We start from the raw sequence: 111,209 nt of genomic DNA, 5'->3' as shown, positions 1-111,209 counted from the left end.
CCTAAAACCACAAAGCCACCCAAGTGGAAAGAACCGCCGAGAATAGAGGCAGACGTGATTGTGATTGGCGGTGGTCCAGCTGGAATGATGGCGGCAATAAATGCGAGAGATGCTGGGGCAAAGGTTGTTCTCTTAGATGAAAACCCGATGCTCGGAGGACAATTGGTTAAGCAGACCCACAAGTTCTTTGGTAAGAGAGAGCAGTTTGCTGGAGTTAGGGGAATAAAAATTGCCGAAATATTAAGCGAAGAGCTCAAGAGAAGAAACATTGAAATTTTCTTGGAAACCTCCGCAATAATGCTTCTACAAAATGGAGAGGAGAAGCTCGTTGTTGGAGTTAGAAAGAACAAGGAGCTGATAGAGTTCAAAGGGAAGACCGTTGTTGTCGCAACGGGAGCAATGGAAAGGATGATTCCCTTTGAGAACAACGATTTGCCCGGAGTTTATGGAGCTGGTGCGATTCAAACCCTAATGAACACTTACGGAGTAAAGCCGGGAGATAGAGTTTTAATAGTGGGAGCCGGCAATGTGGGACTAATTCTAGCATACCAGCTCTACCAAGCGGGAGTGAAAGTTGAGGCAATAGTTGAAGCAATGCCGAAGATAGGAGGCTATTTCGTTCATGCAGCCAAAGTTAGGAGACTCGGCATTCCGATACTCACAAGGCATACAATCCTAAGAGCAGAGGGCAAAGAAAAAGTTGAAAGAGCGGTTGTTGCTCAGCTCGATGAGAATTGGAACGTTATTCCGGGAACTGAGAAGGTCTTTGAAGTTGATGTAATTGCCCTAGCCGTTGGATTGAGACCGAGTATAGAGCTTCTCCACCAAGTTGGATGTCAGATAAAGTACGTTCCAGAGCTTGGTGGTCATGTTGTGATTAGAGACTCAAGGATGGAAACGACGATAAAGGGAATTTTTGTTGCTGGTGATTCGGCAGGTATTGAAGAGGCCACAACCGCAATGCTTGAAGGAAAGATAGCCGGAATTGGGGCTGCTTTAGCTGCGGGAGTTGCATCTCCAGAATGGCTTAAGGAGATAGAGAAAGCCCAGAAAGAGCTTGAAGAGTTCAGGAGCGGGCCATTTGGAAGAAAGGTTCTTGAAGGCCTTAAGAAGGTGGTGGTAGAATGAACGAAATCCCCAAATACCTAAGGGAGGGCTATCTGAGCGTTGAAGAGCTGAAAAAGTACGTTGGTTTGCCAAGCGAAGAGAGATTAAGACAAAGACCCGTAGCCGTTCCCGAGTGCCCTCAAGAAATCCCGTGTACGCCGTGTAAAGAGATATGTCCCACCAATGCGGTTCTCATGGAACACCCGAATGCGGTTCCAATCGTTGATTATGAAAAGTGCGTCGGCTGTTCTCTGTGCGTGCAAATTTGCCCGGGACTGGCGTTTTTCATGGTGCACTATATTGGAGACAAAGCAAGGGTAACAATGCCTCACGAGATTCTCCCAGTTCCAAAGGTGGGCGAAAAAGTGGTTCTTCTCAACAGGGTCGGAGAGGAAGTAGGAGAAGGCAAAGTGGTCACAGTAATTCCGAGGGAGAAAAGCAAGGGGGATACACCAATTATAACCGTTGAGATGCCCATAGAGCTGGCTTGGGATGTTAGGGCTGTTAAGGTGGTGAGAGAATGAGTGAAAAGGGCGAGAGGATAATATGCAGATGTAATGAAGTAACTCTCGAGGAGATTGAGGCGCTAATTGAGCAGGGGGTTACGGACATAGAGATGATAAAACGTCTTTTGAGAATTGGGATGGGGCCTTGTCAGGGAAGAACGTGTCTTCCAATGGTGATCAGCATAATAGCAAGAAAAACCGGAAAGAGTCCGGATGAGATAAAGCTCCCCGCAACTAGGATTCCAATTAGACCAGTTCCAGCGGGAGTTCTGGTGGGTGATATGAATGAAGAGTAAAGCGGAGGTAGTTGTCATAGGCGGAGGAAGCACAGGGACTTCCATAGCCTACCACCTAGCAAAGCTTGGTGCTGATGTTGTTCTCGTTGAGAAGGGCTACCTTGGAAACGGCTCAACATTTAGGTGCGCAACTGGAATCAGGCAGCAGTTTACCGATGAGGCGAACATTAAGTTGCAAAAATACAACGTTGAAAGGTGGAAAAAGCTCAGTGAAGAGCTTGAATATGACGTAAACTTCAAGCAGACTGGTTATCTCTTCCTCGCAACAACTGAAGAGGAAGTTGAAGCGTTTAAACAAAACATAAAGCTCCACAACAAGTTCGGCGTTCCAACAAGGCTCATAACCCCAGAGGAGGCAAAAGAGATAGTTCCTTTATTAAATGCTGATGAATTCTTGGCTGGGCAGTGGAATCCAACCGATGGGAAGGCGAATCCCTTCAAAACGGTCTTTGCCTTCGCAAGGAAAGCCAAAGAGCTCGGGGCGGAGATTTATGAATATACTGAGGTAACTGACATTATCGTGGAAAACAACGAGGTCAAAGGAGTGAAAACAAACAGAGGGACTATAAACGCTGACGTTGTTGTTAACGCTGCAAACGCTTGGGCACCGATAATAAACGAGATGGCTGGACTGGATAAGGAGTTCATCCCAATAAAGCCCTACAAGCACCAGCTTGTTAAAACGGAACCACTTAAAGAAGGGCAGATTGAACCGCTTGTATGTCCTCCAGCATGGAACGACTCCTATGTAATTCAAGATGGGGAAGATGGCGGAGTTCTTTGTGGAACTGGACTAGAGCATGGCCCAACATACGATGTAACTCCAACGTATGACTTCTTAAGGGAAGTGCTCAAATGGGCAACGAGAATAATCCCAGCGTTGAAATATGTTCACATACTAAGGCAGTGGGCGGGGTTTTACGCAAAGACTCCGGACAGCAATCCGGCTATAGGAAAGATTAACTACATAGATGGATTCTACATTGCGGCTGGTTTCAGCGGACACGGCTTTATGATGGCTCCAGGAGTTGGAGAAGCAATGGCAGAGCTGATTGTTAAAGGAAAAACTCACGTGCCACTTGACTGGGAGTGGTATGACCCACACCGCTTTGAGAGGGGAGAGCTTAGGAGTACAGCTTTCCAGATAGGGTGACCTTTTCTTCTTTTTCTTGCCTATTCGAATGAAAAGCTTTTTAACCCCTAATCTTTGAATGTGAGTGAAAGCAAAAATTTAAATAAGGCTTTACTAATCGGGCATTAGTTGGGCTTTTCACGTTCACAACTTAAGGAGGGGTTAAGAATGGCAAGAAACAAACCGTTGGCAAAGAAGCTCCGCTTGGCGAAGGCAGCTAAGCAAAATAGGAGAATACCTGTTTGGGTTATTGTGAAAACCAACAGGAAGGTTTTGACTCACCCCAAGAGGAGATACTGGAGGAGAACCAAGCTTAAGGAGTGATGTGAGATGGCGGAAGAGAGAATTTACGTTGTTCCTATTAGAAAGGTCAAGAAAATCGTCCCAAGATGGAAGAGAGCGCCAAGAGCCGCTCGCTTTGTTAGAGAGTTCATAGCCAGGCACACAAAGGCAGATGAGGTCATAATAGGCACAGACGTTAACGAAAAGATCTGGGAGAGAGGCATCGAGAAGCCACCAAGCAAGCTCCGTGTCAAGGTAACCATCGAAGAGAGGGAAGGCGTTAAGGTGGCTGAAGTACACCTTGCTTGATTCCTAATTTTTTCCAATGAGGGAAAACCGAGGTGTGGAAATGCACATTGAAAGACTGGACTTTGAAAACTCGCCGTATCTTGGGGTATTTGGCTTAGCCACTGATAAGTTTGCCCTAGTTAGAGAAGGGCTTCAAGAGAAGAAGCTTAACGTCCTCAGGGAAGTTTTAAAGGTTCCGGTTATTGAAACGAGCATAATGAAGTCAAGAATAGTCGGAATATTCGCCGCTGCAAATTCAAGTGCTGTAGTGGTTCCCTACTACATCTGGGACTCCGAACTTGAGAAAATTAAAACTTCCCTAGAGGAGAACGGCCTGGATGTTAGGGTTGAGCCTGTCTTAAGCAAGCTCACCGCCTTTGGAAACCTTATACTTGTGAACGATAAAGCTGCTTTGATAAGCTCAAAGTTTACAAGGGAAGAAGCGAAGCAGTTCGAGGATATCTTTGGTGTCGAAGTTGAGAGGGGGATAATAGCCAACTACCATGCAGTTGGAAGCGTTGGGGTTGTTACGAATAAAGGCGGTCTTGTTCACCCCGAAGCAACTGATGAAGAACTTGAGTGGCTTGAAGACCTCTTCAAAGTTGATTTTTATGTGGGAACTGCCAATATGGGTGTTCCCTTTGTGGGTTCATGTATGATTGCAAATTCCTTTGGTGTTGTAGTTGGGCACCTCACAACTGGTCCTGAGATAGTTAAGATTGAAGAAGCATTAGGCTTTTTGGGGTGATGGGCGATGGAGGTTAAGGTGTTCAGAGTTAGGGGAGTCTTTGAAAAGAACGGAAGGAAGTTCAAGTTCACCAAGGAGTACAGGGCTTTAAAGCCAGAAGACATTAAGGAGCTTGTTCTTTCAGAGATTGGAAGCAAGCACCGCGTTAAGAGATCAAAGATATACATAGAGAGCGTTGAAGAGATAAAGCCAGAAGAGGCAGAAAACCCAATAGTTAGAAGACTCAGCCTAGAGCTTGCTTGACACTTTATTTTTTAACCAACATTCTTAAAAACTTCTCCAGTTACTCTTTTTTGGTGATGGAAATGGAAAACAAAGAACAGCTTGAGAGATTGGCTTATGAGTATCAGCTTTTACAAGCCCAGGCACAGCTTTTGGCCCAAAACCTTGAGCTCTTAACCCTTGGTAAGAATGAGTTCCAGGCCGTAAAAGAGACCCTTGAAGGGCTAAAAAATGTTGAAGAAGAGAAGCCTGAGATTCTCGTTCCAATAGGGGCTGGTTCGTTCTTAAAGGGAAGGATAGAAGACAAAAACAATGCTATAGTTAGCGTTGGTTCCGGATACGCAATCGAGAAGAGCATTGATGATGCAATAGTATACCTTGAAGAGAGGATCAAGGAGTACGAAAGTGCCATTGCAAAGACTCAAGAAGCATTACACCAGCTGGAACACAAGCTTCAAGAATTAGCTCAAAAAGCCCAGCAGCTACAGCAAAAGCAGGCGATGAGCTTCAAAGTCCCCAAGAAGTAGTCTCTTCCTTTGGGATAACCTCAAACTCAATTTCTTCTTTTATATCAGGTCTAAAAGGAATATCCAGCGCTAACCTGAGGATGAACTTTCCATGTCCAGATATTATTCTTCCAAATTTACCGGCTTTTAAGATTTCCAAAGGGCTTATCTGGTCATAGTGCCCCACTATCACCAAAGGCTCGTTTAGAAATTCTTTTTCAAAAACTCCAATGTTTTTTGTATCGCCGATGAGCTCTTTAACAGCCCTTTCTCCCCTTGAAATTAGCTCCACTTTAGCTCTTTTTGCCTTTGAGAGGTTTGCACTTACCGAAACCCTAAACCCGTTTTCTGTCTCTTCTATTCTGGCCTCGGCAAAATCTCCCTCATAGGAAACACTAAAGCTTTCAACGGGAAAGCTGAATTTGTAGGAAGGCTTTGCATACAGTATGAGGGCTCCCTGGAGTGTCTCATTCAAAATCCTAATCCCCGGAAGACGAACTTCGCCCTCTCCGTCTTGGGCAATTGCAAGAAGGAAAGGCTTGTTTTCAAACTTTAGGGAACTTAAAGTGGTTTCTGATTCCTTCAAGAAGTTTCTAAAAACGTGATAGCTTCTGCTTTTTCCACTTGAGCTCCAATAACCGCTCGCATGGAAGTATCCAACCTCAGCTTGTACGGGAGTGGAAAACCTGAGCTCATATCCACTAACGGAAATAAGCCTTTCTAACTCTTCAACTTTTTTGAGGCTTCTCTTTGTTCGGTAGAATGCAAAAAGAGTAAGCCCAAACCACAGGCCAATGAAAGCAGTCACTCCAGCTTTTATCTTGAGAGGAATATCATGGGCAAGGACTATCACAAGCATTGGCGCACCAATTACCAGCCCGAATACCATAAGAAACAAGATGCTCCTGACACTTCTTTTGAGGACAATTTGCTTCATCCTACTCCCCTATGCTTGTACCACTCAATTGTCTTCAATAGTCCCTCTTCAAGTGAATACTCCGGCTCAAAACCAAGTTTTCTTATCTCGCTTATATCCGCCTGGCTGTGCCTTATGTCCCCGGGTCTTGGCTTATCAAAGATGATTGAGCTCGGAGAATTTGTGGCATCGATGACCTTGAGCGCAAGTTCAAGTATTGTTGTTCTCTCTCCCCTCGCAACGTTGAAGACCTTCCCGTTTGCTTTACTGCTCTTAGCTACAAGGATATTTGCCTTTACAACATCTTTAACGTAAATGAAGTCCCTCGTTTGCTTTCCATCGCCGTAGATTATTAGGGGTTCCCCTTTAAGAGCCCTGTTTATGAAGATGCTTATTACACCGGCATATTGATTGTAACCTTGCCTTTCTCCAAAAACGTTGAAGTACCTCAAGCTTACGGTTGGAACCCCATAAAGCTCGTAAAAGACCCTGCAGTGGTATTCCCCAGCTACTTTCGTCACACCGTAGGGAGACAAAGGGTTGGGTTTTTCGCTCTCTTTGAGGGGGAGGTTCTGGTTGTCTCCATAGACTGCGGCAGAGGAGGCAAATATTAGCTTTCCATGTCCCTCGCTCAGGGCTTTCAGAATGTTTAAAGTGCCGAGGACGTTTATCTCTTCGGTGAGAATTGGCTTCTCTACACTCTCAACAACGCTAACCAAAGCAGCTTCATGAAAAACGTAATCCGCTTGAGAAATTAGCTCGGCTATGCTTTGGTAGTCCCTTATATCAGCCTGAATGAACTTCACATTTGAAGGGACGTTCTCGGCTTTGCCTGAATAGAGGTTATCTATCACTACCACCTCGTTCTCTTTGCTGAGCTCTTCAGCTATGTGGGAGCCTATGAACCCTGCCCCTCCAGTGACCACAATTAGCTTGTTCTTTATCATTGCCCTCCCTCATTTTGAGTTCTTCTTGGGGAATTTATAATTTTTGGAGTTCCTTGCTCAATATATGTCTGCTTCAAGTATCCAGAGATAGAGTCCACAGAGGGAGTTAACTTAATGGTGATTGAAGAAAAAGGTGCCACACACAACGAATACTACTGGTCAAGGAGATTCCCCAACGCTGTATTGTGGCTCTTTGAAGATCCTTAGATTTCAATTCCCACCTTAACGCCCTTCTCTTTTTCTAAGCCTTTAAGGAGAAACATTATTTTCTCCCTATCCAAAGGAACTCCCCTCAAGTGCCTGTACGCTTCGAGCAATTCAGTTTTTTCTTTTTTCTCTGCTTTCTCCGCTAAATATAGCAACAGGGAAAGCAGAACACCTTTCATGCTCTTCTCGATTAGAGGAACAACTTTCCATCCATTGTCGTATACGTAGAGGGCTTGTGGAATTTCATCACCGCTCAGATGCTCCAGAAGGAAGAAGCTTGGCCTTATCGTGCTCTGCAGGTATGAAATGAGGGAATCTTTTGAGTATCCTTTCGCCTTTAGCATCTCAAAACCCCAGTAAAAAGCCTTTAGGTAGTTGGCATGTTCTTCCAGCGAGGATATCCTTTCCTTTGAGAGGAAGCTGAGTTTCAAGGAGCTTTTCTCAAGAGGCTCGTTAGAGAGGTCTATCCTCAGAAGAACCCTATCCTCAAGAGTGGAGTTTTCTTCGAAGGCCTTCACCACTTTCCACTGTATGCCGTTTGTTAAAATACCATATTTAACTCCATGAGAAAAGCAGTATTTGGCGAGCTGTCTTAGGGGTTTTTCACTTTTCAAAACGTTTACGCTTAAATTTTTGGCCTCCAAATAGGCTATCACTCTGTCATTGATGACGAGAGCATAGTCAGCCCTTCCCTCTTCCGTTCTCTCTTCGGGTCTTACCTCTTTTGGGTTCTCCCAGCTCCATCCCAAGGCTTTGAATATCTCCCCTATAAGATGCTGCTTTACCGCCTCTTCGTTTCTTTCATAGAGCAACCTGTGTTCTCGAACCTTTTTGAGAACGCTTATTACAGCCCTCTGGATTTCAAGCATCTCTCACACCTGTCAGACTTCAATAACGTATTTCTTGCTCTGCTTTCCAAATCCCCTAAAACTTCCGAGTTTTAGGTTTATAAGGGCTTTCTCGATATCGATGACCTTTGCAGAGGCAAGATGAGTAACTCCTGTCCCCTTGAAGAACTCCGGCAATGCTTGGGCTGTTGCCCCGGTGAGTATGATTTTCTTTGCCCTTTTACTCCTCTCAAGTATCATATCAAGGGTGCAGTTTAACAATGCAGAGCCACTCACAATTACAGCTTCCATTTCTGGGAGAAGAATGTACTCAAGGGCATCGCTTAGGGTCTCTCTGTCCCAGAGTTTGGGGTTTCTCTCGAACACGAACACCTTTTTGTTCTTATCTTTTAACGCCTTTACGATTGGAGGCATGTTCCCTATAACGGCAACTTTTTCCTCTTCTATTAGCTCTATAGCATCTTTTTCTTCATCCACCACCTCTAAGTAGTACTGAGAAACAGCGTTGATCGCCGCAAGTCCAAGGGTTCTTTCTATTATGTTAAGGCTGTCTGCCTTTTCTATAAACTCCTCCAAGCTTGGCTCTGTGAAGGTATTTTTATATTCACCAATCTCCTCTGGGAGAGTCATAGCTAGCCCTATAGATTTTCCCTTTTCCCCTTCAATAACAACGTAAGTGTATGGTAAAGCAAAGGAAAAGTCCACCAGCTTGAATTCCTCTTCAATCGCTTTCATTGCCCTCTCTTTTAACAGCTTCAGCATCATTTCTACTCCTCCAACCTTTTTAAACAGTATTGCCTAAAAAAGTTTGGTGGATAAAATGTGCAGGGTGCTGTTTGCAGTTGGAAATGGAGAAGCGATGAAAGACCTTGTAGATGCGCTGGTAAAATCCTCTGAAAATGACCTTTATAAAGTAGCATTAGGTAAGAGTCCCTCCCATAAAGATGGATGGGGATTCTTCTGGATGTCCAAAGACAAAGCCGAACATTACAAAACGATCAAACCCATTTTTGAGGATAAAGAAGGAGTTGAAAAGCTTTTAGACTCCTTAAAAGGTTTTGGAGTTTTATTGGCCCACACGAGAGCTGCAAGCCAAGGAAGTGTCAACCTATTCAATGCTCAACCGTTTTCTTATTCGTCTCCAAAGGGCTTTACATTTTGGTTTTATCACAACGGTGACCTGAGAAAGGATGAACTTATAAAAATGGCAGGGTTTGAGGAAGAAGAGCTTAAAGACGCCTCCGACAGCTATGTATTTGGACTTTATCTTTTGAGCAAATTGTCCTCATTTGAGGAAAGTGAGGTTCTTAACGCGTTTAAGGTTGTTCTTCCCGCAGTTAATACCACGCTCAACACGGGCACCCTTTTAATAACCCCAGAAGAGATTAGGGGGTTTGTAACTGCCTACATGGTGGAGAAGAGAGAGAAAGACCCGCTGTACAGAAGATATTCACGCCTTTTAAAAGTTGAAGAAAAAGGTCTCTTTGCCATCGTATCTTCAACTTTTGAGCTTTATTCGTCCCTCCCCTTTGAAGAAATTCCAAACGGAAGGGCATTTTACACAACCATAGACTTAAAGGGGGAAAAGTTCGAGGTGAGGGAGCTCACCCTCTAAACTTTTTTATGAAGTTCGCCATCTTTACGGCATCGAGGGTCTCTTTAACGTCGTGGGTTCTTACAATGTTAGCACCATTCCATACTGCTATCGCTGTTGCGCTTAGACTTCCGGCTAATCTTTCCAACGGGTCTTTTCTTCCGGTTATGGCTCCTATAAACGACTTCCTCGATACTCCAACCAGGATGGGAAGCCCAAAGACTTTTAGCAGGTTCAGGTTTGCGATAACCTTTGAGTCCCACTCGTACCATGGGGGATATTTAGGCCTTAGAAATCCAATTGCTGGGTCAATTGCTATTCTCTCTTTTTCAATTCCGTTTTTATATGCAATCTGGAGGCTCTCTTCGAGGGCATCAATGACTTCATGAACTGGATCGGTGAAGTTCTTTACTTCTTTATGGGCACAAACTATCACCGGAACATTATACTCCCTGGCAACTTCTGCCATCCTTGAGTCTCCTTTGAGACCGGTAACGTCGTTTATGATGTCTGCTCCTGCTTTGATGGCTTCCTCGGCAACTTTTGCATTAGTTGTATCTATGCTTATTGGAACTTTAACATGCTCCCTGATGGTGCTTATCGCCCAGACTGCCCTTCTAATCTCTTCTTCTACGGGTATCTGAGTTTCTAAATACGGTGCCGTGGACTTCGCTCCAATGTCTATAAAAGAGGCCCCTTCCTTCACCATTTGAACTGCAGTTTCTATCAGCTCCTCCTCATTTTGCCTAACGCTTCCCTTATAGAAGCTTTCTGGGGAAATGTTAATAACTCCCATAATTTTTGGCTCATCTAAACTTACCCCTGCAAACTTCATGCTCTCACCGAAAAGTGTTTTAATGCCCACACTATAAAAATTTGGGGTGAGAAAATGTTAATCGAGACACCGAAGAGGTTGCACTTGGGTTTGATAGATCCTTCCGGATCATTGGGGAGGAGATTTGGATCACTTGGAGTTGCCCTTGAGGGAGGGTACAGAATAAGGGTAATGCCCCATGATAAGCTTGAAATAAGGGCAAGTGAAGAAGACACTAAAACAATACGCCATGCTGTTGATAAAATGAACCAGAAATTTACAACGGGATTTAACTACCTCATTGAGGTTGAGAAAGCCATCCCAAGGCACATCGGCTTAGGCTCCACTACTCAGCTAACGCTTGCCGTAGGATTGGGAATAGCAAGGCTTAACTCCCTTAGGATTGAAATCGAGGATCTGGCTCATCTTCTTGGCAGGGGAAAAAACTCTGGTGCTGGAATTTACGCTTTTAAGTACGGTGGGTTTGTGATAGATGGGGGAGTTAAGGATAAGGTTCCTCCCCTCATCATTAGGGAAGATTTTCCAGAGGAGTGGGGATTTCTCTTAATAATTCCAGAAGCAAAGAAGGGCTTTGACGAGGAGGAAGAAAAACCAATAATGCAGAGCGTGAAAGGGGAAAGCAGCATAGCGGAGAAAATCTCCCACAGAGTTCTTTTGGGGCTGTTGCCGGCGTTAAAGGAGAAAAACATCGAAGAGTTTGGAAAGCATTTGAGTGAAATTCAAAAACTGGTTGGGAAGCATTTTGAAGAGTATCAAGGTGGAGAGTTCAGAGAGGATGTTAAGCTCATCATGGAGTTCCTGAGTGAGAACACATACGGCTATGGGCAGAGCTCCTGGGGACCAACGGTCTATGGACTGATAAAAAGGAGTGAGTATGGGAGTATAAAAGCAAAGGCTCACGATTTTCTCAAGGAATATGGGATTAGAGCTACTATCGACCTGGGCATCCCAAGAAACAGGGGAGCAACAACCGTTGAAGAGAACACCTACATTTTGAGGCTCATTAACAAAGTTGCCCAGAAGTAGTGCAATTTTGTTTTTGAGGTGGGTCTTTCAAGCTCTACTCGGTCGCTAAGGGGCTTCGGGTCTTTCAATTCTTCTAAAGTCTTATTGGAACAACATCGATGACATGATAACAGTGTTCGGAAAGTGGGTTTTTCAATTCTTCTAAAGTCTTATTGGAACCTACGGGGATTACGAGAGAGAATACTTCGAGGATAACTTTTCAATTCTTTTAAAGTCTTATTGGAACAATATAGCCCTCGTAAACTGCCCCGCTTAGTCCTGTCTTTCAATTCTTTTAAAGTCTTATTGGAACCTACTGTTCCCGTGTCCCTAAACTTTGTCCCAAACGTCTTTCAATTCTTTTAAAGTCTTATTGGAACAGAAGGGTTAGTACACGTTCTCATCCCACCACTCACTTTCAATTCTTTTAAAGTCTTATTGGAACTGAGGAAAGCATCAGACGAAAGGCCTTGACGGCGAAGGACTTTCAATTCTTTTAAAGTCTTATTGGAACCCGCAAGCCGGAAGACCTTTTGGAAGCCTATGCGACTTTCAATTCTTTTAAAGTCTTATTGGAACCCAAGCGGACGCGGCCTCTTCAAGCCTTCAATTGATCTTTCAATTCTTTTAAAGTCTTATTGGAACGTGGATTCCACGGCACGTTGATGTCAAGGCATCGGCCTATCTTTCAATTCTTTTAAAGTCTTATTGGAACTCGTGATAGGGGTTGGCCTAATATTCTTCATCATTCCCTTTCAATTCTTTTAAAGTCTTATTGGAACCTCTGCAATCATTGGGACTCTAAAGAGGGATTTCCTACTTTCAATTCTTTTAAAGTCTTATTGGAACTATTCAGTAACCGCACTTTGTCCAGTGAGTCCATCCGCTTTCAATTCTTTTAAAGTCTTATTGGAACACATCCCGTATGAAGTCGTTGAAATCGTAAAGAGCTTCTTTCAATTCTTTTAAAGTCTTATTGGAACACTCTCAATTGCCTACTACGCTGGTGCTCCAATTCTCTTTCAATTCTTTTAAAGTCTTATTGGAACGTTAAGCCATAAAATAGATGCTGAGAAAAATATGAATCTTTCAATTCTTTTAAAGTCTTATTGGAACACGGATCATTTCACATTCTCTGCAAGGGTCAATGCACTTTCAATTCTTTTAAAGTCTTATTGGAACCGATGACGTAGCACAAGAAGTGCTTAGCGAACCAGACCTTTCAATTCTTTTAAAGTCTTATTGGAACGTAAGCCCATCAGCAGAACTAAAAGTTGCTTCAAATTCTTTCAATTCTTTTAAAGTCTTATTGGAACTCTAAGCTCCAAAGCGACCTTGTGAACTACGACTTACCTTTCAATTCTTTTAAAGTCTTATTGGAACGCGACTTGGTAAGTGAAGGGGCTTTACCGGAGGAAGTGCTTTCAATTCTTTTAAAGTCTTATTGGAACGTATGCATCAACCTCTACGTAAATCTCCCAGCTTAAAGCTTTCAATTCTTTTAAAGTCTTATTGGAACCAAGACGGCTCGACACTTGTCTTTAGATACCCAAGCTCCTTTCAATTCTTTTAAAGTCTTATTGGAACAGAGTTGCCTTTTTACTCACGGGGTCGTTTTCAATACTTTCAATTCTTTTAAAGTCTTATTGGAACTCCAATTGGTGGAGAACATAGTTTGCATCGATCTCTTCCTTTCAATTCTTTTAAAGTCTTATTGGAACGGTGTCAGCGGTGAAAAAACAGAGAGAATGAGAGACATCTTTCAATTCTTTTAAAGTCTTATTGGAACGCTCTCGCAATTACAATCGCCCTGATACTCAAGCTGGTTGACTTTCAATTCTTTTAAAGTCTTATTGGAACCTTCGATTGACCTCATTATTCTCGTTGAAACATTAAGACCCTACTTTCAATTCTTTTAAAGTCTTATTGGAACTTTGTGCGGACTTAGACGGTGAACGCGTCCCTTTAGACCGCTTTCAATTCTTTTAAAGTCTTATTGGAACAAACGGTAAAGGTATACCTCAAATTTCAAAAGACCTACTTTCAATTCTTTTAAAGTCTTATTGGAACAAACCTAGCGGTGTCGTTCGTTACTGTAGTAGTAACTCTTTCAATTCTTTTAAAGTCTTATTGGAACGCTAATAGCGGCTTTAGCGCGGGGAAAAATCCGGGGCGGGGGAATTCCTTTCAATTCTTTTAAAGTCTTATTGGAACCGCGACCGAAGAGGACGTCGAACTATTGTTAAAGAACTTTCAATTCTTTTAAAGTCTTATTGGAACTAAATTTAACGCTTCTCTAGCCGTCCACGTCGTCGGCCTTTCAATTCTTTTAAAGTCTTATTGGAACTAGGTAGTCTTCTAAGAATTCGATAAATTTAGAATATCTTTCAATTCTTTTAAAGTCTTATTGGAACTCATGCCCACTAGGGTAGCCTTTTCGTGGAAAATGTTTCTTTCAATTCTTTTAAAGTCTTATTGGAACCATGCCCCCTATTTGCTTTATATCATTGACGAAGCTAGCTTTCAATTCTTTTAAAGTCTTATTGGAACGGAAATTTATAGCCGTGCGCTAGAGATGGAATATTCTCTTTCAATTCTTTTAAAGTCTTATTGGAACCTTTCATTTTCATTTAATCACTCTCCCCAGCTTTCTTTCAATTCTTTTAAAGTCTTATTGGAACCCCCGGAAGGGAACAAAATACCCGTAGCTACGGTTTTCTTTCAATTCTTTTAAAGTCTTATTGGAACCATCGGTACCGCCCCCGTCGGCTAATAATCCATTTTCTTTCAATTCTTTTAAAGTCTTATTGGAACTTTCTAAATCCGTCGTAACTTCTTTTTTCAATATTTTACTTTCAATTCTTTTAAAGTCTTATTGGAACAAGAGAAATAGAAATAACGTTCAAGAAACTAAAAGAACTTTCAATTCTTTTAAAGTCTTATTGGAACTCAATATTTTAAGGGGTTCTAGCGTCCCCCCTCTTTCAATTCTTTTAAAGTCTTATTGGAACTATGGAAGAAAAGAAGAAATGTAGTATCTGTGGAAAAGAAGTCTTTCAATTCTTTTAAAGTCTTATTGGAACCTGATGTCGAGATTGTCGTCAAGTTAGATGAAGCTGTCTTTCAATTCTTTTAAAGTCTTATTGGAACTTGATGACATCATGCCAGAGACCCCCAAAGGTCTTCAACTTTCAATTCTTTTAAAGTCTTATTGGAACCCATGAAGCAAGGCAGAGATACCATGAATTTGAAAAGCTTTCAATTCTTTTAAAGTCTTATTGGAACGATTAGTTAGAAATGCTGAAATGTTGGGAGTAAGAAACTTTCAATTCTTTTAAAGTCTTATTGGAACTTTCGAACTTATGTTTCCAGAATGGCTGGGTATCCTCCTTTCAATTCTTTTAAAGTCTTATTGGAACGGGGCGGAAGAATACGGTATAGAAAAAAGACCAACTCTTTCAATTCTTTTAAAGTCTTATTGGAACCGGGGCGAATTTTCCTCTAAACTCCCTATAAAGTAATTAGAAAGCTTGAAATTTATAAGCCTTTCCACAAAGGGTCAATAAAACTCCCTTCAACTGGCTTGAATTCCAGCTTTCAGAAAAGACTTCAAAGCACTCACTCGCCTGAATTTACTACTTTTCTTTCATGCACAAAAATGTTCATAAGACTTCCAGAGACAAAATAAAAGCCAAAATCAAAAACAAAGCCTTAAAACATCATTAAATCCAAAAAAATTAAATTTCCACGAGGAGAGAATATCAAAGGATTCCTGAGGAGCTTCCGCTCAAAATTCCGAAAAAATTTCGTTACAAAAACCTCAAAATATCATAACCTCCTGTTTGATAATAACTTTTAGTTACTAAAGGCTTCCAGAGCAACCTTAGAGCCTTAACATCAAAACTGGCCCACCAGAAGAAAGAAAATCCAAAAAAGGAAAAGCTAAACGTGATACAAAGAATCTTCGGCTATTCGCTCACGTAGTAGTATTCCCCTATCTCCTTCTGTTCTCTGTCCTTGACGCTTCCTTCTTTATTTGCCCTTGGCCTTCCAGTGTCTGGGTCTCTCCTGAAGGTTATGCCCACGTTTGCTAAAAACCTGTTCATCCCTTCTCTCATACCCATTGGGGGCAAAGCCCTACCGTGTTTGCCTGGCTCGCCTTCAAATACCATTATGCGGTCGCTTATGTAGTCTATCATCAGCACATCGTGCTCAACTACAAGTGCGGTTTTCTCGTTCTTTTCCATTAAATGCCTTATAGCCCTTGAAACCGCCAACCTCTGCTCAACGTCGAGATAGGCGGAAGGCTCGTCGAGAAGGTATAAATCGGCATCCCTTAACAGACAGGCAGCTATTGCCACCCTTTGCAATTCACCACCACTTAGGTCGTTTACGGCTCTATCGTAGAGCTCTGGAATTCCTAGAGGATTGAGAAGCTCGGTTTTGTAAAAGTTGCTCATGAGCTTTGCAGCGTCAATTTTACTTAAGAGCTCATAAACTGTCCCTTCATAGTCGGCTTTTATATACTGGGGCTTGTAGCTTACTTTGAGCTCCCATTCTACTTTCCCTTCCGTTGGTTCTTCAACTCCAGCCAGCATTTTTACGAAAGTTGTCTTACCTATGCCGTTAGGCCCCACTATGCTCACAACTTCTCCCTTGTACAGCTCTCCCCCCTCTGCTTCAAGCCTAAAGCTTCCATAGTCTTTAACTAGTCTTGGATACTCTACAAGAACATCTCCAGCTTGGCTGTGCCTCTCGCTGAGCTTTGTGAACCTTATCTGATAAGGCCTGAACCTTACATTTTCCTCGGGGAGATAGCCCTCCAAGAAGGCGTTTATACTGACTCTGGTTCCTTTGGGCATTGAAAAGATACCATATGCTCCGGGCTTACCATAGACTATGTGAATGATGTCGCTCAAATAGTCAAGAACCGCTAAATCGTGCTCAACGACCATAACGGATTTCCCTTCTTCTGCAAGTTTTCTAATTGCTCTTGCAACTTTAAGCCTCTGCCTTATGTCAAGATATGAGGACGGCTCGTCAAAGAAGTAGAAGTCTGCATCCCTTGCCATGGCTGCCGCTATTGCCACTCTTTGCAATTCACCACCGCTCAAATGTTGAATTTCCCTGTCTAGGATATTTGAAAGCTCAAGCTCTTCGACAAGCTTCTCCAGAATACCCTTTTCATCTGCCTTCTGAAGGAGGTCTCTTACCTTCCCTTTAACGACCTTGGGGATTAAGTCAACGTACTGGGGCTTAACTACCTTCTTTATGTTGCCCTCTTTGAGCTTTTCAAAGTAGTTCTGGAGCTCATTTCCCCTGAACATCCTTATGACATTGTCCCAGCTGTCGTTGGAACCGCAGAGGTTAGGAATCATTTCTCCGGAGAGTATTCTAACAGCAGTGGTCTTACCGGTACCGTTTGGACCTAGGATACCAACTACCATGCCCTCCTTGAGCACTGGTAATCTGTAGAGGGCAAAGCCGTTAACTCCGTATCTGTGTACACACCCTTCCTCCAGCTCCTCTGGGAGGTTAACTATCGTTATAGCATTGAAGGGACATTTGTGGACGCATATCCCACACCCAGTACAGCTTGCCTCTTGAATAATGGGCTTATAGTTGTCTTCGTCGATGATTATAGCTTCTCCACCCATTCTATTTACTGGACATACCCTCTCACACAGGAAATGACCGCACTTGTCGGGATTACACTTGTCGTAATCGATGACCGCGATCCTCATAAGCCTCACCGGTTACCATTTCTGGAATGCCTTTAAAAAGTTGTTGAAGAATTGGCCTCTATTTGTTGGAGTTGGCCATTTTTGACCAGTATTTCCTTGTAGTTTGAGCATTCTATTAATTATTGGTGATGTGGTGATGTTTGGTTTCGAGGGTTTGAGAAGGTTTTGGGAAAGGGAGAGGAAACCTGAAGTTCAGAGAGAATACGTGAAATACCTGGCAGTGAACTTCCAAAGAAGGCTATTGTGATATAGCTATTAAGGAAGGATTTAAGGATTTTTAGTATTTAAATTATGTTGACCTATCAACCACCATTATTTTTAATATTTAATCATCTAAGATCGTTAGTATAGTTTAACTATGTAGAAATGTTTTTATACTACTTTGATGTAATATTATCGCAATATCTCATCTGGAGGGGAATAGATGGAAAGGAAGAGCAAGGTTGTAGTAACTGCATTAGCCATCGTTTTGGTGGTGTTTGTAGGAATTCCTACAGCTCAGGGAGTCTCTCCAGAGAACTCTGATGTCCTTTACAGCGTATATTTAGACTGGCTTCAAGGAAAGCCTGTAGGGCTTGCAAGCATTGAGATAAAAGTTAATAAAAGTCTCCATAATCCGGTTGTAATAGTTCAGGACTATAGCAAAGAGCATCCAAGGACTTTGTACTCAGGTTCTCTTCTCTCACCAACTGTAAAGATAGAGAGAATACCCATTGATACATATGTGGAGAATGTGCAAGCGAATGGAAAAAGTGAGAGCGTCCTTAAGACGAGGTTCAGACCAGTTTCTCTCTTAGTAATAGTTGCAGATGAAAATTATTGGGGTGCACGAGTGATAAGTTTCGAGCCTAAAAAACCCTTGGCAAGAATCTCTGCAGAGGTTCCCCTTCATTATGAACCCGCCAAAAAAGGAAATTACGTTCAGACTGCTTCGGTCACAGACCATGGCACGGTCAGGATGAATGGAATAAAAACAGCCATAATAAGAAGTATTCCAGGAATAGATGTTAAGTGGGTCATTGAAAGAAACGATGCAGTAACCTACGAGAGCTTTTCTCAGGAAACATGGGGTGGGACGCCGGATCCAAACGGTTGGTTGAGTAGTGGCCCCACCTTGGTTCAAGACAAAGACGTGTGGATAACTTATACTGCCTCCAGTGGTGATGTTAGGCTGGTGACTTCTGATGTTCTTTACCAGATAACTGAAAACGAAATATGCACCTCCCTATGGTGCAGAGACATTTGGTCCTTAATCCCTGTGAGAATAAAAAACTTTCACTCTACAGTTACAGGCTCTTACAGCGGAGGAATACCCTCAAACCTTGAGAGGGAGACAAGATATAAATTGGAGGGTGCAAATGAGTTCGCTATAAGCTTTGATGCACCAACAGACAATGGAGGGGTTTACTTCAGTACTTCCCTCTCAATATGCGGTGGTGAAGGAGTACAGGTGTGCTTTACAGGGAACGTTGAAACATACAGAGAGAGTAAATCCAACTACAGGCCACATTATGAAGTCAAAATTAATAATTGGGGAAGCCATGATGTTCTTTACTATGCATATCTAGACAAGAGTAGCAGAAACTATTACGAAATATTCTTGGAGTGGGGTTAACAATAACAGATCCTTTTTTTAAATTTTACAATATCACTCGGTGGTGACAGTTTTGATTCTAGATACCTCAAGTTTTTCAATCTCGGCAAAAAGTACTTTAACCAAAAAGCAAAAATTATTCTTGTCATGCTGAGCATCTTTGAGGGATTAAAAAGTGAGATTGTAGCCCTTAAAGAGTTTAAGCCTAAGCGGGGTAAATACGGCTCTTTTGAGTTTAAAAATCCTGAAGTGAACAAGTTAGTTGAAGAGATGGGCTTTAAGCTCTATAAGCATCAGGTTGATGCCTTGAAAGCCCTCTATTCTGGAGAGAACATAGTGGTGACAACCCCAACCGCCTCCGGCAAAAGCGAAATTTTTAGACTGGCTATATTTGATAACTATCTCTCAAATCCTCAAGACACGTATCTGCTCGTTTATCCAACGAGGGCATTAATAAACAACCAATACGAAAAGTTCAGCATTGAGAACTTCCACTTTTTCCAGCTTACAGGAAAGATGGTTAGTGCAAGAATTCTAACGGGCGATGTTGAGTGGAGCGAGAGGAGGAGGCTCATTAAAGAAAAGCCGAGGGTTGTTTTCACGACTCCGGATATGCTGCACTATAACATTCTAAGGAAGAGAAAAGATTACGAGTGGCTTTTGAGGAATGTGAGGTATCTCGTAGTTGATGAACTTCATATTTACAGGGGTGTTTTCGGAACTAACGCCGCTTACGTTTTTAAACGGCTTCTCAAGGCGCTGGAGAGATACGGGAGGAGACCACAAATAATAGCCCTCTCAGCAACACTGAGGAATCCAAAAGAGTTTGCGGAAACCTTTTTTGGAAAGCCCTTTGATGCTATTACAAAGCCTGCAAACCCCTTCCCAAAACGATACCTCGTGATGTTCGAGCCAAGGAGGCTTAATGAGATGCAGCTTTTAAGGGCAATCGTCGAAAAGCTGGCTGAGAAAGGCATTAAAACCCTTGTTTTCTTTGATTCAAGAAAAGGGACTGAAAAGCTCATGAGGTTTCTTTTGACGTCTCCAGCGGTTTACAAAACCACTACTTACAAGGGCACCCTTCCAAAAAACATTCGCTGGGAAATTGAGAAGGACTTTAAGGAAGGGAAACTTCTCGTGCTTTTGACAACAAACGCTCTGGAGCTTGGAATTGATATAGGCGACCTGGATGCCGTTGTAAACTATGGAATACTACCTGATGGGCTGTTCTCCCTTATCCAGCGCTTCGGAAGAGCAGGAAGAAAACAGGAAAGGGAAGCCATAAATGCAATCGTTTTAAGAAAAAACGGCCTAGACTATTACTATAAGGAGCACGTTGAGGAGCTGGTAGAAAAACTTGAGAAAGGGATAATCGAATACATGCCCATAAACCTCAAAAACCGACTCGTTGTGAAAAAGCACCTCCACTACCTCTTGAGTGAGCTCAAGATTCTTGATTGGGACGAGCTGAACGAGTTTGAGAAGGAGCTTGCCATGGAGCTCGTGGATGAGAAAAAAGCAAAGCTCTACGACAATCCAATTACGGGTAAAAGGGAAATCCGCATCCTGAGGCCAGCTTTTAATTACTCCTCTATAAGAACGGCAAGTGATGAGAGCTATTTCCTCCTGCTCGATGAACCGTGGATAAGGTACAAACTTTTGGAAAAGTCCAGTGTAAGGGACTTAATCCGATTTATAAACTGGCTCAAGCTTAAGGGATATGTAATAGAGGAAGTAGATAAGTCCGAATACTACAGGTCGCTCTTGCCGGGAATGGCGTATTTCTCGAGGGGAGAGCTTTATATTGCAAAAGACAAGCTCAGTCTTGGAAAGTTCCACTTTATCTTCGCCTCTCCACTCAACAAGTTCTGGGAAGTTGATACGTTCCCGTCAAAGAGAGAAGAAGTAGAGGTTCTTAAGATCTACGACAAAAAGGAGTACAAAGGGGTAGAGATCTATATCGGCCGGCTGAGGGTTAGGCACCACTATTGGGGGTTTGCCGTCAAAGGAAAAGATACGCCTCAGTATCTTCAAGAACTGTTGAAGCTCAAGGAAGAAGGGATTCTGAAAGGGGAGCTTTACTCTCCAATGCTGGAGCTCAAAGAGAGTGCTGAGGTTGATGAGGAGTGGAGCATTCTTAACTGGGAAAAGTTTGCGAAGGTTGAGTTTGATGAGCCTTTAATGTGGGAGTTTGAAACGGATGGAATATGGCTTGTGTTTCCCGAGAGCATTAGGGAGATTGCAAACGAGGAGTTTAGGGAGTTCTTCAGGATTGCTGTGGAAAAGGACTATGAAGATATTGCCTTTAGTCTTTACGAGCGCTTGGACAGGAGGTCTCTTTTCCCCGAACTTTTGGGTGCAACGAGTCACTACCTAAGAAACTACATCAAAGAGAGCCTAAAGAATTCGAAGATTGAAGATGAAGAGCTTGCTTTTGCAGTAAAGAAAATGGTGGACAGTAAAGATGGAATCGGAAGCGGACTCCATGCAATAGAGCACAACATGATTAAAATCGCCCCAATTTTCACTTATGTAGACAGCAGGGAGCTCGGTGGATACAGTTATGAAAGTTTTCCAAGTCCTCCCTTTATAGGCAAGCCCATAGTGTTCATATACGATGGAAACGAAGGTGGCTTTGGATTGGCGGAGATCCTCTATAAAAACGCCGAGAAGCTCATGGAGAAGAGTCTTGAACAAATGAAAAAGTGCGAGTGCAAAGACGGCTGTCCGTTGTGTGTTTATTCGCCAAAGTGCGGCACTTTTAACGAATTCCTTGACAAATGGCAGGCCATAAGGGTTTGGGAAAAACTCCTCAGCGGAGATAGTACTGAATGAGCTTTCTCAGCTCTAGGTTTCTTTCTACCTTTTTTCTTAAAAAGCGCTTTAACTGGGAGTTTTCTGCGAGAAGGGCGTTAAGCTCGATAGCCAAAATCTTGTTGTCTTCACTGACTCCATAAGCTTTGTACCTTAACGGTGCCCACTCCTTCTCAAGCTTACTAACTTTTTTCTCAAGCTCCCTGACTTCATTTTCTAGCCTTTTGACATCTCCTTTTGGCTCTTTAAAGCTTCCAGAGAGCACTATTTCGAGGACTTTTTTCTCACTCACAGCATAGCGCTTACTGAGTGTTTTTATCTTCTCTGCGAGTTCATCGGGGAGATCAACTTCAATTCTTCCAAACCCCCGTTTAGGTCTTATTATTAATTTCACGCCTCTTCTCCTCCAGCTCTTTTTTGAGCTCTTCGTTTTCCTTTCTCAGCTTTTCTCTAACGCTTGTCATCAGCTCTTTATCCTTCAAAGCCTTTTCATAGAAAGCCCTAAGCTCTTCCAACTCATCCTCGATTTCCCTCAGCTTTTCTTCAAGCTTTGCCTTTTTCTCAAGGAGAAATGCCTCTCTCTCAGCCTGCAGAGTCTTCTCAGCTTTGGCGAGATTCTTTTCTATCAGTTCCAGGACATCCAGTTCTTTTAGTTTTCTAAATCTTTTTCCTTCTACCTTTATTTCTATTGGCATTTTTCATCATCTCGGTCTTCCTGTCATAGCAGAGAATATAAAAAGCAAGCAGAGACTTCCATTTTCCATACGGCTCGATGATTTCTCTAACATCCCTCTCTTTTACCTCTCTGGGGTTCAGATTAAATATCTTCGCTATTCCCCTTCTCAGCCCCAAATCTCCCGCTGGATATGTGTTCTTCCCAAGACCATAGGCCAAGAAAAGCTCGGCACTCCATTTTCCAATGCCCCTGAATTTTGTGAGGTATTTTATCGCCTCTTCCTCGCTGAGCTTCTCAAGATCTAAGCTTAAGTTTCCCTTGACGTACTCTTCTGTAAGGGATTTTATGTAAGCTGCCCTATATCCGAGCTTAGTCTCTTTGAGCTCTTCGTCACTTAGGTTTAAGATGTCCTCTGGCTTTGGGAAGAGGTAGAGATCCCCGATTTTTCTTCCCACGAGCTTCACAAGGTTGTTAATTGTTCTCATGGCAAATTCAAAGCTCACCTGCTGCTGGGCTATTACCTCCACGAGGGCTTGATATTTGCTCGGTGCCCTTGGTAGGGTTAACCCATAAAACTCCTCAATTAAGAACGAAAACTTTGAGTCTTCTATCTCTGAATAAAAGTTCTCAAGGTCAATATCCAAGCCAAGAATGAATTCAAGCTTCTTTTTGGCATCTTTTCGCTCTTTTTGTGAAAAATATTCCGGAAAATAGAAGTTTTTTCCGTCAAAACCCACTATACCATTCTCTAGCGCTTGTTTGAAGACTCCATTCTCAAACTTCCAGGTGCCGTTTTTTATCATCTCATGGGCTACCTTCTTGAGGTCGATCACTTTAACCATCTGTCCAGCTTAACAGGGTTTTCCTTTATATCCTTTAGCGTTGATACGTAGAGTCTCTTTCCATCCACGGAACGGTGAATTTCAAGTTCTCCTACCTCTTCCAGAAAACGCATGATTTCCTTAACGTCTTTCTCCCTTATTCCAAAGTTTTCTCTTAAGAAATCCCAGTAAGGCTCTGTATGAGAGTATTTGGCTACCTTTCTAATTAAACTCCAAGCAGCCTTGATTTTCTCCTCTCCTTTGGATAGTTTGAACTTTCTTATCTCCTCTTTCATGCCCCCCCATATGATTTTGGGTTCCATTCTTATTAACTTTTCTTGAGAAAACTTAATTAAGCTGAAGAACTATATCCACACAAGGTGGTGGTTATGAGAAAAATCATTTTTATCTCTCTGCTTCTGCTCATATTCTTGGGCCCAGCGCTAGCTGAAGCAAAAACCGTTTACGTTGCTCAAATAAAAGGTGAGATAACTTCCTACACATACGATCAGTTCGATAGGTACATAAGCGAGGCAGAGAAAGCAAACGCAAACGCGATAATAATTCTCCTCGACACTCCCGGCGGTAGAGCGGATGCAATGCAAAACATAATCGAGAGAATAAAATCCGCCGATGTTCCCGTTATAACCTACGTTTATCCACCTGGAGCCATGGCAGCCTCCGCTGGAACATATATTGCCTTGGGTTCACATTTAATAGCCATGGCACCCGGAACAAGCATCGGCGCATGCAGGCCTATTTTAGGTTATTCTCAAAATGGAAGCATTATAGAGGCTCCCCCAAAGGTCGTTAACTTCTACATCTCCTACATAAAAAGCTTGGCAAAGGCCAGTGGAAGAAATGAGACAATGGCAGAAAAGTTCATAACGGAGGATTTGGCCATAGATCCAGAAGAAGCCCTAAAGTACGGAGTTATTGAGGTCATTGCAAACGATGTGGATGACCTCTTGGAAAAAGCAGATGGCATGAAAACTAAAGTTCCCGTAAGGGGAGAATACGTAACTTTAGATCTTAAAGGAGCTGAAGTTAGATATCTAGAGCCGAGTTTAAAGGATAGAGTAATAACATACATCACCGATCCAGCAGTCGCTTACGTTCTCTTAACACTCGGCATATGGGCTCTTGTTTTAGGCTTCCTGAGTCCAGGGTGGCACGTTCCAGAAACGGCTGGAGCAATAATGATTGTCCTAGCCATAATAGGGCTTGGATACTTCGGCTACAGGAGTGCGGGATTGTTGCTGATAATCCTTGCAGTGATATTCTTCATAGCAGAAGCCCTAACGCCTACTTTTGGCCTCTTTACCGTTGCTGGCTTTATAACGTTTGTTTTGGGTAGCATAATGCTCTTCAGCGGAGGTGGGGGAGTGGACTACCTGATTTCAAGGGAAGTTTATTCCCAGATTAGATTGATAATAATAACAATTGGTGCACTGCTTGCTTTGTTCTTTGCCTTTGGAATGGCTGCAGTGATAAGGGCTCATAGAAGAAAAGCACAAACAGGCAAGGAAGAGATGATAGGCCTTTCAGGAGAGGTAGTGGAACCTTTAGCCCCAGAAGGGATGATAAGAGTCAGAGGAGAGCTTTGGAGGGCAAGAAGCAGGGATGGTGAAACAATAAATGTTGGAGAAAAAGTTAAGGTTGTTGGAATGGATGGGCTCAAACTTATCGTGGTTAGGGAAAAAGAAAAAAAGCATGAAAAAGAAAATACTAATGAGGTGAAGTAGAATGGCCTTTGAGTGGATTGTGTATGTTATCATTTTAGTTTTTATTTTGGTGTTTTTAGCCTCGGCTATAAAGATAGTGAAAGAATACGAGAGAGCAGTGATCTTCAGGCTTGGTAGGGTTGTTGGAGCCAGAGGACCGGGATTGTTCTTCATAATCCCAATATTCGAAAAGGCCGTGATAGTTGATTTGAGAACTCAGGTTTTAGACGTTCCAGTTCAAGAAACAATAACAAAGGACAACGTGCCTGTTAGGGTTAATGCCGTTGTTTACTTTAGAGTCGTCGACCCGGTAAAAGCTGTTACCCAGGTTAAGAACTTTATCATGGCAACATCCCAAATTTCCCAAACAACTCTGAGAAGTGTAATCGGTCAAGCGCACTTGGATGAACTGCTCAGTGAGAGGGAAAAGCTCAACAGAGAACTGCAAAGGATAATTGATGAAGCCACTGATCCATGGGGAATAAAAGTTACGGCTGTGGAGATCAAAGATGTTGAGCTTCCAGCTGGAATGCAAAGGGCAATGGCAAGACAAGCAGAGGCAGAGAGAGAAAGGAGAGCAAGAATTACACTTGCTGAGGCAGAAAGACAGGCTGCCGAGAAGCTTAGAGAAGCTGCAGAAATTATCTCCGAGCACCCAATGGCACTCCAGCTTAGAACCTTGCAAACAATAAGTGACGTAGCAAGTGATAAAAGCAATGTTATAGTTCTAACACTCCCGATGGAGATGTTGAAGCTATTCAGGAGCCTTTCTGATACAGCTGAAGTCGCAAAGAAAAAGTTAGAGGAAGAAAAGGAGTAGCCTTTTCTTTACGTTTTTAACTGCCCTTTAATTCTTTTTTAAGGATTAATTGAGTTAACTATAAAAAGTTAGACATCAACATATAAGTTAGATGCATTGATTACAAATTTCGTACATTGGATTTAAAGATATGGAGGGATTAAATTGGGAAGGTCTATTGTTTTCGCCTCTGGAAAAGGTGGCACGGGTAAAACCACAACACTGGCAAATGTTGGTGTCGCTTTGGCACAGTTTGGAAAGGAGGTCATAGTAATTGATGCAGATATTACAATGGCAAATCTGAGCTTAATCCTCGGTATGGAGGATATTCCAATAACCCTCCACGATGTTCTCTCAGGAGAAGCAGAGCTCAGAGATGCCATCTACGAAGGCCCAGCAGGGATTAAAGTAATCCCCGGCGGACTAAGCCTTGAAAAAATAAAGAAGGTAAAGAATCCAGAGAGATTGAAGGAGCTCATAAGGGAGATCTCATCAATGGCGGATTTTGTTTTAATCGATGCCCCTGCTGGTCTGGAGATGACCTCAATTACTGCTCTGCTCATAGGGAAGGAACTTATTTTGGTGACAAACCCAGAGATTTCTGCGATCACAGACTCCCTTAAAACAAAACTTGTGGCAGAAAAGCTTGGAACCCTTCCGTTGGGGACTGTATTGAACAGGGTAACAAATGAAAAAACGGAACTAAGCAGAGAGGACATTGAAGCCATCTTAGAAGTCCCAGTACTTGCAGTAATACCTGAAGACCCAGAAGTGAAGAGGGCAAGTGCTTATGGGATTCCCCTGGTTATCAAAAATCCAATGTCGCCGGCAGCAATAGCCTATAAGCAGCTCGCCGCAAAGCTTGCAGGAGTTAAATACAAGCCTCCGGAACCAGAAAGCCCAATAAAGAGGGTCTTCAAAGCCTTATTTGGAGGGGGGAGAAGATGAGCCCACTTACTTTTCTGGTCATTATCCTCTTGGCTACAAATATAATACTGGCGATACTATACATAGCGGAGAGAAGATCTCCATACTATGTTGGGTATGACACGGAAACAAGGAATACCTTGAAGAGAAGGGTTACCCACCTAAAAGAAGAGCTGGAGTCAGAATTAGTTGAGTTTGATGTTGAGGAATGGGAGAGGGCCCTTGAGGAATCCTTGGAAGAAGAAATACGGAACTTATGAGTTCTCTGTCCCTTAAATTCTTTTTGTCCTTAAGAAAAGCTTAAGTATTCTAGAGTAATATTGTTACATCCCCACTCATTTAGGAGGGTGAAAACATGAGGGCGAAAGTGAAGATTTTGGATGTAGAGACCGGGAGATTTATGGTAGTAATCAACGAGGAAGACGCTAAGAAAGCAAAGCTTCATCCAGAGGACCTAATTAAAATAGAAACCGCAAAAAGAACAATATACGGAGATGTGGTTATAAGCAACATGGTTCAGCCGGGGGAGATAGGGGTTACAAAGGACATAATGCGTGCTTATTCCTTTTCTGAAGGAGAAATGGTAAACGTAGTTCCTGCAGGAACTCCAGAAAGCGTGAGATATGTTAAGAAAAAGATGAATGGTCAAAAGCTTAAGAAGGTTGAAATAGAGGCAATTGTTAAAGACATCGTCGATAGAAAACTTCGGGACATAGAAATAAGTTCTTTTGTAACTTCTCTTGAGATAAACGGACTTGATATGGATGAGATTGCGTGGCTTACAATGGCAATGGCAGAGACTGGAGATATGTTGGATATAGATAGAAAGCCGATTATGGATGTTCACAGCATAGGTGGAGTTCCCGGAAACAAGACAAATGTGCTTGTAGTGCCGATAGTTGCCGCAGCCGGCTTAACAATCCCAAAGACCTCTTCAAGGGCAATAACAAGTGCCGCTGGAACTGCTGATGTGGTAGAAGTTCTTGCTCCAGTGACTTTCTCATTGGACGAAATAAAGAGGATTGTAGAAAAAATTGGCGCCTGTTTGGTGTGGGGTGGAGCCCTTAACTTGGCCCCCGCTGATGACCTAACAATTAAAGCCGAAAGGGCATTAAGCATTGATCCTAGGGGGCTTATGCTTGCGAGCATAATGTCGAAGAAGTACGCCATGGGTTCTCAATACGTTCTCATAGACATACCAACGGGAGAGGGAGTGAAGGTTGAGACCATAGAGGAGGCAAGGTCTCTGGCAAAAGACTTCATAGAGCTGGGAAAGAGACTCGGTCAATATGTGGAAACAGCGATTACTTATGGGGGCCAGCCAATAGGACACACAGTTGGCCCTGCGCTTGAGGCTAAAGAAGCTTTAGAGACCATAATGACAGGCAAAGGTCCGGGGAGTCTGGTCGAGAAGGCCACAGGCTTAGCGGGGATTCTGCTTGAGATGGGCGGAGTAGCACCGGCAGGAATGGGAAAGAAGATGGCGAAAGAAATCCTCGAGAGCGGAAAAGCTTACGAAAAGTTAAAGGAGATAATAGCCGAGCAGGGCGGAGATCCAAATATAAAGCCAGAAGATATCCCAATAGGCGACAAAACTTACACCTTCGTAGCTCAAACCTCTGGATATGTAACAAAGATTGATAACAAAGCGATAACGACAATAGCAAGAGCCGCTGGGGCTCCGGAAGACAAAGGTGCCGGAATTCTGCTCCACGTCAAAGTTGGAGAAAAAGTTAGGGAAGGGGATCCCCTCTTTACAATACACGCAGAGAGCGAAGTTAGACTCGACCAAGCAATAATTCAAGCAAGGAGAATGGAGCCGATAAGAATAGAGGGCATGGTGCTCCAGAGAATTGGAAATATCTAACGTTTTCTATGCCTTTCGTACCATCCCCACTCTTTTTTGGTTCCAAAGCTTCTTACCCCTTCTTTCACAAGCTTTATCCTGAGTTCTTTGGCTAATTCAGGAGTTATCTCGCCGTGCTCCTCCATCCAGTTGATAATTTCCAATGCCTCCTCATCGGTCTCGCATCTTCTTATGAAGTCAATAACCGTAGGATTGTACCCGGAAAAATCCATCAATTCTTCCTCTTCTTCCTCTTCCACTCTATAGCCTTCGATAACAAGACCGGGCTCTTCTTCAAGTTCTTTAGCTAAGTGGGGATATTTTTCTTTAAATTCTTCCTTATCATATTCCTGCCAAGGAAATTCATCAATGGGGCGCTTTTTCTTTTTGTCCACCATACTAGGCACCTCTCTTCAAACTTTACTCCACTGGTCTGTTTATATACTTTGTTGCCTTATCCTTGCAAAGCCCTTATATATTCTTTTGCAGAGTTCTAAACATGAAGGGCTCCTATCTTCTTGTAATCTATTTGGAAAGAGACGCAAACATAAGAACAAAAGCCCGAGAGTTTCATTTGAAGAAAGGGTATTACATTTACGTTGGCTCTGCAATGAACTCCCTCGAAAAAAGGGTTGCAAGACATTTCAGAAAGAAAAAACGTCTTCACTGGCATATTGACTTTCTTCTCCAAAGAGCACAGCTTTTGAGCGCTTATCTAATACCCAGCGAGGAAAGAATTGAGGAGGAACTTTCCCGTATCGTGGGAAAAGTTTTTCAAGGGGTTGAAGGTTTTGGGGCGAGTGATGTTAAAGTAAAAACAAATTTATACTATTCCGCAACTCCTCCAGATGGAACAATATGTAACATCTTAAACTCAAGAAACCTTAGGTGGAAAAGAGTTAAAAGTCCCAAAGAAATTATGAAGTGGAGGGAAGAGAATGCTGAGGATAGGAAAAGTTGAATCTTACATTCACGAGAAGCTCGAGAAAGAAAAACTTCACTTTGTTCTCTTAGACCCTGATGATGTTTCTCCCGAAACTGCTGGGAAGCTTGCCAAAATGAGTGAGGAACTCGGTGTGGATGCAATAATGGTTGGTGGTTCCACAGGGGCAGAGGGAGAAATTCTTGATGAGGTCGTTAAGTCGATAAAAGAGAGTTCCAGCTTACCTGTGATACTCTTTCCGGGTTCACATGGAGGGGTAAGCAAATATGCGGATGCAATATTCTTTATGAGCCTCCTTAATTCACGAAATCCCTTTTTTATTACTGGTGCCCAGGCGCTTGGAGCTTTTACGGTAAAACGCTATGGAATTGAGCCGATACCGATGGCATATCTCATCGTAGAGCCGGGTGAAACAGTTGGATGGGTAAGTGATGCCAAGCCGATTCCAAGGCACAAACCAAAAATAGCTGCTGCTTATGCATTAGCTGGGCAGTACATGGGGATGAGGCTTGTTTACCTTGAAGCGGGAAGCGGTGCTCCAGAACATGTGCCGAATGATATGATTAAAGCTGTTAAAGCCGTAATTGATGTTCCCCTAATAGTTGGAGGCGGCATAAGGAGCTACGAAGATGCAAAAGAGGTTGCCCAGAGCGGTGCGGACATAATCGTTACTGGAACAGCGATAGAAAAAGCGGGATCTTTGGAGGAAGCTAGGAAAAGGCTGGAAAGGATAATAAAAGGGGTCAAAGAAGTCAAGCCTTGAGTTTGACTGGTGAACCTTTGTTCCTAACTTCACTTTTTTGAGGTTCCCAAGAAATCTCCAACAAGCTCTGAGAGGCATTTCCAGAATCCTTCTAGAAACCATATAATCACTATTACGATAACTAACCACACAACTATTGATTACCGTTTTTGTTTCTGAGAGTGTCTTGTTTCCCAAACTTATTTAAATGTGCGCCACCGAGATATTTAATCGGTGATCCAAATGCGCGCTTTTATTTCTGTTGATTTAGAAGGGATGCCTTTTATAGTCAGTCCCCAGCACTTAGTGGAAAAAGGCGCTCTATACAACGAAGCTCGAAAAATAGCTACGGAAATAACTTTAACCGCTGCAGATGCCCTTCATAGGGAAGGTTTTGAAGAGGTCATAGTAGCTGACAGCCACGGTCCGATGGTAAATTTGATTCCCGAGGAGCTTCCCGAATACGTTTACCTCGTCAGAGGTTACCCAAGGCCAATGGCTATGGTTGCTGGAGCTGAAGGATGTGACGTTGCACTATTTTTAGGGTACCATGCAAAGGCCGGAACGGCATATGGTATCTTTGACCACACCTACAGCGGTGCAAACGTTGGAAAGCTTGAGCTAAATGACATAGAAGTCAGCGAATTTCTTCTAAACGGCTTTGCTGTGGGACATTTCAACATTCCAGTGATCCTTGTTGGAGGAGACGAAAAACTCCTCGAGGAGGATGTGGAGAAATTCACTCCATGGGCTGAGAGAGTGGTATTTAAGGAGGCATTCTCAAGGTATTCCGCCATAAGCCCGAGCATGAAGAAAATTAAGAAAGAGCTCGAAAACTCCGTCTTCAGAGCTGTTGAAAAGTACAAAAACGGAGGAACAAAGCCCCTAAAACTTGACTATCCCGTTAGGGTGAGGCTCACTTACAACAACAGCGGCATGGCGGATGTAGGAGAACTTCTACCGGGGGCAAGAAGGATAGATGGAAAAACGGTAGAGTTTGAAGCAAAGGACATTATCGAGGCATACAAGGCATTTCAGCTACTGGTGTTTGCTGCTACTGGAGTTACATCAATACTTAGGCGTTAGGCTTCACTCAGCACTTTGAAGCTGATTTTTCCGTCTCTTACTATCTTTTTGATGTCCTCAAGGAGCTTTTGAACGTTCTCTTCTGCAACTTCCATCCTTATTTCACTAATACCTTTGCTTGTGGGAGGCAAGAAGTGTATGTCCTTAATCTTTCCCCTAACTTCACTCAAAATTTTACTCAAAATTTTTCCCCTTTTCTCATAAGGCAATTTTATGTCCAGTTCAACAATTTTCATAGCTGTCACCACTTTATTTTAGAAAAGAAACCCTATATAACCTTTTTCATGAGCCAGAGATATGAAGCTTTTGAAGGTTTATTCCCCTCGGTTATGAGAAAATTTTTGATTTTTTCATCTAACTATCAATGCCCCGGAGAAACCGCGGGGGATGAGCGAGTGGCGAGCTGTGATTCCCCTTCGCTCCTCCGGGGCACACTTTAAATGTTGAGTGGCTTAAGAAGGTTTATCCTAAATTCATCTTTCTCCTCGATTGAAACAACTGCTGTTGAAATCTCCTCCATAATAGGTAAAACTTCCGGAACCGCTGATTTTATCAAATCTGCGTTGATGAAGTAGAAGGCAATCCTCTTTTTGTTTCCGAGATATTTCAGCACTCCGTATATACTGGGTATGAAATCTTTTCTCTCGCTGTGGAGAATGAAAAGCTTATCAAAACCCAGCACGAGGTTTATCATTTTCTCTTCGGGCAGTTTTTCAAAGATTTTATCGTATTCTCTTTCCAAAACCGTGCTCTCAGTTATTGGGACTCTCCCTAAGACGTTCCCTATGTTTATAGCCCCTCCAATCTTTATTACATTAAGGTCGTTGAGAAGGGAAGTATCTATTCCAGCAATCTCCATCTGAGCTCTGTACATGTGGAGCGTGTCCAAGAAATCATCTACGAGGATCGGGTGGTTATTCTCCCTGCTCCACTTTATAAGTTCGTGGAAGAGCAGATAAATCGGGGCTTTTGAAGAGTACTCCACTAAAACGGTTTCGCCAAATTTTAGTTTTTCCAGTATAGAAAGAAAGTTGTGCACAGCGGCACCCCCGTTTGTGATTTTTCTATTGGTTTAGATAATTTTGAAAATCTTATATATTTTTCTCTTCCTCCTCTTCGTATGGGGATGTTATGACTTTTCTTATCTCTCTGGCAATTTTTTCTCCAATTCCTTCCACCTGCATTAACTCGCTCTCTTTTGCCGTGAAAACCCTCTCCACGCTCCCGAAATGCTTGAGGAGTCTTCTCGCTAAGGTTGCCGACACATAGGGGAGCCCTTCAACGATTAGCCTCTGCCTTTCAGCCAATGTTAAGGCCTTCTTCTCACTTCTAACGGCTACTTCCTTCTTTCTCTCCTCCTGTTCACGCTTGGCGATGAGGTAAATGTAGCTGGCAACTTCACTCGAATCTTTAGCGAAAAGAACTGGGATCTCCCAGTCTACAGTTAAAGCAGCCAAAGCACCTCTAATAGCATTGGGGTGCACGTTCCTAATTCCGTAGAGCTCTCCTTCGATAATAATGACCGGTCTGGAATAGGCCTCTTTTAAACGCTTTGCCTGATCAAAAAGCCTACCATCTATTATTGACTGAATGAAATCATTAGCGGCTTTTCTCTCTATAGCCACGTCTTCACTCACTATATAGTCCCCAACGTCGAGGGTTCTAACTTCCAAATGAGCACCTAGTTCCTTTAGTATTTTTGGAACCTGGCTCTTGAGCTCGCGTGAATCAACATAAACTACAATCCCTTTCGGCTTTTTCACAAAAATGGGCTTTATAGGGAGCTTTTCATACACATCTTTCTCTGGCTCTTCCCTCTTTTCGACAACTTCCTCGGCTTTTTCCTCCTTCTCCTTCGGCTTTACAAAACCTAAGAGGGAGGCCTGTTTTTCTTTTTTAACCATATCCTCCACCTTCTTTAAGAGAGAGATCATCTGCTTCTCCTTATGACGGGAACTCCAGTAGTAAGCTTCGTCCCTCGTGCCCTTTGCCATTAATATAACAACTCTGCCTGGCCTGTGTCTCCCGGTTCTTCCCCTTCTCTGGATGCTCCTTATAGCAGAAGGCACAGGTTCGTAAAAGATAACCAAATCCACTTCGGGAACATCCAGACCTTCTTCGCCAACACTTGTGGCAACGAGAACGTTGAATTCTCCCTGAGAGAAGAGATCTAAAATCTGTTTTTGCTTCTTTTGGCTTAAGCCCTTGTCGTTTTCTTTATTTGCCTGTCCCACAAAACGCATGCTCTTTATTTGCTCTTGAAGGAGCTCTTTTACGATCTTTTTTGCAGTTTCCCTGTAGTTTGTGAAGACGATTATCTTTGAGGCGGGTTTCTTGCTCAATTGCTCTTTAATCAGCTCTTTCATCTTGTCTAACTTTGGATGGTCGATTCCCAATTCTTTTGCTTGGACGAGAAGGGCTATTGCCTTTTTCATTCTCTGATCCTGCATCAGCTCCTTCGTCGACTTTGTCTTTCCCCTCTTGGCCTCTTCATAGAGCTTCTTGAGGTAAGCCCTCAAGGCGGATAATCCTTGGGTTTCGAGAAGTTCTATTGCATGGTGGAGCTTCAGGGCTTTTGCTTGGTAAAACATGAGTTTTCCTACATCATAGTTGCCTTTTGCCATCTCGGCGTTTATTATCTGTCCCGCTTTGAGGATTTCTTTTTTCGGAACATCCGGAGAAGCGCTCTCGATAAGACCTGCCTCAGCCAAGGGCTTCAACGAATCTTTGAGCATTTCCCTTAGAATTTTTCTAACTTCCTTGTAAATCCCCGGCAGCTCTACTCTAACCCATTCAAACTTTATCCCTTGGACGTAGGGTTTAACATCGGGAGAATTCTCGGTTCTAACCTCAATGTGCTCTATGAAGAGGTTCTTAACAATCTCCTTAATCTTCGCCTCATCGCTTCCAGGAGAAGCTGTAAGACCCAAAATTAGGGGATGTTTTGCCTGTTTCATGTACTCTTTGGCTATGTAAACATAAGCATAGTTCCCCACCGCCCTATGGGCTTCATCAAAGACGAGCAGAACAACGTCTTCAAGGCTTATCCTCCCAACAACAAGGTCGTTTTCTATCGTTTGGGGGGTAGCGGTAATAATAATACTTTTCCTCCATATTTCCTCTCTTCTCTCTGGTTGGATCTCGCCAGTTAATGTGTTTATCTTCTCCTCTGGAAGATCAAAAAGTTTCAAAAAGCTTTCTCTATGTTGGAGGGCTAGGGGTTTTGTTGGTGCGAGCATCAGAACTTTCCCGCCGTATTTAGATAAGCGATAGTCAGCTATCATCTGGGCTATTAGAGTTTTCCCTAACCCAGTCGGCAGAACAACTAGGCTGTTTTTGTCTTTGCACTTCGCGTAGATTACTTCTTGATAAACCCTTGGCTGGATAAGGTCTTTCCGCAGATACATTAATCTATATTTTGGCAAGGAGGTTTATAAATACGCCGCCGCACAAAAACCTAAAAAGGGGAAACTCAAACTGTAGTTTAGGTGTTAAAATGCCACACGGGATGGGATGGAGAAGAGGAAGAAGACGAAAAATGCGATTTATAGGGTTTATCCCCGAGGTTAGGCATTTCTATCCAGCTAAGCCACCTTTTGGCCCTCCACAGCCTCCGATTTTCATGACCTACGAGGAGTTTGAGGCCTTAAGGCTGGTGGATTATGAAGGACTAACTCAAGAGGAAGCCGGGCAGAGAATGGGCGTCTCAAGGGGCACTGTGTGGAGGGCTCTAAGTTCTGCAAGAAAAAAGGTAGCCCAAATGCTTGTTGAGGGGAGAGAGCTAATAATCCTTGCCCAGGGAAATGAAATTCCCAGATCATCTCAGGAGCCAAAGGTTACCGATGAAGACTCGTTTTAGTCCTTCTCTTCTGGCGATTGTGTAAGCCCTTTCCATCTGTCTCTTACTGGTGGTTGGCACATCGTGCATTAGATGCTGCGGTGCAAATGCCAAGAGAACGTATGGTATGTCCGGATTCAGCTGAGCAAGGTACCTCGATATTCCACCAACCTCTTTCCCATCTATGTAATGGGGTACAACAAGGGTACTAACTACTAAAAGGGGAGGCTCCTTTCTCTCGTCCATTGCGACTATAATCCTTATGTTCTCCTTTATTCTCTGAAGGGCTTTCCTTCCGTTAACTCCCGTTAAAGCTTCGTAGATACTTGGGCTATATGCTTTCCAGTCAATCTTGACTATTCCCCCACTTTCAAGGCTTATTCTTGCCATTTCCCGCATTATGTTTGGATTTTCAAGCCCATTCGTTTCCCAGCAAATTCTTTTTATTGCTCCAACTTTCTCGGCTCGTTTGAGAATTTCTCTTGAAGCTTTTATTGCATAGGGAGAATGAGGCGTTGGATCTCCGCCAAAATAGCACACACATGATACTCTACTTCTCATTGCTATATCTGCTAGCTCCTTTGAGCTCATTACAACCCCTTCAAAGGGATCTATGCTCCCGTTTTTTATCATGTATTTGTGCTCTATGTTCTGGCAGAAAAGACAATCTAAGTTGCATCCGGCGAAGAAGACTGCTAGGTTGTAAAATCCCCTATGTTCTTTTTCTGGACAAACTGGTCTTGCGACACAGTTTGTTGGGTGAGGATCGAGATACCAATGGAGATATGCCTTATCAAAGCTTCCAGTTATGGGAACTAACTTTCCTTTCCTGTTCCACATTATCCCGCAGTAGCCGGAACTTCCCTCCGGAATTTTGCATTCGTTCACGCAAAGCAGGCATTGAATGCCTTCTCTCGGCACTTCTAGAGGCAAGCCTATGAGCCTACGCCATTTCCGGTGGGACTCCCTTGATATTTTTAGCGCTTCTTCCGGATTTTCTCGCAAGCAGTTAACGCAGACCCCAATTGATTCGCTAATTTCCTCAGATTTATATCCGCACAGCTTACACTTTCTCATACTAATCCTCATTACAACTCAACATTAATGAAGATTTCTGAAAGTGCCCAAAGATTAGAGAGAAGAGAGCTACTCTAAAATCTCCTCTTTAACGACTTCTGCTATTTCTTTGAGCGCTATAGAGGCTTTTGAATCCGGAAATGCCTCAACTACCGGCTTAAGCATTACCATGCTTTTTGGGATTGCTCTATCGTACGGTATCTCACCAATTATTGGTATGCCTTCCTCCTCGGCGAATTCATAAAGTCCCTTAAAGCTTGGATTCAGATCAGCTTTGTTTATTATAAGGTATGCTGGTTCTCTGAAGTGCTGGACAACCTTGTAAACCCTCTTCACGTCACTTAGCGAAGCGGGAGTTGGCTCTGCCACAAGGATCGCTACATCCGCCCCTCCGAGGCTTGCTATCACTTGGCATCCTATTCCGGCTGCCGAATCAACTATCATGTGTTCTATTCCTTTTTCCTTCATGATCCTTTTAGCCCACTCTTTTTCCTCCGTAACGAGCTTTCCGCTGTTTGGCCTTCCCACGTCGAGCTGGGCTGAAATTAGTGGGAAGCCGTATTTGGTTGTTGTTTTCCTAACTATGCCTGAACGTACTTCCTCTAAAGTGATTACCCCTTCCACAGGACATACGAGCTTGCAAACTCCACAACCTTCACAAGTTAGCTCATTAACCACGTAATTTCCATCAACAATCTTTATGCAGTCATAGGGGCATCTTTCAGCGCATATACCGCACCTTATGCAGGTGCTGGTGTTTATCTTTGCCACTTTTGCACCTATGAGCTCTTTTTCCTCTTCCCACATTTCAACCCCAAAGAGCAGGTCGAGGTTTGGAGCGTCGGCATCAGCATCAACTGCTATTAGTGAATATTCATCTTTGAGGAGGTATATGAGTGAAGCAGCTACGCTCGATTTTCCTACTCCACCCTTTCCACTCGCTATCGCGATCTGCATTTTAATCACCCCAAATAACTGGCTACCCTTTCGGCAAGGTCTTTGAAGATTTTAGCTTCCTTTTTATCGGTTAGGACTATAGGTTCTCCCCTAACATAGCTCTGGATAATAGCTTCGCTGTATGGGATTTCCCCAATTATCTCGGCGTTGTATTTCTGCACTATCTCTTCTACTCTCTTTTTCTCTCCAATATCAGCCTTATTGACAACAATCCAAGCCTCTATGCCCATTAATTTGGCGAGCTCAAGGATAAGGGTCAAGTCATGAAGACCCAACGGAGTAGGCTCTGTAACTGCTATGAGAAGCTTTGAATCTTCCAATGCCTTGGAAACAGTGTTGCTTGTTCCTGCTGCTGTGTCCACTAGCAAAAGCTCTTTGTTAAGGGTTTTCGCCCTCTTTTTTGCTGCGGTTACAATAGGCATTGCCCGCTCTTCTCCTTCGAGCAGTTTTCCGGTAACCAAATGGAACTGATAAGGTGTCTCGGTGAGGTAGGTGTGTCCCATAAGCTTCTCTCCTTCCAATATTGCTCCCGTAACTGGGCAGACTATCTCACAAGCCCTGCACCCAGAGCACAAGGTGGGCATTAAGAACGGTGTTCCATCTCTCATTGTGATTATTGCGTTTTCTTCACAAACTTCCGCACATTTTCTGCATTTTATGCACTTCGAATAATCAAAGCGCGGCATGAACATATGAACGGGTTCCTCATTCTGCAACTCAACTCCAAGGAGAATATGATCGTTTGGTGCCTCGACATCTAAATCTGCCAGAGCTAAGTCGAAATACTTCCGTAAGGCTATTGCAAGGTTAATGGCTACAGTTGATTTTCCTGTTCCTCCCTTACCTCCGCTCACTGCTATCTGCATTACCTCACCTCCACAGTTAGGAAACCTAAAACCTTAAAAGTTTTGTGCATATGCTATATTGGTGGTAAAAAATGAAGTGCCTAAAAGTAGTTTTCGGCATGGAAGATGCCCTAAAGGAATTTAGAATGAGCCAAAATTATTGTTGAAAACTTTGAAGAACTCTTAGAGGAAATTAAGAAAAGAAATCTGAAATAAAAACATAGTTATTGGCTGCTCAATCTCCCAATTAGGCTAACCGAAAGACTTTTAAGTTTTTGTGCATATGCTCATAATAGTAGGAGGTGAGGAACATGAAGATTGCAGTACCGAGTGCAAATGGTGGAGGATTGGAAGACAAAATTGCTCCTGTATTCGCAAGGGCACCAGTTTTCACAGTAGTTGATGTAGAAAATGGGGAGATAAAGAGCATAAAGGTGATTCAAAACCAAGCAGCATACGCTGGTGGTGGGGCAGGTCCAATAGCCGTGCAGACGTTGATAAATGAAGGAGTGGATACAATAATCGCCCCACAAATAGGCCCCAATGTCATGGGAGCCCTCCAAGCTGCAGGAATAACTTATTACCTCTTTCCTGCTGGAACTCCCATTAAGGAAGCTGTTGAAAAGGTAATTAAAGAGGGAATGCAGCAAACAGCACAACAAACTTATCTTCCAGCAGTTCCGGCAAATCCAGCCCCAGCTTATCTACCCTATGATTATGGATGGGGAGGAAGAGGCCGTGGCTTTGGCAAAGGATTTGGACGTGGATGGGGCAGAGGAAGAGGTTGGGGGGCAAAATTAGGTTATTGCCCTTGGACAGGAATACCAAATAGAAGAAACTGGCTTTCTAGGTATTTTGGCTGGTGGTGAACTCTTTCTTTTAAATTTTGGGAGCCATAGAATGGCACGCGGATTTGGAAGAAACTATCGAAGAAATTTGTTAAGTTGGCATTTTGGAAGCTTTTATAGGGTCTTAAACGTGTTTCTTCTAATTGGGATGTTATAACTCTTGGCTAAGCTCTTCCTAGTGGCATTAATCTATGCATTGGGCGTTTTGGTTATTTTTATCGTTAGAGGTCTTTTGAGGCCAAGGCTGGGCAGAATTTTTTTGATCTTATGCAAAATTTTTAAATTCGGCTTTCCTAATTTACCTGGAGGTGGTAGGATGAGGATAGCAGTTGCAACTGTAAACGGAGGTTTAGATGATTTTGTCAATCAGCACTTTGGGAGAACACCGACCTTTACGATAGTTGATATTGAAGGTGGGGAGATAAAGAATGTTAGAGTGGTTCCCAATCCGGGTGCAAGCGCTCCTAGAGGTGCTGGAGTTCAAGCAGCTCAGTTTTGCATAAACGAAGGGGTAGATGTTGTTATAGCTGGGCAATTTGGGCCGAATTCTGCCCAAGTACTTGAAGCTTCAGGTATAAAGTTCGTCTCGGCTCTCCCCACAATGAGGGTGGAAGAAGCAGTAAGGGCTTTTCTGAGAGGGGAGCTAACTCAGGCTTTATTTAGGTCAAAAGGAGGTGGAACGGGTCATGTAAGAGGCTTTGGAGGCAGAAGACAAGGGGGATGGTAATCCTTTAACTTCTAAGGGAAAGCCGTTTATACTTATTCCCCCTATTCTTTTTGGTGAACTCTATGAAGTACAGCAAACTTGCCATAAAGATTTTGGAGTACGAAGGAAAGGAGATATACTACGATCCGGTTTACCACGGCAGAACTCTAAAGGTTTTTGGCATCGATGATGACCCCACGAGAGTTATAGATTACATTGGAGACCAATTTCTCGAAAAGGAATACGGGCTGATTTTCTTTGACACAAGAGGAAAGTATCCTAAGGAGAAATTCGACACTATAATAGAAATGGAGGACAATAAGCCTACAGGCCTTGATCCTATAAAGATGGTTAAAAAAGGTCTCTTGAAGGACTTTTACACCGCATCAACGATAATTCAGACCATATACGGATTGGATCGCTCTCTTACCGATAAACTCTATGCCGATATTCTTGGGGGCAAAGTTAAAAGTGTAGCGGATGCAGCCAAGTCAAAGGAACAGTACGGAGAGGTTATAAGAGAAGTTTACACTTCCCTCGATGAGACCTTTTTTGAGGGAGAAGTTCCCAAGCTCGGCAAGAGCATTTTGGTTGACTTTGGAAAAACTTACAGCATAAGTACCGTGGGAATGGCGTTTCTAATCCTTGCGGCGGCTGTTAAAGATAGAAGGAGCACTTTAATAGGAATCGATGATGCGGCGGTTCTTTTCTACACAACCCCCGGAAGTGCAGCCATTCCTCTATTGACTCAACCCATGAGGGGGAGGGTTACAGTATTAGGCTCCAGATACGTTGCGGAAAATCTCCTTAACATACCGGGACCAACGCTAGTTCTTTACAACGATCCAGATCTGCAGAGCATGATTTATGAAGCTAATGGAGTGCCTCAAGGAGATATGAGAAAGCATGTTCTTAAAGGAGAAGGAGCATTTGTATGGAGGACAACCCAAACACTGGAAGTGGATTTTGGCAAGCTCCCCTTTGAGGGATGAATATGAGGATGGTAGTGCTATTTGAAAATCATGCAGGGTTTAAAAGGGCCTTCTCGGGGCCCATGGCTTTTCTCTTTTTGTGGAGCACAATGGGAGGAAGATTTTGGTGGATGCAGGTACGGATGGCACGATTTTGCTTCACAATATGGAAGCGCTCAATATATCTCCCAACGAGATTGATGCAGTATTCATTACTCACGGTCACTACGACCATACTGGGGGGCTTGAAAAGTTTTTAACAGCGAGAAAAGACTCCATAGTGGTTTATGCTCACCCCGATATATTTTTAAGAAGGGTGGCTCTAAAACCCAAGCGCAGGAAAATTGGAATTCCATTTTCACAGGAGCATCTAGAAAAACTCGGAGCCAACTTTATACTAAAGGAAAAACCAGTTAAGATTTTTGATGGGGTATACACAAGCGGTGAGATAGAGAGAACGACTTGGGATAGATCAGTTGGCCATGTCGTGGATGGGAGAAAGCTGATAAAAGACCCTCTAAAAGACGACATGTCACTGCTCGTTGAGCTTGGAGGCAAAATGGTCGTTATAACTGGCTGTGGCCATAGTGGAATTTTGAACATAGTGAGGCACTCAATAAAACTTATGAATAAGCCGATTTTTGCTCTGGTGGGTGGATTTCATCTAACTGGAGCCAAGAGAAATATTTTGGAAGATGCCATTAAAGGCATTAGCGCCCTTGGGGTTGAAAAACTTTATCCAGGGCACTGCACAGGATTTGATGGGATTTGCAGCTTTATGTCTGCTTTTGGAAGTAAAGTAGAACCTTTATACGTAGGAAAAGAGGTCAAATTTGTCCACTAACATTTTTATCCTCCTTTGAACCTATGTTTTATGGTGATGCTAATGTTGAGCATAGACCTTTCTGGAAGATTAGCGTTTACTACGGCCTCAAGCAAGGGCATAGGTTTCGGCGTTGCGAGGGTTCTGGCAAAGGCTGGAGCCGATGTAATACTCCTCTCCAGAAGCGAGGAGAACCTGAAGAGGGCAAAGGAGAATATCAGGGCCGAGAGCGATGTTGAGGTGAGCTACATTGTTGCAGACCTCACCAGGAGGGAAGACCTTGAGAGAACCGTAAAGGAGCTCAGAAACATTGGTGAGCCGGATATATTCTTCTTCTCCACCGGCGGGCCTAAGCCGGGCTACTTCATGGAGATGGACATGGAAGACTGGGAAGGGGCAGTTAAGCTTCTCCTCTATCCGGCTGTCTATCTCACGAAGGCGCTCGTTCCCGCTATGGAGCGGAAGGGCTTTGGAAGGATAGTTTACTCCACCAGTGTGGCAATAAAGGAGCCGATACCGAACATCGCCCTCAGCAACGTGGTCAGAATATCAATGGCCGGCCTCGTGAGAACGCTCGCGAAAGAGCTCGGGCCGAAGGGAATAACAGTCAACGGCATAATGCCCGGCATCATAAGGACGGACAGGATGATACAGCTCGCGAAGGACAGGGCAGCAAGGGAAGGAAAGACCGTTGAAGAGGCGCTCCAGGAGTACGCGAAGCCGATACCCCTTGGAAGGCTGGGAGAACCGGAGGAGATCGGCTACATCGTGGCTTTCTTAGCCAGCGACCTCGGGAGCTACATAAACGGCGCGATGATCCCCGTTGACGGCGGAAGGCTCAACTCGGTGTTCTGAAATGGTTGCTATGTTAAACCTTTCTTTTTACATTGGGTTCTATTTTTAAACGAAAGTATTTTATAGTTTGACAACTTACAATTTACTATAATCACATGGTTTTTTTGACAAATTTTGTCGCCGTGTGAAAAAGCTGGTGGAAAAAATGAAAGGTAGGTTTGCAGGCTTTGCCCTGCTTTTGAGTGTAGTGTTGCTTGGAGCTTTCATCTCTGGATGCATAAACCAAAGTGTTAGTACGGAAACTGTCAGCAGACCTGAGGAGACGGTAACAAAAACCGAAACCGAGACAAAAACTGAGACAGAAACAAAAACTGAAACCACTACAACAGACACCCATCCACCAACGGAAACTGAAACCAAGACAGAGACCGAAACACAAACAGAAACAACGACTGAAACACAGAGCCCAACCGAGACTCCGACGGAAACGCCATCGGAAACCTCCAAGGGGCTCTGGGGGAACATGACCGAGGAAGAGGTCGAGAAGTGGCTTGAAGAGATGGTGAGCATCATAGAGTTCTACAACAACGACATCGAGCACAGCAAGGAGCTTTTGAACAAGACCGGAGCCCAGCTGGACACCATGATGAACAGCCCCGGCATAGTGACCCCGGATGAGGAGTTTGCTTCGCTGATGGAGCTTGCCGAGGGAACGGACAACAAGACGCGGAAGCTCCAGTACCTGGTCAACGCCTCGCTCCTGAGGTTCAGGCAGGCGATAGCCATGAGGAACCTCGTTCTCACGGTCGCTGTGGAGAAAAGCTACTGGGAAGCTTTTAAGAGCGGCAAACCGATAGACGAGTACTACAGAAAGGAAAATGGCATGTTCACGGTCTTTGAGCCTCACTCCGACGTCCTCTCTGTTCAGAAGCTCGAGGCCAGGCAGATGGCCGAGATGACGAAGAAGATAATAGGCGACAGAGAAGTTGTAGGAGTCCATATACTCGTCCCCTCCGCCGATATGGGAGTCATTCTTGGAGAAGGGAGGAGGGACGTCGAGGCAAGGGCGGTTCCAAACCTCGTCCTCCCCAGGGATAAGCCAACGACGTTCAAGGTGATTACCCCGAGCGGCAAGGTGATTGTACGGGAGATTAAGAGGAAAAATAATATCGCTTCATTTCCCACAAACGAGCCGGTGAAGGTGGACTTTGAGATCGGGGGGATTTACACCATAGACGGCGTCAACGGGTGCGTCCTCATACCCGACCAGGAGCCCCCATTTGACATAATCCTCACCCCAGCCCCGCCCTTCAACTCGTGCCCTTACCCAACTGAGAGCACGTTCTTCGTCGTCGGCGACTACAAAGAGCCCACGGAACTCAGCGAGGAAGAAGTTGCAAAGATTTTGGGTCGGGAAAACTCAGGCAGGCCGGTCATAGGCATTCCGCCGGGGACGTACTCAATAGCCCCCAAGGACTTCAACATGGCGATAGTCATCGACCCGAGAACGGGGGAGGTCATCCACAGGGCGGACATGAGCGGTGGAGTCTTCGAGCTCCCGCCCCTCGATGGTGAGGCCGTTCTCTACATCCCCTACGCGAAAGGCGAGACGTGCAGGAGAATAGAGCCGAAGATATCGGACGACGGTGTCGTCATCATAGGCTTTGAGGCGGTTAGGAGCGACTGCGGCTACCCGCCGGACGACTGGCTCATCCCTGACCCAGAGAGCATGCTCATAGTGGAACCCGAAGAAGACAAGCCCTGGGACACTGAAATACCGCCGTACATCGTCTACCGCCAGCCGGAGGAGAGCTACCTTGAACCGGGCAACTACTCGGTAATAGCCGTAAACGTCACCGTAACCCCCGAAGCGGCTCTGATTGACGAGATAATCCCCGCAGGCGAACACCAGGGGAGCGGGACCATAGGTGTAGGTATAGGTAAAACGATAGAGGACCTCCTCAAGCCCTCACCAACGTTCCCTAACCCGGAGAGAACCTCGGGCAAGTTTGAGAACTCCCCGTGGGGCTATCCAATGAGGATGGGACAGGGAGGCAACACCACACCGATGTTCCCAGGGCCCTACAGCCCGTTCCTCCTGGGGGTCTACAACGACACCTACGGCTCACCAGGGCCATACAACCCGTTTGATGTCCCCCCGCTGATGGTAAACGACACCATAGGTTCACCCGGCCCCTACGACCCCTTGGGGCCATCAAGAGTTGGGCCAATAACCCTCGAGATAAAGATAGTCATCAAGCTCGGCAAGACTACGAGAATGGGCGCTGAAGAGCCGCGGGTTCTGATAATCTCAAGCGGGCCAAGGGACGCGAGTGGAAGGAGAATCTACCCCTACTACATACCCCACTTCTCCCTCGACAGGCTCATCATAGAGGTTCTGACCTTGAGGGAGCCAACGACGGGCGAGGAGAGCCAGGTGGCCTTTGTGAAGCTCATAGGAATCGACGGGAAGTTCGACCATAGAGCAGGAATATACAGGGCCAGCGTGGGAGTCCTCGACTGGCCGGGGATGACGATAAGCGAAGAGCAAAAGCACAAATGAAGATATGCGTTGAAGCCCTTTCATTTTCCAAGCTCTTTTTCTTTTTTAGTCATCTTCTCGTAGGCCCCCTTTATTTTCCCATAGCTACCCTTTGTGAACGTGCACTCCTTTACGCAGACAGAGCAGCCGAGGGTTCTTGAGAAGACTACGGCGCACTTTTTGTAGTCTATATGAACTTCCCGGCCGTTCTCCCTCTTTGGAGTTATGTAAATCGCCTGAGCCGGGCAGGCCCTAACGCACGCGTTGCAGCGGTCGCAGAAGTGAGGAATCCATTCATATTCCCAAACGCGCTCGTCGGTGTAGGGAAGCTCCAGATCTGTGTAAACGGCTCCTATCCTCACGCTCGGCCCGTTTTCTGAGGTTATCAAAAGCCCGTGCTTGCCTATGTGGCCAAGACCAGCTTTTTGTGCTAAAAGCGGAAAGTTCGTGCTCCCACCAACTGCCGGATCTGGTTGAGCGTTGTAGCCCCTCTCCCTCAAAAACTCCGCTATCCTGTAGGCCGCCCGGGTTAAGCGGTAATAGGTTCTCCACACCTCGATTCCGGCTCTAACGCTTGGTGCTTTTGCTATCTCCTTCTTCCTCATCTCGCCTATGAGAACTATCGCATTATCGAAGAGCACGGTTCTATTTGAGAAGACCAGCTCCGGAGTAAGCTTCGTGTAGCCGACCTTCAAAACGCCGAGCGATTTCGCATAGCTCTCAAGCTCCTTGAAGAACTTCTGCGGGGCGGTCTTCCTGCCTTTCCCAGGGTCCTTTCTTACGCTCGTCACGCATCTTCTCCCGTAGTAGGCAGTGCCCAGAAGATAGGGGAGAACGAGTGCCATCTTGAGGATATGGATTCCGGGCTTTCCATGTAACGCGACCACCTCGGGCACGAGAAGTCCTTCTGGGGAGTCCGGCGAGTTCTCAAAGGCCGGTTTAAGGGTCGTGTACTTCCTCACGTCCGGGAAGACCGCGTAGACGAACTTTCTCGCGAGCTTCGCCTTGAGGCTCATCTCACCACCGGATACCAATCGGGAAAAAGGAATAAAAGGATGTTGTAACTACTTGAGTTACATTATCTATTGGTGAGCGGTATGATCGATGAGAAGCTCGTTGAAAACCTCAAGCGTCTTGGTCTTAAGGACTATGAGGCTAGGGTTTACGCCGCTTTGGCGCTCCTCGGCCCCTCAAAGGCAAGCGAAGTGGCGAGGGAGAGCGGCGTTCCGAGGCCGAAGGTCTACGAGGTGCTGAAAGAGCTTCACAGGAAGGGCTTCGTTGACTTCAGCGAGGGGAAGCCTGCCTTCTTCCGCGCGGTGGAGCCGGAGAAGGTCATAGGTGCACTCAGGGACAAGTACATAAAGTCGGCCGAGGAGGCGATAATCTCCCTCAAAAGCGGTAGAAGACGGGAGGAGGAGTGGTATCCCGTGTGGTACTTCCAGGGGGAGTGGAACATCCGCGGGAAGGCCGAAGAGTTGATTAAAGGGGCACAAAGGGAGGTCATGGCGGCCTTTGTGGACAGGCGCTTTTCCAGGAAGCTGGCGAGGGCATTAAGGAACGCCAATGGGAGAGGGGCCGAGGTTACCGTGGTTCTCCTTGGAGGAAAGAGGCCGAAGTACCTTGAGGGGATGAGGGTTGAGTCGGTTGACCCGAGGAAGCTCCAGAGGAAGGAGGACCTCAGGGACATCTTCATCAACTCGATGTTTGAAGGTCCCTACGCCGTCAAAGCTCTGATCATCGTCGATTCCAGGGAGTCCCTCATGATATACGAGGAGAAGGGTGCACTAAAGGGCATCCTCGTGACCATTCCCTTCATCCCGACCTTCCAGAGGGCGGCGCTGCTTTACCTCATAAAGGAAAAGGGAACTTAAAGTTTCACACGAGTGCTTACCAAGAGCGTTTGATAGGAAGAAGCAAAAGTTTGCTTTCATAAGGTTCGAAACCCTAAAATACCTTAGAAGTGTAACGATGAATGGGGATGCTGTGATATGGTTCGTGGCATGATTCCCGATCAGACTACAATAAAGCGCTCTGAGATGCTTGCGAAGGAGAAGACCGAAAGATACCAACGCGAAGCTAGAGAAGTGAAGGATTACTCAAAGCTCGAAACCGCTATAGTCCTCCTGCTCGGGATAATCGCCATCGGCTTTGTAATATTCGTGCTGAGCCACTACCTCTGAATGGCATTGGCCAAGAAGCTTCGAAGCCATTTTTCTTATTTATTTTGATTCTCAGGCAGAGGGTGAGAACTCAAGATGAAACTGCCAAAGAGGTACGTCTTCTGGTTCATCATCGCTTCCCTTTCGGCGCTCTTCGGAGAGGTGGCTATCGGTGCCACTCTCTATCCGTTCTTCTCCCCATGGGGGATCCTCGTTATCCTGCCTCTATACGGCCTCCACACGCTCGTTCTGGCCTCTATAGTCTATCGCTTTGGGAGGCCGCGCTTCGAGACCCTCTATCTGGCGGGCGTTATCTTCGGCCTCTACGAGGCGTACATCACCAAGATAATCTGGAACCCAGACTGGGAGTCCCCGATTCAGGTGGGTGGAATCAGCATTCTCGAGCTTCTCGTTGTTGTGTTCTTCTGGCATCCCTTCATGTCCTTCATGATGGCCGTTGGGACTGCCGAACTGCTGACCTCAAGGAGAAAGCTACTTCCCGATTTCGTCTTAAAGCGGCCCCTTCTCTTTGCCATGATTCTTGGGGCCCTAGAGAGTTCAAATTCTCAATCACCGCTCCACTCCTTCCTGTCTCTAGCATCAACATTAACCGTAGTCCTCCTTCTCATATGGTGGTGGAGAAAGCAGTATGAAGGAGAAAACCTGGACGACCTCCTTCCCACGCTGAGAGAGCTAAGGGTTCTTATTCCCCTCCTTTTGGTCTATTACATTGCTCTCGGCCTGGGAATAAAGAGGGAATCAATACCGGGACTTGGGCCTCAGGCCTTCGTCTGGTTTCTCTACGCCCTTACGGGCTTCCTCCTCTATAGAGCGCTCAGAAAGTCGAAAGGGGTGGAAGGTGAGCAGACCGCCGCCCCCCGTTGAGAAAGCTGGTAGTGCTCTCGGTTGTCTGGATCGTCTCTGGAATCGCCTTCTCCACCCTGGAGCTTTTCATCCACGAGCTAAAGTTCCTGATAATCGCCCTTCTCTGGCTTTCTGGGGCAGTGGTTGGGCTTGTAAGCTTCTTCAGGGGTGCACGGTGGGCACTGGAGGAGTGAGACACCTTTTTTATGGACAAAAAGTCTTCTACTAGGACCTGTCGATTTCAAAGGCAAAATAAGGGAATTTCCTAAAACTGTCTCAAACATTGCCATCCTTAGAGAGGTTCCCTTTTAAGGCTCTCTCAACTTCAAGCTCGAAGAAGGCTTCCTCTGCCTTGAGGACTTTTATCACGGTCTCCCTGCTGAGCCCGGTTCTTGCCACTATGAAATCAACGAGCTCCCTGTTTATCCTATCCAGCACCGAACTCCCCCCATGGATTTGGAAAATAAAAGAGAGCGAAAGTCCAGACTACCTCCGCAGAGGCAAGTTTACGACGACGAGACCGATTATTGAGACTGCGGCGAGGGCTAAGTAGAGAGTTTTTCCACCATCAGACTTCTCCGGAAGCTCGTATTTGATGGCTCCTTCTTCAAAGCGGATGTTTTTCGCATCCTTTGGAACCTCTACAGTTATCGTCTCAACTAGCCTTCCCTCGCCTCCGAAGATGGGTTGCACTGCTGTCAGAACAACAACGTTGCCGTTGGTGCTTGATAGAGTTAGATCGCCTTCCCCTATCCTGTACTCCCAGTAGGAGCCTTTGTTTACGGCTGCTCCTAAGATCGTGTAGGTAGCCTTGAGCTGATTGTTTGAGTCGTCCCACTCGATCTGCATGTCCTTGTACTCTACATCCGCCCTCTTGTTCTCGAACTCCCTCTTCAGCATATAGGTCGTTGGATACGCCTGCTTCATCTGGAGGTAGAGGTTGGGGGTAAACTTCCAGGTTTCAGTCACGTGCGCGTTTCCGGCACCGTCAATGCTCACCTTCATCGTGCCGTCTATCTTGTACTCCTCGATCTTTATCTCGGCCGCCGCGAAGGGCAGGAAAATGAGTATGAGCAAAACGACCAGGGCTAACTTCCTCATCGCCATCACCCCACACGGAACGTGCTAACTATGTACTCCCCAAGCTGGTTGTATGCGTCGTAGTTGGCGCTGTTCTTATCTATGTCGTAGACGACGGCGAAGCCCATTCCTCCAGCGGTGAAGTACCTCGCCAGGGCCGCGTAGTCTCCGTAGTCTGACGAGAGCGAGTAGATGACCGTGTAAGCTGTAAGGCCAGCTATGCTTGATTGCGTTTCTTGCCTCGCCTTTATGGTTATGCCGGCTTCTCCCAGACTGCTCTCAAAGGCATAGATCATGTCCTCGACGCCCGCTCCCTGCGCATAAAGCACCATGAACTCGAACTCGCCATCGGGGCTTATCATGTAAACGTAGCCCCCGTAATCCTCTGGAGCATCCCAGTCTGCAGGGTAGCTGAACGAGAAGTAGACCCCGTTGTAGGTCGCCCAGTTCCCTCCAGTGTTTCCACCGTTGTTATTGTTGTTTCCGCCGTTATTGCCGCCTCCATTGCCATTGGTGTTTCCGCCACCGCCTCCCTGGTTAGCTCCTCCAAGGGTTATGCCCCACTTGCTCAGTACGTCGGCGGGAAGCTCGGGGAGCTCAGGCGGGACTATGCCCTGACTCTGGAGCTCGGCTATGTCGAGTATGAAGTGCGGCCCGCTCATTGCCTTCTGCCAAGTCTCTAATCCTACCTGCACCGCCTCCTGGAAGGAGACACCGCTGTTTATAGCGGTGGCTTCAATGGGGATTATCGCCCCGCTCGGGAGCTCGATAAGCGGGAAGGCGTGGCCGGGCATGAGGACGATGTAAGCCTTAAGCCCCTGGCTCATGGCCAACGAGGCGAACCAAAGTGCCAAATCAACGCACGTTCCGCTCTTGTCCCTTATTACGTCCCTCGGGAACATTATGTGCTCTGAAAACTTGCCTGTCCAGTAGCCTGTGCCCTCGGTCTTGTAGGAGAAGCCGTTCCTTAGGGCGAGCTCCCACATTCCGCTGAGGCTTTTAATAGCTTCATCATCGCTTAGGCTTGCTCCGGCTCCGCCGGCTAACTTATTGCCCATGTCTGCAAATTCTCTGACGACCGGGTCACTTGGGGTTACCCACGCCGCTAAGAGTTCAGCGTTGTTAAAGACGTCGTAGAAGCTCCCCGTGCTCTCTTCGGGCGAGAGTGATGAGAAGACGAAGTCGTTTACTCCGAGGATGCTGAGGCTTCTTGTCATGGTTTCCTCCCTCTCCTCGCCGTTAATCCTGTAGCGAATGGTTATGTGGAGGTTTATTGGAGTTGATGCTGTTAGCTTGGTAACTTCGCTTGAAAGGATCGGATAGTAGAGGTCAACTATCGTGCCGTTCGGTACGAGAACCGGGTAGTTCTTCTCGCTCTGTGTTGCGTATCTGTCTATCGAGTAGGTTATCCTGATGTCGGTGATGTCGCCTTTCCCAGTATTCCTCAGAACGACTTTTGCCACCCAGAAACCGAGCTTTGGGTTCCCGTAAACCTTGTAGGCGCCGCTCATGATCTGATCCTTGCTGTAAACTTTGTACTCCAGTTTTCCAGAGCCCCCTTTTCCAAAGGCTCCCGCGTAGCCCGCCAGCGAAAAGACCAGAATGCCGGCGAGGATTATCGACAGTATAATCTTTGGACTAACCCCCATGGCCATCCCTCATATTGGAGAGCGCTTCCAATGTACTTACGTTGTAGGTTTGACGAAAACACTCAAACCCAAAGTAAGTCTTATTAGGATTGAAGGCCAATAACAACGATGAAAGTTCCATCTCAAGGTGGTCGAGGTGCCGCGAAAGAAGGAAAACGTGCCCTCGGTTTTGAAGCTCCTCTCCAGCGAGATCAACCTTGAGATACTCTCGGTGCTCCGCTCCGGCTCCTTCAACCCGAGGGAGCTCGCCAAAATCCTTGGGAAAAACGAGACCGATATTTCGAGAAGGTTGAAGGCCCTCGAAAGGGCCGGGCTGGTAGAGGGTAGGTGGATCCGTTTTGGAGATAAAAACGTGAGGAGATACTCCCTAAAAGTTGACGGGCTTAAGGTGAACTTCGAACCGGAGGGGATCAAGGTAGCGGCCGCGAGGGAGGAGGAGTATACTCCCACAGTAGTCAAGGAGGAAGCTCCAAGCGTCGAGGATTTCTTCGGGAGGGAAAGTGAACTCAAGCTTCTTAGTTCGGTGAAAGAGCCCATTCTAGTAATTTACGGGATGGCAGGCATAGGTAAGACCACCTTAGCGGCCAAAGCGTTTCCCGATGCTTTCTGGTATCCTGTGAGGGAAGGCGATGGCTTCGAGTACTTTACTTGGCAGGTCGGCCTTTATCTAAACCGCCTCGGTTACCCAGATCTCATCGAGTACCTGAGAGCTGGAAACATTGAGGAGAGGGAAGTATTCGAAATAATCCTCAGGGGTCTTGAGAAGACCGGGGCAGTAATAGTTGTTGACGACTTCCACAGGTGCAGGGACGAGAGGCTTGGGAGGTTCATAGCTTTTCTCGCCGAGAAAATGAAAACCGGAAAGGTGGTGGTTCTCTCCCGGGAAAAGCCTAGGTTCGGTGTGAGGGGAGTTTTTTACCTCAAACTGGACGGGCTTGACGTTGAAAGTTCCTATGAACTGCTGACCGCCAAGGGGGGAAGCGTGAATATTGAAGATTTTGCCGAGGTATACCGGCTCACGAGGGGCCATCCCCTAGCTCTGATCCTCTTCTCCCAGGCGTATCCAGGGAGCGTGGATGCCGCGGCGGAGAACTTCTTTGAATTCCTCCTTGAGGAGGTCTATGAGAGGTTGAGCGATGAAGAAAAGCTCCTCCTTCAGATTATATCTCTCTTTGGCGAACCACTTGAGTACGAAGCGTTTAAAAGGCTCTATGGGGAGAAATCGCTCTTTCCCGTTCTTCACTCCCTCCTCAGGAAGGGTCTTGTGGAGAGGAGGAGTGATCTGTACTTCATCCACGATCTCGTAAGGGGCTTCGTCGAGAGGATTCGGGAAGTTGATGAGGAAAAGTATTACAGGAAATACGTTGAGTACCTGATGGGGAAGAACGAGGAGGGGGCCTTCATACGGGCCTTTGAATACGCGCTCCGGCTTGGGGATGAGGAATTGATAAAGAGGCTCGTGGAGCTGAGGCTCAGGAAGTTCAAGAGACTCGTGAGGAGCTTTAAGGGGCCCTATCTCAAGGTGCTCTCCGCGGGGAGAGGAAACCCCTACGTTGACCTTGAGCTTGGTCACCTCTACTTCCAGAACGGCTTCTTCGAGAAGGCCCTTGAAACCTGGCTCGGGGTAAAGGGCAAAGTTGAGGGAATATTCAAAGCCGACGTGCTTACCTCCATAGCTGACGCGTACATGGAGACGGAGAGGCTGGATGAGGCGGAGAGGTATCTCATGGAGCTGAAAAAGATTGCAGAGGGCTCCAGCGACCCGGAGATAAGGCTCTGGTACTACATGATGCTCACCAAGTTCTATTACTACAGAGAAGAACCGGAGAAAGCTATGGAGAGCGCCTTCATGGAGCTGAAGATACTGAGGGATATGGGTGGCAACCCCGAGCTGGAGTCCATAGTCCTTCTCCACATCGGCGACATAAACTCCTGGATGGGAAGGCCAGAAGAGGCGTTGAAGTACTACACCGAAGCGATAGAGGTGGCGAGGCTTCACGGCCTCTCCTTCTTCGAGAATTTGGCCCACATGGAGCTGGCAAAGGTTTACTACCACCTTGGAGACTATGCAAAGGCCGTCCAGCACTCCAGCAGGGCCGTTGAGTACTTCAGGAGGATGAGGAACTACCGGAGGGCAGTCGATTCTCTTGGCTACCGCTGTGTGTCCTTCATAGGGGCCAGAGAGCTAGAAAAGGCGGAGGAGGACGCCAAGGAAATGATAATGATGGGCCAGAGCTCGAACTATCCTCTGACGTGGGCGGGATACATCTTCCTTGCCGTGGTAAAGAACCTGAGAGGTGAACCTTGGGAGGAGTACCTAGCCCTCGGGAGGGAAAAGATGGGAGATAACAGATATCTCTATGAGGCAGTTCTGGAGGAGCTGAGCAGGGTCTTTGACGTCTCGACCTTCAAGGAGAAAGGGTAGTAAACCATGGCAATGATTTGTTTCCCACCGGAGGTAGCGCTCCCTAAACACAAGAGTTATATCCCTCCGGACGAATCCATGCTGGTGATTCTATGGCTATTATGAGGCTGTGGCACGGGCGCGTGCCGAGAGAGAAGGGAGACGCCTACGAGCGCTTTTTGATAGAGCGGGCGGTTCCTGACTACAGTTCCGTCGAGGGGCTTTTGAAGCTCTACTTCACGAGGAGGGACGAGGAGAACGAAACCCACTTCCTGCTCGTGACGATATGGGATTCATGGGAGTCCATCAAGAAGTTCGCGGGCGAAAACCCTGAACTGGCCAAATACTACCCGGAGGACGACGAGTTCCTGCTTGAGAAGGAGAAGTACGTCCAGCACTACGAGATATTCTATGAAAGGTAATGAGGGATGCGAAAGCGATATAAAACAGAAAAGACAATAATGGGTTAATCCGAAAACTGTCCTTAGGTGATGATTATGGGATTAATAGAGGATAAGGCCTTGGTGGAGGCTGCCCTGTTTGTTGCGGGACGACCTTTAAGCCTTAAAGAGCTATCCAAAGCCCTTGGAATTAAATCTCTCGACTATCTCGAAAAGCTTATTGAACTTATAGCGGCTGAATATGCCGAGAGGAAAAGTGCCATAGAAGTTGTAAGGGTTCTCGGTGATAAATATGTGATGCAGGTTAAACAAGAATACTCCCAAAGGGTTATTCATCTCATGCCAAGGCCGGATCTAAGAACTGGAGAGCTCAAAACTCTCGCTTTAATAGCTTATCTACAGCCAATAGAGCAGAGCAAACTGGTAAAGCTCAGGGGGAGCCAAGCTTATGAACACATAAAACGCCTGTTGGAAATGGGTCTTATCTATGCAGAGCCTTATGAGAGGACTAAAATCCTTGGAACAACCCAGAAGTTTGCAGAGCTTTACGGATTCCCAGAAAACGACCCTTTGATAATAAAGGAAGCCTTCAAAAAGGTTGTTCATGCTGAATATTCCGACTTAATAGCAAAAATAGAGAAGCAACAAGAAGAGAAAAACGTGGAGTAGTAATTTCTTATACCCCTCGTTTTTCTTTTTCTGCACTATGAAGAAATTTTAAGGGCCTATTAAAGATTCAAAAACTTTAAATACCTGCTCTGCGAATTACTATTCAGGTGAGTGTATATGACGGTTATAACGAAAGAGGAGATTGTGGATAGGATAAGGAAAAAAACGGGTATGAGCCTAAAGGAAATAGAGCATAAAATCAAGGAGATAGCTCAGACTAATGAAATCTCTGAACACGCAGCCGCACTTCTTTTGGCAGAACAGCTTGGAGTAGAAACCGAGGAGGAAGAGCCTGCTCTGATCCATATTGCCGATTTAGTTCCTGGAATGAGGAACATAAACGTAGTTGGTAGAGTTTTGCGCAAGTATCCTGTTAGAGAATACACTAAGAAGGATGGCTCAACAGGAAGGGTTGCTGCTCTTTTAATCTACGACAACACTGGAAGGGCAAGGGTTGTTTTGTGGGATTCCGAGATCGCAAAGTATTATAATGAGATTCAGCCCGGTACAGTTGTCAAAATTATAAACGCGGATGTGAGAGAAAGTCTTAGAGGTCTTCCGGAGCTTCATGTTAACTTCAGGAGCAGAGTTATAATAAATCCCGAAGATCCAAGGGTTAAGGAAATCCCACCAATTGAGGAGGTTAGGAGCTACAACTACACGAGAAAAAACATAGGGGACTTGATGGGTGGAGAAAAGTTCGTCGAAGTTAGGGGTACAATAGCGAAGCTTTACAGGGTTATAGCCTACGATGCATGTCCTCAATGTAGGAAAAAGGTTGATTACGATCCGGCAACGGAGACATGGGTGTGTATAGAGCACGGTGAGGTTAAACCTATAAAAGCCACTATACTGGACTTTGGTCTCGATGACTCAACAGGCTACATAAGGGTTACCCTCTTTGGGGACGATGTAGTGGAGATTCTTGGGGCTGAGCCGGAGGATATTAGCGAGAAGCTTAAAGAGCTTGTAAACACTGGCCTAACTATGAGGGAAGCCGGAAGAAAGCTTGCAGAAGAAGAGTTCTACCATGTTCTCGGAAAAGAGATAATCGTCAGGGGGAACGTCGTTGAGGACAGATTCTTGGGGCTTATATTGAAAGCATCTTCATGGGATGAGGTTGAGTACGAAAAAGAAATTGAAAGAGTCAGGAGAGAGCTCTTGAAGGAGGTAGAGTGAGATGGAAGAAGTTCCTCAAATTAGGAGAAGAAAACCTGCGGTTGAAAAGAAAATTGCAGAGATAACTCCGGAAGATGTTAGAGTCTCATTGATCGGCAAGGTTGTTAAAGTTGACAAAATAGACTATATCTTTTGGCTTGATGACGGAACTGGAGTTATAGCCATTGAATGTGAGGAGAACATCTTGCCAAAAATTGGACAAACGGTTAGGGTAATTGGAAGGGTCATTAGGAACGAAAAGGTTCACATATATGGGGAGGTTGTTCAAGATTTCAGCAATGTAAATCTCGAATACCTTGAGGAGATTCAAGAACTAGAGAAGAAACTCTTACCTAAACTTGAAAACGCTCTTGTGTGGTGGTTAGAATGAAAAAGAGATTACCTTCAACAAGGGTCTACATAAAAGACATTCTAGAGGGATTTTATGTTAAGGGCGAGGGGGATTTCGAACCAAATTACCTTATCACAAAGGATGCAAGAAAAGTATATAGGGCAAAGATAGTGGGAACAGTGGTTAGAGAGCCCATAATTGCGGAAGATGAAACTTATGGAAAGTTCCAAGTAGATGATGGAACCGGAGTAATATGGGTTCTTGGATTTAGAGACGACACTAAGTTTGCCCGCTTGGTAAAGAGAGGAGACATGGTTCAATTGATTGGAAAGATAGCCGAGTGGAGAGATGACAAACAAATACTCGTTGAGGGAGTTAGCAAAGTCGACCCTAATATGTGGATACTGCACCGATACGAGGCACTTAAAGACAAGGTTGAGCACATTAAAAAAGCCAGAACAGCGTTTGAGATATACAACACCTATGGAATTACCGCAAAGGCCAAGGTTATCGCAAAGAACAAGGGAATAAGTGAAGATTTGCTCACTACAATAGATGAGCTTTACGGCATAATAATGGAGCAAAAAGCCGAAGAGGCTGCTTTTGAGGAGGAATTGTTTGAGGAGGAATCTGCAGAAGTTAGTAAGGAACTTGAAGAGGTCAAGAAGGCTGTGTTGGAGATACTTAGGTCAAAGGGAACTGCAGTTTCATTGAAGTTCATCCAGAGAAAACTTCAAGATAAATACGATCCAGAGACAATTGAGGATGCAGTTAGAGCTCTCCTTGCAGAAGGAGAAATTTTTGAGCCTGAAGTCGGCTATTATCAAATACTCGAGTAGCCTCTTTCTTTTTAAATTTTAAAAAAGAAGGTCAGTATTGCTCTCTCATTGTCCTAATTACCGGATCGTAAATTAGGGTTGAAGTTATTCCATCTATAAGTCTGTAGAACTCGTTTTTGCCTCTCTCTAGATCCATGCTCTCTATCTTTAAAAGCTCGCACTTGCTCCCTAGTATCCACCTTCCAAGCACAATCTTTTCCCTTCCATCTTGCTCGATATCTATCCTTATAACGCCGTAAGGAATATCCGCAGTCCACCAGTTAGCTTTAAACATAACCTGCCATCCAAGTTCTTCTAAAACACTTGCAAGCCTGTCCATAGTTTCTCCAGGGCCATAGGGGGTTTTGAAGGTGATGACCATCCACAACTCCTTATCGGATAATTTATCTTTGATTTGCTCCTTGAATTCCATATTCTCACACCTCCTTTGTCAGTGAGCCTAACAAGAAGCTGAACACCGCCAAATAAATGGCGAGTTTTAACTTCCGTTGAACTTTCCCAGCGGTAATTGGGGAGGGGTCTTTTAAAATTTCGTATGATGAAAATAAAATTATCCCGTCTACAACTATTATCGGAAGGTATCCAAGACCAATTCCGGCTTTTACGGGTAAGAATGAAGCGATTACAGTTGCAATGCTAAATAGAACACCAAGTTTTGATGCTTTTTCAACTCCCCAAACGATAGGGAGGGTTTTGGCTCCATGGGCTTTATCCCCTTCAACATCCTCCACATCCTTGAATATCTCCCTTGCGACGTTCACTAAAAACGCACAGAGGGCAAGATATCCGGCAAGGCCAATTTTACCTACAGCAATAGCCCCGTAAAGAGGAGTAGCTCCAGTAAGGGTTGCTACTGCTAGATTCCCAACAAGTGGTGTGGGTTTGAGTCTCCAAGCGTAGAGGTACATCAGTAGATATGCTCCAAAGGCAAAGAAAAATGCCCACAGATTAAGCATATAAGCTATAAAAAGTCCTAAAGCAGATAAGCATAGTCCATAAACGAGGGCGACTTTTCTTGAGAGTGCTCCTCGGGGAAGTGGTCTGTTGGGTCGATTGATTTTGTCAATCTCATAATCAAAATAATCGTTGATTATATTGCCCCAGCTGCACCCTAAGAATACCACAAGAAAAATCATCAAGCTTTTTTCATAGCTGGGAAGATTGCCTAATGCTACAGTAGCGCCCAAAATTCCAACTAAACCTGCTACAACACAGTTAGCTGGCCTTAGAATTTCCAAGAATCCCTTGAGTTCCATTAGGCACACCTAATATTAAAATGGTAGAGCGGTTAAAAAACCTTTCTCTAAAGGGCATCCCTGTGTAAAAGCCCAAGTTCTTCTCCGTCTTCCCGAACTCTAATTCTCCCAAACCTTATTTCGACGGCGTTTTTAATTTCATTTTCATTTAAAGGAGTTAGCACATGGGCTTTAAGCTCTTTGAAGTTTATCAGCTTCAGAATTCCAAGTCCCAGGCAAAAACCATCTTTGTCTATAAAACCAATAAGGAGGTTACTCAAGTTTTCTAGATCCACTGCGTTCATGGCATTTTTATCAAAATTTCTTGGGAAACTCCCGATATCAGCCTTTACAACAAAATACCTGCTGGCAATTTTTCTCCCATGGAAAATAAGCCACCTAAATAGACTCTCCAGGAGACCTTTCTCTTCTTCACTTATTTCTTTTCCCTGAAACATCAAAGTACCGCTGATGTAAAACTTTCGAAGGTCTAGAATGTATTCACTGGAGTTTTCAAAGTACTTTTTCCACTTTTCTTTTCTTATTTGCCTTCTTTCTTCCCTTGTATGAAGCTTTGCGTTTTCACTGATCGCTAGCCGAATTACTCTTGTTTTGTTTTCAAAAGGCCTGAGGATGTCCTCAAGCTCGTCTTTTCTCTGTAAAGCAAGTACCAGATCAGGCTTAACCATCTCTATTTTCATTCTTTTTAACTCAACTCCCGAACCATGAACTAGACCGGTAGTGTCTATTATAACGATGTCAGCTCTTCGTTTCATAGCCTCATTCACAAGGAGCTTAACTCCAGTTACCATCTCTCCAAAAAACTGATTTGGTGTTATTGTACCTACAAAATAGTGCTTTACAGGTTTTATTTCTTCCATTGTTGTGAAAATGCTGTCAGGAAACCCAAGACTTATGAGAGCAGGAGGCAAAATGCCCTTTTGACCAACGTCGCTGTCCACAATCGCCACTCTAAATCCTTGAGAGAGAAGTTCATTGGCTAGAAACACAGTTAGAGTTGTTTTCCCACTGTCGACCCCACCCAATATCATAATCTTGAGGGGCTTTTTCTCTTCTTGAATGATCTTGAGGACTTCATTTCTATCTTCTGGAACTTCCTGTGTGTATTTGGCCTTATTCATGATTGAAAGTAAAAAGGAAACAATTAAAAAGTTAACCCCAGAGTCTATGGGGGACTAAGTAGCGGAATCAATTTACAAAGACCAAAAGATTTATTAAACTATTAAACCTAATAGTTTGTGATTGCAAAATAAACAAAATGAGGTGGTAAAAAATGAATACCGAAGCTACACTTACATCAAGACAAGTAGAATTGCTCAAAAAGCTTTACAAAGAGGGAAAAACCATAGAGGTACACACTGTTGAAAAAACTCAAGATGAGATAGCCGAGGAATTGGGAATAACAAGACAGGCTTTAAGCAATCATCTCAAGACCCTCAAGGAGCTCGGATACATAAGAACGGGTAGAGGGTTTATAGATCTCACCGACAAAGCGTTGGAGTTTCTGGGTGAAAAGAAAGGAGATGTATTCATTTTTGTCAGAATTGAACCCACAAAAAGAAAATCCGTTTACGATGCAATCAAAAAGCTCAAAGTTAAGCGCGTTTACAGGGTTACTGGAGATATAGACCTTATTGTTGAAGCAGATAAAACCAGACTTGATGAGATACTTGAAGAAATAGCCTCTCTCGATGGAGTTAGGGAGACAATCGCCCACGTTGTTCTCGAGACTCTTTGATCTTTTCTTCTATCAATTTTCTAAGCTGGTCTAAATTTGTCCCAAATTTTGCAGAGATTGGAATAAAAGTATCCTTGTAATCTTCCCACGTCCCATTGAGCCCAAATTTCTCTATGAGACGATTTATGGTTGCATTTAAGTTTTTCACTTTGTCCATCTTGTTGACTGCAACTATGGTTGGTATGTTAAGTTCTTGAAGAAACTGGAAGAACTCGACATCGATGGGTATCTCTCCCCTTTTCTCCCACCGCTCAATGATTTCAAGGGCACTTTTTCCATCTACAACCAAAACCGCAAGCTCAATTTTATCGGCGTTGTCTTCTATAAAGTGCACTATTTCAGTTTTTATCTTTTCTTGAACATGTTTTGGTACTCCACTCATAAATCCAAAACCCGGCATGTCAACTATCGTTTTCCCTCGCCATCCTATCTCTATTGGTTTTCTCGTTACACCCGGCCTCTTGCCTCTCTTAACGTACTTTCCAGTAAGCCTAAATATCAGCGTGCTTTTCCCAACATTTGACCGTCCAACAAAGATTATCATTGACTCTCACCTTTTGACCTCGGAAAGGCTTAAGTAGAGTAACTTCAAAAATCTTTCTTAGGTGAGTGCCATGGAGAACCAACAGGGGAACCAGCTTGTTAATAAGTTTGTTGTTTCATTGACCGATGGACAGATACTTGGTTATGTGACCGACATTAATGTGGAAGTTGATCACGACCAGTTTTATTTTATTCTAAAAATCAAGCCCCTGGAGAACATAAGCAAGAGCGGTGAACTCCAGCCCGGCATGTTCTCAAGTGAAAGAAAGATAAAGATCAAGCCCACCGACATTGTCAGCGTTGGCCCGGATGTCATAATCCTCGGAAACGGTCAGGTTCCACCAATAAGGGAGATAGAGAGGCTCCACAACATAGCTTCGGAATACAACGCTTTGGTGAAAGAGCTGGAGCACAAAGAAAAGGTTATTGCAGAGCTTAAGGAGGAAAACTCAAAGCTGATTAAACAGATTGACGAACTTACCAGAGAGGTAAAGAGGCTTCAGGTTCTCAAAGAGGACTTTGAACACTTAAAAGAACAGCTTATAAAGCAAGAAGGACAGCTTGAGATGGCGAAAGAGTATATAAAGCTCCTAGAAGGGTTAAGGCATGATATAGACCAGATAAAAGCAGACGTCGAGACTCTCATAAAGGGATACATCGAGGACGTGATTAGAAAAATAGTGAATGAAGAGTTAAACGCAAGGGGCTTAAAGAAAACTCTCCTCTAGCCAAATATTTGATGACCAAACACATTAAGCAGTATCTCAATAGCCACAAATATCAATACTATTGCTATTGCCCCTTTGGGGCTTATTTTTATTGCCCTTGTGTCTTCGTCAAAGAATCTCATCAAACCCGCACCGGTTGGAGGGAGAGTTGTTTTTTCCTTGGCCATTGTATCACCTCTTGTTGAGAAGATGAGCATAAAGCATATAAAAAAGTTTTTGTTGAAGGGGCGTGTTTAGTTTCACCCCCTGTTATTTAAACAGTATTTGACTCTGAGGAGGATTTTCAGACCATAACACATTACCCCAAGCAAAATTCGGGTTACAGTAGTCTTTTTCAGAAAACAGGGGATCCTACTGCCAAACCAAGTTGTAAACGCACCCCAGAACCCCTCATGAGGATTCCTATGCCCGTACTCTTCTTCAGAAAACACTCTGTCTCTCCTCTTACTACCAAAACCACCTGGAGGGTTCTTAGTTTTCTTAACAATCGGCCGATAACCCTTTTCCACCACAGTGTTCAGAACTTTCTTTGAATCATAAGCCCCATCAGCATAAAAATTCCCAGAACCCTCCGGCAGGAGTTCAATCAGCTCGTTCTCAGAAGTTGTGATCTTCACAGCAACCGGATACAGTAAACCCGGCAGGATTCTCGTTATTGCCTGAACTTCTATTCTGTCCTTTTTTTATTTGTGATAATGGTTGAGTCTGCTTGAGTGCTGGCGTAGGGTAATTTCTGGAGTTTTTTCAGGAGGTGGTTTGTCAGTTCTTCGAGGTTCAGCTTTTTCTCCCAGTTGTGGAGGGTTGAGTAGTGAATGTTTGCTCCGAAGAATTTTCTGCCGTAGTGCTGGGCGTCTCTGAGGGGTAGGTTGTAGTATTGTTTAAAGAGGAGTATTGCCAGTATTGTTTTTACTGGAAATTTTTTGGATTTTGGCAGGTTCTTCAGCTTTCCTTCTGATTCGAAGTCTGCTAAAATGTCAAGGATTGTGAATGCCACGCTTTCAGGGTCTTTGAGTCTGTGATCCCATCTGGGGATCACGGCAACCACCTGAAAGAATTCAGCAAAAACCCCAATAAAAGTTACTATAAACACGCCCCTATTTGAGAGGCTGAATTTCCGAATACTGCATCCCCGCCCTGAAGGGCGAGGCTTTCAGAAGAGAAAAGTAAAACTCCAGCCCTCAAAAGAGCAAGAAAAAGCACTCAAAGAGTTAGCCCTAATCAGCTCTAAAGCTTGGAACAAAGTAAACTACCTCCGCAGGCAGGAATTCTTTGAGGGAAAGCCCGTCGATTTTCTCAAAACCGAGAAAATAGTCTATAAAGAGTTTAAATCCGAAATAGGCTCGGCAACAGTCCAGCAAATTTGCAGGAAGAACGCCGAAAGCTGGCGTTCATTCTTCTCCCTAATCAAAAAGAAGAAGGAACTTCCAAAGTGGTTCAAGCCAAAACCACCGAACTACTTGAAAGATAATGGAAAAAGGAAACCATTAATAATCCTCAGAAACGACCAATACAAAATTGAGGGAAGCAAACTAATCCTCAAAGGCCTCGGAAAGTTCAAAAAATTGGAAGTTCAGTTCAAGGGAAGAATACACTTGAAGGGCAAGCAGGGAAGGTTAGAGATTGTTTATGATAACGTGAAGAGAAAATGGTATGCTCACATTAGTTATACGGTAGAAGAGAGAAAGAATGACAAAGGATGGGTGAGAGTTCCAAGACAACCCTTGGGCAACCTCTCCGCTGGAATAGACCTTGGAATAAACAACCTAATGGCCGTTTACGTTGAAAACGGGGAGAGTTTTCTCGTGAATGGAAGACCGCTGAAAAGCATTGCCTTCTACTGGAGGAAGAGGATTGCCGAGTATCAGTCTAAAATCAACAAGTCGGGATGTAAAAAGAGCAGAAAGCTCACTAGAATGCATCAAAAGGCTAAGCTCCAAGCCAAACACTACATTAATACTGCCGTTAGGCAAACTATTGAGAGGCTCTACCAGAGGGGCGTCTCCAGAATAATTGTCGGTTATCCAAAGGGCATCAGTAGGAATTCTGATAAGGGTAGGAAGCAGAATTATCTTCTTTCCCACGTCTGGCAGTTTAACTACATTATTAAGCGTCTAAAAGAAGTTGCTGAGGAGTATGGTATTCGTGTTTTGGTGGTTGATGAGGCTTTTACTTCAAAAACCTGCCCTGTCTGCGGGAAGCCCCACGAAGGGGCGAGGTTTGTTCGTGGATTATTTAAGTGTCCCGCAACGGGGGTTATCTTCAATGCAGACCTCGTTGGAGCGTTTAATATTTTAAAAAAGGTTGTGAAAACGATAACCCCGAGCCTCTCGGGTTTGTCGGGAGGTAGGGGTAATTGGGGGAAGGCCCTCCCAGAGGGGTTTGAGGAACCTGTTTCAGTTTGGGTCTGAATGAGACCCCTCAAACCTTCCCGCCGTTGGCGAGGGGTTAGCTCGTTGGAACCCTCGTCGTTCACGGCGGGGAGGAGGTCAGGTTTTTAGAAAATAAGCAAGAGGACAATCTGCATTCGAAATTCTTATTAACATCAAAGGCAAAGATATTATTTAGAGCGGAGGGTTAGTTAATGAGAATTGAAATCAAACTTAAACCTGAAAATAAGAATGCTATAGTGCCCTTTAATTACAACGATGAAATTCATGACCAGCTGCTTGAAAAGATTTTCCTTGCGGCGCCAGATTTAGCTGAGGTGCTTCAAACGGAGTATAAGGATTGCTTCACCTTTTCCAGGATAATGATTAGAGAGAGGGAGATTATTCCCGATAAAGGAATTAAAGTGCTCTCGGATGATATATCCCTCTACGTTTCATCTTCTCTCACCGAAATCATAAAGGCAATTGCAGAGGGGTTTATCTCGAATCCTATCCTAAAGGTGGGAGAAGCGACGTTCTCCATGGCCGACATAAAAATACTCCGGGAGCCAAAGATAAGGGATGGGACGCTTTTTTCAACGTTAAGTCCCATAGTTGTCAGGACAGCCAAGTTTGAAGACAATAAGGTCAAGATATGGGATCTTTATCCAAACAACGAAGGATTCCAAGACAAACTCAGGAAAATAATGCTTACAAAGTTTTCAGAGATAAATGGCAGACTCCCAGAGGATACCAACTTTCACCTTGATGTCATAAAATTCAAACCCGTGAGAATAAAGGTTGGTAAGACGTATTACAGAGGCTCTCTGATGGTTTTCCGGTATTATGGGTCGAAGGAGATAGCAAAGTTTGGATACGAAAACGGCTTTGGAGACAAAACCAGCTATGGTTTCGGGATGGTCAAAGTAATTGATGAAGAAGAAGGACAATAATGCCCAAGACTGTTTCTATCCCCCAAACCATGGCAACGAGCTGAGGCTCTTTTACTTTCTTTATTCTCATCAGCAAACCCAGAAAGCTTAAGTAAGGCGGGGCTTTTAAAGTTCCATCCTCCAAAACCTCTGTCCTTCCCAAAGGTCTGCCTTTAAATCGTATTTTTGACTTGAGGAGGAAGTCCACAAAATGGGGTAGTAGCAAAAACGCTGCAAATACTTCAACTTTACCTAAAATGCCAACCAGTCCTATCAATGCCCCAAGGGACAACGTTCCAGTGTCCCCGGGGAAGATTCTAGCGGGGTACCTATTCCACCACAAAAATCCAAAGGCTACAGCACTTCCTGTCAATGCCAAAATTTGGGCATTTCCAGAGGTTATCAACCCCAAAAAGAAGAGGGCTATAGCGGAAGTCCCCACCTCCAGCCCATTGAATCCCGCTAGGAGGTTCACCAGATTTGCAGAACCAGTTATGAAGAGTACTGCAAAGAGATAGTAGAGTAAGCCCAGTTCAAAGGAAGCCACCAGAATATCCAGATCAGTATTTATGGATATCGAGATTACTATTGAGGAGACCAGCAAAGATAACAGAACTTTATGAGACTGTCTAAGCTGAGTTATGTCATCTATTATACCTATAATCCCAAAGAGAAGAAATATCAGAAGAGCCTTTGCGAGAGTTTCATTTAGAAGAGACACAAGACTTAGAGGCAATACGAGTAAAAGAACAATGCCTCCCATTTCTGGAACCTCGGGTTTACCTAGCTTATGAATATCTCTTCCAACTATGCCGGCTTTTCTCATTAACGAACCGATGTAGGGGGTAAAAAGAAGGGAAAGAATAAAACCCACAACAGGCGTTATCATTATAACCACCCAAACTAAATTAAGCAAGGACTTAATAACTCTTCCGCTACTATAAGAAATGTCACAGGGTGAAAAAGCATGGACATCCAGCTAGTTGTCTTCGATCTCGATGGAACCCTTGTGGGTGCGCCAATGGACTTTGCAGAAGTAAAGGAGAGATTAAGAGAGAGGCTTGAGAAGGAGGGAATATCAAAGGAGCTCATCGGTGATTTGACGCCTATGTATGAAACTCTGCTCAAGATATCCCAAATTACGGGTATGGATTTTGAATATCTGCATTCATTCCTCGTTGAACTGGAAGTAGAAAGGGCTAAGGACAGCTATTTGTTCGAAGGTTCCAGAGAGTTGCTAGAGCTTTTAAAAGAAAATGGGATAAAAATTGCCCTGATGACTAGGAGCTCTAGAAAGGCCACAGAATATGTGCTAAAAAAACATGATATTGAGGAATTTTTTGACCTTGTAGTTACCAGGGATGATGTACCTCCAGAAGACGTTAAGCCAAATCCCGGCCATTTAAAGACAATACTAGAGCATTTTAATGTTCCACCAACAAAAGTAGTTGTAGTGGGAGATCATGGATATGACCTGCTCCCGGCAAAAGAACTAAGGTGTCTGAGTGTACTTATAACCTCCAACGAAAGCGGAAGAATGAGCTTTAAAATCGAAGAAGATGCAAACTTTGAAGTAATGAACGTCAAAGAGGCGATTGAACTCTTCAAGCGATTGCTCAAGACATACGTTGTTGTACCGGCGTACAATGAAGAGAAAACAATAGGTAACGTCCTGCGGGATTTGCTCCAGTATTTCAGAGGAGAAGAGATTGTGGTCGTAAATGACGGGAGCAGAGACAGAACTAGAGAATTGGCTCAAGAAAAAGGCGTGGTAGTGTTAACGCACCTCGTAAACAGAGGGCTTGGGGGAGCATTGGGGACAGGGATAAGGTATGCCCTCCTTAAAGGAGCTGAATTGATACTAACCTTCGATGCAGATGGCCAGCATTTAGTTGATGATGCCCTAAGAGTAATGAAGCCAGTTGCAGAAGGGAAGGCAGATTTTGCCGTGGGCTCGAGGTTGAAAGGGGACGTAAGTGAAATGCCTTTTGTAAAACGCTTTGGAAATTTTGTTCTTGACTTTATAACGGCAGTGTTTGCTAAAAAATACGTTTCCGATTCCCAAAGCGGATTGCGATGCTTGAATAGAGAATGTGCATCCAAAATAAAAATCACATGCGATAGATACGCTGTTTCAAGTGAAATAATAATCGAAGCCTCAAAGAACGGATGCAGAATAGTTGAAGTACCCATAAAAGCGGTTTATACCGAATATTCCAAAAAGAAAGGGACCAATATTTTAGAGGGCGTAAAAATAGCTTTTAACTTGCTGTTAGATAGGATGAGGTGATAAAAATGTATGCCGTACAATACATCGCCGTTATTATTATCCTGGCACTTATGGTATACGTACTTGGAAAATACGGGAGAAAAGAGCTTGACTGGCAGGATCTGGTGTTCTGGGAAGCTTTGCTCCTCATAATGCTGATAATTTCCCTGAAACCGGTGGAGATTTCCTTAACAATAAAAAACATACTCGGGTTTGGAAGGGGTCTAGATGCATTGTTTGTGGTCTCTATAGGCCTCAGCTACCTGCTGTTGTTTAGGCTTTACATCGCAATAGACAAAGCCGAAAGGGAAATAACCGAGCTAACACGTCAGATCGCAATAGAATTCCAGGAAATCAAGGAAATGCTAGAAAAACTAGAAAGGGATTAGTCATCTCCAAAAAGCTCTTCCAGGAATGCCTTAACCCTCTCCTTGGGGACTTTAAACTGTCTTATTTTCACAATCCCTTTCTCTTGGGCTTCTTTCAGCAAAATCTCAGTTGCCTTGTTTGGATACATCTCCTCGTAAACTATCTCCCTAACTCCCGCATTCACCAGTAACTTAAAGCAGACATCGCATGGAAAGTGGGTAACGTAAAGTGTGGCCCCTTCAAGGCTTATCCCCTTTCTAGCCGCCATTGCTATGACGTTCTGTTCTGCATGAACCGCTCTATGACAGTGATCATCAACTATTAAGCAACCCACATCTATACAGTGATCCATATTCCTCGGGGCACCATTATAGCCTGTCGCTAAAATGTAGCTGTCTTTTACGGCAACTGCTCCAACCCTAAGTCTAGGGCATGTGGCCCTTAGACTCACGAGCTTTGCAATGAGCATGAAGTATTCATCTTTCGTGGGACGTATTTTCTTTATATGCTCTGCTCGCTCTTTATCTAGAACTATTTCTACCTCCATAGTACCACCTAATAAAAAAGAAGCTACAAGCTTAAAAGAATTTTTGATCAGTTGAAAATCCTTCCCCTGAGGGTCATAGCTTCAACTTCTGCCATAATCTTCCATATCCTCTCTTCATAGCTTGGGTGTGTCTCAAAGAACGATTTTTGATAAGGTCTTTCTATTTTTGGCTCTATAGAAGGCAGCGCAGATTCCTTAACTTCGATCCTTAAGTCCTCGTAGTACTTAAGTTCTTCAAGGGCTCTTTTTAGAGCCAATGGAACAGGTATTAAGCGCAATGCCGTTTCATCAGCTTTAAATTCTCTCTGTTTTAAATAATCAGACCTACGAACCTCGTAAAGGAGGTAAAATATGAAGGAAGCCAATAAAACCAAAGTGTTTCTGGAGATTAGGAAATTCAAAAGAGTTATAGCAAACATAAGGTATCTCCCATAAGAGATGAGCGGGAAGAGGACAGTATCTCCGTTTTTTATATGGCCTATCTCATGGGCCGCAACTGCAAGGATTTCTTCTTCATCGAGAACCTCAAATAGACCCATAGAAAGCACAACCGAATTTCTAAAAGAGTAAGCATTGGGTATATAGTCATCCAGCAGATAAATTTCGGGAGTTGCTATCCCAGCCTTATTTGCCATCCTCATTATTCCATCGTAGAGCCATGGGAGGTCTTCATAGGAAAGCTTTCTTTGTTTCTTATTTAAGGAGCTCTTAATAGTCCACAGGTACAGTCCAGCAAGAATAAGAAATACCCCAACTACGAATAACAGGCCTAGTTTTCCCAAGTACAAAATTGTAATCAACACCTGGGCGAGGAATATAAGTTTAAGCATCTGTTATCACTTCTTTATCTTTGAGAGGTACGCAACGGTTGCCTCCTTAAAATTACTCATGAGGGCATTCAAAATGCTCTCTACAACTTTCTTCTCAAACTCCTCTTTGCTTGTAGCCACACTGTAAACGTATCTCATTCATCCTCTTCCCGTATCCACACTTCTCTTTAATAGCCCTCTTTCACAGAGCCTGTTCATTAGTATACTAACTGTAGAACGTCTTAAGTTCTCATGCTTATCTTTTAGATATTCATAAACCTCTCCAGCCGTTGCAACTTTCACCTTCCACATATACTCCATTATCTCGGCTTCCATTGGAGGTAGAACTGCTCTTAAACCGTCTTCATTTATCTTGAATTCATGAGGCTGCATTGAACATCTCCTCCGATCTATCCACTACCTAGTTTAATTAACCCGGCATCATACATAAATTTTTTGGAACATGAACTCCATGTAGAAGAGCCTATTTGGCGGGCCGGGGGGGATTTGAACCCCCGACCTGCGGATTAAGAGTCCGCCGCTCTAACCATGCTAAGCTACCGGCCCACGCCCAATCCAATAAGGATTGAAGGCTATTTATAAACCTTTCGGTTAAAGGGGGCGTGTTTAGTTTCACCCCCTGTTATTTAAACAGTATTTGACTCTGAGGAGGATTTTCAGACCATAACACATTACCCCAAGCAAAATTCGGGTTACAGTAGTCTTTTTCAGAAAACAGGGGATCCTACTGCCAAACCACGTTGTAAACGCACCCCAGAACCCCTCATGAGGATTCCTATGCCTGTACTCTTCTTCAGAAAACACTCTATCTCTCTTCTTACTACCAAAACCACCTGGAGGGTTCTTAGTTTTCTTAACAATCGGCCGATAACCCTTTTCCACCACAGTGTTCAGAACTTTCTTTGAATCATAAGCCCCATCAGCATAAAAATTCCCAGAACCCTCCGGCAGGAGTTCAATCAGCTCGTTCTCAGAAGTTGTGATCTTCACAGCAACCGGATACAGTAAACCCGGCAGGATTCTCGTTATTGCCTGAACTTCTATTCTGTCCTTTTTTTATTTGTGATAATGGTTGAGTCTGCTTGAGTGCTGGCGTAGGGTAATTTCTGGAGTTTTTTCAGGAGGTGGTTTGTCAGTTCTTCGAGGTTCAGCTTTTTCTCCCAGTTGTGGAGGGTTGAGTAGTGAATGTTTGCTCCGAAGAATTTTCTGCCGTAGTGCTGGGCGTCTCTGAGGGGTAGGTTGTAGTATTGTTTAAAGAGGAGTATTGCCAGTATTGTTTTTACTGGAAATTTTTTGGATTTTGGCAGGTTCTTCAGCTTTCCTTCTGATTCGAAGTCTGCTAAAACGTCGAGGATTATGAATGCCACGCTTTCAGGGTCTTTGAGTTTGTGATCCCATCTGGGGATCACGACAACCACCTGAAAGAATTCAGCAAAAACCCTAATAAAGGTTACTATAAACACGCCCCGGTTAAAGGGGACAGAAAAATTTATAAACAAACTAAGAAGACAAATAAACGGCGCTCTTGCGGGGGTTGCCGAGCCTGGTCAAAGGCGCGGGATTGAGGGTCCCGTCCCGTAGGGGTTCCGGGGTTCAAATCCCCGCCCCCGCACCAAAAAGAACTTTTCTGAGTGCATTAAAAACAAACTAACCTTCTCTCCATCGAGAATGTGATGGCCCAGAAGAAAATGTAAAAACAAAGAATTCACTCGCCAAACTTTTCCTTATAAAGCTTAGCAAGTTTCTTGATTCCTATTGGAATTTCTTCCTTGCTTGGCCTTGAGAAGTTAAGCCTTATAGCATTCTTTCCAGACTCGTCTGTGTAGAAAGGCTTTCCTGGAACTACCACAACTCCCTCCCTTTCCATGAGCTCGTTGGCAAATGAGATGCCATCTGCTCCCTCTGGAAGGAAAAACATAACAAACATTCCCGCTATTGGCTTTGTAAATTCTGCATTTGGCAAGTGATTTTCAAGAGCCTTCAGCATGATGTCCCTCTTCTCTTTATAACCGAGCAGTGCTCCTTCCAAGTGATACTTCTCAAAATAGCCCCTCTTTAAGTATTCTAGGGCAATGTATTGGGAAATAGCTGGAGCACAGAAGTCAATTGGCTGTTTCTGCATGAGAACTTTTTTGAGGATTTCTCCCTCTGCTATTATCCATCCAATTCTGAATCCTGTTCCAAGGACTTTGCTGAGCGTTCCCGCCACGATAACTCTTCCTTCATTGTCCAAAGCCTTTAAGGGGACTATATCCCCTCCTTCATATCTCATGAAATTATAAGCAGTGTCCTCAATTATTAGGAGGTCGTATTTAGAGGCAATCTCAAGTAGTGCCTTTCTCCGTTCCATGCTCATAGTGACGCCCATTGGATTCTGACCAGTCGGGATGGTGTAGATCAGCTTAACTTTCTGTCCTTTAGCTTTAAGCTCCTTTATTTTCTCCTCCAACAGATCAACCCTCATCCCATCGTTATCAACTGGAACCCCCTCAATTTTGGCTCCCAACTGTTCAAATGCCAATAATGTGTTTATGTACGATGGGTTCTCTGTTATCACGACATCTCCAGGGTCTATCAAAACCCTTCCAAGAAGATCCAATGCTCCCGTTCCTCCTATTGTAATAACAATGTTTTCTGGAGAAACTTCTAAATGGTCGTATTTTTTCAAGAATGCTGCCAGCTCTTCCCTAAGCTCCGGGATTCCATTTGCCGGAGTATACATAACGGATTTTGGTTCCTTTTCAAGAACTTCTTTTGCTATTTCCCCAAGAACAGCTCTTGGAATTAACTCCGGATCTGGATCTCCAGCTGCGAGAGAAATTAGCTTTACCCCTTTCTTTTGGAGTTCTGAAGCCTTTTTCATCACATCAGCCAAAGCTGAGCCCTTAATCCAATTCGCCCTTCCGGCTAGGTATTTTGTGTAATCCATTCAACATCACCATTAACTAATCTTCATAAAGATATTTATACGTTTTGACCATTATCTTAGAAGGGGAAATACCATGAAGCCCAAGGTGTTTATAACACGACAAATTCCGGAAAATGGAATTAAGATGATTGAGAAATTCTATGAAATAGAACTCTGGAAAGATCCGAAGGCACCTCCACGGGGAGTGCTTCTAGAGAAAGTCAGAGAGGTTGATGCCTTAGTGACCCTTGTAACGGACAAAGTAGATAAAGAACTACTGGAAAACGCTCCAAAGTTAAAAATAATAGCCCAATATGCAGTCGGCTATGATAACATAGACATAGAAGAGGCTACAAAAAGGGGAATATACGTTACAAACACTCCCGGAGTCCTTACGGATGCAACGGCTGACCTTGCATTTGCCCTTCTTCTAGCAGTTGCGAGGAGAATTGTAGAGGCTGATGCCTTTGTGAGGAGTGGCGAATGGAAGAAAAGCGAAGTCGGCTGGCATCCTCTAATGTTTCTAGGATATGGATTGAAAGGAAAGACTTTAGGGATAGTGGGCTTTGGAAGAATCGGCCAGGCCCTCGCAAAGAGAGCCAAAGGGTTCGGGATGAAAATCATCTATTACTCAAGAACACGTAAACCTGAAGCAGAAGAAGAGATTGGCGCAGAGTATGTGGATTTTGAAACCCTTTTGAAAGAGAGCGACTTTATAAGCCTTCACGTTCCCCTAACCAAAGAGACCTACCACATGATAGGAGAGAAGGAGCTCAAGCTTATGAAACCCAACGCAATCCTAATAAACACATCTAGAGGGGCAGTTGTCGATACTAATGCCCTAATCAAAGCATTAAAAGAAGGGTGGATTGCTGGAGCAGGCTTGGATGTATTTGAAGAAGAACCCTACTATAACGAGGAGCTTTTCAAGTTGAAGAACGTTGTTTTAGCTCCCCACATAGGCAGCGCAACTCATGAAGCACGAGAAGGCATGGCGGAGCTGGTTGCAAAGAACCTAATAGCATTTGCCAAAGGTGAAATCCCACCGAACCTTGTCAACAAAGATGTTCTGACATCCTCCCCGCCGTGAACGGCGAGGGTTCGGCTTTAACCCCTCGCCATTGACGGGAAGGTTTGAGGGGTCTCATTCAGACCCAAACTGAAACAGGTTCCTCAAACCCCTCTGGGAGGGCCTTCCCCCAATTACCCCTACCTCCCGACAAACCCGAGAGGCTCGGGGTTATCATTTTGTTGAAAGCTCCAACTAAGTCTGAATTGAAAACAAGCCCCGTCTCGGGACACTTAAAAAGACCACGAACAAAACGTGCCCCTTCGTGGGGCCTCCCGCAAACGGGGCAGGTTTTTGAAGTAAAAGCCTCATCAACCACCAAAACACGAATACCATACTCCTCAGCAACTTCTTTTAGACGTTTAATAATGTAGTTAAACTGCCAGACGTGGGAAAGAAGATAATTCTGCTTCCTACCCTTATCAGAATTCCTACTGATGCCCTTTGGATAACCGACAATTATTCTGGAGACGCCCCTCTGGTAGAGCCTCTCAATAGTTTGCCTTACTGCCGTGTTAATGTAGTGTTTGGCTTGGAGCTTAGCCTTTTGATGCATTCTTGTGAGCTTTCTGCTCTTTTTACATCCCGACTTGTTGATTTTAGACTGATACTCGGCAATCCTCTTCCTCCAGTAGAAGGCTATGCTCTTGAGTGGTATACCGTTCACTAAAAAGCTCTCCCCGTTTTCAACGTAGACGGCCATTAGGTTGTTTATTCCAAGGTCTATTCCAGCGGAGAGGTTGCCCAAAGGTTCTTTTGGAAGTTTGATCCACTCTTGGTCATAAAACCTCTCCTCAACCGTGTATGAGATGTGAGCATACCACTTCCGCCTTATCGGGTCGTAAGTTATCTCTAATCTTCCCTGTTTACCCTTCAAGTGTATTCTTCCCTTGAACTGAACTTCCAATTTTTTGAACTTTCCGAGGCCTTTGAGGATTAGTTTATTCCCCTCAATTTTGTATTGGTCATTCCTGAGGAGGATTAAGCCTCCTTCCCTGATGTAGTTCGGTGGTTTTGGCTTGAACCACTTTGGAAGTTCCTTCTTCTTTTTGATTAGGGAGAAGAATGAACGCCAGGCCTCGGCATTCTTCCTGCAAATTTGCTGAACCGTTGCCGAGCCTATTTCTTTCTTGTACTTCTCATAAACGATTTTTTCTGTTTTGTTAAAATCCACAGGCTCGTGGTTAAAGAAGAGTTGCCTTCTCAGATAGTTTACTTCATTCCAAGCTTTCGCTCCAATATCGGCTAACTCGAAGAGGACTCTCTCGGCTTCCTTTGAAGGTTGGAGTTTAACCGTTACTGTTCGCTTCATTCTTCCTTGCTCTCAACTTTTTTAATCCAGTCTCTAATCGCTTGTTCTACGGCTATGCTCAAGGCACCTCTCCTGTTTCCGTACATTTTCATAACAACTTCTCTAAACTTTTTGTCTAACTCATCAGGGAGATAAACATCAAGTCTTTTCACCATTATCCACCCTATAGTGTATTATGGTGTTAAAGGTTTAAATATTTTTCGCTTTCCTGCCTTCAGGCTGAGTCCTAAATTACTGCATCTCCGCCCTAAAGGGCGAGGCTTTCGGAAGAGAAAAGTAAAACATCTCAAGGGCAAACTTTTTAAAGCCCTTTTATCACCCACTATTGGCAATCTTATAAGGGGCGGCTGGCAGTAGCTGGCCGTCACCGGGAGGTGTTGGAAATGGCAAGGTTGCATGCAAGAAAAAGAGGAAAGTCTGGATCAAAGAAGCCACCGAGGACAGCCCCACCTACATGGGTGGAGTACACTGCTGAGGAAGTTGAAAATCTTGTTGTTAAGCTTAGGAAGGAAGGTTATAGTGCTGCCATGATAGGCACTATTTTGAGGGACCAATATGGAATTCCGAGTGTTAGGCTCATCACTGGAAAGAAAATAACCAAGATACTCGAAGAGAACGGCCTTGCTCCAGAGATTCCAGAGGACTTAATGTTCCTCATTAGAAAGGCAGTCAAACTTAGGAAGCACCTAGAACAGCATCCCAAAGACCTCCATTCAATGAGGGGTCTTCAGCTTACTGAGAGCAAGATCAGGAGACTTGTAAAATACTACAGGAGAACCGGAAAGCTACCAGCAAAGTGGAGATACGATCCAGAGCAAGCAAAGCTTCTCGTTCGCTGATTTTCACCTTTTTCCTTATTAAGGTGGTATAATGGATAAGAACGCATTTTTAGAGAAGGTTAGGGAAGGTGCAGAGCTAATAAAAATGCACATTGAGTTAGGCCATACTATCCGTATTGTTTCACACAGGGATGCAGATGGCATAACTGCCGGTGCAATTTTAGCAAAAGCGCTTGCTAGGGAAGGTGCGGATTTTCATCTCAGCATAGTGAAACAGCTTGGGGAAGATACGTTAAAAGAGCTTGCAGAAGAAAAGCAGAAAATTTATGTTTTCAGTGATCTTGGAAGCGGGTCTATAAAGCTGATTGAGAACTATCTAAAGGATGCTAGTGTTGTTATAGCAGATCACCATCCCCCAGAAGATGGCGAAATCGAACAAGAAAACCATATACTTGTAAATCCCACTCAATTTGGGGCAGATAGCGTTAGAGACTTGAGCGGTTCTGGTGTTGCTTACTTCATAGCAAGGGCGATAAACGAAAGAAACAAAGACCTAAGCTACTTGGCTTTGGTTGGTGCAGTTGGTGATATGCAGGAAATCGACGGACAATTTCATGGAATGAACCTTGATATAGTAGAAGATGCAAAAGAGTTGGACTTGATAGAACTCCGCAAAGAACTGAGGCTCTTTGGAAGAGAAACTCGGACTTTGGCTCAGATGCTTGCTTATGCGTCAAATCCAGAGCTTCCGGGTATTACTGGGGATTTGAGAAATGCAATAGAATTCCTGCGCAGCAAGGGCTTTGATCCAGATATGAAGTACTGGCAGCTTAGAGAAGAGGAAAAAAGAAAGCTCCACGATGCACTTGTTATTCACTTGATTAAGAACAACGCTTCTAAAGAGGACATTGACAGGCTTATCGGTGACGTTGTGCTAATTAAGCTCTATCCCGAGGGAGACCCTAGGCACGAGGCAAGGGAATTTGCTACCCTCCTAAATGCTACAGGAAGGCTTAACATGGGCACTTTGGGCGTTGCAATATGCTTGGGGGACGAGAAGGCATTCAAAGATGCATTAAAACTCGTGGATGAGTACAAGAGAGAGCAAATAGAGATGAGAAGATACCTGATACAAAACTGGAGCAATGCAGTTGAAAAAGAACATGCCTACATATTCTATGCAGGCAAAAACATCAAAGACACGATGGTTGGAATAGCAGCAACAATGGCGATAAATGCCCAGCTTGCAAAGCCAGAAAAACCCGTTATTGTCCTAGCAGACAGCGAAGAGGACGGATTGGTAAAAGGTTCTGCTAGAACGACGAAAAAAGGAATTGAAAAAGGATATGACTTGGGAGAAGCCTTAAGAAAAGCCGCAGAAATTCTTGGAGGAGAAGGAGGAGGGCATGCAATAGCAGCAGGCATAAGAATTCCCAAAGATAAAATAGACGAATTTGCTGAGCTAATAGACAAGCTCCTTGAAGAGCAGAACTCAAGCGGTGGGACAGATGAAAATTAAAGCTAGGGCAGAGATAATTTGGGAGTATGGGGATGAAAGTATCGCCAAGGCAATTGCCGAGGCCGTTGAGGTGGACAATCTGAATCTACCAGAAAACTTTAAATTTAGAACTTACTGGGAAGATGGTAGAGTCATAACAAAAGTTAAATACCTTGGTGAGATTGAAAGCTTGATAGTAGCGCTGGATGATTTGGTGTTTTCAATCAAGATCGCTGAGGATGTCATAAAGAAATGAAATTGGAGGTGTTAAGATGGCAAGAGCTAACCCAAGGAAGAGGGCTGCCGCTGCAAGGGATAAGTGGAAGCTTAAGAACTGGTATATAGTTTACGCTCCAGAATTTTTCGGGAGCAAGGAAATTGGTTTAACTCCCGCAGATGATCCCGAAAAGGTAAAGGGGAGGGTAATTGAGACCACTTTGAAGGATTTAACCGGAGACTTCACAAAGGGTCAGGTAAAGCTTTACTTCCAGATTTACGACGTTAAAGGGCAGAACGCCTACACTAAGTTTAAGGGCCACAAGTTGGCGAGAAGCTACATAAGAAGCCTTGTTAGGAGAAGAACCACGAGAATTGACGGTATCTTCAACATAACAACAAAGGACGGCTACAAGCTTAGAGTTATGGGTATGGTTATAGCAATAAGAAGAATCCAGACAAGCCAGGAGAGGGCTATCAGAGAAATAATGGAGAACATAATCCGTAAGAAGGCGGAGGAGCTTAACTTCACAGACTTTGTGCTTGAGGCAGTTAACGGAAAAATGGCTGCTGAAATAGCAAGAGAAGCCAAGAAGATATATCCACTCAAGAGAGCTGAGATAAGAAAGATAAAGGTTCTTGCAGAGCCAGAGGCTTGATTATTTCTCTTTTCTCTTAGCTTTTGGTGGTTTTCATGAAGTTTTTAATTAAAACTCAGCGGGGAATGGAGGCTGTTGCTGCCAATTATATTAAGGATGTTCTTGAGGATGCCAAAGTTTGGATAGCTCCTCAGGGGTATTCTGGTCTTGTTCTTGTGGAAACCGAAGATAAAGATGCGGAACAAAAGCTTTTTGATATTCCCGAGATAGAGAGAGTTATCCCCGTGCTCTTTGAAGTGCCTGCAACAATTGAGGACATCTTAAGCGTCTCAGAGCAAATAGCTGCTTACATAAAGGAAGGCGAAAGCTTTGCAGTAAAAACTAAAAGAAGAGGAAAACACGAGTTTTCAAGTGTTGATGTTAACGTAGCCCTCGGGGGAAAGATAAAGGAGCTTACAAACGCTGAAGTTGACTTGACCTTCCCAGATAAAGCTGTTTTAGTGGAAATCATCGGAGATAGGGCTTACATATCCATCACCGGAAAAGAGGAATGGAAGAAGTTTACTCCAGAGAAGATAGACGCAAGAAAGCTCTTTAAAAAAGTTACAATAGTTCAGATGCCCTACTGGGGTGATTACAAGGCTTGTAGAAATTTTGGTGAGAAAATCGGGAGAGCCGCTCAAGCTTTTGAGGTGAGAGAGCTCATTATAGCACCTAAAGAGAAGATGGATGCCTATGAGCTGATGGAATTCATAAAAGGTGTAAAAATCGGTCAGGAGTCTAGGCATCAGATCCAGCGGGAGGCATACCCTTGGAAAGTGGAAAAAGTCCCAGTTAGCGTGTGGGATCTTTATCAAGTTATAAGGGACAAAAGACGAAACAAAAGGTTGCTTATAATAACCGATCCAAAGGGGCACAGCGTTTCTGAAGTAAAAGAAAACCTCGCAAAAGACCTATACTATGCCAAGGAAGTTGTGGTTTTTATAGGTTCGAGTGAAGGCATCCCGAGGGGACTTTTTAGATACGCAGACTATGTCATTGATCTTGCTCCTTACATGACTTTTGCAACGGAACACGGAATTCCAGCTGCTCTAATTGTCCTCTGGACTATCTATGAGGAAGAATTGAGGAAAAAAGGAGACAACGTGTAGCTCAGATCCTAAGGTCGTCATCACAATTCAGCAATCCGCCATTTCATCACAGCAGGAAAAGGAAAATTATCCCTCCAATTATTCCCCCTATGATGGTGGCTAAAAAGTTTGTGTGGTGGTTGTTTATAACTCCCTTATTCTCAAGTGTTGCACCGAGTAAGCTATCAATGTTGCACCCTATAAATCCACCAAGGGTTACTGCAAAGAGCATTTCCATTTTCTGAGGAGTTAAAAACACCGAAAAAATGCTTATAACAAATGCTCCAATTAGGGCTATGAGCTCACCTTGCCATGAGATAGCACCATTTTCTCCCACATTTGCTGGCTTTAGGTTTGTTATCATTTTTGGAGCCTTGCCGAATATCTTCCCCAGCTCACTGGCGAGAGTGTCAGCATTTGCAGTCGCTATCGCGGAAAACGTAGCTGCCCAAAAAACATCTTGCTTGGTGTAGTATTCAATTAGCAAGAATATTACAGCGGCAAGACCATTCCCAAGAACATTCTGCCAGCTTCTTGTCCCCTTTCCTTCTTGAGCAATTCCTCTTTTGATTTTTTCTGCAAGGTGATACTTAGTCGCAAAAACTCCAAGAAGGACAAAGGTAAGTAACGCTAAAAACGGGAAAATCCCCCCAAATACGATGGTCGTTACTCCAATAAGTGCGGCTGCTATAGTGCCTTTGGCATCGAGGGCCTTTAGTTTATATGCCAAAGTGCCCAATACTGCAATTACTGCAACAGTGGCAATGTTCATTGTACTCACCGCTTATGACTCTGCCAGTCTCTTTTGTCCGAGCTTTTATTAGCTTTTCTTTCACATATTGCCGAAAAAAGAAAAGTTTTCAGACGAGCTCAAATTTGACGACTTCTGTTATGAATGTTACGTCAACTTTCTCCACATTTTTGAGTCTTCCAGTTATTTCCGTTATTTTTTTCTCAATTTCTTTCATATCTTTGGGTACTAAGAGGTGGACTACAAGATTGTGGGCTCCAATAGCTCTCTCCATTACCTTAACATTTTCATCGTTTTTGAGGATCTCTATCTGCTCATCTATTGAAGTTCCGGGAGTGAGGGTTATCCCAAGTATCACGTATATATACCCTAATCTGTCAAAATCTGGGATGATTGTGTACTTCTTTATTATTCCCTCCCTTTCTAATCTCTCTAAACGTCTTGAAACCCTTTGACGAGTTGTATTTAGGTATTCCGCAAGTTGCCTATAGTTTAGTCTTGCATTTTTCGAGAGCAGTTTTATTATCTGTAAATCAAACTTGTCAATTTTTTCCTCATGTACAACCACCCTCATACATTTTTTGTTACCAATTTATTTAAATATTTCGAAAAATCCCTAACAGAGTGATGGACAAATAGGAATCTCATCGGATAATAAGTTGCAGAGGTTCAGTCTTCATTACGCCATCTATCTCTGTCCCTCGTTGAGTACTTGGAGATGCTCTCAAGAAGGGCCTCTCCTGCATCTATTTCATAATAGTTCGCGATGCACAAAAGAGCGAACAGTACATCGCCAATTTCTTCCTTAATTTTCTTCTTTTCTCCCTTTTCTTTAATACCCTCAAATTTTAACATTTCTCTCGATAACTCTCCGAGCTCTTCAACAACCGCACCAAGCATTTCAAAAGGCTCCCAGTATCCGCCAAAACTTTTTATCACCCTATCTACTTCCCTTTGAAGCCGTTCCATGATCCTCACCAAATAAAATAAAGCTTTAAAGAAGCTCTTTTTCCAGCATATCAACGTATTTCTTAAGTTCCTCAAGGTTTGTCCTGTAGAATCTAAGCTTTCCTTCCCTTCTCTCGTGTAGAAGATTCATTCCTTTAAGGGTTCTGAGGTGATGACTTATGAGGGTCTGATCTTGGTTCAATGCCTTTGCTATTAAGCAAACGCACATCCATCTGTTTTTGAGCATTTTTAGTATCCCCGCTCTTATTGGGTTTGATAGGACCTTCACGAACTCTATTAAATCCTTGGAAAGCTCAGTTTCAACCTCCTCTTCCAAATCGAGTATCTCACACGAAGCTAAGCATTTTTGCACGGTTCTTCTCTGCTTTTCGTTTAAGCCTTCAAGAAGTTCCCTAACCTTCATGGAGAGTCACCACAGTATTTAAGAAAACCTGCATTTATAAAAATTTTCATATGAATTCTAACGTCACTCAATTATCTCTATTTCGATTTCTCTCCCTTCGCTGTTATAGGCTTTTACGCTCTCTTCCTTGAAGGGATACGCGATTATTATATGAACCCCTCCGAATTTGGAGAAAAAGCTCACGTCTGTCCGAGAAGGTCTTGAGGAAGGAACCGGATGCGAATGAACTGTTCCCTTTATGTTTTCATCGTGGGGCAATAACCATGTGTCGAAATAAACAGAGCTTTTCCCGAAATAGCCCTTTGGAATTATAAGGACTTCCTCAAAGATTCCATCCTTTTCTCTTAGAAATCCCCCAAATTCGTTGGGATAAAAATCTCTCGCTAGTTGTAGGAGATACTCCAAAAGTTCTTTCCTAATTTTTACTTTCATTCTTTCTTTCCTCCAGCATATCTAGAGGGGAGTAAAGAGTATAGCCTTGCTTTCCCCTTACCAGCTGGCATGCCTTGTCTACTTCTTTTTTAATTCCATCCCATAGCTCCGGATTACCTTCTTTAAACTCTTCCAGTAATGCTTTGAGTTTCTCTTTGTACTTCACAACTTCTGGGTCACTTCTTAATTTTTCTGGTTCTTCATCTTTTAGCTCCTTTTCAATTATATATGTCCCTAGGAATGCAGCAGGAAATCTAGACACAGGAAACACAAGGAACAAAGCGGAGTGAAGCGCCGTTGGAGTATATTCACTTATTGAATTTAACCCTCTTCCCAAGACTCCGTATTTCTTTGGGATCAGCCTCTTTCTGGTGAATATAATGCTCTTCCTGAATAATTTCTTCTTGGATTCAAGCTCTATGTATCCTTCGTGAACAAGTTCAGCTAGTGTAGCCCCTACAATAGAATAAGCAACGTCATAACCGTCATATCTCTTCTGCCACTGGAAATACTTGGCACCTTTCCTAATTGAAGGGTTTTCCCTCGCAAAATCTTCGAGGAACAAAAGCACAACGAGTGCCGGGCTGAGCTCTTCCATGTTCTTCCCCAGATATATAATGCTCATCATAATACTATAAATCTATCCCAAGAAGACTTTTAAACCTCCCGCCTTACCTCTACCCATGCGGGCATACATACTTGCCTTTCCGGAGAGGAAGTGGGAGAACTATCTGGCTCCAATACTTGAAGAACCCATGGTAAAGATAGTAGAGAAAAGGCTTTTAAACGCGAAGAGAATTGATGAGGTCTTTACGGTAGTCAGAAAAGACGAATTAAGAAAGTTTTCACTCCATGTTTCGAATCCTATTGGCGTGAGTGCAAGAAACAAGCTTGAAGCCCTTCACAAAGCGTTGCCCTTTTCGGGAGATATCTTCCTTGTAGAGGGCAACATGCCCTTGGTGATGCCGTTTTTGGTGAATTATCTTTCAACGCTATTTTACGAATCATATACCGATGCTTTAATCCCAGTGTGGGCAGATGGGAGCCTTGAAATTACCCACGCTTTTTACAATGCAAGAGCGCTAAGAAAAGCCATTGAGACGTGCTTAAGCGAAAACGAGAGAAGACTAAGTTGCATTGCAAGGCACCTTGACTACGAAAAGGTAAGTATAGAGGAGCTTATCAAGAGAAATCCAAAGGTTTCGCTGAGCTTCTTTAGAGTAAAGAATTCCCTCGACATTAAATTTGTGGAAGAAAATATTAGAAAGGGGCTCTAAATTTTAATGCTTTTATGAACCCTATCGGCAATTAGAACAGCAAGTCCTCCTTTTAGGGCATCTATTGGAATAAAGGGGGCAACTCCAAGCAAAAAGGCCTTTTCAAAATCTCCTCCCATAAAAAGTCCCAATCTGAACCAGCCCAGCAAGTAGATTGCTAGAATCCCTATCGCAGAGCCTATGGCATAGTCCTTTATTCTTCTCCCTCTTTCGCTTACCAATCCTGCTAAAAACGCTGCAATTGGGAACGATAAGAGATAGCCACCAGTAGGGCCGTATATATGTACAAATCCTCCGCTGAAGTTCGCAAAAACAGGAAGTCCTATGGCGCCCATGAAGAGGTACACCACTTGGCTTAAAAATCCCAGTTTTGCTCCCAGGATTAACCCACTTAGCAAAACAAATAGAACTTGAAGCGTTATTGGCACAGTGCCAATTGGAATTGCTATTTGAGCTCCGACTGCCGTTAAAGCCGCAAAGAGCCCAACATAAGATACCTCCCTAGCCTTCATCTTATCACCCATATCGTAAAAATTTTGTTAACTTTAAAAATTTTTTTGTTAACGAATTCAAAACTTTTTAATTCTCACTTCATAGCGATTTTCATGAAGGGAGCAATTAGAGACAGCTCGATAAAACGCGAAATACTAAAAAAATTAAGGTGTAGAAAAGTTGTTTCGGGTGATGAAATTGCCCGAGAAGTTAAAACATCCCGTGTAGCTGTTTGGAAGCATATAAACGAATTGAAAACTCTGGGCTATTCTATAATTTCGACCCCAAAGGGCTACATCTTAATTAGTGAACCTCGTAAACCTTACCCATGGGAGCTCGACTTCGAAAGCTATTATTTTAAAGAAATTGAATCTACAATGGATATCGCAAGAGAACTCGCCGAAAAAGGGGCAAAAAATGTTTTTGTAATAGCTGAAAAACAGACACGAGGGAGAGGAAGGGTTGGAAGTGAATGGAGCTCTCCGGAGGGAGGTTTGTACTTTTCTCTAATTCTAAAACCCGAGTTGTCCTTGGCTGATGTAAATAGAATCGTATATCCTTTTTTGGAAGCATTAAAAGAAGGGTTAGAGGACTATGGACTCCCTGTAGAAGTTGCTCCAAATGGGAATATTTTTGTGAATGGAAAAAAGATAGCCGGTATCTTGGTAGAGGTTGAGGGTGAACTCGACCAAGTGAAATACGTGATAATTGGGGTTGGAGTGAACGTAAATAACCCAACTCCCGTAAATGGAACTTCAATGAAAGAGGAACTTAAAAAAGAAGTAGATCTGCTTGAGTTTACACGTAGTCTCTTTACAAAAATATATAAACATCTCTCAGCAGAGGCAATTTTTTAAAGCATCACCTCAAACTCTTGAAAGATGATAGAGGTAAGGGATCTGTGGCATATCTACGAGGGGAAGAAAGAAGCCCTTAGGGGAGTTAGGCTAACTTTCGGAAACGAGATTATAGCCCTAGTTGGCCCTAATGGTTCTGGGAAAACAACCCTCGCAAAGCATTTGAATGGACTTTTGAAGCCGACAAAAGGTGAAGTCATAGTGGATGGCATGGACACTAGAAAACACAGCGTTGCCGAGCTTGCGAGAGTCGTTGGTTACGTTTTTCAGAATCCAGAGCACATGTTTTTTGAGGAGAACGTCTTTAGGGAAGTTGCTTTTGGTCCTAAAAATCTCGGTCTCTCAGAGGAGGAGATTGAGGAGAGGGTCAAATGGGCGTTAAGAGAGGTTAACCTCGAGGGTTATGAGGATCGCTCACCTTATTCTCTCAGCGGTGGGGAAAAGCAGCGCTTAGCAATAGCATGCATTTTGGCTATGAAGCCCAAATATCTAATCCTCGACGAACCCACAACAGGGCTCGATGAAAAAAATGCCGAAGGCATAAAGAAGATAATCAGAAAACTTTACAGAGAAGGGCATGGAATACTCCTAATAACCCATGAAATGGACTTGGTTCTTGAGCTGGCAGAGAGGGTTGTACTTCTATACCAAGGAAAAAAGGTTTTTGATGGGGACGTTAAAGAGTTTTTTGAGCTTGATTTAAGAAAATACGACTTAGACAGGCCAAGGCTTCTCACAATAAGTGAGGAGATAGGTTTGGAATTCTTCAGGAGTGTTGAGGAGTTCGTAAAAGCCTTGGAGATGAGAACATGATGTACACGCTATACCTTGAAAGGGACTCCCTCCTTCACCGTCTTGATCCGAGGGTGAAGATAATTGGCTCTCTTTTTGGCATAATAGCTTTAATCCTCTTTAACTCTCCCATACTTCTATCCCTCCTTTTCCTCCTGATAGTCCTCACCCTTGTCATCCTAGGCAAGATAACCATTGGAGAAATCTTTAACGTTCTCAAACCACTAATCCCGATCTCCATAGTTGCAATGATTATATGGCCGTTTATTCTAAAACCGTGGTATTTTGGTCTCTTTATAGGTTTCGGCTATGGAATAAGGCTTCTTTCGGTTGCCCTGCTCACTTTGGGTCTGATAATGACAACGCCCCAAAGGGATCTCATCCTTGGCTTCATTAAAATGGGGATGCCCTATGAAATTGGCCTTACCTTGACTATTGCCCTCAGATACATCCCAACTCTCTACATGCTGGCTCAAACTATAATGGATGCTCAAAAGTCAAGAGGGCTTGAGCTTGAAAGGGGCAGCTTCATCCAGAGAGCTAAAAATACTGTTCCCATTTTAATCCCTCTGATAGTCGCATCAATAAAAACCGCCCACGAGCTCAGTATAGCCCTGGAAAGCAGGGCATTTGGAGCAAGCAAACGAAGAACTTTTCTCCATAACATCAAGATGGAGGTAAAGGACTACATAGCGCTCGGAATAACTTTTACCCTATTCTTCCTCGCAGTTTATGCGAGATACTTCCTCGGGGTTGGATACATTAAACTATTCTAAAATCAGCTTTATCTTTGAGTCTATGGGTATGCTATGCTCTCCCGTGTTTTTTACAAACTCTGGGGGAGCTTTGAGGACTGTCAGATTTAACCTGTAGTGCCCCCTATAGCCGCTGATCCTCATGACCAAAAGATGTTCAAAAAGCTCAGGGATGAAGAAGAGCCTCCTAAACTCGGAGATCAAATTAAGTTCGTTTATCTCAAGGGCATTGTGGGAGAGTATCAGAAATATGCCCTTCCTATCGACGATTTTTCTCAATTCCAGCATGCCCTTTTTGTCCATCTCTTCAAGAATCCCAAAGTTCGAGACAAAGACAAAGGAGTCATCATGAACCATCTCAAGTGCATCCAGAAGCTCCCCTAGGGTGTAAACCTTACCCATTAAGATGTTCTCGCTTTTCTCTGAGAACTTGCTGAGCATCTTTAGTGAAAACCCGTTGGTGGGCTCAAGGTAGTAGGTTGGAATTTCCAAATTTAGGGCGTTTGCAATTGAAGAGTATTGGATCAGGGTTTGGGCAAAGGCATCGGTGGTTATAACCCCCGCTATGCTGCTGTTTTCTAATCCACCAACTAACGGGGTAAGCTCTTCGAGCATCTCAATGATATTCTTTGGGGTATCACTCGGCCTGAAGAACATCGACATCAATAAAACTTTGACGTCCTAATATTTATATTTTTTGAATGAGCTAAAACTGTTGGATATTTTCCCATCCTTTTGTTAAGTTCCTTTAGAGTAAGTTGAGAGTATAGCTAAAAATGGATTCATTATGACATTTTGATTGAAAGGAAGCGTATAAAATCCAATAAAATGCAAAGATCTTAAAGTATTGTATAACCATTAAATCCTTTCCAGAATTTATTAAACCCTGTTATCTCCCTTTCCGTGTTTTTAAAACTGTATAAAGCTATGCAGACTGTTTTAAAGGACGAAACTTTAAAAAATTGAAAATCGAACTTTTCCCAAACGTTTATATATTACTAACACCTACAAGTTCTAAGCGGTTGTTGTAATTTGAACTGTTTTTAAATCAATCTGTTTAACTTAACATTCGTCAGGGGATGGTATTGTGGAAGAAATGAATGTTAACATTGAGAAAGAGATCCTTCAGCTTCTTAAGGAAAAAGGAGAGCTAACGGTTTCGTTCCTAACCCGCTTTCTCAATGAGAGGGGTGTTGAATGTACTAGGCAGAAGGTCGAAAGAACTTTAAGAAACCTATCACAAGCAGGAAAAGTTGAGTTCTTTTATAGAAATGGAAATCACAGAAGACACTATCGGCTGGTGAGATAATGGGCATTCCCAGAGGGGCGGGAGTAAATGGAGAAAATGACACAATGAGCCCCTCCTCAATGATCCTCGGAAACGACAGGAGAATGCTCCTCCTAAGGTTCCTCCAGGATAATAATGGGAAGGCCGAATTAAGGGAGATTGTGGATTTTATAGCTGAAAACGAAGGACAAAACGATAGAAAGCACAGAAAGAGCGTCTATGTAAGTCTGCTCCAGACCCATATCCCGAAAATGGAAAGAGCGGGGATAATAAAATTTGATCACAATACGGTAAATTTACTTAAGGTTCCGGAAGATGTCGACGTTTATATGGAAGTGGTTTCAAAGCACGACATAAGCTGGAGCACCTTTTACTCAGGAGTTTCTGTCCTCTTTGCTCTCTTAGGTATCTGGCTCAACAACATACCCCTTGTGATAATTTCAGCGATATACTTTACTTTGTCAATCATTCAGCACTTCAAGACTTACAGGGTTATCAGTAGATCCAGTGACCAATAAAGTACACGGAGTTTATAAAGTAACGACAGATTACCCGATGGTAAGTCGGAATTAACTATATACTCAAAGAGGTAAGAAAACACTGAGTGCCCCATGTCAATGGGGCACCCTTCGAAAAAATTGGAGGCGAAAGATTTGAAGAAAGTTTTAGCACTTGGAATGTTAGGCCTTTTATTGGCCTTCGCAATGGCCCTCGGCACTAGTGCAACGTTCAGAGACTTCGAGGTTACAAGAAGTACTCATATTAGCGTAGTAGCAGATGACAACGAGCTTATTGACCTACGCCCAGGGCAGCCGTATGCATACATCGATGACGATGGCAAGCTAGTAATTGACATATCAAAAGACAATCCAAACTGGCCGGGAAACCCAGATTCAGACTATTACGACCCTGATTGGACAGAGGAAATGGGAATTGGCATCAGTGTTGGCTCAAACTACAACTTTGACCACGTTTTCTACGCGAGCAACCATCTTTGGGAGAACAAGAACATTACCATAAGAATAATCTCAAGCAGTGATAGTGTAGCGTTCTTCCACCCAGACGGGTTGGTGTATGGTACAACTACTGGAGAAACCCCAACTGAATCAGATGAGGCAATAACCGACATATGCTTTGTGTTAGAGCCTGGAACTGAGCTCGGTATTTCAATGGAGTTTGCTGGAGGAGCTCTAGGAATGTACAACTCCACTATAACCGTGTACGCATGGCCTGAAGAAGACTTCCAATGCCCTAACATAGGAGGTGCACCACAATGAAAAAAATACTAGGAATCTTAATTTTGATTGCAGGAATAGTCATAGCGGTCAGTGCAAGTAGCGCAAATTTTGCTTACTTTGAGGCCACAAGAAATGTTACTGTCACCGTAGTTCCAGATGATAATGAGCTTATAGACTTGAAGCCTTTACAACCTTATGCCTATATTAACAGTAACGGTGAAATGGTTCTACAACTATCAGATACAAACACCAACTGGCCGGGCCATATTGCAAACCCGAATTACAACGCAACTTGGGCTGAGATGGAATATGGGACTGGTGTAAGCCCAGACAGCATTTATGTCTTCGAAGAAGTCTTTGAAGTTAGCAACCACCTTTGGGAAGACGTAGATATCTGTGTGAAGGTCACGTACTCTGGAGATGGAGGAATATTGTTCTTTACAGGTGACTATGTTGAAGGTGCAGGACAAACAAGTTTGCAATTTACAGTACCTCACGGAGAAGCCGTAAAAGTTGGGATGGTACTTGATAGTAGCGGCTTGGTAGAGGGACAAGGCATTAACGGAGACCTTCAATTTACAGCAGACAATGGTGAATGCGAAGATTGATTACCCTTTCCATCTTGGAGCCTTTGCTCCTTTTATCTAAATTTTAGGGGGAGAGAAAAGTGAGAAAAATCATCAAATTTACTGTTCTACCGATCATATTAGTCATAACGTTTTTTGCTTGGGGAGTTTTTGTTGTGAAACCAATCCCCGTTGTTCTTGCTGTTGATGATAACGTTTCAATTTCTATAGAAAATCCCCTCCCACCTTACGCTTATCTAAGCAATGGTCACTTGAAGATTGACATCAGCAATCAGAGTCCCCTCTACTCGGGCTTTGGGGAAGGTCTCTCACCCGATACTGTTTACGTCTTCAACAATGTTTTTGAGATATACAACAATCAGAGCGAGACTGGAGAGTCTGTTATATGTGTGACCATAAGCTCGCCAACACAAGTTGTTGGCCTTTTTGTGAGCCCCTACACAGGCACTTGGAGTCAAAGTATAGAGTTTGAAGTCCCTGCAAACCAGAGTGTTCAAGTTGGAATGCGCTTTGATACCACCGGCTTATCCTTGGGGTATTATGACCAAAACATTACAATACAGGCATTTGGAGGTTCTTGCGGATGAAGAAGCTCCTTGAATATTTCCTGATTCTCGCGGTTTCCGTGTTTGTTGTCGGGTCTATCGTTGGGGCTCTTCTTGATAGGCCTGTTTTCATGTCTTATGTTTCCTCCGATAGCATGACCCCTACCTTGAATAGGGGGGATTTGTTCTTCATAAATCCAATTTCAAGGAGCGCCGATGTGGGAGATATAATTGTCTTTAACCTGAGGGGTGGCTGGACTGTGCATAGAGTTGTGGCGATTGTTGAAGAAGGCTACATTACCAAAGGCGACAACAACGTTGCAACCGACCAGCAAGGAGGAAGAGCAGAGCCGGTTTCAAAAGATAAAATAGCGGGGAAAGTCATCACTCTCGGCAATTCACCGTTAAAAATCCCTCAATTGGGCACATACATTCAGAGGGGAATCTCGGGAAGAAGTAAAATGCTCCTCGCTGCTTTGATGATAATCGCTGGTGCTCTTGCCTTTACCGGGGAATCAAAGCACAAAAGAAAGAGGGCAAAGTTCATTAAAGTTAAGTTTAAAACGCTTTACATCTTAACTTCAGCCTTTCTCTTAATAATGCTCTCGGCATCGATTTTCGTTTCATGGCAGGTGTTTCCAATAGAGTACGCAGTAACATCCGCGGGGGGGCAGAGGGAAGGCTGGGTTTTGCCGGGTTCCACATTTGAGAGAGAAATCACAATCAAAAACGGGAACTTCTATCCAATGATCTACTACCTTGAGCCTCAGACTGGAGGAATTTCAAGCCTATCAAAAACTCAGCTTGAATTAGGGCCTCAAGAGGAAGAGAAGGTTAAAGTTACAATAAACGCGCCCGAAGAGACCTCTTTATTCACGGATAAGGTTAGGGTAAACGCCTACATCCCACTGCTGCCTAAATCGCTTATAGGCTTTCTATATAGAGCAAATCCAGTGTTGCCTGTTTTTGCAATCCTCCTTGAGACTTCAGTTTTTCTGGGAGTTCTTTACCTCATTTCAGGAATCGGGAATGAAGACGTGTTGAAAATCAGAAATAGAAGATCGAGCTTATTAAGGCAAATCAAGATGGAGGTGTTTGGAAGATGAGAAAACTTATCCCAGTTATACTTTTGTTGCTTCTCTCATCACTGATAGTCATTGGTTCAAGCGGGACTTTTGTCTACTTTAATGCAGAGAGAGGTAAAAGTTGCGGTTGTCGATCACGATGAAGAGTATCTGAGCTTCATGTGTTATGATGGCTATGCAGCAACGGTAATAGTTGACCAAAACAGCGAACTTACTTTTGATGCACTAACCGTTGGCAACTACTTAAACGAACTCGAAACGGTTGATATCTGGCTGGATCCGGATTACTCTAACTTTCCAAGTGGAGTGGATATGTGGATAGAGAGCGAAGACGGCGTAACAAGACCAGTTAATTCCCAGGAATACTACACCTTCTCGGGCAACATTAGTGTTGGAAACGCAGATCCAGGAACTTATGAAGCCCCCATAACCCTCTATGCCACTTGGGAGGGCGGAGATGCTGTGGTAGAGACTTGCCCGATAAAGGTGATAATCCTGAGCGGACCGAAGATAAGGAAGATCCTCTTGAGCGGCAACACAACTAACATTCCATTAAAGACTTATCAAGAATGGGTGTTCCAGATAGAGGTTAACAATTCAGGGACGCCGAGGAACTTGACCATAAAAGATACAATACCGGCGGAATTTGATGTACTCTCTGTGTCGGAAAGTGCAGGGAATGCTACGTATGCTCCAGCGGGGGGTGGACAAGCAGCAACAAAACTTGAATGGAGCGTTGAACTAGGGGCAGGAGAGAGCACACACCTAAATGTGACAATAGCGACGAGATTAAGTCCTTCAGGGAAATTCTATGCGTTTACAAGTTGTGACACCTACGACCTAAACGAAGGTGCAGAGATAGTTGGGTATGGAATAGTTAGCAACAAGCTCACAGTAGAGGCTAACATTGGTTGTGAAGATGACAACGACAATACCGGAAGTAGCAACACAACGAATGAAAATAATGGGAATGGAGAATCTCATGGGAGAGGTTGATTTATTGGGAGGAAATTTGTATGGATAGAGATAATATAAAAGAAAAACTGAAAGACATGGTAACTAGAAGAGAAGTCCTTGCAGTGTCGCTTGTTCTCTTCTTGTTTTTTGGATTCTATTCAATAAAGCTGATGGGAGTTAGCTCTGTTGTAACCACTCAGCAGACAGTTGGCAAATACACTCAAGAGGGAGAGCTAATTCACGTGGCTTTGTTAAAAAACAACACGCTTTATGGAGAAAGGCTCAGTAGGGAAGAATACCCCATTCCCCTAGTAGAGAGCTTTGTAGTGACATATAGCTATCGCTTTACTCCAATGACCTCAATAAGGGGAACTTACAACACTCAGGGAATAGTTCAATATACAGTGAACAGAGGTAGTGAGGAAGTAGTTCTGTGGGAAGAGAAGCTCTTCGAAAAGTCTGGGGAGCTGAAGGATGGCAAATTTGCTGTACAGTACGAGCTTAATCTGACCAAACTCGCAAACAGGACAAGTGAAATAGTAGAGCAGCTCGGCTTGAAGAGGTTAAACCGAAAGATAACGTTTGTTACTAGGGTTAATGTTGAAGGGAATGTTTATGGAAGGAAGATAACTGAAAGCTTTGAGCACAGTTCATCTTTAGTTAGGGATTCAAGCGCTGGCCTTTACTACTTCACCAACGAAAAAGAAAGCATGCAGAAAACGGTGATAGAAAAAGGAGCGAAGAAAACAGTAGTGAGAATTATCGGCTTGCCTTTCTACGCAGATACTGCAAAGAAAGTGGCTCCTATATTAGCTCTACTGTTCTTAACTCCCCTATTGGGTGGGGTTTACACGATAAGAGCCCAAAGGCCCAAGAACGAATTTAAGGACTTATCCCCCTACATAACGGAGGGAGCCCCAATTCATGTGGAGAAAAGGGCAATTCTGGCCACAAAAGAAGACCTAAAGAAAACCTTTGACCTCTTGGACAAGCCAATCCTTCATTACAAGGATGGCGAAGAGGACGTTTATACGATAATTGACGGCAACATAGCATATGAATATAGAAAAAGAGAAAACAACTGATTTTTCTCTTCTTTTTTAATTTAAAATCAAAAGAGAGCGGCACCTATACCCAAGATTAATGCAAAAACAAACACCACTAGTATCTCTACAATAATTGTCATTAGCCATGCTATTGTTGCTTTTATCCAGTCTGTATTGAAGACCGTTTTTATGACCCAGATGTATGCTATTATCCCTAATATCCATCCTATGACCGGTATCCAGCCTATAAGCAGAGCTAGGATTCCACCACCAACGACAGCTATCATGGACTTTCCGAGAGTTGCTTCCTCTATCCCTGCAAACTTCGCTCCGAGCATCAGGAAAAATCCTCCAATTATCAGGGATATTAAGATCACCAGCACTGCCATGAGTCCCATGGCTGCCATAAGTCCAGGAACAAACGGAAGCATAGGCATTGCAATCACCTCGGAAATTATTAGCTTTCATTTTTATTTAAACTTTTCATTTTGAATGAGAAAAAGCTTTAAGGAAGCAAAGAAAAGCCTTCTGGGGATGTGAGATGGAATCAGTAGAGAAGTTTATATGGGAGTATTTTATAAGACCTATGTACACAAGAGAGGGCTACAATCCATACAACACCCTTGTTTATGCAGTAATTCTAGGATTAGCAATTATTTACACGTACAGATGGATAATACAGCCTCTTAGGATAAAGGTTGATGAAAAGCTTTTCTATGCCGTTACTCCGATGGTTGTGTTCGGTGCAACCGTTAGAGCCCTTGTCGATGGAGGAGTTTTGAAGCCTCATCCCCTTATTTTGACTCCGGGAATATTTTTCACGGCATTCTTGTTGATTTTACCCGCTATTCTCGTGGACTCAAGGTTAAAAATGTACCCAAAAATTACGGTAGCATGGGGAACGATTTTGGCTTTGTATGCCAACTATCTCTTGATCACAAACGTCAAAAGCTGGAAGCCATACGAGCTGACGATATTCTACACACTAATATTTCTCCTGCCAATTTTAGTCTATTACAAATTCAGACCTTTTGAAAAGCTCTATTTGTTCCCTGTTTTCGCCCATATCTTTGACATAGGATCCACAGTTGTGGCTATCCACTACTACGGCTATCGGGAAGTTCACTGGATTGAGAACATTCTCGTTCAGAAGTTCGGAGCTTTTGTGTACTACCCATGGATAGTGGTTATCCTTGTAGCGGTTTACTATGGTCTAAAATATTTGGTGCCCGACGAGGAGGAGAGGAGTTTTTGGTATTTGGCAGTTTACATACTTGGACTTGGACCAGCTATAAGGGATCCAGCTCAGATGATTTTACAAATTGGTTAGTCTTTTCTTAGCTTTTCTCCTCAACTTTTGAGTTAACACAGGAATCAAATGAGCATATATAGGTAAATACGTCTTCGAGGGTTACTGTCTCGTTTTGAATATCAACGACATTATAATTTGTTAGAACAGAGAAAATGTCCTTCAGATTATTTCGTTTAATGTAGAGTTCCAAGTAAGTTAAACCGTTTTGGATATAAACGTTAATCCTTTCTGCGATTCCGTCAAAATCCTTAGTTTTAACATCTCCCGTAACTTTAATTAGAAGTTTTCTCTCCGCTTTTAAAGCTTGGAATTTTTCGATGAGTTCTTTTGGTTTGCCTTCGGCGATTTTCCGCTTATTGAAAAAGAGAACCCTATCACATAGAGCTTCAGCCTCGTTCAAGTTGTGTGTTGTTAGTATTATTGTTGTCCCGAATTCCTTGGAGAGTTCTAAAATAACATCCCATATTTCCCTCTTAGTGAACACATCCAAATAAACCGTTGGCTCATCTAAAATGAGAACTTCAGGCTGAATTATCAAAGATAAGGCTAGGTAAACCTTTTGCCTCATCCCAGCAGAGAGTTTTTGATACCACTCGTTTTTCTTATCTTTGAGATTTAAAAGTTCCAAAGCATAGTTAATCCTTTTTTCAGCTTCAACTTTGGGAATTCCCCAGAGTTCTGCAATAAATCTCAAGTTCTTCTCCACGCTTACACGCCATTGAAAGAGCCCGAATAAATCCCTCTCACCACCAAAAATCGTGAAAATTTTGCCCTTGATTTTATCATGCTCCTTTACCGAATCGTACCCGTTAATATAAAGATTCCCCCTCGTGGGGATTACGAGGGCATTGGCAATCTTACAAAAAGTTGTCTTTCCAGCACCATTAGGGCCCAAAAGACCAAAAACCTCACCCTCTCTAACTCTGAAATTTAAATCAATCAAAGCTGGGATTTTCTCTCTGGGTTTTCCAAGAAAGTCTCTCAAACTCTTCAGGTCAAAGAGCGATTTTATTGGAGGGGGATAAAACTTAGTCAAGTTAACTGACTCAATCATTTTGCTCCCTTAGTTCCTTTGATGAAGTTACTTATAACTATTGCTCTTTTTCTTTAATTACGGTTTCATGACATTTATAAAAAAGTTTCAAGGATTTTATAAATAAGTTGCAGTAAAACTTATTTATCGTTTCACTAAAAATGTAGATGAAAAACTTGTTGAGGGGTGAAAGTAGATGGTGGAAGGATTTAAATTTGAGATATTTGAGGAGTATGAAGAAGGGCCTATTTTAGAACCACTAGATGATGACGACCCGATCATAATAATAGCTTGCTGTTGTTGCGGAGGTGGAGGGGACAATTGGAAAATCTTCTCAACTAAACCCAATCCTTAGATTTTTAATTAATTTTTTTAAATTTTTTGATTTTTGGGTGGCCAAAATGTTAGTGGTTAAAGATCTAAATGTTGAATACGATAATGTGAAAGTTTTAAAGGGCATATCTTTTGCTTTAAATAGTGGAGAAAAAGCTATTATATTGGGAACTAATGGGGCTGGAAAAACTACACTATTAAAGTCACTACTGGGATTGATCCCTATTAAAAGTGGCAAAATTCAAATCTGTGGAAAGCCTTACGAGAAGGTAGTTGGAGAAAAGAAAGTCTCTACAAATCTAGAATCTGTTTACAAATTAGTGTATTCTATAAAGGTATCAGAATTAATTGATCTTTATTGTGATTTAAAGGAAATACCCTCTCAGCAAATTCTTAATTTTATAAAAGAAATGAAACTAGAGCATATTCTTGAAAAGAAATTTTACAATTTATCCAGCGGTGAGAAAAAATGCTTAACGAATCTCTTAGCGTTTTTCACAGATTCTAAACTAATATTGCTCGATGAACCTTTTGAGGGTCTCGATCCTTGGCGGACAAATAAAACAGTTGAAATCCTAAACTCTCTGAAATCATCTATCATCATGACAACCCATCGACTGGATATTCTGAGTAAATTTAGCACTTTTAAAGTATATTTCCTATTTAATGGTCACTTATATGGACCGATTAGGAGTGCATCTGACCTTGTTAATTGCTATGTAACATTTTCGGATATTGAAGAGGGTGAGTCAGATATAGTTCTTAGGATTCAGGGAGATAAGAAAAATGTTATTTTAACTAGGAGACCGATAGGACAAAAGATTTCAGATTATGCCAGTATAGATGAAATATATAGGGTGATGCTAGAATGACTAAGTATCTAAAGTACTTTATTATAAGCATGTTTAGAAGCAGAGGTCTAATCTTCTTTGGATTGTTCCTTATTTTGCTGTCCTTGATACCAAACATGTTATCTATATCGGATTCTGCACATTATAGTCTAAAAGTTTTAAACCATGCCAGTCGCTGGTATGGTTTGGCAATTCTGATTTCTTTTAGCATAGTAAGTGGGACACTAGCGCAGATGATTTATTTTAGCTCATCAGCGATTATATACCTTCACAGGCATTCAAAACTATCAATAAACAGATATTACTTTGAGAGCACATTGGGAGCGATGGTTATCTTTGGAATATACGCTCTTATAATACTATTTGCAACGATAGTTGGGTATTCATATGTTTCAAAAAATATTATATTTCCTAAAAAATTGCTAATGCTGGTTCTATTTACCATGCTAGCAGGCCTATTTTATTTTTCACTTTCATTTTCACTTCAGGCAATAGCAACCCTTCTTAAAAAAGCACATTTAATTGAGTATTTAGCCTACTTCCTAATATCCCTCACATTTCTTCTTGGATATCTTCAAGTTAATACGTCACTTGATGTTTCTTTACTAGTATTCCTTTCTCCGTTAAACAGTATCCTTAGCCTTCTTATATATGGCTACTCGGGGATTTTATCCTTTTCTGTAGAATTTCTGTTAGTAACTTCCCTGTTTTATATAACAGTGCTTCAGCTCATAAGTGTGTGGTCACTTAAAAGATTGAAAGAAGTCAGAATAGAGGATAAGTTGATTTAAGAGGTGGTAGAGATGGCAAATTCAAAAAGGAAGAATGCACGTATATGGTTTAACTGTGGTATTAATTTGATTTTCTCTGCTCCAAATGAACTTATATTTAGAGATGTTAATGGGAAATTAATTAGATTATATGGTAAAAATATTAGAACTATTTTTAATAAAATTAAAGAAATTTTAGATAATAATGAAATCTATTCAATTGCAGACTTACAAGAGTCCCTAGAAACAGAGTTTCCAGATAATAAAAACATTATTAAGGAAGTTGTTAACTATATGTTTAAGCAGGGCATTTTAATATATGAAAACAAAGATAGACTATTGCCCGAATTGTCTCTTGAGGAGCTAATTAGAATGCATGATCATATATGTTTTCTCAAAAGTCTAGGATATACAGACTACCAGAAACATCTAAAGAAGAGCAAGGTCTTGATAGTAGGTCTCGGCAAGTTGGGGGCTAATATTGCATATAACTTGTGTAATGTTGGTGTAGGTTCAGTTATTTTGTTTGATAGAACTTTTATTTCTCCAACCGAAATAAGTGATATTTACACTAAAGATGCAATAGGTATGAAGAAGGCAGATTATCTAAGAAAAAAACTAACTTCTATCTTTCCTGAAATAGAGGTGCAAAATTTACCAGATACTATAAACATTAGCAATTATCTAAATGATAGTGATTTTGATATTATAATAGTAAATTCAGAACATTTTAATATAAAATTACTTAGCGAGCTTAACGATCTCTTGTATAAAATTAGCACTCCTTACATGTACGCCTGGATAGAGGGGTCAAGGGGGTACATCGGTCCTCTTATTTATCCTCCAGATACTTCATGTTTCAACTGTTACTTAACATGGAGATTTTTTGGAACTTTTATGGAAGATAAAATAAAAGCTATAAATAATTATGGTTCTTCTGGTTATATATTTCCTCTAGATAAAATTATAGGAGCTCTTACAGTTCTTGAAGTTTGTAAAGCAATTGGTAGTTTAGGAACTCCATTATTTAATAAAATAATTTTGGTTGAGGTGCTCCCTACCCTCACGATTAGGTATATCCCTATTTTAAAGGATCCAAAATGTAATGTCTGTGAGGGGAGGTGGTTTAAATGAGGATAAATTGTCATGTTAGCAATATTGAAGTTTTTGAATTGTCTAATTATCCCCTTCCAGTCGAGAAAGTTATTATCTTTGAGCCTTATCATACGGATATAAATCTCTTTTTAGCCACTGTTATAGGAGATAAGAAGTATGTCAAAAGACTATTGGGATCTTGCTGGGACTATCCTTTTAGTGGTTCTGGAGTCGGGATAACTGAACGAGAAGCTGTTCTCCGTGCATTTGGAGAATATACAGAACGTTTTATTGGGATGTATTACCAGTTTATAGCTAGAGATAAAATGATCTTTGCTACTTATAGGGATTTAGATAAAATGGGACTTAATGCGCTCAGCCCACATAGTATACAATTGTTTCATAAAAGGCAATATCAGCAAAAAGACTTTCCATATTCTAAATTTTGTGAAGATAGTTTGATAAAGTGGATGCCAGGGAAATCATTAATTACAAACGAGGAAGTTTATGTTCCTGCATCTTTTGTATTTACTCCCTATATTCCCGAAAGGGGAGAGAATTTAATTAGTCCCTCTGTAACAACTGGGAGTGCTGCGCATAGTAATTTAACTCAGGCTATCATTAATGGTATATATGAGGTTATTGAGAGAGATACTGCTAGAATATATTGGTATGGGAACCTTAGATCAACCAAACTAAAAGTAGACAATAAAGACATTAAGGACTTTATAGATTTTATCAAAAATAAAAAAGATATAGAGGTAATAATCACATATATGGAAAATGATCTTAATATACCTACATTTATGGCATCAATAATAATTGGAAAAAATAATAGAAAGAGCGTTGTTACTGGTCTTTCTTCTAACATTAATCCAATTAATGGTTTAAAAAAAGCAATAACTGAGGCATTTCATACATATCTATGGAAACTACTAACACAACCAAGTCCAAAACAACAATTAGAAAATTTTACTGATCACGTAGCCTTATATTTAGATCCGAAAATGTACATCCATTTTATCGATTTTATAAATAGTAATGAAGAACTTTCATTACAGTCACTAATATTAGCCTCAGCAGTTTATTCCTTCGACTCCGCAGAGAGGCATCTTAACATGCTTATAAGACTTTTAAAAAACAAAGTGCTGGACTTAATCGTAGTTGATATCACTCCGGAAATTCTCAGGAAAACAGGTATTCATGTGGTTAAGGTAATAATCCCCCCACTGCTAAGTATCCTGGCGGGTCACATTCAGTATTTGGGTGATAAGCGATTGTATAACTTTTCAGGTCATTCTTATGAAGAGCTAAGGTGTATTCCTCATCCATATCCATAAGGTGATGCTGAATGGTTCATTATTTTGTGAAGGTAACAAAAAATCGTAAAAAATCTACCATATTAGATCTGGGGTTATTATTTCACAAGAACACAAGTATAAACCCCTCTAATGCCAAAGAAACAAGTGAGAGAATACAAAAGTTTTACAGAACAGTAAACATTGATGAATTTTTATTTCCATCTAAACAGTATGTAGATAGAACAAGAATAAAACTACCTAGAATTGATGTAACCAGCTTCTCTTATGATTTAGTACGGGCTATTGTAACTCGCAGATCTATCAGAACATTTTCATATGAACCAATTAAGTTGAATGAACTTTCTGTACTTCTTAAACTCTCAAGTGGCGTTGTTTTAATACAAGATGAAGAAAATCACTCCATTTATCATAGATCCTTTCCAACTGCAGGAGGGCTAAATTCTTGTCATGTATACTTGATATCGCTCAATGTAGATGACTTACCTTTTGGATCTTATTATTATGATCCTCTTACACATGAATTAATTAAAATTGAAGAGTATCAAATTTCACAAAAAAATGAATTTTTAGATACGTTGGTTAAGGTTCTTGGTAATCAAGAATGGATTAGAACTGCTGGTTTAATATTAATAATTACAGGGGATTACTCTAAAATAAGGTTGAAGTATGGAGACAGAGGATATAGATATTTACTCCTTGAAGCTGGCCATATTATGCAAAATTTTTATCTCATCGCATCTATGCTTAACTTAGGAGTATGTTCTATTGGTGGTTTTTACGACGATTATATTGCAAAATTAATCCATGTAGATAACACTAATGAACTAGTTTTGTATTTAGGAGGAATGGGTAAATTAGTGTGAAGATACTCAAAAATGATGCTTAAATGGACATGACAAATACCTCAAACATATTTTGAATTTATACCTTTACACTATGACTCAAAACAAGAAATTCACTTGAGTTAAATAGTGCAGGAGAGTATATTAGTGATAATAAAACTACTGTTTAGTGAGGGGGAATGCTGATGAAAAGAAAAGCACTTGCTGTATTCCTTATCTCTTTTCTTGTGCTTTCCGTGGGATATATTCTATGGAGTAATAACCCGGTCCCATCATCAAAACAAGAGAAATTGCAACTCTACATTGAGTATCCTTCAAAAGTCGAAGAAAAAAGTATATATGGAGCTTTTCCCTATTTTCTGACGAATTATTCTGTTATTGCAAACATAACTGTAATTACCCTCAATCATCACTTAAAAGTGAGGTGGGATTTTATAATCACGAATAGATCTGGAAATTATACTGTACTCTACATAAAGTCTCCAAATTTTGGTAGATTGAGTATGGTGGTTGAAGGAGTACAAGTAAACATATCGAAACTCTCTCGCTATTCACTACCTCAGTATTATGCTCAAGTAATACTTTTGAATGTAACATATCCAAAAGGCATTCCAATACATGGAACACTAGAGTATGAAACAACAATAAACTCCTCTTTTACTAAATACATACTTGGGGATTTTGTGAAATTTTCTCCAATTTATTATCCTGAGACATATCCTTCAACAATAGTTTTCTCAACTGAATGGCTTCTTCCAATATCATCTGTAGGAATTCTCGTTAACTCAAATTCCCTCTATAACCCGATTCCAGAAATATATAATCTCACCCTCATTTTACCTTCAAACTATATCGTGCTCTCTGATTATTATTTACCTAGAGTATGGCATAAAGATGAAAAATTAGTGGTGATGTTCAAAAATGTTAAACCTAATCCAACAAATTACCGGTTTATTTACATTTACAATCAAAACCTTTTTCAGAAAACCAAAATTACTATTAGAAATATTAAATTAATCATTTACAGCCCAAAGAATAATTACTTGAATGCTCAAGAACTCGCAAATATCACAGCACAAATAGTCTGGCACTATGTAGATCGCTTAAGTATACTTCCTTATCAAGAAATCAATGTATTTTTTAATCCGGACATTATCTTTGGAGAAGAGTTTGAATATTTCGGGAAAGGCATTATAATCGTCGGGTTTCGTGCACATCATGGATTTTTGAGAAATGAGGACATTTTACCAACAATTGCTCATGAGCTTGCCCACCTATGGTTTGGGAGTTATGTCCACTTTGGTCGGCTCGATGAAAGCCTCGCCACACTCATGGAATTTGATGTGAGTGAACTTACTGGTGAAAACTTGAAAGAAAGAGAAGATCGAGCAGTAAGGAATTTCAAACGTTACGGAATGCCTCTTGCCCAAGTTTACCAAGATGGAATACTTGACCCGCAAGTGAGACTTGGTGTTGAATATTATAAGGGTGCTTTTGTTTTTCGTTCTCTGCAGTTTGTTCTTGGTAATGAGACTTTCTTTGAAGGTTTAAGAGAGCTTTTGAGAGAGTGTCATGGTAAAGAGTGCAATTTAACTGATGTTCAAAATGTTTTCGAGAAAGTTAGCGGACAAGACTTAGACTGGTTTTTCAAAGAATGGTTTTATACTGCTAAGGTTCCTGATTATGAAGTAAAAAACCTAACTGTAACGCAGAAAAACAGTAAATATTCATTGACCTTTGAAATTGTCGATAAGAGTAATTTTACAATGCCCCTTGAGGTTGAGGTAATAACTCCAAAAGAAAAGCTCGTTAAAAAAGTCTGGATTAGAGGGGAAGCAAAGGTAAGTTTTGAACTAAATGATAAGCCCCTAAAGATAATCCTCGACCCAAACGAATGGATGGTAAATGAAAATAAAAAAGATAACGTTAAAGGAATAGAGATTATAATCGAGTGATGACTTTAACGTTTCTGTTTACTGCATTAACGTTCATCACTGCTCACTACTCATTATTAAAAATCAATGAAATTACTTATAAGCATTGCTCTTTTTTTCTTTAATTATGGTTTCATGCTATTTATAAAAAAGTTTCAAGAGTTTATAAATCAGTTGCAGTAAAACTTATTTATTGTTTCAACAAAAAATATAGGTGAAAAACTTGTTGGGGTGATTGAGGTGGAGTTTGAGATCATAGAAAAAGGTTCAGGAGAAGGAATTACTGGAAACCTCTCATGTACCTGTTATGGAGGATCGAGTCTTTGCGGAGATGATTGCAGTCTATATTGCCCAGGAGTTTGCATACCTAAGTGTATCGCCGTATTTATTCCAACGGGTTTCTGTATCGGAATAGATTGTGAGTGTAACCAGCAGTGCGAATATTGTGTCTGTTATTAACTACTAATCGTTTGTTTTTTGTTTTGTTATTTCTCAATTGAAGATGTGGAGGGAAATAGATGTCGTATAAATCCTCTAAATATAATTTGTTCATCGAAAGAAAACGAGAAGTTATATCATTTAACACATTGAGAAACATAATAGCTAAGTGTGATATTGAAACAAAAGAAATCTTGGAAAATGAAACGTTTAATAAATTGCCTCCAGACTTGTTAAATAAGATGATTTCTGAAGGAATAATAGTTAACAAAGAACTAAACGAGCTTAATATCATTAAACTTACAAGAATGATGTATTATGGACAACTTCTACATTATTTAAGTATTGGACTGACTTTAGTAATGACATATTCTTGTAATTTGAGATGTCCCTACTGTTATGAAGGAGATATAAAAAGCAAAGGTGGGTTATTAACCCGAGAGAAAATTGAGACAATACTCACTTTTGCAAGTGCTCATGCACAAGGAGACAAAAAACCAACAATCTCAGTTAGTTTCTATGGAGGAGAACCTCTTTTAAATTGGAAAGGATGTGAATATACACTACAAAGATTAGAAGAAATGAAAGAGAATAAAGAAATCCGTGATTATTCAGCAGGTTTTGTCACTAATGGAACACTAATTAATGAGGACATTGTTGACGCAATCAATAACTACAACGTATATTCAATGCAGATAACATTGGATGGTCCAAAAGAGATCCATGATAAAAGAAGAATAAAATCAAATGGAGAGGGAACATTTGATCAAATAATCGAAAATATAAAACTTTTAAATCGGAGAATAGCTAATAAAAACTTCCATTTGGCATTAAGAATAAATGTTGACAAAACAAACTATAAAAAAATCCCAGAATTGTTAGACTTCTTAAAGGATGAGGGTCTAGGAGGTATACCAATTTCCTATGGAATTGTGAGAGGAAATCTTCCTTATTGTAGTTCCAACTGCGGTGTTTACTTTTCTGGGAGCGATCTTCAGAAGTATCTCCCATATCTTTGGAAAGAAGCTTACAGGCGAGGATTCGAGGTTTGGACTAGACCTAACTTACGATTCATTTATTGCGGATATGACAATCCATTTGGATACGTTATTGACCCAGAATTAAAGGTATATCCGTGTTGGGAGATGGTTGGAATTGAGGATTATCAAATTGGGGAAATACAGAAAGATGGAACAATGAAAATTACTCCATTTTATTATGATGCGAAATCTAGGGATCCTACAGAATATGATGAGTGCAAGAATTGCAAACTTTTGCCAGTTTGCATGGGTGGATGTGCAATGGAGTCAATTCGAAAAAATGGACATCCCAATGGTCCAGGATGTGACATAAATAAATATATTTGGAAAGAAGGATTAAAATTTTATCTAATGAAGAAGTATCCCAACCTATTTAGCAAGGAAACTCTAATAGAGAACTTAGGGAGAGTTCCAAATAGAGATGAACAAACCAAAAATCGTATAATGTTCAATACTTAATACATTATTTATTTTTAATAATGATGACAATACATCGAAACAAAATGGTGGGAAGTTATGATGATTGGAAAAAAGGTGATTGTTATTTTCATTTCTTTTATCATCATACTCCCTAGTGGATGCCTCAGGATTCCAACTGAGCAGAAAACTTCTTCTCAAATGCAAGCAAATTCAGAACTACATGTTGAATATCCTTTACAAGCAGAAGCGCAAGTGATATACGAACCTGAAATAGATGATATTTTTAGGAGAATTTCAGTGGATTATTCTCTGGTTGGAAATGTAAGTACCTCAATTACACATCATCATTTAAGGCTGAAATGGGACTTCATGATCGTAAACAGAACCCAAGATAGTACAATAATTTACATATTAACCCCAAACTTTGGTAACTTGAATATCACATTTGAAGAACAGCAAGTTAATTTATCGAGACTCTCTTATTACTTATTGCCTGATTATAATGTCAAGATATTTCTCCTGAATTTAACATATTCAAAAGATAAACCACTCTTCGGAACACTGGAATATGAGACGACGATAGATTCTCTGTTTCTCTATTACGTAGCTCAATTTTCCAAGTCTTTTTATTATCCAGAAAACTATCCTTATGCAATATACTTTTCACCGAATTTCGTTTTCCCCGTATCTCCTGCAGGGATAATTGGGAAAGTTTCTCGGGGAAATATCGTTCTTGTTCTTCCTTCGAGGTATGCAGTAATCTCTGAGTACCCGTTAGAAGTAAACTCTAAGAATAATCAAACGATTATAATAATTGACAATTCCAAACCATGGGGTTCTGTGTATATTTATAAAAGAGGATTTTTCCAGGAAACTAAACTAACAATAGGGGACAACAATACTTGGTTAGTAATTTATGCTCCAAGCAATATGAGATTATATTCTAAGGAACTTACTAACGCTACTGTAAAAATAATTAAGCATTACATAGATAGATTGATGGATCCCCCTTATTCCGAAATCAACGTAATTTTTCATCCAGATCTTCCATTTGGAAATGGAGAGGAATTTGAGGATTCTGGAAAAGGAATTGCAATTGTTGGAATTCGAGATAGCAAAAGGATTGAAGACATTTTACCAACCCTTGCACATGAAGTTGCTCATCTGTGGTTTGGAAGTTATACTGATCTCACTCCAGGAATTGAGGAAGGTCTTGCTACATTCATGGGAAGTGATGCGGGATATCTCAGCTATAGCTTAGGTTACACAGAAAGGCAAATATTGAAATATTCTTCACAATACAGGAAACCATTGATTCAGGCCTATAAAGAAGTTATCTCCAATCCCCAAGTTAGGAATGCCATTAAATATTATAAGGGTGCTTTTGTCTTCCGCTCCCTACAATTCGTGCTCGGGAATGAGACTTTCTTTAAAGGGCTAAGGGAGCTTTTGAGGGAATGTCATGACAAAGAGTGCAATTTAACTGATGTTCAAGGTATTTTTGAAAAAGTCAGTGGACAAGATTTAGATTGGTTCTTCAAAGAATGGTTTTACTCTTCAAAAGTGCCGGATTATGATGTAAGAAGCCTAAGTTTAGAAGAGAAGAATGGGAAGTATCTTCTAACCTTTGAGATTATAGATAAAAACAATTTTACAATGCCCCTCGAGGTTGAGGTGATAACTTCAAAAGAAAAGCTCGTTAAAAAAGTCTGGATTANAGGGNAAGCNANNGTAAGTTTTGAACTAAATGATAAGCCCCTAAAGATAATCCTCGACCCAAACGAATGGATGGTGAATGAGAATAAAGAATACACCACAGAAGGAATAAAAATAACAGTGGAATAACAATCACACTGTCTTCACAACATAAGTTTTCCCATTCTTCTTCCGTTCTATCAATCCCTTCTTTTCCAGAGTTTGAATAATTCTGCAAGCCTTAACTTTTCCAAACCTCTCACCAACTTCCTTTTGAGTGACTTCACCCTTCTGAATTATGAATTCCAAGATTTCCCTTTCTGAGTCGGTTAATCTTTCATTGTATACCTGGTCAAGATTAACTTCTAATCTAAGGAGTAATACTACCTTTCCCTCTTCACAGCTTGCTCTTAATATGTGAACCCTCATGCGATCACACCTCTTACACATGCCCTAAAGTTCCTAATTCCCTTGCTTTATTAAAGCCCCATAAAAAAGTAAGATATCCCAAGAAGAGCATTACAAAAGTTATGGTCAGCATGTTTGCCAAACTTGGGAGAATTTGAATCAATGAGTATCCTCCTCCCATTGTTAACCTACCCATTTGAAGGATGTATGTTTCAGGGTGAATTTTTGATAATGGTTGAAGCCAGCCTGGCAGGGCTTCTGGCGGAAAGTAAAGCCCGCTAACAAGCTGAGCAGTAACGTTGAAGAACCAGTTTAACGGGTCTTGAGTCGCTTTGGTGGCAATTCTAAAGCCTGCCGAAAACAGATCAAGGGCAAAAATTAGCAAAACGCCGCTCAAAATGACAATTACAACACCAAGGTTAAGATGAATGGTTAATCCGAAAAAGAGGACATAAATTGTGGTTATTATCAAAGTTAACCCTAAATTCCATAAAATTCGCCAGGCGTTAATTCCGATGAAAATTGCTGTTAAGGAAGCTGGTGAATTGTATAATACTGGAAATATTCTTCCCAAAACGAATGAGGAAATGCTTCCCCTCGGGAGAAATACCAAGTTGTGGATTATTGAGCCTATTAACAGATAATCGAGATAGTTTGTGGTGCCATATTGGGAGATGTTAGCGTTGATTGTGATTAGATTTGCAAAAATCCCAATGAAGAGAATGTTCAAGCCTAAGCTGATGAACTGGAGGACTAAGTCAAAGCGCCTTGAAAAGAAAACTTCCTTTTGTATGAAAACGAATGCTCTAATCACCTTGATGTCCTTGACCATTGCACTAATGTTCAACACTGCTCACCACTCATTATTAAAAATCAGTGAGATTACTTATAAATATTGCTTTTTTTTTCTTTGATTATGGTTTCATGCCATTTATAAATAAAGTTTCAAGAATTTATAAATAAGTTGCAGTAAAACTTATTTATCGTTTCACCGAAAGTATAAATGAAAAACTTGGCAGGGGGTGTTGTGAATGAAGATTGAGATATTGAAAGTAGAGAATGGGAAGATCATTGAGCCAGAAAATCTTGGAATGGAAATATGTATGACAGGTTGTGGTGGCGGTGGGGGAGGTGCCCTCTATTCAGACCTCTGCTACAATGTTTGTGCGGCTTGGGGATATCTTGGCTGTGCTTCAGATGCTAATATGAAATGAGAGCGGCATTCTCTTATTTATTTTTATTCTGCTGTAGGGACTATGGCTCTAATGGGGAGGATTGTATATTGAAAGTTAATAAATATTTGCTGAATCTTAAGCTTGAGGAAGACAAATACATTATAATAAACCTATTAAATCAAAAGGCGTTTTATTGTGATAAAGAAGTTAAGGATGCTCTTTCTACCGAACATATAGGTACATTGCCCTTATCGATTCTTAATACTCTAAAAGAACTTGGGATTATCCTTCCACATGATTATGATTACATTAAACAGTTTCAACAGATGGCTAAAAAACATGTGTTAAATCCAAATCAATTTAAGTTTTATGGTTTTGAGATTATACTAAATTGGAATTGTAACTTTGCATGCAATTTTTGTATACAACGAAAAAATTGGGGACAAAGGGAGAGCATATCTCATAAAAAATTACAAAAAATCTTAGAATTTATTGATATGTATGGAGACAAACCTCCACATGTGGCTATAAGTGGTGGGGAACCCCTACTCCCAGGTAATTACGAAATAATTGAGAGATTGCTCAGATATTTAGTTGAGAAGAACGGGGAACTTGTAATAACCACAAATGGTTTTACACTCTCTAAGTATCTCCATTTATTTGAAAAATATCATTCTGTAATTTCCTTAATACGAATAAGTATTGCCGGTCCCCAGGAGATACATGATAAAAAGAGAGTTCATAAAACCGGTGCGCCGACGTTTAACATTGTATTTGGCAATCTTAAAAAGGCTATGAAAACTGAATTATTGCCAAAACTTAGAATCGTTACGCATTTTGACCAAGAGAATATCCCTTACTTGGATAAATGGGTCAAAATATTGTTGGAAGAAGGGATTCTTGGAAAGGTTCCAGTAATGTTTTCAGTAGTAGAAAATGGTGGAAATATTAACTCCCAAAGATTTGAGGAATACAAAAATAGAGAGTATATATCTAAAAAATTAATAAAATATTTTTCACAAAATAAATGGGCACTTAAATACATCGAAGTGGATAATGGAACAGGGGAGTTTGAAATAATTAAAAACATAATCTTACATGGGGTACTCCCTAATGTGCGTTTATACTCATGCAATGGACTTGCAGGTAGAGAAGCAGTTATGGCACCCGATGGATATGTTTATCCCTGTGTAATACTTGCCAGAGAAAAAACATTTAGAATCGGTAAATACTATCCTGCTTCAGAGATATTTTGGGATTCAATAACAAAAGTAAGAAGTAGAAACTTAACAACCTTAAATAAATGCCATAGTTGTCCATTATTGCCCATCTGCAGTGGGGGATGTCCTTTTAAAGATTTATCAAAAAAAGAGTTGGAGAAGGTGAAGCGGGGATTGATACCCATTACAGATTGTGTAAGTTGTATGAATAAAGGCCTTATGGAAAATGAAGTGAGTCAACTCTTTTTTGAATTTAAGAAAGTAATGGGGCAAGGAGGCTAGACAAATGAAAAAAAAGTTTGCCGTGTTATGTATGATAACGTTGTTTATAACGTGCCTCCATCCGTTTTTTCAAGTTGTTCAGGCCCAAGAAGCTCAAATTAACGTGGAAGTTAACCCTAACTTGGAATTATTTAGTGTGATTTATGTTCTGGCCTTCAATGGGAGTGATTCGTTTATAATAGCACCCGAAGATTATGTTAACGATGTCTTGACGTACTTTGCCCCTTACAAAGAGCATGAGGCGGTCGAATACATTAGGAAAATTCTCGATAAGTCTTACCCGTATTACCACCGTGATAGTGTGATAATGGATTTAAGCACTAGACTAGTGGCTTTAGATTACCTGCCAAATGAGACTAATCTTGGCGATTTAAAGCCCCTGGCAGAGTTTGCCAAAGAGAGCAACTTCATGGAGTTTTACAAAGCTCACGAGAAAGAATACGCTGAATACACCTCAAGCATAAAGCCTTACTTACTGGGCGTCCCAAAGCTGCACAGGGAATTCTTTGGACATGCCGCTAAAGAATACCGAGTCGAATACTCGTACTCATTGAGAATACGTGCTCATGTAGTATTCCAAGGAGGAACAGCCTACTGCATAGACTACATCTATCCAGTCAAATATGAAGAAGAAAAGATTCAGGACGTTGTTGCAATATTCCATGAGTTTACACATCCTTTTGTTAATAATTTTCTGGGGAAAACCTACAAGCTTTTCGAGAACAAAAGTTATTACCTGGATGAAATCAAAAACCAACTACCCATGACTACAATGTATGATTCAGCGCATTTTGGATCATTCATTCAGTATCTTAACGAGGTTTTAACAGAAAGCCTCGCAGAGTACTTCGCCTTAGAGAGTGGTGTTCCCCAAGAGTCAGTTAAGTATAGAACACTTAAACTCTCCTCTGGGTTGTATCCTCTCGAAGATTTTTTGAAAGAATATAAGTATTTTGAAAAAATCAGGAAAGATAATGAAACTCTGCTTGATTACGCTCCCACTATGGCCGAACACATGGGGGAGTGGGCAACTCCAGAGAACATCAGTAGATACTTTAATAAGAGAGCTCCTGTCATGGGACTCCCACTTATAAACAGAGGCACATACCTTGGCAAGATTGTAATTGTTTACGGTACCCAAAACCCCGATAAAAGTGGTGTGGAGTACGATAAAAAAACTGCGGAGGAGTTGAGGGAGTTTCTTGAGAACTCATTTATCATAGGCTACAGCAACGCCCCCAAAATAATTGTCAAAGAGGATGTTAATTTGACAGATGAAGACCTAAGGGGGAATTTAATTCTTATTGGCGGTCCTGTAGCGAATGAAATTACGAGGAAGCTAAATGACCAACTTCCAGTAGCTTTTGTGCATTATGAGGATGGTTGGAGTTTAAAGCGGAATCCGAGTGCTGTTGAGGATTTCGGTGCGTTTCTGCTAACACCTGATAACCTCATAGAACTCCCATTGAACAGCACGATTCCCTATGATGAGTCCATGGGTGTGCTGCAGACTATTAGGAATCCCTGGAATGAGAAAAACTACATTATGGTGCTTGCTGGTTTAACACGATATGGAACAAAAAATATTTCAAAGAACTTAAACTTTATAGTTAGTTATAAAATCTTTGGAGGAAACTACACAGAATTAGGATTTTACAAGCAATATAAAGGGTGAAAGCCATGCACCTCTCTTATTTTACAAACATCATCCCACTAACCGGAAATGAATATCTCTTGCTGAAGCCTGGTTCAAAACCCTTGACAGTGGATGGAGAAGTTGTTGAAACGATTAAAACTCCAAGCTGTGCTCCAAAAGAAGTTATAAACGCTCTGATAAAAGAAGGATTTATTACAAACTTAAAGCCGGAAGAAGAAGTTGCATTATTTTACAGTTTTTTAGAACAAAACGAATCCCAAATAAAAGGTAAATATAGCATTGCAATAACATACAACTGCAACTTTGCTTGCACTTACTGCTATGAAAGGAACATAAGTAAGGATAGCACAATCAGCAGAGAAATGATTGATAGGTTTTATGAAATAGCTTTTTCAAATAGGGACAAGATAAGGGATAGCATTGGAATTACAGGTGGGGAACCTTTAATGTATGAAAATGCCGAAATTTTGGAATATCTTCTACGAGAAGGAAAGAGAAAAAGGATTTGCTTTTGATATCATAACCAATGGTTATGAGCTAATTGAATTTTTTGGGGATGCTACAGAAAAACAATGTAAAAATCGTAAAAGTAACGTTAGACGGTTCCAAAGAAGTCCACGACAAAAGGAGGATTCACAGGAAAGACAAGAGGACTTATGATAAAATTTTAGACGGAATTAAAGAAGCTCAGGCTAATGGAATTAAAGTAATAATCTTTGTAAATGTGGACGCTCAAAATATCAATTACATCCCACAACTCGTTAATGAACTTAAAGAAAATGAAATAAAAGCCACAATTTTATTAAAAAGGGTTAATGAACGTTCAGGAACAAAGTATCCCTATATTCTAACTCCAAAAGAATACTTCGAGAGAGTCTTCAAAATAATAAGGGAGTATAGACTAAAAGAGGTCAAGGTTTATGAATTCGATGTGTTTTATGCAAGCCTTTTCAATGCTCTCTCATCAGGAACTTCAATTCCCGCAAAGTTAAGGTATTGTGGAGGAGTTACTCCCAATGTTTTGATATTTGATCCAAGAGGTGACATTTATACATGTGATTACCTTTTAGGTAATAAAAGAGCTAGTGTTGGCACTTACTACCCAGAGTTTAAATTGAACACAAACTATTACATCTGGAAGAATAGAACAGCAGGCAAGATAAAGGAATGCTTTAACTGCAGGCTATCTCTTTTGTGTTCTGGTGGATGCCCCATGGAGGCATATAGAGCTCATGGAACATTGTACAAACCCTATTGCGAAGAAACTAAGTATCTGCCTGACTACATAAAACTTTGGCTTTCCCTGAGGAGGGAAGATAATGATTAGTCCTTTTGTCGTCAAAATAAAACTCTGCAATGACCAATATATGCTGATAAACACCAAAAACGGATCAATGATAAAAGTCGACAGCGAAGCATTAAACGAGCTTGAGAAGGAAACCCCTAATTTGGAAGATGACATTTTGTTTATTTTAAGACAGTATGGGTTCATAACCGATGAATATGACATCAATGGTTGTTTGTATCAAAGCTATTAAATCCCTGTAAGATTCAAGAAGGGGCAAATAATGATTTAAATCAATAGCGTTCGTCATAATTATAAATCTATACCCATATGATGAGCCAATTTCAAGAATGTACTCAATCATTTCATAGAGTCTCTTTTGGAGGGGTTCCCCACCGTAGAGTTGGATATTTCGGGTTTTGCTTTTTTTATCGTCAACTTCTCCATTATCAAACTTTAAAATAGCCTCAAAGATTTTATCTACTTGTTCTTTTGTTAAGTCTCTTTCCCTTTTTATGTTTCTTTGATAACAGTAAGAACAATTAAGGTTGCAAGTGTAAGTCACAACAATAATGTGATAGTTATTTGGGTAAATATTATCCCAGAGCCAATTAAAATAATCTTTAAGTTCTTTGCTGGTCCAAAAGAAATCCATGATGCGTATCGATATGATGGAGCATTCGAAAGAACAACCTCAAACATAGAGAAAGCTATCGATGCGGGATTTAGAGTTGATTTGAGAACAAATGTCAACAAAGAAAATTATAAATGCTTGGAAGAACTTGCAAAATTTTATATTGAAAAAGGTTGGACAAACAAAGAAAATGTCAGATTTTATTTAGCCCCAGTTAGGGAAAAATTTGGTCCCTGCTACTTTAACCCGAATTTATCCTATGATGAAATCCTAAGTCTATTCAAGAGTGAGTTAATAACAAAAACTTTTGGAGTATTCAATGGTCTCTTTGTCAAGTTCTATGAGGGGATTTGGATTCCACAGTTTTATAACTGTCCAGCTCATTACAGGCAGATATTTTATGATCCCTATGGTGATTTATACACGTGCATGAGTGCTCTGAGAACAAAAGAACTTAGGATTGGAAAATACTACCCGAGTCTTGAACTAAATGAGAACTTTCAGTTATACAGAAAACGAAATATTTTCAACATTGAAAAATGCAGAACCTGCGAATTTGCTCTGCTCTGTGGAGGAGGATGTAGCTACAATGCATTTCTAAGGGCAGGTAATTTAACCAATCCCGACTGCTATAGCATGGAAATATTAAAGGAAAAGTTTTTCAATTTGTTTCAAGATAGAAACGTCTTATATTACTATTTTAGAGTCAAATGATAGTCCACAGCAGAGGCATAATATTTAAGGCAATGACTATCTATTCAGATAAAG

Annotated in this window: 127 protein-coding genes, 2 tRNA genes, 3 pseudogenes and 1 CRISPR repeat array (2 of these 133 cut by a window edge); of the genes and pseudogenes, 81 read left to right on the top strand and 51 right to left on the bottom strand. The window is 42.3% G+C overall.

Features of this window, described 5'->3' with window-relative positions; genetic code table 11:
• The 9 genes from OCC_RS01220 to pfdA all read left to right on the top strand — a co-directional run.
• A protein-coding gene (locus tag OCC_RS01220; protein WP_004067926.1) for an FAD-dependent oxidoreductase crosses the window boundary here: on the top strand, nt 1-1,128 show its 3' portion. Its footprint begins 306 nt before the window's first position; only the last 1,128 of its 1,434 coding nucleotides appear in the window; its start codon lies beyond the left edge, outside the window; its stop codon occupies nt 1,126-1,128.
• Nucleotides 1,125-1,631 (top strand): 4Fe-4S binding protein, encoded by a 507-nt coding sequence (locus tag OCC_RS01215; RefSeq protein WP_004067925.1) that lies wholly within the window; start codon nt 1,125-1,127, stop codon nt 1,629-1,631. The genes OCC_RS01220 and OCC_RS01215 overlap by 4 nt, the downstream gene beginning before the upstream one ends.
• Entirely contained in the window at nt 1,628-1,909 is a 282-nt protein-coding gene (locus OCC_RS01210; RefSeq protein WP_004067924.1) for a (2Fe-2S)-binding protein, read from the top strand. Before OCC_RS01215 ends, OCC_RS01210 begins: the two co-directional genes overlap by 4 nt.
• Entirely contained in the window at nt 1,899-3,062 is a 1,164-nt protein-coding gene (locus tag OCC_RS01205) for an NAD(P)/FAD-dependent oxidoreductase (RefSeq protein ID WP_004067923.1), read from the top strand. Before OCC_RS01210 ends, OCC_RS01205 begins: the two co-directional genes overlap by 11 nt.
• A 147-nt stretch (nt 3,063-3,209) precedes the next feature.
• Nucleotides 3,210-3,365, top strand: coding sequence for a 50S ribosomal protein L39e (locus tag OCC_RS01200; protein ID WP_004067922.1), 156 nt, complete (start codon nt 3,210-3,212; stop codon nt 3,363-3,365).
• A 6-nt stretch (nt 3,366-3,371) separates the two neighbouring features.
• Nucleotides 3,372-3,632 (top strand): 50S ribosomal protein L31e, encoded by a 261-nt coding sequence (locus OCC_RS01195; protein WP_004067921.1) that lies wholly within the window; start codon nt 3,372-3,374, stop codon nt 3,630-3,632.
• Nucleotides 3,633-3,672: 40 nt separating this feature from the next.
• The gene (locus OCC_RS01190) at nt 3,673-4,359 is read left to right on the top strand and encodes a translation initiation factor IF-6 (RefSeq protein ID WP_004067920.1); all 687 of its coding nucleotides are present in this window, start codon (nt 3,673-3,675) and stop codon (nt 4,357-4,359) included.
• 6 nt (nt 4,360-4,365) lie between these two features.
• Entirely contained in the window at nt 4,366-4,602 is a 237-nt protein-coding gene (gene rpl18a, locus OCC_RS01185) for a 50S ribosomal protein L18Ae (RefSeq protein WP_004067919.1), read from the top strand.
• A gap of 62 nt (nt 4,603-4,664) precedes the next feature.
• The gene (gene pfdA, locus OCC_RS01180; RefSeq protein WP_004067918.1) at nt 4,665-5,108 is read left to right on the top strand and encodes a prefoldin subunit alpha; all 444 of its coding nucleotides are present in this window, start codon (nt 4,665-4,667) and stop codon (nt 5,106-5,108) included.
• On the opposite strand, the gene OCC_RS01175 is transcribed toward pfdA, so the two are convergent.
• The 4 genes from OCC_RS01175 to OCC_RS01160 all read right to left on the bottom strand — a co-directional run bounded on the left by OCC_RS01175 (nt 5,089) and on the right by OCC_RS01160 (nt 8,770).
• Nucleotides 5,089-6,024 carry a hypothetical protein gene (locus OCC_RS01175; protein ID WP_004067917.1) on the bottom strand — a complete coding sequence of 312 codons (936 nt, stop codon included), beginning with the start codon at nt 6,022-6,024 and terminating at the stop codon, nt 5,089-5,091. The two genes, pfdA and OCC_RS01175, sit on opposite strands and share 20 nt — an antisense overlap.
• On the bottom strand, nt 6,021-6,950 hold the full coding sequence (locus tag OCC_RS01170) for an SDR family oxidoreductase (protein ID WP_004067916.1): 930 nt from the start codon (nt 6,948-6,950) through the stop codon (nt 6,021-6,023). The genes OCC_RS01175 and OCC_RS01170 overlap by 4 nt, the downstream gene beginning before the upstream one ends.
• Nucleotides 6,951-7,153: 203 nt before the next feature.
• Complete coding sequence (locus OCC_RS01165; protein ID WP_004067914.1) at nt 7,154-8,026, bottom strand: type I restriction endonuclease; 873 nt, start codon at nt 8,024-8,026, stop codon at nt 7,154-7,156.
• Nucleotides 8,027-8,038: 12 nt separating this feature from the next.
• Nucleotides 8,039-8,770, bottom strand: a complete 732-nt coding sequence (locus OCC_RS01160) for a Rossmann-like domain-containing protein (protein WP_004067913.1) — start codon at nt 8,768-8,770, stop codon at nt 8,039-8,041.
• A gap of 55 nt (nt 8,771-8,825) precedes the next feature.
• Between OCC_RS01160 and OCC_RS01155 the strand changes: the two genes are divergently transcribed.
• Complete coding sequence (locus OCC_RS01155) at nt 8,826-9,620, top strand: class II glutamine amidotransferase (protein ID WP_004067912.1); 795 nt, start codon at nt 8,826-8,828, stop codon at nt 9,618-9,620.
• Here OCC_RS01155 and folP read toward each other — a convergent pair.
• Nucleotides 9,610-10,434 carry a dihydropteroate synthase gene (gene folP / locus OCC_RS01150; protein WP_004067911.1) on the bottom strand — a complete coding sequence of 275 codons (825 nt, stop codon included), beginning with the start codon at nt 10,432-10,434 and terminating at the stop codon, nt 9,610-9,612. The genes OCC_RS01155 and folP overlap by 11 nt on opposite strands.
• 54 nt (nt 10,435-10,488) lie before the next feature.
• Between folP and OCC_RS01145 the strand changes: the two genes are divergently transcribed.
• Complete coding sequence (locus OCC_RS01145; RefSeq protein WP_004067910.1) at nt 10,489-11,460, top strand: beta-ribofuranosylaminobenzene 5'-phosphate synthase family protein; 972 nt, start codon at nt 10,489-10,491, stop codon at nt 11,458-11,460.
• Between the two features lie 61 nt (nt 11,461-11,521).
• Nucleotides 11,522-14,924: direct repeats of the CRISPR family, unit length 30 nt; unit sequence CTTTCAATTCTTTTAAAGTCTTATTGGAAC.
• A gap of 483 nt (nt 14,925-15,407) precedes the next feature.
• On the opposite strand, the gene OCC_RS01140 is transcribed toward OCC_RS01145, so the two are convergent.
• Nucleotides 15,408-17,183 carry a ribosome biogenesis/translation initiation ATPase RLI gene (locus OCC_RS01140; protein ID WP_004069733.1) on the bottom strand — a complete coding sequence of 592 codons (1,776 nt, stop codon included), beginning with the start codon at nt 17,181-17,183 and terminating at the stop codon, nt 15,408-15,410.
• A gap of 424 nt (nt 17,184-17,607) precedes the next feature.
• On the opposite strand from OCC_RS01140, the gene OCC_RS01135 reads away from it, so the two are divergent.
• Complete coding sequence (locus OCC_RS01135) at nt 17,608-18,798, top strand: hypothetical protein (protein WP_004069729.1); 1,191 nt, start codon at nt 17,608-17,610, stop codon at nt 18,796-18,798.
• A 126-nt stretch (nt 18,799-18,924) separates the two neighbouring features.
• Nucleotides 18,925-21,612 (top strand): DEAD/DEAH box helicase, encoded by a 2,688-nt coding sequence (locus tag OCC_RS01130; RefSeq protein WP_004069727.1) that lies wholly within the window; start codon nt 18,925-18,927, stop codon nt 21,610-21,612.
• Here the strand turns inward: OCC_RS01130 and OCC_RS01125 are convergent.
• The 4 genes from OCC_RS01125 to OCC_RS01110 are packed head-to-tail and all read right to left on the bottom strand — an operon-like array spanning nt 21,590 to nt 23,384.
• On the bottom strand, nt 21,590-21,985 hold the full coding sequence (locus OCC_RS01125) for a hypothetical protein (protein WP_004069725.1): 396 nt from the start codon (nt 21,983-21,985) through the stop codon (nt 21,590-21,592). The genes OCC_RS01130 and OCC_RS01125 overlap by 23 nt on opposite strands.
• Entirely contained in the window at nt 21,963-22,286 is a 324-nt protein-coding gene (locus OCC_RS01120; RefSeq protein ID WP_004069724.1) for a hypothetical protein, read from the bottom strand. The genes OCC_RS01125 and OCC_RS01120 overlap by 23 nt, the downstream gene beginning before the upstream one ends.
• Nucleotides 22,249-23,109 carry a DNA-3-methyladenine glycosylase family protein gene (locus tag OCC_RS01115; RefSeq protein WP_020953584.1) on the bottom strand — a complete coding sequence of 287 codons (861 nt, stop codon included), beginning with the start codon at nt 23,107-23,109 and terminating at the stop codon, nt 22,249-22,251. The genes OCC_RS01120 and OCC_RS01115 overlap by 38 nt, the downstream gene beginning before the upstream one ends.
• Nucleotides 23,097-23,384, bottom strand: coding sequence for a hypothetical protein (locus OCC_RS01110; RefSeq protein WP_004069722.1), 288 nt, complete (start codon nt 23,382-23,384; stop codon nt 23,097-23,099). The genes OCC_RS01115 and OCC_RS01110 overlap by 13 nt, the downstream gene beginning before the upstream one ends.
• 93 nt (nt 23,385-23,477) lie before the next feature.
• Here OCC_RS01110 and OCC_RS01105 point away from each other — a divergent pair, with 93 nt between their 5' ends.
• From OCC_RS01105 to OCC_RS01085, 5 genes are all read left to right on the top strand, one after another.
• On the top strand, nt 23,478-24,833 hold the full coding sequence (locus OCC_RS01105; protein WP_004069721.1) for an NfeD family protein: 1,356 nt from the start codon (nt 23,478-23,480) through the stop codon (nt 24,831-24,833).
• A gap of 1 nt (nt 24,834) precedes the next feature.
• Nucleotides 24,835-25,632 carry a slipin family protein gene (locus OCC_RS01100; protein ID WP_004069720.1) on the top strand — a complete coding sequence of 266 codons (798 nt, stop codon included), beginning with the start codon at nt 24,835-24,837 and terminating at the stop codon, nt 25,630-25,632.
• Nucleotides 25,633-25,776: 144 nt separating this feature from the next.
• Nucleotides 25,777-26,559 (top strand): cell division ATPase MinD, encoded by a 783-nt coding sequence (gene minD / locus OCC_RS01095; RefSeq protein ID WP_004069719.1) that lies wholly within the window; start codon nt 25,777-25,779, stop codon nt 26,557-26,559.
• On the top strand, nt 26,556-26,798 hold the full coding sequence (locus OCC_RS01090) for a hypothetical protein (protein WP_004069718.1): 243 nt from the start codon (nt 26,556-26,558) through the stop codon (nt 26,796-26,798). The genes minD and OCC_RS01090 overlap by 4 nt, the downstream gene beginning before the upstream one ends.
• Nucleotides 26,799-26,893: 95 nt before the next feature.
• Nucleotides 26,894-28,405, top strand: coding sequence for an AMP phosphorylase (locus tag OCC_RS01085; protein WP_004069717.1), 1,512 nt, complete (start codon nt 26,894-26,896; stop codon nt 28,403-28,405).
• On the opposite strand, the gene OCC_RS01080 is transcribed toward OCC_RS01085, so the two are convergent.
• The gene (locus OCC_RS01080) at nt 28,402-28,782 is read right to left on the bottom strand and encodes a DUF2095 family protein (RefSeq protein WP_004069716.1); all 381 of its coding nucleotides are present in this window, start codon (nt 28,780-28,782) and stop codon (nt 28,402-28,404) included. The genes OCC_RS01085 and OCC_RS01080 overlap by 4 nt on opposite strands.
• 101 nt (nt 28,783-28,883) lie before the next feature.
• Here OCC_RS01080 and OCC_RS01075 point away from each other — a divergent pair, with 101 nt between their 5' ends.
• The 3 genes from OCC_RS01075 (at nt 28,884) to OCC_RS01065 (ending at nt 31,155) form a co-directional block, all read left to right on the top strand.
• Entirely contained in the window at nt 28,884-29,345 is a 462-nt protein-coding gene (locus OCC_RS01075; RefSeq protein WP_004069714.1) for a GIY-YIG nuclease family protein, read from the top strand.
• Nucleotides 29,323-30,090: a geranylgeranylglyceryl/heptaprenylglyceryl phosphate synthase gene (locus OCC_RS01070; protein WP_004069712.1), complete on the top strand. Its 768-nt coding sequence runs from the start codon at nt 29,323-29,325 to the stop codon at nt 30,088-30,090. The genes OCC_RS01075 and OCC_RS01070 overlap by 23 nt, the downstream gene beginning before the upstream one ends.
• A gap of 222 nt (nt 30,091-30,312) precedes the next feature.
• Entirely contained in the window at nt 30,313-31,155 is an 843-nt protein-coding gene (locus tag OCC_RS01065) for a M55 family metallopeptidase (RefSeq protein WP_004069710.1), read from the top strand.
• Here OCC_RS01065 and OCC_RS01060 read toward each other — a convergent pair.
• The 3 genes from OCC_RS01060 to OCC_RS01050 all read right to left on the bottom strand — a co-directional run bounded on the left by OCC_RS01060 (nt 31,152) and on the right by OCC_RS01050 (nt 34,562).
• Nucleotides 31,152-31,391: a hypothetical protein gene (locus tag OCC_RS01060; RefSeq protein ID WP_004069709.1), complete on the bottom strand. Its 240-nt coding sequence runs from the start codon at nt 31,389-31,391 to the stop codon at nt 31,152-31,154. The genes OCC_RS01065 and OCC_RS01060 overlap by 4 nt on opposite strands.
• A 200-nt stretch (nt 31,392-31,591) precedes the next feature.
• Complete coding sequence (locus OCC_RS01055; protein ID WP_004069706.1) at nt 31,592-32,194, bottom strand: DUF257 family protein; 603 nt, start codon at nt 32,192-32,194, stop codon at nt 31,592-31,594.
• Nucleotides 32,195-32,246: 52 nt separating this feature from the next.
• Entirely contained in the window at nt 32,247-34,562 is a 2,316-nt protein-coding gene (locus OCC_RS01050) for a DEAD/DEAH box helicase (RefSeq protein ID WP_004069704.1), read from the bottom strand.
• An 89-nt stretch (nt 34,563-34,651) separates the two neighbouring features.
• Between OCC_RS01050 and OCC_RS01045 the strand changes: the two genes are divergently transcribed.
• The gene (locus tag OCC_RS01045; RefSeq protein ID WP_004069703.1) at nt 34,652-35,014 is read left to right on the top strand and encodes a DUF134 domain-containing protein; all 363 of its coding nucleotides are present in this window, start codon (nt 34,652-34,654) and stop codon (nt 35,012-35,014) included.
• On the opposite strand, the gene OCC_RS01040 is transcribed toward OCC_RS01045, so the two are convergent.
• The 3 genes from OCC_RS01040 to OCC_RS01030 form a co-directional block, all read right to left on the bottom strand.
• A complete protein-coding gene (locus tag OCC_RS01040) occupies nt 34,973-35,881 on the bottom strand; it encodes a radical SAM protein (RefSeq protein ID WP_238565068.1) in 909 nt (302 codons plus the stop codon). The genes OCC_RS01045 and OCC_RS01040 overlap by 42 nt on opposite strands.
• Nucleotides 35,882-36,139: 258 nt before the next feature.
• Nucleotides 36,140-37,027 carry a nucleotide-binding protein gene (locus OCC_RS01035; protein ID WP_004069699.1) on the bottom strand — a complete coding sequence of 296 codons (888 nt, stop codon included), beginning with the start codon at nt 37,025-37,027 and terminating at the stop codon, nt 36,140-36,142.
• Nucleotides 37,028-37,032: 5 nt separating this feature from the next.
• On the bottom strand, nt 37,033-37,893 hold the full coding sequence (locus OCC_RS01030) for a nucleotide-binding protein (protein WP_004069697.1): 861 nt from the start codon (nt 37,891-37,893) through the stop codon (nt 37,033-37,035).
• Nucleotides 37,894-38,183: 290 nt separating this feature from the next.
• On the opposite strand from OCC_RS01030, the gene OCC_RS01025 reads away from it, so the two are divergent.
• The 6 genes from OCC_RS01025 (at nt 38,184) to OCC_RS12515 (ending at nt 44,578) form a co-directional block, all read left to right on the top strand.
• Entirely contained in the window at nt 38,184-38,741 is a 558-nt protein-coding gene (locus OCC_RS01025; RefSeq protein ID WP_004069695.1) for a NifB/NifX family molybdenum-iron cluster-binding protein, read from the top strand.
• Nucleotides 38,742-39,036: 295 nt separating this feature from the next.
• Nucleotides 39,037-39,447, top strand: a complete 411-nt coding sequence (locus OCC_RS01020; RefSeq protein WP_023843715.1) for a NifB/NifX family molybdenum-iron cluster-binding protein — start codon at nt 39,037-39,039, stop codon at nt 39,445-39,447.
• A gap of 62 nt (nt 39,448-39,509) precedes the next feature.
• Nucleotides 39,510-40,418, top strand: coding sequence for a hypothetical protein (locus tag OCC_RS01015; protein ID WP_004069691.1), 909 nt, complete (start codon nt 39,510-39,512; stop codon nt 40,416-40,418).
• A 79-nt stretch (nt 40,419-40,497) separates the two neighbouring features.
• Nucleotides 40,498-41,241, top strand: a complete 744-nt coding sequence (locus OCC_RS01010; RefSeq protein WP_084684290.1) for an MBL fold metallo-hydrolase — start codon at nt 40,498-40,500, stop codon at nt 41,239-41,241.
• Nucleotides 41,242-41,283: 42 nt separating this feature from the next.
• The gene (locus tag OCC_RS01005; RefSeq protein ID WP_004069687.1) at nt 41,284-42,075 is read left to right on the top strand and encodes an SDR family oxidoreductase; all 792 of its coding nucleotides are present in this window, start codon (nt 41,284-41,286) and stop codon (nt 42,073-42,075) included.
• A gap of 145 nt (nt 42,076-42,220) precedes the next feature.
• Nucleotides 42,221-44,578, top strand: coding sequence for a hypothetical protein (locus OCC_RS12515; protein ID WP_004069685.1), 2,358 nt, complete (start codon nt 42,221-42,223; stop codon nt 44,576-44,578).
• Between the two features lie 20 nt (nt 44,579-44,598).
• Here the strand turns inward: OCC_RS12515 and OCC_RS00995 are convergent, their stop codons facing one another.
• Complete coding sequence (locus OCC_RS00995) at nt 44,599-45,453, bottom strand: 4Fe-4S dicluster domain-containing protein (protein ID WP_238565067.1); 855 nt, start codon at nt 45,451-45,453, stop codon at nt 44,599-44,601.
• A 201-nt stretch (nt 45,454-45,654) separates the two neighbouring features.
• Between OCC_RS00995 and OCC_RS00990 the strand changes: the two genes are divergently transcribed.
• From OCC_RS00990 to OCC_RS12745, 4 genes are all read left to right on the top strand, one after another.
• Complete coding sequence (locus OCC_RS00990) at nt 45,655-46,428, top strand: TrmB family transcriptional regulator (RefSeq protein ID WP_004069681.1); 774 nt, start codon at nt 45,655-45,657, stop codon at nt 46,426-46,428.
• A gap of 117 nt (nt 46,429-46,545) precedes the next feature.
• Nucleotides 46,546-46,737: a hypothetical protein gene (locus OCC_RS00985; protein WP_004069680.1), complete on the top strand. Its 192-nt coding sequence runs from the start codon at nt 46,546-46,548 to the stop codon at nt 46,735-46,737.
• A 75-nt stretch (nt 46,738-46,812) separates the two neighbouring features.
• Nucleotides 46,813-47,601: a hypothetical protein gene (locus OCC_RS00980; protein WP_020953583.1), complete on the top strand. Its 789-nt coding sequence runs from the start codon at nt 46,813-46,815 to the stop codon at nt 47,599-47,601.
• Nucleotides 47,598-47,774 (top strand): hypothetical protein, encoded by a 177-nt coding sequence (locus tag OCC_RS12745; protein ID WP_020953582.1) that lies wholly within the window; start codon nt 47,598-47,600, stop codon nt 47,772-47,774. The genes OCC_RS00980 and OCC_RS12745 overlap by 4 nt, the downstream gene beginning before the upstream one ends.
• Before the next feature lie 82 nt (nt 47,775-47,856).
• Here the strand turns inward: OCC_RS12745 and OCC_RS12510 are convergent, their stop codons facing one another.
• From OCC_RS12510 to OCC_RS00970, 3 genes are read right to left on the bottom strand one after another with little or no spacing between them, the layout of a single operon-like run.
• Entirely contained in the window at nt 47,857-48,018 is a 162-nt protein-coding gene (locus tag OCC_RS12510; protein ID WP_004069678.1) for a hypothetical protein, read from the bottom strand.
• Between the two features lie 48 nt (nt 48,019-48,066).
• On the bottom strand, nt 48,067-48,681 hold the full coding sequence (locus OCC_RS00975) for a hypothetical protein (RefSeq protein WP_004069677.1): 615 nt from the start codon (nt 48,679-48,681) through the stop codon (nt 48,067-48,069).
• 5 nt (nt 48,682-48,686) lie between these two features.
• On the bottom strand, nt 48,687-50,309 hold the full coding sequence (locus tag OCC_RS00970) for a hypothetical protein (protein ID WP_004069676.1): 1,623 nt from the start codon (nt 50,307-50,309) through the stop codon (nt 48,687-48,689).
• Between the two features lie 127 nt (nt 50,310-50,436).
• On the opposite strand from OCC_RS00970, the gene OCC_RS00965 reads away from it, so the two are divergent.
• The 6 genes from OCC_RS00965 (at nt 50,437) to OCC_RS00940 (ending at nt 56,132) form a co-directional block, all read left to right on the top strand.
• The gene (locus OCC_RS00965) at nt 50,437-52,734 is read left to right on the top strand and encodes a tetratricopeptide repeat protein (protein WP_238565066.1); all 2,298 of its coding nucleotides are present in this window, start codon (nt 50,437-50,439) and stop codon (nt 52,732-52,734) included.
• Nucleotides 52,735-52,826: 92 nt separating this feature from the next.
• Nucleotides 52,827-53,135, top strand: coding sequence for an antibiotic biosynthesis monooxygenase (locus OCC_RS00960; RefSeq protein ID WP_004069674.1), 309 nt, complete (start codon nt 52,827-52,829; stop codon nt 53,133-53,135).
• 75 nt (nt 53,136-53,210) lie between these two features.
• Nucleotides 53,211-53,783 (top strand): SMC-Scp complex subunit ScpB, encoded by a 573-nt coding sequence (gene scpB, locus OCC_RS00955; protein WP_004069673.1) that lies wholly within the window; start codon nt 53,211-53,213, stop codon nt 53,781-53,783.
• Nucleotides 53,784-53,900: 117 nt separating this feature from the next.
• Nucleotides 53,901-54,962, top strand: a complete 1,062-nt coding sequence (locus tag OCC_RS00950; protein WP_004069672.1) for an OB-fold nucleic acid binding domain-containing protein — start codon at nt 53,901-53,903, stop codon at nt 54,960-54,962.
• 1 nt (nt 54,963) lies between these two features.
• Nucleotides 54,964-55,332, top strand: a complete 369-nt coding sequence (locus OCC_RS00945; RefSeq protein ID WP_004069671.1) for a hypothetical protein — start codon at nt 54,964-54,966, stop codon at nt 55,330-55,332.
• The gene (locus OCC_RS00940; protein ID WP_004069669.1) at nt 55,329-56,132 is read left to right on the top strand and encodes an OB-fold nucleic acid binding domain-containing protein; all 804 of its coding nucleotides are present in this window, start codon (nt 55,329-55,331) and stop codon (nt 56,130-56,132) included. The genes OCC_RS00945 and OCC_RS00940 overlap by 4 nt, the downstream gene beginning before the upstream one ends.
• A 31-nt stretch (nt 56,133-56,163) precedes the next feature.
• Here OCC_RS00940 and OCC_RS00935 read toward each other — a convergent pair whose 3' ends face one another.
• The 3 genes from OCC_RS00935 to OCC_RS00925 are packed head-to-tail and all read right to left on the bottom strand — an operon-like array spanning nt 56,164 to nt 58,509.
• Nucleotides 56,164-56,544, bottom strand: a complete 381-nt coding sequence (locus tag OCC_RS00935; RefSeq protein WP_004069667.1) for a hypothetical protein — start codon at nt 56,542-56,544, stop codon at nt 56,164-56,166.
• A gap of 4 nt (nt 56,545-56,548) precedes the next feature.
• Nucleotides 56,549-57,388: a geranylgeranylglycerol-phosphate geranylgeranyltransferase gene (locus OCC_RS00930; protein ID WP_004069665.1), complete on the bottom strand. Its 840-nt coding sequence runs from the start codon at nt 57,386-57,388 to the stop codon at nt 56,549-56,551.
• Nucleotides 57,389-57,435: 47 nt separating this feature from the next.
• Nucleotides 57,436-58,509 (bottom strand): Clp1/GlmU family protein, encoded by a 1,074-nt coding sequence (locus OCC_RS00925; RefSeq protein WP_004069663.1) that lies wholly within the window; start codon nt 58,507-58,509, stop codon nt 57,436-57,438.
• 152 nt (nt 58,510-58,661) lie between these two features.
• Here OCC_RS00925 and OCC_RS00920 point away from each other — a divergent pair, with 152 nt between their 5' ends.
• Nucleotides 58,662-59,126 carry an Lrp/AsnC family transcriptional regulator gene (locus OCC_RS00920; RefSeq protein WP_004069661.1) on the top strand — a complete coding sequence of 155 codons (465 nt, stop codon included), beginning with the start codon at nt 58,662-58,664 and terminating at the stop codon, nt 59,124-59,126.
• Here the strand turns inward: OCC_RS00920 and engB are convergent.
• Nucleotides 59,086-59,670 (bottom strand): GTP-binding protein EngB, encoded by a 585-nt coding sequence (gene engB, locus OCC_RS00915; RefSeq protein ID WP_004069660.1) that lies wholly within the window; start codon nt 59,668-59,670, stop codon nt 59,086-59,088. The genes OCC_RS00920 and engB overlap by 41 nt on opposite strands.
• Nucleotides 59,671-59,740: 70 nt before the next feature.
• Between engB and OCC_RS00910 the strand changes: the two genes are divergently transcribed.
• On the top strand, nt 59,741-60,397 hold the full coding sequence (locus OCC_RS00910; protein WP_004069659.1) for a hypothetical protein: 657 nt from the start codon (nt 59,741-59,743) through the stop codon (nt 60,395-60,397).
• Here OCC_RS00910 and OCC_RS00905 read toward each other — a convergent pair.
• From OCC_RS00905 to OCC_RS00895, 3 genes are all read right to left on the bottom strand, one after another.
• Nucleotides 60,394-60,564, bottom strand: coding sequence for a preprotein translocase subunit Sec61beta (locus tag OCC_RS00905; protein ID WP_004069658.1), 171 nt, complete (start codon nt 60,562-60,564; stop codon nt 60,394-60,396). The genes OCC_RS00910 and OCC_RS00905 overlap by 4 nt on opposite strands.
• 72 nt (nt 60,565-60,636) lie before the next feature.
• A complete protein-coding gene (locus OCC_RS00900; RefSeq protein ID WP_020953581.1) occupies nt 60,637-61,014 on the bottom strand; it encodes a hypothetical protein in 378 nt (125 codons plus the stop codon).
• Nucleotides 61,015-61,064: 50 nt separating this feature from the next.
• Complete coding sequence (locus OCC_RS00895) at nt 61,065-61,442, bottom strand: hypothetical protein (RefSeq protein ID WP_148290376.1); 378 nt, start codon at nt 61,440-61,442, stop codon at nt 61,065-61,067.
• A 76-nt stretch (nt 61,443-61,518) separates the two neighbouring features.
• On the opposite strand from OCC_RS00895, the pseudogene OCC_RS00890 reads away from it, so the two are divergent.
• Both OCC_RS00890 and cas6 read left to right on the top strand, forming a co-directional pair.
• Nucleotides 61,519-62,846, top strand: a pseudogene (locus OCC_RS00890) (RNA-guided endonuclease InsQ/TnpB family protein).
• Nucleotides 62,847-62,978: 132 nt separating this feature from the next.
• The gene (gene cas6 / locus OCC_RS00885; RefSeq protein WP_004067543.1) at nt 62,979-63,716 is read left to right on the top strand and encodes a CRISPR-associated endoribonuclease Cas6; all 738 of its coding nucleotides are present in this window, start codon (nt 62,979-62,981) and stop codon (nt 63,714-63,716) included.
• On the opposite strand, the gene OCC_RS00880 is transcribed toward cas6, so the two are convergent.
• Nucleotides 63,685-64,584: an MraY family glycosyltransferase gene (locus OCC_RS00880; RefSeq protein WP_004067545.1), complete on the bottom strand. Its 900-nt coding sequence runs from the start codon at nt 64,582-64,584 to the stop codon at nt 63,685-63,687. The two genes, cas6 and OCC_RS00880, sit on opposite strands and share 32 nt — an antisense overlap.
• A gap of 78 nt (nt 64,585-64,662) precedes the next feature.
• Here OCC_RS00880 and OCC_RS00875 point away from each other — a divergent pair, with 78 nt between their 5' ends.
• Together OCC_RS00875 and OCC_RS00870 are read left to right on the top strand one after the other, a co-directional pair.
• A complete protein-coding gene (locus OCC_RS00875) occupies nt 64,663-65,985 on the top strand; it encodes an HAD-IA family hydrolase (protein WP_004067547.1) in 1,323 nt (440 codons plus the stop codon).
• Nucleotides 65,986-65,990: 5 nt separating this feature from the next.
• Complete coding sequence (locus OCC_RS00870; protein ID WP_004067550.1) at nt 65,991-66,353, top strand: DUF2304 domain-containing protein; 363 nt, start codon at nt 65,991-65,993, stop codon at nt 66,351-66,353.
• Here the strand turns inward: OCC_RS00870 and OCC_RS00865 are convergent.
• From OCC_RS00865 to OCC_RS00840, 6 genes and pseudogenes are all read right to left on the bottom strand, one after another.
• The gene (locus tag OCC_RS00865; RefSeq protein WP_004067553.1) at nt 66,350-66,880 is read right to left on the bottom strand and encodes a deoxycytidylate deaminase; all 531 of its coding nucleotides are present in this window, start codon (nt 66,878-66,880) and stop codon (nt 66,350-66,352) included. The two genes, OCC_RS00870 and OCC_RS00865, sit on opposite strands and share 4 nt — an antisense overlap.
• A gap of 47 nt (nt 66,881-66,927) precedes the next feature.
• Nucleotides 66,928-67,710 carry a M48 family metallopeptidase gene (locus OCC_RS00860; protein ID WP_004067555.1) on the bottom strand — a complete coding sequence of 261 codons (783 nt, stop codon included), beginning with the start codon at nt 67,708-67,710 and terminating at the stop codon, nt 66,928-66,930.
• Between the two features lie 6 nt (nt 67,711-67,716).
• Nucleotides 67,717-68,082: pseudogene (locus tag OCC_RS00855) on the bottom strand (BlaI/MecI/CopY family transcriptional regulator).
• Between the two features lie 96 nt (nt 68,083-68,178).
• Nucleotides 68,179-68,256, bottom strand: a tRNA-Lys gene (locus OCC_RS00850).
• A 66-nt stretch (nt 68,257-68,322) separates the two neighbouring features.
• Nucleotides 68,323-68,700, bottom strand: a complete 378-nt coding sequence (locus OCC_RS00845) for a hypothetical protein (RefSeq protein WP_020953576.1) — start codon at nt 68,698-68,700, stop codon at nt 68,323-68,325.
• 50 nt (nt 68,701-68,750) lie between these two features.
• The gene (locus OCC_RS00840; RefSeq protein WP_148290374.1) at nt 68,751-69,128 is read right to left on the bottom strand and encodes a hypothetical protein; all 378 of its coding nucleotides are present in this window, start codon (nt 69,126-69,128) and stop codon (nt 68,751-68,753) included.
• 109 nt (nt 69,129-69,237) lie between these two features.
• Between OCC_RS00840 and OCC_RS00835 the strand changes: the two genes are divergently transcribed.
• Nucleotides 69,238-69,325, top strand: a tRNA-Leu gene (locus OCC_RS00835).
• 90 nt (nt 69,326-69,415) lie between these two features.
• On the opposite strand, the gene OCC_RS00830 is transcribed toward OCC_RS00835, so the two are convergent.
• On the bottom strand, nt 69,416-70,639 hold the full coding sequence (locus OCC_RS00830; RefSeq protein WP_004066270.1) for an aminotransferase-like domain-containing protein: 1,224 nt from the start codon (nt 70,637-70,639) through the stop codon (nt 69,416-69,418).
• A 73-nt stretch (nt 70,640-70,712) separates the two neighbouring features.
• Between OCC_RS00830 and gyaR the strand changes: the two genes are divergently transcribed.
• Nucleotides 70,713-71,708, top strand: a complete 996-nt coding sequence (gene gyaR / locus OCC_RS00825) for a glyoxylate reductase (protein WP_004066272.1) — start codon at nt 70,713-70,715, stop codon at nt 71,706-71,708.
• Between the two features lie 17 nt (nt 71,709-71,725).
• Here gyaR and OCC_RS00820 read toward each other — a convergent pair.
• Nucleotides 71,726-72,999: pseudogene (locus OCC_RS00820) on the bottom strand (RNA-guided endonuclease InsQ/TnpB family protein).
• Entirely contained in the window at nt 72,996-73,151 is a 156-nt protein-coding gene (locus tag OCC_RS12505) for a hypothetical protein (protein ID WP_171814825.1), read from the bottom strand. The pseudogene OCC_RS00820 and the gene OCC_RS12505 overlap by 4 nt, the downstream one beginning before the upstream one ends.
• A gap of 231 nt (nt 73,152-73,382) precedes the next feature.
• On the opposite strand from OCC_RS12505, the gene OCC_RS00815 reads away from it, so the two are divergent.
• The 5 genes from OCC_RS00815 to OCC_RS00795 are packed head-to-tail and all read left to right on the top strand — an operon-like array spanning nt 73,383 to nt 77,242.
• Nucleotides 73,383-73,838, top strand: coding sequence for a 30S ribosomal protein S15 (locus OCC_RS00815; protein ID WP_004068616.1), 456 nt, complete (start codon nt 73,383-73,385; stop codon nt 73,836-73,838).
• 31 nt (nt 73,839-73,869) lie between these two features.
• A complete protein-coding gene (locus OCC_RS00810) occupies nt 73,870-75,297 on the top strand; it encodes a DHHA1 domain-containing protein (RefSeq protein WP_004068618.1) in 1,428 nt (475 codons plus the stop codon).
• Nucleotides 75,287-75,532: a KEOPS complex subunit Pcc1 gene (locus OCC_RS00805; protein ID WP_004068620.1), complete on the top strand. Its 246-nt coding sequence runs from the start codon at nt 75,287-75,289 to the stop codon at nt 75,530-75,532. Before OCC_RS00810 ends, OCC_RS00805 begins: the two co-directional genes overlap by 11 nt.
• Nucleotides 75,533-75,548: 16 nt before the next feature.
• On the top strand, nt 75,549-76,151 hold the full coding sequence (locus OCC_RS00800; protein ID WP_004068622.1) for a 30S ribosomal protein S3ae: 603 nt from the start codon (nt 75,549-75,551) through the stop codon (nt 76,149-76,151).
• 35 nt (nt 76,152-76,186) lie between these two features.
• On the top strand, nt 76,187-77,242 hold the full coding sequence (locus tag OCC_RS00795) for an SPOUT family RNA methylase (protein WP_004068623.1): 1,056 nt from the start codon (nt 76,187-76,189) through the stop codon (nt 77,240-77,242).
• Between the two features lie 46 nt (nt 77,243-77,288).
• On the opposite strand, the gene OCC_RS00790 is transcribed toward OCC_RS00795, so the two are convergent.
• From OCC_RS00790 to OCC_RS00765, 6 genes are all read right to left on the bottom strand, one after another.
• Nucleotides 77,289-77,993, bottom strand: a complete 705-nt coding sequence (locus OCC_RS00790; protein ID WP_004068625.1) for a DUF92 domain-containing protein — start codon at nt 77,991-77,993, stop codon at nt 77,289-77,291.
• A gap of 88 nt (nt 77,994-78,081) precedes the next feature.
• A complete protein-coding gene (locus tag OCC_RS00785) occupies nt 78,082-78,546 on the bottom strand; it encodes an Lrp/AsnC family transcriptional regulator (RefSeq protein ID WP_004068626.1) in 465 nt (154 codons plus the stop codon).
• A 95-nt stretch (nt 78,547-78,641) separates the two neighbouring features.
• Entirely contained in the window at nt 78,642-78,941 is a 300-nt protein-coding gene (locus tag OCC_RS00780) for a MazG nucleotide pyrophosphohydrolase domain-containing protein (protein WP_004068629.1), read from the bottom strand.
• A 25-nt stretch (nt 78,942-78,966) separates the two neighbouring features.
• A complete protein-coding gene (locus OCC_RS00775) occupies nt 78,967-79,344 on the bottom strand; it encodes an ArsR/SmtB family transcription factor (protein ID WP_004068631.1) in 378 nt (125 codons plus the stop codon).
• Between the two features lie 63 nt (nt 79,345-79,407).
• Nucleotides 79,408-79,776 (bottom strand): Mov34/MPN/PAD-1 family protein, encoded by a 369-nt coding sequence (locus OCC_RS00770; RefSeq protein WP_004068633.1) that lies wholly within the window; start codon nt 79,774-79,776, stop codon nt 79,408-79,410.
• Nucleotides 79,760-80,404, bottom strand: coding sequence for a hypothetical protein (locus OCC_RS00765; RefSeq protein ID WP_020953573.1), 645 nt, complete (start codon nt 80,402-80,404; stop codon nt 79,760-79,762). Before OCC_RS00765 ends, OCC_RS00770 begins: the two co-directional genes overlap by 17 nt.
• 55 nt (nt 80,405-80,459) lie before the next feature.
• Here OCC_RS00765 and OCC_RS00760 point away from each other — a divergent pair, with 55 nt between their 5' ends.
• Nucleotides 80,460-81,053: an NTP transferase domain-containing protein gene (locus tag OCC_RS00760; RefSeq protein ID WP_004068636.1), complete on the top strand. Its 594-nt coding sequence runs from the start codon at nt 80,460-80,462 to the stop codon at nt 81,051-81,053.
• On the opposite strand, the gene OCC_RS00755 is transcribed toward OCC_RS00760, so the two are convergent.
• Entirely contained in the window at nt 81,050-81,565 is a 516-nt protein-coding gene (locus OCC_RS00755) for a biotin transporter BioY (protein ID WP_004068637.1), read from the bottom strand. The two genes, OCC_RS00760 and OCC_RS00755, sit on opposite strands and share 4 nt — an antisense overlap.
• Before the next feature lie 93 nt (nt 81,566-81,658).
• Here OCC_RS00755 and OCC_RS00750 point away from each other — a divergent pair, with 93 nt between their 5' ends.
• The 3 genes from OCC_RS00750 to OCC_RS00740 are packed head-to-tail and all read left to right on the top strand — an operon-like array spanning nt 81,659 to nt 83,970.
• Nucleotides 81,659-82,402: a biotin--[acetyl-CoA-carboxylase] ligase gene (locus tag OCC_RS00750; RefSeq protein WP_004068640.1), complete on the top strand. Its 744-nt coding sequence runs from the start codon at nt 81,659-81,661 to the stop codon at nt 82,400-82,402.
• A 24-nt stretch (nt 82,403-82,426) separates the two neighbouring features.
• The gene (locus tag OCC_RS00745) at nt 82,427-83,215 is read left to right on the top strand and encodes an energy-coupling factor ABC transporter ATP-binding protein (RefSeq protein WP_004068643.1); all 789 of its coding nucleotides are present in this window, start codon (nt 82,427-82,429) and stop codon (nt 83,213-83,215) included.
• Nucleotides 83,212-83,970, top strand: a complete 759-nt coding sequence (locus OCC_RS00740; RefSeq protein WP_004068645.1) for an energy-coupling factor transporter transmembrane component T family protein — start codon at nt 83,212-83,214, stop codon at nt 83,968-83,970. The genes OCC_RS00745 and OCC_RS00740 overlap by 4 nt, the downstream gene beginning before the upstream one ends.
• Here OCC_RS00740 and OCC_RS00735 read toward each other — a convergent pair.
• Nucleotides 83,962-84,612 carry a hypothetical protein gene (locus OCC_RS00735; RefSeq protein ID WP_238565065.1) on the bottom strand — a complete coding sequence of 217 codons (651 nt, stop codon included), beginning with the start codon at nt 84,610-84,612 and terminating at the stop codon, nt 83,962-83,964. The two genes, OCC_RS00740 and OCC_RS00735, sit on opposite strands and share 9 nt — an antisense overlap.
• A 433-nt stretch (nt 84,613-85,045) precedes the next feature.
• Here OCC_RS00735 and OCC_RS00730 point away from each other — a divergent pair, with 433 nt between their 5' ends.
• The 8 genes from OCC_RS00730 to OCC_RS00695 all read left to right on the top strand — a co-directional run bounded on the left by OCC_RS00730 (nt 85,046) and on the right by OCC_RS00695 (nt 90,734).
• Nucleotides 85,046-85,258 carry a hypothetical protein gene (locus tag OCC_RS00730; protein ID WP_048874654.1) on the top strand — a complete coding sequence of 71 codons (213 nt, stop codon included), beginning with the start codon at nt 85,046-85,048 and terminating at the stop codon, nt 85,256-85,258.
• The gene (locus tag OCC_RS00725; RefSeq protein ID WP_004068648.1) at nt 85,258-85,755 is read left to right on the top strand and encodes a DUF7344 domain-containing protein; all 498 of its coding nucleotides are present in this window, start codon (nt 85,258-85,260) and stop codon (nt 85,753-85,755) included. Before OCC_RS00730 ends, OCC_RS00725 begins: the two co-directional genes overlap by 1 nt.
• Before the next feature lie 135 nt (nt 85,756-85,890).
• Nucleotides 85,891-86,514, top strand: a complete 624-nt coding sequence (locus tag OCC_RS00720) for a DUF1102 domain-containing protein (protein ID WP_148290373.1) — start codon at nt 85,891-85,893, stop codon at nt 86,512-86,514.
• Nucleotides 86,511-87,083: a DUF1102 domain-containing protein gene (locus OCC_RS00715; protein ID WP_004068650.1), complete on the top strand. Its 573-nt coding sequence runs from the start codon at nt 86,511-86,513 to the stop codon at nt 87,081-87,083. Before OCC_RS00720 ends, OCC_RS00715 begins: the two co-directional genes overlap by 4 nt.
• Nucleotides 87,084-87,142: 59 nt before the next feature.
• Entirely contained in the window at nt 87,143-87,649 is a 507-nt protein-coding gene (locus OCC_RS00710; protein ID WP_004068651.1) for a DUF1102 domain-containing protein, read from the top strand.
• On the top strand, nt 87,646-88,713 hold the full coding sequence (locus tag OCC_RS00705) for a signal peptidase I (protein ID WP_004068652.1): 1,068 nt from the start codon (nt 87,646-87,648) through the stop codon (nt 88,711-88,713). Before OCC_RS00710 ends, OCC_RS00705 begins: the two co-directional genes overlap by 4 nt.
• 51 nt (nt 88,714-88,764) lie before the next feature.
• Complete coding sequence (locus tag OCC_RS00700; protein WP_193789270.1) at nt 88,765-89,688, top strand: hypothetical protein; 924 nt, start codon at nt 88,765-88,767, stop codon at nt 89,686-89,688.
• A 20-nt stretch (nt 89,689-89,708) separates the two neighbouring features.
• Entirely contained in the window at nt 89,709-90,734 is a 1,026-nt protein-coding gene (locus OCC_RS00695) for a DUF5305 family protein (protein WP_004068654.1), read from the top strand.
• A 26-nt stretch (nt 90,735-90,760) separates the two neighbouring features.
• On the opposite strand, the gene OCC_RS00690 is transcribed toward OCC_RS00695, so the two are convergent.
• On the bottom strand, nt 90,761-91,132 hold the full coding sequence (locus OCC_RS00690) for a hypothetical protein (RefSeq protein ID WP_004068657.1): 372 nt from the start codon (nt 91,130-91,132) through the stop codon (nt 90,761-90,763).
• Between the two features lie 104 nt (nt 91,133-91,236).
• On the opposite strand from OCC_RS00690, the gene OCC_RS00685 reads away from it, so the two are divergent.
• Complete coding sequence (locus OCC_RS00685; protein ID WP_004068659.1) at nt 91,237-92,025, top strand: DUF63 family protein; 789 nt, start codon at nt 91,237-91,239, stop codon at nt 92,023-92,025.
• Nucleotides 92,026-92,032: 7 nt separating this feature from the next.
• Here OCC_RS00685 and OCC_RS00680 read toward each other — a convergent pair whose 3' ends face one another.
• Nucleotides 92,033-93,061 carry an ABC transporter ATP-binding protein gene (locus tag OCC_RS00680; protein WP_004068661.1) on the bottom strand — a complete coding sequence of 343 codons (1,029 nt, stop codon included), beginning with the start codon at nt 93,059-93,061 and terminating at the stop codon, nt 92,033-92,035.
• Between the two features lie 175 nt (nt 93,062-93,236).
• On the opposite strand from OCC_RS00680, the gene OCC_RS12500 reads away from it, so the two are divergent.
• The 9 genes from OCC_RS12500 to OCC_RS00640 all read left to right on the top strand — a co-directional run bounded on the left by OCC_RS12500 (nt 93,237) and on the right by OCC_RS00640 (nt 103,930).
• Nucleotides 93,237-93,395, top strand: a complete 159-nt coding sequence (locus tag OCC_RS12500; RefSeq protein WP_020953572.1) for a hypothetical protein — start codon at nt 93,237-93,239, stop codon at nt 93,393-93,395.
• Between the two features lie 46 nt (nt 93,396-93,441).
• Entirely contained in the window at nt 93,442-94,245 is an 804-nt protein-coding gene (locus tag OCC_RS00675) for an ATP-binding cassette domain-containing protein (protein ID WP_004068668.1), read from the top strand.
• A 164-nt stretch (nt 94,246-94,409) separates the two neighbouring features.
• The gene (locus tag OCC_RS00670) at nt 94,410-95,015 is read left to right on the top strand and encodes a hypothetical protein (protein ID WP_223208989.1); all 606 of its coding nucleotides are present in this window, start codon (nt 94,410-94,412) and stop codon (nt 95,013-95,015) included.
• Nucleotides 95,016-95,027: 12 nt separating this feature from the next.
• Complete coding sequence (locus tag OCC_RS00665; protein ID WP_004068674.1) at nt 95,028-96,128, top strand: ThiF family adenylyltransferase; 1,101 nt, start codon at nt 95,028-95,030, stop codon at nt 96,126-96,128.
• A complete protein-coding gene (locus tag OCC_RS00660; RefSeq protein ID WP_004068676.1) occupies nt 96,125-97,429 on the top strand; it encodes a YcaO-like family protein in 1,305 nt (434 codons plus the stop codon). Before OCC_RS00665 ends, OCC_RS00660 begins: the two co-directional genes overlap by 4 nt.
• An 11-nt stretch (nt 97,430-97,440) precedes the next feature.
• Nucleotides 97,441-98,274, top strand: coding sequence for a SagB/ThcOx family dehydrogenase (locus tag OCC_RS00655; protein ID WP_004068677.1), 834 nt, complete (start codon nt 97,441-97,443; stop codon nt 98,272-98,274).
• A gap of 164 nt (nt 98,275-98,438) precedes the next feature.
• Nucleotides 98,439-100,208, top strand: a complete 1,770-nt coding sequence (locus tag OCC_RS00650; RefSeq protein ID WP_004068683.1) for a M1 family aminopeptidase — start codon at nt 98,439-98,441, stop codon at nt 100,206-100,208.
• A gap of 497 nt (nt 100,209-100,705) precedes the next feature.
• Entirely contained in the window at nt 100,706-102,124 is a 1,419-nt protein-coding gene (locus tag OCC_RS00645; protein WP_004068689.1) for a radical SAM/SPASM domain-containing protein, read from the top strand.
• A gap of 57 nt (nt 102,125-102,181) precedes the next feature.
• Nucleotides 102,182-103,930, top strand: coding sequence for a M1 family aminopeptidase (locus OCC_RS00640; RefSeq protein ID WP_020953571.1), 1,749 nt, complete (start codon nt 102,182-102,184; stop codon nt 103,928-103,930).
• 3 nt (nt 103,931-103,933) lie between these two features.
• Here OCC_RS00640 and OCC_RS00635 read toward each other — a convergent pair whose 3' ends face one another.
• Nucleotides 103,934-104,209, bottom strand: a complete 276-nt coding sequence (locus OCC_RS00635; protein WP_004068695.1) for a helix-turn-helix transcriptional regulator — start codon at nt 104,207-104,209, stop codon at nt 103,934-103,936.
• Nucleotides 104,210-104,222: 13 nt separating this feature from the next.
• On the bottom strand, nt 104,223-105,038 hold the full coding sequence (locus tag OCC_RS00630) for an ABC transporter permease (RefSeq protein WP_148290372.1): 816 nt from the start codon (nt 105,036-105,038) through the stop codon (nt 104,223-104,225).
• 181 nt (nt 105,039-105,219) lie between these two features.
• Between OCC_RS00630 and OCC_RS00625 the strand changes: the two genes are divergently transcribed.
• From OCC_RS00625 to OCC_RS12495, 6 genes are read left to right on the top strand one after another with little or no spacing between them, the layout of a single operon-like run.
• Nucleotides 105,220-105,402: a hypothetical protein gene (locus OCC_RS00625; protein WP_004068699.1), complete on the top strand. Its 183-nt coding sequence runs from the start codon at nt 105,220-105,222 to the stop codon at nt 105,400-105,402.
• Nucleotides 105,399-106,865 (top strand): radical SAM/SPASM domain-containing protein, encoded by a 1,467-nt coding sequence (locus OCC_RS00620; RefSeq protein ID WP_020953570.1) that lies wholly within the window; start codon nt 105,399-105,401, stop codon nt 106,863-106,865. Before OCC_RS00625 ends, OCC_RS00620 begins: the two co-directional genes overlap by 4 nt.
• A gap of 31 nt (nt 106,866-106,896) precedes the next feature.
• On the top strand, nt 106,897-108,540 hold the full coding sequence (locus tag OCC_RS00615; protein ID WP_171814824.1) for a DUF4932 domain-containing protein: 1,644 nt from the start codon (nt 106,897-106,899) through the stop codon (nt 108,538-108,540).
• Between the two features lie 5 nt (nt 108,541-108,545).
• Nucleotides 108,546-109,037, top strand: a complete 492-nt coding sequence (locus tag OCC_RS00610; RefSeq protein ID WP_020953568.1) for a radical SAM protein — start codon at nt 108,546-108,548, stop codon at nt 109,035-109,037.
• 41 nt (nt 109,038-109,078) lie between these two features.
• On the top strand, nt 109,079-109,849 hold the full coding sequence (locus tag OCC_RS00605) for a radical SAM protein (protein ID WP_148290370.1): 771 nt from the start codon (nt 109,079-109,081) through the stop codon (nt 109,847-109,849).
• Nucleotides 109,842-110,060 (top strand): hypothetical protein, encoded by a 219-nt coding sequence (locus tag OCC_RS12495; protein ID WP_004069919.1) that lies wholly within the window; start codon nt 109,842-109,844, stop codon nt 110,058-110,060. Before OCC_RS00605 ends, OCC_RS12495 begins: the two co-directional genes overlap by 8 nt.
• Here the strand turns inward: OCC_RS12495 and OCC_RS13125 are convergent.
• The gene (locus OCC_RS13125; RefSeq protein ID WP_084684339.1) at nt 109,995-110,462 is read right to left on the bottom strand and encodes a radical SAM protein; all 468 of its coding nucleotides are present in this window, start codon (nt 110,460-110,462) and stop codon (nt 109,995-109,997) included. The two genes, OCC_RS12495 and OCC_RS13125, sit on opposite strands and share 66 nt — an antisense overlap.
• Here OCC_RS13125 and OCC_RS00595 point away from each other — a divergent pair.
• A complete protein-coding gene (locus tag OCC_RS00595) occupies nt 110,382-111,155 on the top strand; it encodes a radical SAM protein (RefSeq protein ID WP_004069918.1) in 774 nt (257 codons plus the stop codon). The genes OCC_RS13125 and OCC_RS00595 overlap by 81 nt on opposite strands.
• A protein-coding gene (locus tag OCC_RS00590) for a M1 family aminopeptidase (protein ID WP_238565064.1) crosses the window boundary here: on the top strand, nt 111,152-111,209 show its 5' end (the start). It continues 1,997 nt past the right edge of the window; 58 of the gene's 2,055 nt are visible here — the first part of the coding sequence; it begins with the start codon at nt 111,152-111,154; its stop codon lies off the right edge, out of view. The genes OCC_RS00595 and OCC_RS00590 overlap by 4 nt, the downstream gene beginning before the upstream one ends.

It is taken from the genome of Thermococcus litoralis DSM 5473 (assembly GCF_000246985.2).
In the GTDB taxonomy this organism is placed as follows: Archaea; Methanobacteriota_B; Thermococci; order Thermococcales; family Thermococcaceae; genus Thermococcus_A; species Thermococcus_A litoralis.
Note: the sequence above shows the minus strand (reverse complement) of the source record. Positions and strands in the feature narration are given on the sequence as shown.

Bases quoted from the DNA above. Each gene is read 5' to 3' on its own strand.
- OCC_RS01200 (WP_004067922.1), top strand. From the start codon at position 3,210: ATGGCAAGAAACAAACCGTTGGCAAAGAAGCTCCGCTTGGCGAAGGCA.
- OCC_RS00610 (WP_020953568.1), top strand. From the start codon at position 108,546: ATGCACCTCTCTTATTTTACAAACATCATCCCACTAACCGGAAATGAA.
- OCC_RS00975 (WP_004069677.1), bottom strand. From the start codon at position 48,681: ATGAGGAAGTTAGCCCTGGTCGTTTTGCTCATACTCATTTTCCTGCCC.
- OCC_RS00730 (WP_048874654.1), top strand. From the start codon at position 85,046: ATGAATGTTAACATTGAGAAAGAGATCCTTCAGCTTCTTAAGGAAAAA.
- OCC_RS01100 (WP_004069720.1), top strand. From the start codon at position 24,835: ATGGCCTTTGAGTGGATTGTGTATGTTATCATTTTAGTTTTTATTTTG.
- OCC_RS01160 (WP_004067913.1), bottom strand. From the start codon at position 8,770: ATGATGCTGAAGCTGTTAAAAGAGAGGGCAATGAAAGCGATTGAAGAG.
- OCC_RS00930 (WP_004069665.1), bottom strand. From the start codon at position 57,388: ATGGAACTCAAGGGATTCTTGGAAATTCTAAGGCCAGCTAACTGTGTT.
- OCC_RS01045 (WP_004069703.1), top strand. From the start codon at position 34,652: ATGCCACACGGGATGGGATGGAGAAGAGGAAGAAGACGAAAAATGCGA.
- OCC_RS00925 (WP_004069663.1), bottom strand. From the start codon at position 58,509: ATGAATAAGGCCAAATACACACAGGAAGTTCCAGAAGATAGAAATGAA.
- OCC_RS00705 (WP_004068652.1), top strand. From the start codon at position 87,646: ATGAAGAAGCTCCTTGAATATTTCCTGATTCTCGCGGTTTCCGTGTTT.
- OCC_RS00800 (WP_004068622.1), top strand. From the start codon at position 75,549: ATGGCAAGAGCTAACCCAAGGAAGAGGGCTGCCGCTGCAAGGGATAAG.
- OCC_RS00795 (WP_004068623.1), top strand. From the start codon at position 76,187: ATGAAGTTTTTAATTAAAACTCAGCGGGGAATGGAGGCTGTTGCTGCC.
- OCC_RS00905 (WP_004069658.1), bottom strand. From the start codon at position 60,564: ATGGCCAAGGAAAAAACAACTCTCCCTCCAACCGGTGCGGGTTTGATG.
- OCC_RS01075 (WP_004069714.1), top strand. From the start codon at position 28,884: ATGAAGGGCTCCTATCTTCTTGTAATCTATTTGGAAAGAGACGCAAAC.
- OCC_RS01030 (WP_004069697.1), bottom strand. From the start codon at position 37,893: ATGCAGATAGCAGTGAGCGGAGGTAAGGGAGGAACAGGAAAATCAACT.
- OCC_RS00860 (WP_004067555.1), bottom strand. From the start codon at position 67,710: ATGCTTAAACTTATATTCCTCGCCCAGGTGTTGATTACAATTTTGTAC.
- OCC_RS12495 (WP_004069919.1), top strand. From the start codon at position 109,842: ATGATTAGTCCTTTTGTCGTCAAAATAAAACTCTGCAATGACCAATAT.
- OCC_RS00695 (WP_004068654.1), top strand. From the start codon at position 89,709: ATGGATAGAGATAATATAAAAGAAAAACTGAAAGACATGGTAACTAGA.
- OCC_RS00765 (WP_020953573.1), bottom strand. From the start codon at position 80,404: ATGATGAGCATTATATATCTGGGGAAGAACATGGAAGAGCTCAGCCCG.
- OCC_RS00945 (WP_004069671.1), top strand. From the start codon at position 54,964: ATGGAAGAAGTTCCTCAAATTAGGAGAAGAAAACCTGCGGTTGAAAAG.
- OCC_RS00645 (WP_004068689.1), top strand. From the start codon at position 100,706: ATGTCGTATAAATCCTCTAAATATAATTTGTTCATCGAAAGAAAACGA.
- OCC_RS12515 (WP_004069685.1), top strand. From the start codon at position 42,221: ATGAAAGGTAGGTTTGCAGGCTTTGCCCTGCTTTTGAGTGTAGTGTTG.
- OCC_RS00715 (WP_004068650.1), top strand. From the start codon at position 86,511: ATGAAAAAAATACTAGGAATCTTAATTTTGATTGCAGGAATAGTCATA.
- OCC_RS00775 (WP_004068631.1), bottom strand. From the start codon at position 79,344: ATGAAGGTTAGGGAACTTCTTGAAGGCTTAAACGAAAAGCAGAGAAGA.
- OCC_RS00870 (WP_004067550.1), top strand. From the start codon at position 65,991: ATGTATGCCGTACAATACATCGCCGTTATTATTATCCTGGCACTTATG.
- OCC_RS00745 (WP_004068643.1), top strand. From the start codon at position 82,427: ATGATAGAGGTAAGGGATCTGTGGCATATCTACGAGGGGAAGAAAGAA.
- OCC_RS01080 (WP_004069716.1), bottom strand. From the start codon at position 28,782: ATGGTGGACAAAAAGAAAAAGCGCCCCATTGATGAATTTCCTTGGCAG.
- OCC_RS00605 (WP_148290370.1), top strand. From the start codon at position 109,079: ATGCTACAGAAAAACAATGTAAAAATCGTAAAAGTAACGTTAGACGGT.
- OCC_RS00940 (WP_004069669.1), top strand. From the start codon at position 55,329: ATGAAAAAGAGATTACCTTCAACAAGGGTCTACATAAAAGACATTCTA.
- OCC_RS01145 (WP_004067910.1), top strand. From the start codon at position 10,489: ATGTTAATCGAGACACCGAAGAGGTTGCACTTGGGTTTGATAGATCCT.
- scpB (WP_004069673.1), top strand. From the start codon at position 53,211: ATGGGATTAATAGAGGATAAGGCCTTGGTGGAGGCTGCCCTGTTTGTT.
- OCC_RS00910 (WP_004069659.1), top strand. From the start codon at position 59,741: ATGGAGAACCAACAGGGGAACCAGCTTGTTAATAAGTTTGTTGTTTCA.
- OCC_RS00770 (WP_004068633.1), bottom strand. From the start codon at position 79,776: ATGAAAGTAAAAATTAGGAAAGAACTTTTGGAGTATCTCCTACAACTA.
- OCC_RS00990 (WP_004069681.1), top strand. From the start codon at position 45,655: ATGATCGATGAGAAGCTCGTTGAAAACCTCAAGCGTCTTGGTCTTAAG.
- OCC_RS00950 (WP_004069672.1), top strand. From the start codon at position 53,901: ATGACGGTTATAACGAAAGAGGAGATTGTGGATAGGATAAGGAAAAAA.
- OCC_RS00755 (WP_004068637.1), bottom strand. From the start codon at position 81,565: ATGAAGGCTAGGGAGGTATCTTATGTTGGGCTCTTTGCGGCTTTAACG.
- OCC_RS12500 (WP_020953572.1), top strand. From the start codon at position 93,237: ATGGTGGAAGGATTTAAATTTGAGATATTTGAGGAGTATGAAGAAGGG.
- OCC_RS00970 (WP_004069676.1), bottom strand. From the start codon at position 50,309: ATGGGGGTTAGTCCAAAGATTATACTGTCGATAATCCTCGCCGGCATT.
- OCC_RS00785 (WP_004068626.1), bottom strand. From the start codon at position 78,546: ATGAGGGTGGTTGTACATGAGGAAAAAATTGACAAGTTTGATTTACAG.
- OCC_RS01070 (WP_004069712.1), top strand. From the start codon at position 29,323: ATGCTGAGGATAGGAAAAGTTGAATCTTACATTCACGAGAAGCTCGAG.
- OCC_RS01190 (WP_004067920.1), top strand. From the start codon at position 3,673: ATGCACATTGAAAGACTGGACTTTGAAAACTCGCCGTATCTTGGGGTA.
- OCC_RS00740 (WP_004068645.1), top strand. From the start codon at position 83,212: ATGATGTACACGCTATACCTTGAAAGGGACTCCCTCCTTCACCGTCTT.
- OCC_RS01170 (WP_004067916.1), bottom strand. From the start codon at position 6,950: ATGATAAAGAACAAGCTAATTGTGGTCACTGGAGGGGCAGGGTTCATA.
- OCC_RS01175 (WP_004067917.1), bottom strand. From the start codon at position 6,024: ATGAAGCAAATTGTCCTCAAAAGAAGTGTCAGGAGCATCTTGTTTCTT.
- OCC_RS01005 (WP_004069687.1), top strand. From the start codon at position 41,284: ATGTTGAGCATAGACCTTTCTGGAAGATTAGCGTTTACTACGGCCTCA.
- OCC_RS00620 (WP_020953570.1), top strand. From the start codon at position 105,399: ATGAGAGCGGCATTCTCTTATTTATTTTTATTCTGCTGTAGGGACTAT.
- OCC_RS00810 (WP_004068618.1), top strand. From the start codon at position 73,870: ATGGATAAGAACGCATTTTTAGAGAAGGTTAGGGAAGGTGCAGAGCTA.
- OCC_RS00830 (WP_004066270.1), bottom strand. From the start codon at position 70,639: ATGGATTACACAAAATACCTAGCCGGAAGGGCGAATTGGATTAAGGGC.
- OCC_RS01020 (WP_023843715.1), top strand. From the start codon at position 39,037: ATGAGGATAGCAGTTGCAACTGTAAACGGAGGTTTAGATGATTTTGTC.
- OCC_RS00725 (WP_004068648.1), top strand. From the start codon at position 85,258: ATGGGCATTCCCAGAGGGGCGGGAGTAAATGGAGAAAATGACACAATG.
- OCC_RS00880 (WP_004067545.1), bottom strand. From the start codon at position 64,584: ATGATAACGCCTGTTGTGGGTTTTATTCTTTCCCTTCTTTTTACCCCC.
- pfdA (WP_004067918.1), top strand. From the start codon at position 4,665: ATGGAAAACAAAGAACAGCTTGAGAGATTGGCTTATGAGTATCAGCTT.
- OCC_RS00805 (WP_004068620.1), top strand. From the start codon at position 75,287: ATGAAAATTAAAGCTAGGGCAGAGATAATTTGGGAGTATGGGGATGAA.
- OCC_RS00650 (WP_004068683.1), top strand. From the start codon at position 98,439: ATGAAAAGAAAAGCACTTGCTGTATTCCTTATCTCTTTTCTTGTGCTT.
- OCC_RS00660 (WP_004068676.1), top strand. From the start codon at position 96,125: ATGAGGATAAATTGTCATGTTAGCAATATTGAAGTTTTTGAATTGTCT.
- OCC_RS01015 (WP_004069691.1), top strand. From the start codon at position 39,510: ATGAAGTACAGCAAACTTGCCATAAAGATTTTGGAGTACGAAGGAAAG.
- OCC_RS01035 (WP_004069699.1), bottom strand. From the start codon at position 37,027: ATGCAGATCGCGATAGCGAGTGGAAAGGGTGGAGTAGGAAAATCGAGC.
- OCC_RS01060 (WP_004069709.1), bottom strand. From the start codon at position 31,391: ATGAAAATTGTTGAACTGGACATAAAATTGCCTTATGAGAAAAGGGGA.
- OCC_RS01215 (WP_004067925.1), top strand. From the start codon at position 1,125: ATGAACGAAATCCCCAAATACCTAAGGGAGGGCTATCTGAGCGTTGAA.
- OCC_RS00920 (WP_004069661.1), top strand. From the start codon at position 58,662: ATGAATACCGAAGCTACACTTACATCAAGACAAGTAGAATTGCTCAAA.
- OCC_RS01155 (WP_004067912.1), top strand. From the start codon at position 8,826: ATGTGCAGGGTGCTGTTTGCAGTTGGAAATGGAGAAGCGATGAAAGAC.
- OCC_RS01090 (WP_004069718.1), top strand. From the start codon at position 26,556: ATGAGCCCACTTACTTTTCTGGTCATTATCCTCTTGGCTACAAATATA.
- OCC_RS01130 (WP_004069727.1), top strand. From the start codon at position 18,925: ATGCTGAGCATCTTTGAGGGATTAAAAAGTGAGATTGTAGCCCTTAAA.
- OCC_RS00675 (WP_004068668.1), top strand. From the start codon at position 93,442: ATGTTAGTGGTTAAAGATCTAAATGTTGAATACGATAATGTGAAAGTT.
- OCC_RS00790 (WP_004068625.1), bottom strand. From the start codon at position 77,993: ATGAACATTGCCACTGTTGCAGTAATTGCAGTATTGGGCACTTTGGCA.
- OCC_RS00665 (WP_004068674.1), top strand. From the start codon at position 95,028: ATGGCAAATTCAAAAAGGAAGAATGCACGTATATGGTTTAACTGTGGT.
- OCC_RS01135 (WP_004069729.1), top strand. From the start codon at position 17,608: ATGGAAAGGAAGAGCAAGGTTGTAGTAACTGCATTAGCCATCGTTTTG.
- OCC_RS00690 (WP_004068657.1), bottom strand. From the start codon at position 91,132: ATGCCTATGCTTCCGTTTGTTCCTGGACTTATGGCAGCCATGGGACTC.
- OCC_RS01105 (WP_004069721.1), top strand. From the start codon at position 23,478: ATGAGAAAAATCATTTTTATCTCTCTGCTTCTGCTCATATTCTTGGGC.
- cas6 (WP_004067543.1), top strand. From the start codon at position 62,979: ATGAGAATTGAAATCAAACTTAAACCTGAAAATAAGAATGCTATAGTG.
- OCC_RS00875 (WP_004067547.1), top strand. From the start codon at position 64,663: ATGGACATCCAGCTAGTTGTCTTCGATCTCGATGGAACCCTTGTGGGT.
- OCC_RS00625 (WP_004068699.1), top strand. From the start codon at position 105,220: ATGAAGATTGAGATATTGAAAGTAGAGAATGGGAAGATCATTGAGCCA.
- OCC_RS01165 (WP_004067914.1), bottom strand. From the start codon at position 8,026: ATGCTTGAAATCCAGAGGGCTGTAATAAGCGTTCTCAAAAAGGTTCGA.
- OCC_RS00985 (WP_004069680.1), top strand. From the start codon at position 46,546: ATGGTTCGTGGCATGATTCCCGATCAGACTACAATAAAGCGCTCTGAG.
- OCC_RS01025 (WP_004069695.1), top strand. From the start codon at position 38,184: ATGAAGATTGCAGTACCGAGTGCAAATGGTGGAGGATTGGAAGACAAA.
- OCC_RS01115 (WP_020953584.1), bottom strand. From the start codon at position 23,109: ATGGTTAAAGTGATCGACCTCAAGAAGGTAGCCCATGAGATGATAAAA.
- OCC_RS01140 (WP_004069733.1), bottom strand. From the start codon at position 17,183: ATGAGGATCGCGGTCATCGATTACGACAAGTGTAATCCCGACAAGTGC.
- engB (WP_004069660.1), bottom strand. From the start codon at position 59,670: ATGATAATCTTTGTTGGACGGTCAAATGTTGGGAAAAGCACGCTGATA.
- OCC_RS00760 (WP_004068636.1), top strand. From the start codon at position 80,460: ATGCGGGCATACATACTTGCCTTTCCGGAGAGGAAGTGGGAGAACTAT.
- OCC_RS00980 (WP_020953583.1), top strand. From the start codon at position 46,813: ATGAAACTGCCAAAGAGGTACGTCTTCTGGTTCATCATCGCTTCCCTT.
- OCC_RS01065 (WP_004069710.1), top strand. From the start codon at position 30,313: ATGCGCGCTTTTATTTCTGTTGATTTAGAAGGGATGCCTTTTATAGTC.
- OCC_RS01120 (WP_004069724.1), bottom strand. From the start codon at position 22,286: ATGCCAATAGAAATAAAGGTAGAAGGAAAAAGATTTAGAAAACTAAAA.
- gyaR (WP_004066272.1), top strand. From the start codon at position 70,713: ATGAAGCCCAAGGTGTTTATAACACGACAAATTCCGGAAAATGGAATT.
- OCC_RS01210 (WP_004067924.1), top strand. From the start codon at position 1,628: ATGAGTGAAAAGGGCGAGAGGATAATATGCAGATGTAATGAAGTAACT.
- OCC_RS00615 (WP_171814824.1), top strand. From the start codon at position 106,897: ATGATAACGTTGTTTATAACGTGCCTCCATCCGTTTTTTCAAGTTGTT.
- OCC_RS01205 (WP_004067923.1), top strand. From the start codon at position 1,899: ATGAAGAGTAAAGCGGAGGTAGTTGTCATAGGCGGAGGAAGCACAGGG.
- OCC_RS01110 (WP_004069722.1), bottom strand. From the start codon at position 23,384: ATGAAAGAGGAGATAAGAAAGTTCAAACTATCCAAAGGAGAGGAGAAA.
- OCC_RS00780 (WP_004068629.1), bottom strand. From the start codon at position 78,941: ATGGAACGGCTTCAAAGGGAAGTAGATAGGGTGATAAAAAGTTTTGGC.
- OCC_RS00935 (WP_004069667.1), bottom strand. From the start codon at position 56,544: ATGGAATTCAAGGAGCAAATCAAAGATAAATTATCCGATAAGGAGTTG.
- OCC_RS00865 (WP_004067553.1), bottom strand. From the start codon at position 66,880: ATGGAGGTAGAAATAGTTCTAGATAAAGAGCGAGCAGAGCATATAAAG.
- OCC_RS00685 (WP_004068659.1), top strand. From the start codon at position 91,237: ATGGAATCAGTAGAGAAGTTTATATGGGAGTATTTTATAAGACCTATG.
- OCC_RS00750 (WP_004068640.1), top strand. From the start codon at position 81,659: ATGAAGGGAGCAATTAGAGACAGCTCGATAAAACGCGAAATACTAAAA.
- OCC_RS00815 (WP_004068616.1), top strand. From the start codon at position 73,383: ATGGCAAGGTTGCATGCAAGAAAAAGAGGAAAGTCTGGATCAAAGAAG.
- rpl18a (WP_004067919.1), top strand. From the start codon at position 4,366: ATGGAGGTTAAGGTGTTCAGAGTTAGGGGAGTCTTTGAAAAGAACGGA.
- OCC_RS00655 (WP_004068677.1), top strand. From the start codon at position 97,441: ATGGTTCATTATTTTGTGAAGGTAACAAAAAATCGTAAAAAATCTACC.
- OCC_RS00960 (WP_004069674.1), top strand. From the start codon at position 52,827: ATGGCTATTATGAGGCTGTGGCACGGGCGCGTGCCGAGAGAGAAGGGA.
- OCC_RS00735 (WP_238565065.1), bottom strand. From the start codon at position 84,612: ATGTCGATGTTCTTCAGGCCGAGTGATACCCCAAAGAATATCATTGAG.
- OCC_RS00635 (WP_004068695.1), bottom strand. From the start codon at position 104,209: ATGAGGGTTCACATATTAAGAGCAAGCTGTGAAGAGGGAAAGGTAGTA.
- OCC_RS01195 (WP_004067921.1), top strand. From the start codon at position 3,372: ATGGCGGAAGAGAGAATTTACGTTGTTCCTATTAGAAAGGTCAAGAAA.
- folP (WP_004067911.1), bottom strand. From the start codon at position 10,434: ATGAAGTTTGCAGGGGTAAGTTTAGATGAGCCAAAAATTATGGGAGTT.
- OCC_RS01050 (WP_004069704.1), bottom strand. From the start codon at position 34,562: ATGTATCTGCGGAAAGACCTTATCCAGCCAAGGGTTTATCAAGAAGTA.
- OCC_RS00680 (WP_004068661.1), bottom strand. From the start codon at position 93,061: ATGATTGAGTCAGTTAACTTGACTAAGTTTTATCCCCCTCCAATAAAA.
- OCC_RS13125 (WP_084684339.1), bottom strand. From the start codon at position 110,462: ATGGATTTCTTTTGGACCAGCAAAGAACTTAAAGATTATTTTAATTGG.
- OCC_RS01085 (WP_004069717.1), top strand. From the start codon at position 26,894: ATGAGGGCGAAAGTGAAGATTTTGGATGTAGAGACCGGGAGATTTATG.